Origin of the sequence: Luteolibacter flavescens, from assembly GCF_025950085.1 — a bacterium.
Lineage (GTDB): Bacteria > Verrucomicrobiota > Verrucomicrobiia > Verrucomicrobiales > Akkermansiaceae > Haloferula > Haloferula flavescens.
Map to the genome: position 1 here is coordinate 230,687 of NZ_JAPDDS010000006.1, position 115,343 is coordinate 346,029.

Below are 115,343 nucleotides of genomic sequence, written 5' to 3' on the forward strand. Positions count from 1 at the left end.
ACCACGGAGCGGCCCGCGGGGACATGCCGGGCATCTGGGCGGTCTTCGAGAAGGCGAAGGACGAGAAGGCCAAGGCGGAGCGGATGGAAGCGCTCAAGCGGCTGGGCCTGCCGGTGGAACGGCAATGGGCCTACGATGACCTCGGCGTGCCGATGCCGGCACCCGGCGCGGAACTGCTTTTCGAGGAGGCTGCCGCGGGATCGGACGGTGTGAAAGGTGATCCTGCCAAGGGGCCGATTCCACCGGAGGATGACAAGGAGCGGCTGGAAGCGCGGGATGGCTGGGAAGCCTTTGCGGCGGACAGCGGCACGCTCGGGATTCCCCGGGCCGAAATGCCGCAGATCCGGGCGGGCGACCGCGCGGCCATGGTGCAGTTCCTGCGCGCGCGTGGGATCACGTCCGCGGAGGAGACCGTCGATCCCGCCGCGCTCATGGCCACGCAAGCGGAATACTCGCCCGCGAAGGTGGCGGCGGCGAGGGGATACCGCGGCGGCAGCCGGGCGATCCTGATTTCGCAGGACGATCACGTGGTGGACGGGCATCACCAGTGGCTCGCGGCACTGGAGAAGGGCGAGCCGATCCGGGTGATTCGCCTGATGGCTCCCGTGACGCGCATCCTGATGATGGTCCATCGAATGCCGAGCACCCGGGTGGAAGCCTCGTTGCGGGAGGACCTGGACGATGGTCGCCCGAAGATGCTGACCGTGGACCGGCTCTCATCCGCCGTGCTCGAAGGGCTGACCGGGGTGACCGCCGATTGGCTCGGTCCGGTGCGCCCTTTCTTCGACCGGCTGGCCGCGCTGGCGATGGCGAAGCAAGTGACCGACGACGACTTTTTGGCGGCCCTAGAAAAAGCGGGACGCGAGCTGCCGGAACTCTTCGACGTGCTCGACAAGCAGGCCCTGCAGGAGGCCTTCGACGATGCGATCGGAAGCGCGATGCTGGCGGGGAGCACGAGCCGCTACGAACGATGATCGAGATCAAGGTCAACGTCGCCGACGGGGTGAGCGCGGTGCTCGCCTCGATCATTTCCGCGCTCACCACTCCGGAGATGGCGGAGCTCAACGAGGTGGGCGGTCGTGCCGCGTCGGAAGCGGCGCGGAAGTTCTCGCAGGAGTTCGACCGGGCGGGCGGCTGGCGGACATCGGCGTATCGCACGAGTTCCGGCCCGTCGCGGTTCGGGGCGGACGTGGCGGCGGGGTGGCATTTCCTCACCGCGGATCCGAGCGGGGCGGTGATCTACAACGATGCCGACCACTATGCTTTCCGCGTGCGCGGGGGCACGATCCGCCCGAAGCGGGTGAGCCGCCTGACGATCCCGCTTGTGCCCGAGGCGAGGGGGCTGCGGGTGGCGACCTACGTCCAGAACACCGGGCGAAGGCTCTTCACGATCCCGGGCCGCAACGCGCTCTTCGAGCGGGTGGACCGTGACGGCACCACGGGCGAGCGGGTGATCTCACGGACCCGGGGGAGGCACCGCGACGGCAGCGTCGAGATGATCCGCCGGAAGGGCGGCATCCGCGCCGTCTATGCGCTGCTGGCGAGCGTGACGCTTCCGCCGATGCCCGAGGCCGCGCCGCCGGATGAACTCCTCATTGTTTCCTTCTCCACCGCCTGGCGCAACGAGCTGGCGGACCGCATCGAACGAATCACCTCATGATCGACACACCGACATTCTTTGAGGAGGCGCTGCGCTTCCTGTTGGAAAAGAACCCGCATCCGGAGGAATGGGACGCGGCGGATTGGGCTGCGGAGCGGCCGGCGGTGCGGGTTCGCTCGTTCTTCGCGTCGCGGGTGGAAAGCGCGCGGTTCCTGGACCGGGCGCAGGGGCTGATCTTCGACTATCTGGCGAAGGTGCGTGACGAGGTGATGACCCCGGACGGCGAGCACACGACGGCACTGCGGGTGGGCGGGCGCGAGGACTTCGTGATGCTGATGCGGCGCTTCATGATCGAGGAGGGGATGGCGCGCGAGGAGGAGTTCAAGGGCGTGGTGCAGGGCGACGTCGAGGATATCCGCAGCGTCTCGCGGCTGCGCCTGATCTTCGACACGAACGTGCGCCAGGCCTACGGCTACGGGCAGTGGCGACAAGGGATGAAGCCGGTCGTGCGGAGGTCGTTTCCCGCGGCGCGGTTCGTGCGGGTGAGGGGCGTGCTGGAACCGCGGAAGCGGCATCTGGCGCATGAGGGCGAGGTGCGCCTGAAGACGGACGTGGATTGGTGGGCGAAGTACCAGAACGACCCGAAGATCGGCGGATTCGGCGTGCCGTGGGGGCCGTATGGCTTTCACTCCGGCATGGGACAGGAGGATGTGTCGCGGGAGGAGGCGACGAAGCTGGGGCTTTTCAACAGGCAGCCTCAGGACAATCAGCCGGAGACTCGTCCGGTGGAACAGCCGGAGAAGCCGCTGCCGGGGTTGAATGAGGGGCTCCAGGCGAGCGTCCGGGGGATGGACCCGGAGGTGAGGAGGAGGTTGTTGGAGGAGTTGAGGGGTGGGGCGTGATGAACCAACTTGCCACGATTTCGTAAGACTGGTTAGAGTATCTCTATACGCCACGCACTTCCACGTGCAGCTTCCCAATGGACTCAAAGGAAACGATCATTCACATCGACTGGAGCGGGCCATACAGCTTGGACGACGTAGCAAAATTTAATGGCCCGGAGGACTGGGGGGTCTATCAGATCTACGGCAGCCATCCCGTCTATGGTAGCGGCGCTTTGTTGTATATCGGTAAAACCGAGAGTGACCCTTCTGGATTTGCGGGGCGCGTTCCCCGCAGTGCCGGTTGGTCGCACCTGAATCCGGATTCAGCGAGGATCGAGATCTATCTCGGAAGGCTATTCGGGCTGACCATGCCCGACAACGCGACTTGGGAGCGTTATATTGGCTATGCCGAACGGCTTCTGATTTACGCACATACCCCAGCGCGTAATCTCAGGTGGGAGCTGATTCCTTCCGATCCAGATCTGTTTCGAGTCCACGTTGTGAATTGGCGGCAATACCGCGACCTGCTCCCCGAAGTCTCTGGTGCCAAATGGACAGATCGTTTCGACGATGTTCCATATGATAGCCATTTCAGCGTAGAGCGGCTTGAGTAAAAAGCTGCTTGGGTTGAATCCTACATGTAAGCTGAAGCGCACGGATGGGGCCGAACGTCCTTTGATCCGCGCGACCTGATAGGGACCACTGCCCCGCGTGGCGGCGGAATCCCTGCGCCGGATGATGGGTTCATGTCCATCCTCATCATCGCTGCACTGGCGAACTCGCTCGATACGGTCGCGCCGGAAGAGATCGTCTACCTGCCCGAAGGCGAGCACGAGATCACTCCCTTCGTCGACGGGAAGCCGAAGAAGGTGACCGTGCGCGTGCCGGCGTCGAAGGGCGCGGAGATCGCCGCCTCGCTGCAGTCGGCGCTTTCCGTGCGCGAAAGGTCGAACGTGCGGCCTTGGTTCGACTTCGAGCACAAGGCCGGGGTGGCGAGTGCCCTGCCGAAGTCCTTCCGGTATGAGCCGGGCAGGGGAGTGGTGGCGGCCGTCGAGTGGACGGGCGCGGGCAAGGCGGCCATCGAGGGCAAGGACTTCTCCTACTTCTCGCCGACTTTCCTGATGAGCAAGGACGGCATCCCCGACGGATTGCCGCTGCGGGGACCACTGGGGGCTCTCGTGAACGAGCCCGCCTTCCGGGAGATTCCGCGTATTGCCGCATCGGATGCGGTTGATCCAACCGAAGAAACCAACGCCATGTCACAGCTCCTCATCCTCGCGTCGTGCGGCCTGCTAACCCAGGCGGAAGCCGCGCTCCCCAATGCCGCGGAACTCGCCAGCCAGCGGGTGGCCGCGATGAACGGCCAGTCCGACAAGCTCAAGGAGATCGAAGCCAAGATCTCCGGACTCGAAAAGGAACGCGACGACGCCAAGGCGGAGGTCGAGCGGATGAAGACCGAAGCTTCCGATGCCCGCAAGTTGCGCGCCAAGGCACTGGTGGAAGCCGCCCAAGCGGACGGCCGCATCGCCGCGAAGGACGAGGCGACGGCCGGCAAATACCGCTCGCGGATCGAGGCGGGCGACACCTTCGCCGAGGAAGTCCTCGCCGGGCTCCAGAAGCTCCACACGGACCTCAACAAGCCGATCATCCAGGCCGGTGCCACCGTTCGCACGCCGGGGACGGTCGATGCCAAGGCGCAGGCACTCATCGCCGCCGGGGAAGCGAAGGACATCGACGAGGCGCGCGGCCTGGTCTTCGCCAGCGATGCCAGCGCCTACAGCGAATATCTCGCGAGCCTGAAGTGATCCGCCGGTCCGACACCCTCATCTAACAATACTCTCTTTCGATCCCGTCATGGAGACCTACACCGACACTCCCTACAAACCCTTCAAGGAAGAGGTGGCCGACGCCCTCCTGAACAAGGAACACTTCCTCGTCGCGCTCGGCACCGCTCCCGACACGGTGAAGCTGGCCACCAGCACCGATGACGCCATCGGCGTGCTCTTCGAGAAGAGCGCGGGCAATCCCCACGTGAACGTCCGCCTGCTCGGCAAGGGCGGGTCGGTCAAGGTGAAGGCCGGCGGCGTGATCGCCAAGGGTGCGCGCGTCATCTGGGGCGCGGGCGGCAAGGTCGTCACCGTGCCCGCCGCGGCGGGAACCTACCGCACCGTCGGCATCAAGCTCACCCAGGGCAACTCGGCCGACAACGACGTGATCGAGCTGCTCGACACCATCGAGACGCGCGTCGTCGTCTAACACCCAACCTCCCTCATCCTGACCCGTGAAAACGCCACTTCTCAATCCCGTCCTCACCGGCCTCGCCTCGCGCTTCATCGCGACCCAGCCGACCGTGGGACTGCGCATCGCCCCGGTGCTCAATTCCCAGATCCACGCCGCGCAGTACTACGTGTATGACCCGGCGAACCACTACAACGTCCCTACGAACATCCAGCGTGCGCCCAGTTCCCCCTTCAAGCGGCTGAAGTCCTCGTTGTCCTCGGACACCTTCCTCTGCAAGGACTACGGCGTGGAGGAGCCCATCGACAAGATGCAGCTCCAGATGTTCTCAAGCATCTTCGCCGCGGACCGCTCCGGGATGGACCGGGCGGTGAACGTCGTGCTGCTCAACCACGAGATCCGAGTGCGCGACATGGCGCGCGGCGTGACTCAGACCTCCACCCCGGCGGTGAAGTGGAATGCCCAGGCCAACACCACCATCGTGGGCGACATCGAAATGGCGAAGGCGGTGATCCGAGCGCAGATCGGCGTGATCCCGAACATGCTGACGCTGCCCTACGACGTCTTCGTCGCGCTTCGCCAGGCACCGGAGTTGCGCGCCTACTACCAGAACACCGACGGGCTCGTGACCATCGAGCAGATGAAGGTGCTCTTCGGCGTGGAGGAGATCGTGGTCTCCGGCGCGATCATCAACGGCGCGAACGAAGGCCAGGCCGCCTCGCTGGCGGACATCTGGACCGACGAGGCCTTCCTCTCCTACTCGAAGCCGAGCCCGGACGTGAAGGCGCTGAACTTCGCCCGGACCTTCAACTGGACCGCCGCCGACGGCAGCGGCCCGGCGGGAGTCTCGACCTTCACCTACGACGAGAACGAGATCGACTCGCGCGTGGTCCGCGCCCGGCAGTTCACCGATGAAAAGGTGATCGCCGCCGGTGCCGGGTATTACTTCTCCAACGTCCTCAACTGATCGCCGCCATGCAATACGAGGTCATCGATCCGAAGGGCATCCATGTGGACGGACGCAACGTCCAGCGGGGGAGGGTGATTCCGATCCCGGAAGGCGCGGCGCTGAATGCCTTCCTTCACTTCAAGCAGGTGAGGAAGCGCGAGGAAAAGCCCGCCAAACCGGCGGATGGCCCACCGGCCCCGCCGCCCGGCAAGGAGGCTGGGAAGCAGGAGAAGTAACCGGTTGTTGTTTGTGTGTGTTCAACCCCCGTCCGATGCCAGTCGGACGGGGGTAATGTTTCCTGCAGAACGTCTAATAATTCCAGTCATTCTTCCGGATCATCGTCCTCCTGTTCCACAGATTCCTCCTGCGTCCAAGGTTGGGTGGAGGTGGATTCAATTGGAGCGTCCGATTCTACTTTGATCTCAAAGTAATCGCGGAGGAATTGCACGATTTTCCCAGCATTGATGCTTTCGACCAACACTCCTTTTCCTGCAGGATTGTCGATGATTATGACCCCGCCAGGAGCATGGCCTTTCTCAGCCAAGCAAATATACTTCCACTTGCTTTTCCAAACAGGGTTCGATTCTCCCTTGATAAGGACAACTCCTTGAGGCTTGAATTCTCTGAATGGAGTGCAGTTGTGGCTTGATATTTTATATCTTGATCCTTTCTTTGTTTGTCCGGCTTTCACTCTGAAAAACTTGAATCCTTCCTTGGTTTGTACGTGGATTTCAAGATCCGAGCCGGAAGTGTTAACGACATAAAGAGTGCCTCGTACTGACATAATTGGTGGCTTTCTGATTTTTGATTTTTGAGTCAGTGGCATGAGTGATGTGGTTAGGTGATTTGTCGACACAAATTCGCTGTGGAGGGAAATAAGAGTGTTAAGGGTAATAGGAAGGCTATCGGGGACCACTCGACCGGATGGCCGCCGTGTAAGGATGGGCAAACCATGCGCTCATGCCTTGGGTGCCATTCACGGAAGCCGATGTGACCTCGCGTCTTGCCGCGCGCGAGATCGAGGTCTATGAGGCGACCTCGCGCCGGGAGTATCCGGAGGAGGGCGGCGAGGCGGAGGTTCCTGTTCTTTCCCCCGAGCGCCTGCCGCAGATCGTTGAGCAGGTTTGCAACCAGTTCCGGGGCGCGATCCGGGGCAATCCGCTTGTTTCCGTGCTCGGACCTGCCGGGACGCTGCCGGACTTCTGCATCGCCCATGCGGCGGTGATAGCCCGCGTGGCCCTGGTGGGCATGAATCCCGTGCCGGAGGGGATGACCGACCCGAGGCGCGATGAATACCGCGAGGCGAACTCTTTCCTCAGGTCGCTGAGGACCGCCCCGGCGGCGATGTTTGACGATGCGGATCCAGCCCCGGCTCCGGCGTGCCCGGCCTTCGGCGGAAACCCCTACCTCGACTTCTGATGTCCCGCCTCCGCACGCTCGCGCACGCGATGAAGGCCCGGATCGAGGAGATTCCCGATCTCGCGGGCAGTGTCGTCGTCTTCCACCGGTCGAACGTCGAGACCGAGTTCGAGAAGCGCATGGCCAAGACGCGCGGGCGATGCGTGGTGATCCGCCTTATCCGCGGGAAGAACCAGACCCGCGACAAGGTGAAGCCGCGCTTCCGCGGCACCTATTCGGTCACGCTCTTCACCGTCCCCGTGCTCACCCAGAAGGACGCGAACAACTCCGACGCCCTGATGGAACTGATCGTCGGCAAGCTCCACGGCTGGTGGCCGGCGGCGGTGCCGTCGAACGGCTCCATCTGGCTCGACTGCGACTCCATCACCTACCCGGAAGACACCGAATACGACGTTTCGGTGCTGACCGTCGAAACCCCGTGAATGCCATGAACGAACCATCCAAGGAACCGGCACCAGTGCCGGTGAAACCCGCCCTCCTGCGCTGCACCGTGCTCATCACCGGAACCCTGATCGGCAGGCTGCAGGTGGCGAAGGGCCACCGCTGCCAGCTCCCCGCCGAGCAGGCCAAGGTGCTCGCCTCGCTCACGCCGCCCGCCGTCCGGATCGACGGTGTCTGATACCCCAACGAAACGACCACCATGCCCTCGAAATTTGGAACCCTCGCCGAGCGCCTTGTCGGTGCCCGTTTCTGGTTCGTGCCGGATGGCTCGAACCTCGGCACCGAAGTCGCGCCGGAGATCACCGGACCCACCGCCAAGCCGGCCGACGATGCCGATTGGACGGACTACGACATGGGCCGCGCGACAAGCGCCGCCTACGATCCGACCAACCAGGAGCGGCAGCGCGAATGGTTCAGCCCGGAGAAGATGAAGTACATCCAGCGGACCGACCGCCAGGTGCTGGCCGACGCCTTCAACCTGACGATGGTCGATTACGCGTCGAACCTCTTCGACGAACTGATGTTCGGTCTCACGGCTCCGATCGTTGCCGGTGAGGCACAGGGGATCTTCGCCTCGGGCAGCCGGCACAAGGACGGGTGGGTGAGGCTCAAGCGCTGGAACGATGACGGCAAGCTGCTCGTGACCGCGGAGTTTCACGTGAGGCTGACCATCCAGACCGCGCCAACCGACTCGAGCGAACCCGGCTCGCCGGTGTGGCGCATCGAGCATCTGGGCGACGCCACGGCCGCGCTGGAGACCTTCATCAGCGGCGTGCCGGACGAAGAGGAGGGCGGCTGATCCGAATCGAGATCCTGCGATGAGGCACTCGTCATGGCGCATCACCTGGAATCCCCTCGGCACCTCGCCGAGGGTGATGCTGGATTTTGACGATCTGATGGACCGGGAGATCGCCATCGACGGGTCGCAGCTTTCGGCGGTCGGCACCTTCGATTTTGCGTTGTCGGCTACTCAATCGGCCCGGGGTAACCGCCGCCGCCGGGTGGAGTTCGGCAAGCGGATCGCCCACGACAGCGATGCTGCTTCCTGGCACGAGTGCGCGACGCAGCTCGCCGCAGGTCCATGGGGTGGCGATGCGGCGGGAATCATCGAGATCCGTCCGCGTGTCGGTCCGGTGCTCTTGCTCCGCGCCGCGCTGCTCTCATCGACCCACGAGCCGGCCACCGATGCGGCCATCGCGGAGAGCCTACACGAGTGGTCCTTCCGCTGCACGCGCCTGCCGCTGACCATGGGTGACGGAATCACCATTGGCGGCGGATGGTATAACCCGCCGGGCGGTGGCATCACCGTCGTCATCCCGCCGGGCAGCGGCATCGGGCCGGGTACCATTGTGGAAGTCATCATCCCGGGTGTGCCGCCGGGATACTATCCCGTGACGGGTGTGACGCCCGGAGGAGGTGGCAGCGGAGGCGGTGGCACGCCGGGCGATCTCGTGACCATCGGAGCCCCGCGCGATCCCGAGAGCGGGGAGGACGATGAGGAGCCGCATCAGTTCAACATCACGCATGCGGCGGACGCAGCAGGTCCGGGAACATCCTTCATCTGCACCGCGTGGCGCACCATCGTAGTGACCAACGTGGTGCCCATCGAGGTATTCGCGTGGCGCAGCTCCAGCCCGCTGGGTGTGTGGGAAACCTTGCATCCAGGGACGACGGAGCTGGTCGGCTCGACCGGCACCTTCGTGCGGCACATCTGGCCGCCTGCGGCGATCGAGGGCAACTGGTCGGGACTATCCTCCACGTCGGGGCCGCGGCCCATCGAGTTCGGGCGGGCCGCTGGAGTGTTCTTGTGGCGGCGAGGCGGAGAGATCACGCCGCGCACCATTTACGTCCCGATGCAGGCGAAGGGCGAGGTGAGCTATCAACACGGCCACGCCGGTCATGTGGTGCTCAAGATCCCTAGCTTGCCCGTCAGCATCAATGCCGCCGGTGTGCCGGTGGCACCGGGGAGTATCGACGGCGGGACCATCAGGAAAGTGGAGGTGGTGCCGTGATCAGCGCCGCGTGCAAGATCGAGTTCGTCCCCGCCGGGCAACCGGCCATCGTGCTGGTGGACGTGGACGGATGGCTTGAGGCGCTGCCGCGCTTCGTCGCGAGACAGAATCTCTACGAGCCCGATGGCATCGCCCTGGCTGATGGCTTCATCAAGCCGCTGGGCGGCGTGCAGGTGGACATCAGCTTTACGACCATCACCGAGCCCGCGACCGCGAGCGACATGTGGGCCGCCTTCTTGGACTGCCTGCCCCCGGTGCTGACCGGGGCGCTCGTCATCACGGGCGGCGGCAAGGTCACGACCTTCGCACCTGCGGTGATGACCACCACGACGCCCGCGCTGCCCGGGCCGGATGCGACGGTGATCAAGCGATACCAGATCCAAGCGCCGCTCCCCGTGACGGAGGGTACCTAAACAGAAGCAAAGCCATGGCAGAGAAGAGGGAGTTCACGTTTCACATCAAAACGCTCGGTGACCCGAGCGGCGCGAAGGATGTCGAACAGGCCATCGACAGTGTAGTCGATGCTGCCGAGGCGCTCGACTCGGGCGCAGGCGGTGGTGCGATCGTGCTGGATCGCAACCTCGACAACACGACCGACGCCGCCAACCATGCCGCTACCGCCATCGTGAAAGTAGGCGACGCCGCGGACTCCTTGGGCACCAGCACGAGCGGGAAAACGCTTACTTTTGAACGGAATCTCAGGAGAACGGGCGACGCTGCGACCGACACCGAGAAGAGGATCGCGGAGCTTGAGCGCACGGTGAAACAGCTCAACGCGGAACTGGCGAGAAGCGCCTCCAACTCTGCAAACCAAGCCGCCGGTTTCAGGAGGGTCGGCGAAAGTAGCGACCGCCTTGGCGAGTCATTCCGGCGGCAGCGGGTCGCTGGCGAGGCTGCCACAAAATCCACCGGCGCGCTGGGTCAGAAGGTTACGCAGGCCGGTTATCAGATGCAGGACTTCGCCGTGCAGGTCGGCGGCGGCACATCGGCACTAACAGCACTGGCACAGCAGGGCTCCCAGTTCCTAGGGGTCTTCGGCCCGAAGGGTGCGATTGCGGGCGCTGCATTGGCGATTGGAGTCGTCGTTGCTCAATTGATCCGGGCATCCAAGGGAACCAAAAATGCGAAGGAAGATGCCGACGATTGGGTGGAGTCCCTAAAGTCGGTTCAGAAGATCTTCCAAGACATGGAGACTGTCGGGCTTGAGGAGCAGTCGCGAAAGCTGGAGGAAAGCGCACGAAGGTATGCAGACGAGATTGCGAGCATCAACGCAGCCGACCGGCGGGCCATCGGTGCAGAAGGTGTGGCGGCTCGGAGAATTGAAGGAGAGAGGCTGGTCGCCTTGGCAAACAATCGGCTCGAGATCGCGCGAACTGAGTCGGCTCTCTTGAGGGCCACTGCCGAGGAGGCCACTCGACTCGCGGAACGTCGGAAACGATTGGCCGAGGAAACTGCCGAGATCGAACTAGCAATTCTCGAGCGGCGTCGTGAATTGGATCTGCAGCGGGCGCGGCGAAGTTTGGTCGCGGCTGAGCGTAACGACAGCTCAGCGAAGGACTTCGAGGCGAGGGCGCGGGCCACATACAATAAGGTGGCAGCGGAGCGGGAGGAATTGTTTCGTCTAGCCCAGGAAGCCGCACAGGCCCGCTTCGCTGCAATTGCCGAGCTCCGCAACGAGATCAAGGCTATGATCCAGGAGATCGAGGCTATCGAGTCTGAGCCTTTCGTTTCAGCCGCAGTGGCCGCTCGCCGTTCCTCGAGGAAAGACGATTTAAGGAAGCAGATCGAACTGAATGAGGTCGGCATTGGATACGCGCTTTCGCCAGGGTCTGAGGAGCGGGATGCAAAAGCAAAGGGCGACGCGCTCGTCCCTAAATTGTCAAACGCGGCGGATGCGTTGAAGGCTGCGAGCGAGGAACAACGGAAAACTTCCGCGTCCGTTGCCGATGCTATGCAGGCCCTCAAGGATCTTCGTGATTCTCAGTCGGTGGATCGCGACAGTGAACGCCAAGTCCGTGAGGCTGAGAAGCAGATCGAGGCGGAGAAAGGTCCGGACACGAGCAAGGGTGTGGAGGCACTAAGCGCGCTGACCAAGCAGCTCGATGGCATCCCCGAGCTGGCCGGGGTCACCGAGAAGATCAATTCCTTCATCGCGGACAAGACGCTGACGGGCGAGGAGCTGGTGAAGTCGCAGGTGCTGATCAGCCAATACTTCGCGAAGATTGCGAATCTTGGTGCCACCCAGAATGCCGCGATCCGCGAGGCGCGGGACAGGGTGGATGACCTGGAGCGCGAAGTCCGCACGCTGCGGGCCAACCAACGGAACACCGTCCCCGCGAACTGATGGCAGTCATATGGACAATCGTCGGGCAGGCGGGCAAGGCGGTCGATGCCACGCCGCGCACGCTGGAGGCCCTGAGCGCGGAGGGGGCCATCGTTCACTTCGAATCGCTCGCGCCCTGCACCATGGAGTGGGGCGTGTGGCTCTCGTCGCTGGCCGATGCGGCGGCGGCGCTCATCCCGGAACTGGGCCAGACGATCACGCTGCTTCGCAACGGCTCGCGCTACTTCACCGGCACAGTGACAGGACGCGACCCGGAACTCACGCCGGGCAGCTACGGGTGGCAGATCACCGTGTCCGGCCCGGTGTGGTGGCTGCAACAGCTCCTGCTCTCCAGCGACGTGGAAGACCAGGCGGGTGATGATGACGAGCGCGCGGTGTATGTCTTTCCCACCGGCTCACCCCGATCCCATCTCATCGCCCTCGCCCAACGTGCGATTGACCAAGGTGCGCCGATCTCCATCGGCAGCATCGCGAGCGCCTTCCCCGTGCCGCGGCTGAGCCTGCGCAACGGCCCGATCAGCGATGCGATGGGGCACGTGATGCGCTGGCTGGCAGATGGGATCGTGTATGTGGATTACACCGCTCCGGGTGAGCCCGCCGTGTGCATGCAGCGCCGCGCAGCAGCAGAGACGGTGACCATTTCGCCCGCCGCGGTGATGCCACGGGTGCGGGTGCAGCCGCGGGTGGAGCTGAAGGCGGAGCAGGTGAAGGTCTTTTCCGCCAAGCGCTCCACCGTGGGGCTGAAGAGGCTGACGGTATGGGACACGCAGACGGCGGGAGCGCCATCGAGCGGCCTGCCTGCGCGGCAGCCTGTCGTGGTCAGCGGGCCGGAGAAGGTGTGGGACGTGCTGCCCCAGGACTTCACGGACAGCGTGGTCGTGAGGTCGGCACCGGTGACGACGAGCGGCGAGGTGCCCATCGAAATGCTGTGGCGGTATGACGAGCGGCTCCGCGCGAGCGGGGCGGTGCCGGGCTTCACCCGCGTGGGCCTGTGGTCCGAGGCCAACTTCCACTTCGGCTACAAGTTCGCGCTCACGGGCATCGACACGCGGATCACCGACGCGGAGGGCAATGCGATTCCGCTCGCCTACTCGCACTATCTGACCGCGGGGGAGCCCCGCGATTGGTGGACGAAGGACGGCATCGAGCATGTGATGGTCCGGGTCACGGCGACGATATCGACCTACGCGGTCACCGGTCAGACCGAGGAGCCCGAGGTGCCGAAGTGGTATGAGCTGATCGGCGGCAAGTATGAGTCGTATCTCATCACCAACGCGCCGCCGCCCGCGCGCCTCAAGCACGTGTGGTCCACCACGGTGAGTGTGAGCGTGCCCTTCGTGAAGACGGCGTGGACGGCTGACACGACGCTCATTCGCGCGGAAGACTATGCCTTCGTGCAGCCGCCCGCGGGCCTCGCGGCGAACCTGCTCGCCACCCAAAACTGGCTGCCCTACGAGGGCTCGGTTTCCTACGTGACGACCGAGATCCCTGCCGGGCACCACGTCGGCAAGCGACTCAATGTTTCCGGCAGCCTGCCCGAACTGGCGAACATGGGTGCGCTGATCTCCGGCCACTCCGTGCGGCTCGCGACCGGAGAGCACATGCTGAGGCTGGGCGCGCCGGAGAGGCTCGGCTACAAGGACCTGGTCGCACGCTTCCGGCAGACGGGCGCGGACAACATCGTGTGGCTGGTGGATCAGGTCAGCAGCGACCCGGGCAGCAACCCGCCGCCCGATCCCGGGCTGGAGATCCCGACCGGGCCGCCGAATGCGATTCTCTTCAATGGCCAGCCCCTTATGTGGGATGGCGAATACCTCGTGTGGACGGCGGGCTCGGCCCTCACCTACGAGGGCAACCGCCTGCTCTATCAGGGGCAGTTGCTGCGATATCCCATCACCTGATCCAAAATCATGGCAATCGAACTGAATGGAGCGCCGGAGGCGGTCGTGGGACCGATCCGCGATGCGCTGCTGGCCGCCGCAAAAGGACAGCCGAATGCTTTCGGCGCGAAGCAGACCTTTGGCCGCGGGGTATCCCTCACGGGGCTGGCCCTGACGGATGCCGCCAACATCCAATGGGATCTCGCCCTCGGCGGATTCGCGGCAGTCACGCTGGCCGGAAATCGCACGCTGGAGCTGCTTAACCTGGCCCCCGGCGTCCACCGGCTGCGGGTGACGCAAGGCGTCGGCGGGAACCACACGCTTGCGTTCGCGGCGGGGGTCACGGTGCGGACCCCGGGCGGGACCGCGATCACGCTATCAACGGCAGCCGGGGCCGTCGATTGGCTGACCATCCTGCACGTCGGCGGCACGACCATCGACGTGATTACAGAGCCCGGCTTCCAGGCGATCTAACCTCACTTTCCGACCATGGCTGACATTGAAATCACCTCTGCCGATCCGGCGACCATCGCGGGCATCCGCGCTGCCCTGGGCGCGCCCGATGCGGCGCGCACGCTCCGATTTCCCGACGCCGAAGTAGCGCCGCCGAGCCCGGTGCTACCGAGCGCTGCAACCCGCGCGAGCAAGCTGCTCGGCTTCACTTCTGGCGGAGCGCTGGAGGCGACGACCGGCGGGGGTGGCGGCGGCGGGCAATTCGTCGCTCCACTCGTGTCGAGCTTCACCGGCGGCTGGGTGAACCAGGGCACAGCGACGGCGACGGACATCGCGGCGGGCGGCCTGCTCGGTGGGCTGGCTCAACTGCGGATGTTCAAGATCGCGGCCGCTGCCGGAGAACAGGTGACCGCGCTAGTGAAGCCGCTGAGCGGGGCCTCCGCATGGTCCTACACGGCGGTCCTGTCTTGTCGCCTGCCTGCGACCGGAAACCACTGCATGGGCCTTCTCCTCCGCGAATCCTCGTCGGGGAAGCTGATCCTCTACCCGATGCGGAACGAGGCTTTCCAAGTCATGAAATTCAACAGTCCCACCTCGTGGTCAGCCATGGGCGGCGCGGCGGAAATGTCGGATATCCTCCCGGGATTCGGGCGGACCAATCCACCGCCTTCCGTGTGGGTCTTCCGCCTGGTCTGCAACGGCACCAACATTGTCTTCAGCGTGTCGCCGGACGGGCAGTTGTGGACGCAGGTCCACAGCGCGGTCAAAGCGGACTTCATGGTTCCGAACCAGGTCGGCCTATTCATCGACCCCATCACCAACCCCGGCAGATCGGACCTGCGATGCTTTCACTGGGAGGAGTCGTGAGTAAAAGTGCTCATTTCTGACCAACAGTAATCTGAAGATGGAGTTGGTGTAAATGCGGTGTAAATGAGCGCGGGGTGAAAAATCCTTAATCCTACAAGAGGTGTTGAGTGGTAAGAGCCCACCGCGTGTCCGGGCAACCGGCACGGCACGGCAAACCCCGCGTGGTGCAAGACAGAACAGGGGAAGGGTGCCCGCCCGTCGTATCCCCGGGTATTAGTCGCATCCCGCGCAAGCGGGAGTCCGCTCCGGCGGACAGAGAAATGATCGTCACCCCCGGACACAGGGTCCGGGGACCACAGAATCCGGCTTACAGGAGAGCGGCCCGTCTCCTTCCAGAATCAAGAGCAGTTCCGAGGGTGTTGAGGCGACTGCGAACGCCCGCTTGCCCGGCCTCTACTTGGAGTGCCTCGCCCTCCATGGCGTGAGCATGCCAAGCCCATTTCTTCAGTGATCATAAAGATCGGCCCAAAATACCCAGACTAGGATCAACAGGAAGCCGATCGACGATATGCGATCCGTCGCTGATGCGCCCCATAGAAAAACAGCCCAGAGGGAGAAGATCACAATCACCGCCATTCCCACGATTGAAAGGGGCTTGAACCACCGCTTGTGGTAGCCGAACACGGCTGCGATCCAGCAACAAAGAAAGCCGACAAACCCACCGGTGATTATCGGGTGGAGAAACAGGCTGCCACTAAGATGTGAAAATATCATGGTGGTCACAATCGTGAGCGCCCCGGTGGACAGGAACCCGATGGAGTAGAAAATGATGAGCGCGGGTCGCAGAGGGTGGTTTTTTACCTGATGATCGGACACTTGATTGGTCAAAGGTTGAAGGTTTGAAAAGTGGGCCAGGATGTCTTGCTCTCGGCTCTCCTGGGGACGCCGGGCAGATATTCCTCCTGATTCAGCGATTGGTCATTGTAGCGATTTGAATCATTGCCCCGTCTCCTGATCCGTGCCCGGAACTACTGCTGGCGCAGTAATTTGCTCGCTGGCCATCCATTCGGACCAGCCGTCCAGCCCGTATTTCGCGATCGCCTGCTCTTTGCTCAGGGGGCTCGTATTACATTTCAGATGCCGTTCTCCATCCGGCAGCCATTCGAATTGATGGGTCATGTCGTTGTGTGCCATCGCGCGGGTAGGACCCTTCTCGGGAGTCCATCCCTCGGCGAGAGCCCACCGGATGGCAGCCACCACCGAAGCCGGCCTGATCTCGAATTCCCAAGGCCGGGGATCGATGAACAGGACGAAGGGCTGTCCCTCACGGCCAACGGTGAAAACGTCCGCGCTGCAGAGCGGGCAATGCGCGCTGTAGTGCCACAGGAAAGTGGAGCCGTCCACTACCAGAGTCCTCGTTCCTTTCCTAGGCCAGGCCATGTGAGTCGTGATTTCGGGAGAAGGTTGGAGAGACAAGGAAAAGTGCGTGGCACCATTGCAAATGGACGACCTGTCACATTCGCAATGTGGGAAAGATGGCGGGAATCAATGCGGCGCATTGTCGTTGTCTGGTGATGCACCTTGTCGTTCTCGTTTGCTCTTACGCAAGCGGGACAGAGCCTCGGGAGCCAGCAATCCCATGGTAACCGAGAATACTGCTACGGATGCCATCATTTGGATCCGGCCGCAGTCGCCCTTCCGTGCACTGATCGTCCACGCGGGATGAAGGGCGAATAGGAGAAGGCAGGCATAGGCTGACCCATTCCAAAAAGGCCTGGGGCGCAGCCAAAACAGATATGCCGCAGCCAGACCCGTGACGAAGGCGGAAAAATATCCGAGGGCGATGTTTTGAGCAATCGTCTGTGCTGCGCCGGGTCCGCTGCACGCCACAATACAGGTTTCGAGAGACATCAAGGTTTTGGCAGTTTGAGGCCCGGACAAGTCCTACCACAAAATCGCCGAATGCTGTTCAAAATATTTCAAGCATGAGAGATCGGTCTCGGAGCGCTACGATCTACGGCAATCGTAGGAGATCGATGATCCCGCCCGGCGACCGGTATTCTGTTAGATCGGCCTCGGACGGCAGGTACCTTTTTCGCGTAGGGTGGGTCGGGCGATCCTCCGGGAGAGAAGACCTGCTTGGAATGGTAAGTCGCTAGGGTTCCTGCCGTTGGCGGAATCGCGACCATGCGGGGCAAGAGAGCGGGTCTCTAACTGGTCCGGATGGGGTGGTTTTTTGTCGTTGACCATCAGGTTTCGCGAACCTTTGGAATGCCGCGCATTTTACTTGCCCCTACATCTGTCCCTTACGCCTGCATGACTAAAACGACCTCTTCCCGCTTCCTTGCCGCAATGGCTTCGCTCTTCCTCGCCGCTTCGGCTTCCGGCGCGACGATCGCGGGCTACGCTCCCACCACCGGCCTTACCTCGACCTATGCCCGCCATGGCATCTCCTTCACCACCGCGGATGACGGCACCGCGGACAAGCTGGAGACCATCGCCTTCTTCAATGGTTCCACGGTCTCCGGCAACGGAATGCTCTACCTCTTCACGTCGGCTTATCTTGATGCGCCGATCAATATCGAAGGTGATGTCGGCGCCATCGCGTCGGCGGCCTTCGTTGCCGGCGTGGGCTTCGACTTCTCCACGTCGAATATCACGCTGCTTCCCAATACCACCTACTTCGCCTACTCGCGGGCAGGTTTCTATGTCTCCACCACCACCGGCAATGGCTATGCCGGAGGCGCACATTTCCAGGCTGGAAACAATTTTGATGCCTATGTCGGCTCGACCGGTCGCGACGCTGCCTTCCTGGTGACGGGCACCGCGGTGCCGGAACCGGGCAGCCTCGCCCTGGTCGCCGGTGGCCTGCTCGCCGCAGCAGCGCGCCGCCGCCGGAAGTGAGTTCCGCTTTACCCACGGCAGGGAAAGGCACTCGCCTTTCCCTGCATTTTTGCCCGGGTCTGAGGGGCATCGTCCCTGCTCGTGCGTTCAAACCAGCTTGATGTCGGATTCCCTGAGAGGTTGCTTGGACAGGGAATAGATGCTGACCGAAGAACAAGCGATGGAGGTGGCGTGGAGACTTGCCGAATCAGCGGCGACGCATCTCCGTTTTCCTCTCCGTTCCGAGCCGACGAGGGTTTCCCTCGATGATCACTCCGGCGGTCACGAAGCTCTCGGGATCTCCACGAGTTTCTGGGCCTTCATTTTCCGGATGGAAGTGCCCGAGGGAAGCATGATTCACCCTGACTTCGTCCACATCGTGGTCGATCCTCTCACCGGCAATGCTGCCTTTCTCCCGCTCTTGTGATGGGTTCTTCCAAGATGCCGCCGCTGGTGATCGAGCGGCGAATCACGGTTTGCCCGTGATCCTCCGGTCAGTGTTTTTCTTGCAGGTGGGGCATACCCAAACGACATGCCTCAAGCTGGGGTCATCGTGAGCCCTGAAGTAACCGTCGTTCTTGTTGTTCTTGCTGTTGGATGGAAAGCCTGGCGCACCTACCGGAACTTCGACGGTTCTTGCCATAGACGCTTTGTGAGTGTCGCAGACGGATGAGTCATGGACCAACTTTTCACCTTCGTGGATCCTGATCGCGATAAAGCGGTGCGGGTGGTCGGGGTGTCCAATGGTGGAGCATTCCAAGAGATCAACATCATAGGAAGTGCCGCTTTTGAAGCTCGGGTTGTCGAGCTTGATGCTGGCATGGATCAGTTTGCCGCATTCCGGCTGTATTTGAAGCACCTCGGTTTTGGCGTCGTAGGAGAGATGGCCTCTCGTGCGGATCGGGGCTTCCCGGATCTTGTAGGAGCGGACATCGAATTCCTGACCCTGGCCGGAGGATGTTGTGGCGAAGCGGGTGCCGCTGCATGAACAAATTGCCAGAATGAAAAGGATCGCCGACGACCTTTTCATCAATACAGGAGGTCTCATGGCTATATGTTTATCGGGGGGGCTCGATGGAGAGATTCTCTCCGAGACAGCTAGTGGCAAGTCTCGACTGGTCACGACGGCAGGGACTCGAAATGGTTCCGATTCGTGCGGCATGAAGGGGGCGCCTGATCACGATAGAACTCTCGCCGACCGACAATTGGCCCCAATATCCGTATTGCGTATCAAGACTGCTTTTCGACTCGCGTCTTCGATTTGCGCGAAGCCGGTTTAGCCCTCTTCGAGCGCCGCCAGTCGCGAGCTATCTCCGCCTGCCGTTTCTTGAGATCTCCTGGCGCGCTAATCCCGAGCTTGTCCAAGAGTTCATTCTCAACGGGGGTCCGTTCATGATGCATGGGTTTTCCATCTAGAAAGACCTCTTCAGCAATCCTGATGAAGCTTTGGTTGTTTTCCCAAACGCACATTATCGGCAATGTGCGGAATTCGGTCTCAGTTGCGGGGCGTTCTTCGTCGTAGCCGAGCGTTACAATACCATTTAGCAAAGAGGTCAGGACAGGCGGGACCATGAAGTCGTCTGCTTCCAGTGGTAGGATGTCCAGCATCATTGACCCCGAGTGAGCGAGTGAGCGAACGTCGAAGCATCCCTGCCATAGCACTGGCGGGCCTGAAATTGCTTGCACAGTTGGCTTCTCCGAGCCGTGCCAATCCAGTAAAGCTCCCCAGAACGAAAATCGGCTCTTCCCGCTTTTCCGGCGGGGGGAATAAACCCGTCCGCAGGCGTAGCTGCCATCGCGAAGCGGAATGTCCCAGATCATCCCTCTGGCCAAAAAGGAATTGGACTTGGGAAGGAAGGGGAATGTCACATCGCCGGTAGGCATGGATTCATGAAATAAATAACATGGAAATGGTCAAGCAGACGGGTTTGGCATTTTGTTCTATTCCTCCGAGGTGAAGGAAAGAGAGATAATTGTAAGATGATGCGTTAATTTATCTTCCCTACCTCAGCTCCCACGGCTCCTCCTGGTGTTCTGCGGAGCGGGGCTCGAGGTGGGAGATGACGCGGACGTCCTGGCCGATTTGTGCGGCGACTCGGCCTTCGAGTTCGGTGGCGATTTCGTGGGCGTCGCCGAGGTCGGTTTCGTCGGGGAAGACGAGGTGGAATTCAACCCAATGCGTGCGTCCGGAGTGGCGGTGGCGGAGATTGTGGTAGGAGAGGCCCCGGGTGGCGCAGTCGGCGTCGAGGATGTCGCGCAGTTCCTTTTCCACGGCCAGGTCGGCCTCGTCCATCAGCCCGCCGAAGCTCTCGCGCATCAGCCGCCAGCCGGTCCACAGGAGCTTGCTGCCGGCGAGGATCGCGCAGATGGGGTCCCACCAGCGCCAGCCAGTGAAGTACACCAGGCCGAGCGCGATGATCACCGCGCCGCTGGTCCATACGTCCGCGAGCACGTGCTCGCCATTCGCGCGCAGCACCTGGGAGTTGTGCTTCCTGCCCACGCGCAGCAGCGCCATGCCGAGCACCAGGTTCACCGCGGCGGCTCCGGCGGTGACGAGGATGCCGAGGCCCATGCTCTCGATCACGGAGCCGCTGATCGCCTGGCGGCCCGCATCGTAGAGGATGAGCAGCGCCGCCGCACTGATCATCGCGCCCTCGAACCCCGAGGAAATGAAGGCCACCTTGTCATGGCCGAAGTGATGCGTGTCGTCGGACGGCTTGTGCGCCAGCCGCAGTGCCCATGCGGCAAAGGCCACGGCGAGCAAGTGGGTCACGGACTCCGCGGCGTCTGAGTAAATCGCCGAGGATCCCGTCATGGCCGCCGCGATCGTCTTCGCGACGAGCAGCACCACCGCCACGGCGAGTGACAGGGTCATCATGCGGGATTGGTCTTCGGGCAGCCTTGGGGACAGCGTCGCGCTCACGGCGGAAAGCGTGGGATTTCCCGCGGCGCGTGCAACTTCATCGGAAATTCATTGGCCACTGGCCGCGTAACCGATTGAACTCAAACCCCCACGTTGAAGCGGTTTCTCCTAACAATCTTAGCCACGGCAGGAATTGTAAGCGCTGTCTGCTGGCATTTCCGCGATCGCCTGCCGGTCGCGTGGCAAACCGTGTCCGCGCCGCTCGTCACAAAACCGGCCCCTGACTCCGCCCGCTACGAGGAGCTGAAGGAAGAGGCGGAGCGCTGGCGGAAGGATCTCTCCTCGAAGTACGCCAAGGCTCGTACCAATGAGGAAAAGGACCGCGTGATCGCGGAGACCCGCAGCTTCCTGGAGACCCTGCTGCCGGAGATGATGCTGTGCTGGCTCGGCACCCCGTGGGACTTCAATGGCACGTCGGAGGTCCCGGGCGAGGGGAAGATCGCGTGCGGCTACTTCGTCTCCACGGTGCTGCGCGATGCGGGCTTCAAGCTGGACCGCTACAAGCTCGCCCGCCAGCCCTCGCAGAATATCATCCGCACCTTCCTCCCGGCGGACGCGATGACGCTGCGGGTGGGTGTCTCCTACGACACCTTCGCGGGGGAGCTGGCCATGGTGGAGCCCGGCGTGCGGATCATCGGCCTGGACAGCCATGTCGCCTTCCTCGTCACCCGGCCGGATGGCTTCCGCTTCATCCACTCCTCCGGCTCCGCGCCATGGTGTGTGGTGGACGAGGACCGCGAAGCGGCGGAAGTACTACGCCGCTCGAACTACCGAGTCCATGGCCTTCTCACCGGGGATCGCACCGTGCTGCTGCGCTGGCTGCGGGCGGAAAAAATCGCGGTGAAGGAATCCTCCACCGCGAGCAGCTAGGCGGCGCGCCGGTGATCGTCTCACCGGCACCCGCCAGATTGATAAGCGCCTCAGGCGACTCCGGCCACCGATCCGCCGTTAATCTCGGCTGCGATCTCGTCGGCACGGGTGAAGAGACCTTCCTCGCGCAGGAATGCGGAGTAGTTCTCGGCCACGGCCACGAGGTCTTCGGCGTATTCGATCCCCAGCGACTTGAAGCCGGCGATTGACTTCTCGAAGTGCCGCTGCGCCCACGCCTTGTCACCGGTGGCCAGCAGCGCCAGCGCGAGGTTGTTGTGGGATTGGGCGGTGTCGTGATGATTCTCGCCGAAGAGCTTGCGGCGTGCATCGAGCGCCATCAGGTGCATCTCGCGGGCCTGTTCGAAGTAGCCGGCCGATTGATAGAGCGCGCCGATATTGTTGGACACGGAGGCCGTCTCCTCGTTGTCGGGGCCCAGCTCCTTGTGAAGGATTTCCAAGGCACGCAGGAAGTGCGCCTCGGAGCCTTCCACGTCGCCGCCCGCCTTCTTCAGGTAGGCGATGTTGTTGGACATCGAGGCAATGTCGAGCAGCGCGGGTGGCTCGGATGCCTCGAAGTAGTGGATGGCCTGTTGCCAGAGTTCGGCGGCGCGCTCGCTGTTGCCGAGCTGGTCGTGCACCGCGCCGTAGCCGGCGTAGAGGCGGCCGATCTGTGAACTGCGGTCCGGGCGATTCTCAAGCTGCTCGATGGCCTGCTTGTAATCGTCCCGCGCTTCCTCGAGGAGGCCGAGCTGGCGATAGACGTCCGCGCGCACCTCGAGGGAGCTGGCGAACTCGTCGATGCTCTCCAGGTCGCTGCTGAGCATCTGCTGCGCCTTGAGGACTGCAGCGGTCGCGGCGTGGACTGCTTCGTCGAGGTCTCCCACGGCGACGAGTTCATCGACACGGCCGCGGAGGATTTGAATCAGGGTAGCTGTTGGTGAGTCCATGGCTTGTATTTACTTTAAATCACCGGTTTCGGTTTCCGCAACGGGTATTTCTGCTGCGGGTGAAAGTCGTTCCATCAATTGGGCACGCTGCGGAGGGAGGCTGCCGAGCGTTTCGCGGAGCGCGCTGACCGCCTGCTTGCGTTCGCGCAGAATGCCCAGATTTCTCGCGAGTTCCTGCTCGAAATGCACCATTGCACGTATGGAAGGGCCGTTAGATGCGACATGATCGAGCCCTCTTCGCAGTAAATCGGCCAATTCCGGTTCCGGGTGGTCACGCTCGATCAGCAGCTCCAGCAGGCGGCACCAATAGCCTGACAAAAGCATTGCATTGTAATTACCGCGGATCGGCTCCCGCGTGGTGGCCACCGCGACTTCCCGCAGGCCGTGCAGCTCTCCGGTGCGCGCCTTCGCCCAAGTGATCTCGGCGTCGAAAAACAGGTCCAGCTTCCCGGCGAACTGGCTTTTCGGGCTGCGCGCACCCTTCGCCACGGTCTTGATCAGCCCGTGCCCTGCCGTGAACCAATGTACGATCCAACTGGTGTCGGTCAGCTTGGTCAGACGGATCAGGGTGCCGTGGCAGTGCTCCATGTCGCTAGAGGATAACCCGGGAATCAGGCAGAGGTTTCATCATCGCAGGATCGGCGGAGGAATCGGCAGGATTCGTCCACCGCATGAATCGGTCTGAGGGGCCGGGGCGTGATTTATTCGCATGGCGTCAGCACCCAGACGCCGTGGGGATTGTGGAAAAGGTCATCCGCCTCATGTCGCCCATCTTCTTCCAGCGTCAATCGGAAGCGAATCGATTCTTCGGACAGGCTGACGGTGTGGCCGGACTCCAAATGGGGATTTGAGACGATCTGATAGAGATTGAACTGGTTGATCAGGTGTGCCGCTTCCTCGGCATCGAAGTCCGTGGGAATGCTGCACTCGGGCAGTCCGAAGTGGTGCATGCCGCAGGAGTAGAAGTAGTCCTCGCCGCCGATCAGGGTGCAGGCGCTGCAATAGTGGTCGAATGCATTTCCGGAGAGCAGCTTGGACCACCTCTCCCACTCGTGGGCCACGCCGCAGGATTCCACCTTCACCGCGATGCCCCCGGCGCGGCGGACCACGTCGGTGAATTTCACGATGCGCTCCAGTTCCTCCGGGAGATCCATCGCGAAGTGAAGGTAGGCCACGCCTCCATGTGCGGAGATCGCCTCCAGCGTTTCATCGGAAATTTGTCCCTGCCCGGCCAGGTGGAAAGCCTGGGCCATGTCCGGATCGGCATCCGCATAGGTCAGCGGCACGTGATCCTCACCCGAAGGGTGGGCGAGCAGGCCTCCGGCGAAGATGAACTGGCCCGCAGGCTCGGTCGTGATGATGGCCTTCAGGAATTCCGAGCGATCGGCCCAGGGGCCCGGGATGCAGAGGATCATTTCTTGCTCCATGGTGCGTGGTATCAGGGTGGGAAAGGTTAGAACAGGTCGGTCGCCGGCTCATTCTCCGCTGCGATCAGCGGAGGGGCATCGAAGGCGGGCAGCGGTGCGACGAGGTTCGCGGGCAGCGGGAATTGTTTCTCATAGATGCCGACCGAGATCTCGTTCGCATTCGCATACGCATCCTTCATCATTTCCAGCTTCGCATCGAGATTGTCGATGTGGTGCAGCGCGATCGCTTCGGGCGTGCGCGGCAGGGCAGGGGAGCCGAATTGGTAGTCGCCGTGATGGCTGGCGATGAGGTGCAGCAGGTGCAGGCGCACGCTTTCGCTCGCGGGCTCCAGCGGCAGCCAGTCCTTGGCGACCGGGCTTTCCGCCACGTCGCGCCACAGCTTGTTCACCAGCTCTATGCCCAGCGGGATGTGGCCGAGCATCTCGCCGTGCAGCGTGTAGCCCTGCGCGAATCCCCGCTCGGGATACTGGTTTTCCCACAGCTTCCCGCAGTCGTGGAAGAGCACGCCGATGAGCAGCAGGTCGCGATTGAGCTGCGGGTAGGCGGAGGCGGCGAGGTCCGCCATGCGCATCATCTGCGCCACGTGCTCCACCAGTCCGCCGCGGCGGGCGTGGTGGTTTTTCCGGGCGGCGGCTGCCCGGCGAAATTTCGGGCCGAGATCGTCGATGAAGCGCTTCGCCAGCGCGTGCAGCCGCGGGTCCTTCACCCCGGCGGCGAAGGTCGTGATGGTCTCCCAATCGCGGCGCTGCTTTTCCGCCGTCGCGGCGTCACCCGCGTAGAAGGCCTCGAGGTCCTCGCCGGTCAGGCGCTCCCACGAGATGTTCGCGCCATTCAGGCCGTACTGGTTCTGCGTCCACTCGGCATCCAGCCGCACCACGGTGCCGTCCGGCATGCCCTGCGCCGCCTCGAACATCGGCGCGTCCGACCAGGCATTCAGGTTGAAGCTGCCGGTGGCGTCCGCGAAGGTGATGACGAGGTAGGGCTTGCCCGCCTTCGTCTGCCGCTGGCTGCGTGACTGCAATTCGCAATCCACCGCGGCGGCGATGGGAGGCTGCTCGCCCGCTTGTTCCTTCAGTGCCGAGATCGTGAAAAATGTCACGTCGCGAGCATCGCCGTATCCCGGCGGGTGTCACGAACGGAACCTCACGCGGCGATGCCCAGCGCGTCGCGCACGGAGTCCATGAAGACGCGATATTCGAAGGGCTTGCTCAGCACCGTCCGCGCGCCGAGCTGGCGGGCCAGCGGGAGAAAGTCGCCGCCGCCGGAGACGATGCCGCCGGACATCGCGATGATCTGGATACGGGGATCCACGGCACGCAGCTCGAGGATGGTCTGGATGCCATCCTTGCCGGGCATGATCAGGTCGGTGAGGACGAGATCGAAGGCACCTTCGCGCACGTGCTTCACGGCCTCGGTGCCATTCCTGGCCATCTCGACCTCGAAGCCTTCCGCCATCAACGCCTGTCGGAGAACTTCCCGGATCGCAGGCTCATCGTCCACAATCAGGATTCTTGCGGTTTCTTTGGCGGCCCCCGTAGTCGTCATCTTGGGTGAAGTATGGCCTGCGTTTGAAAGGGCGCTATCACGCCATCGCGGAGGACGATTCCGGGAGAAAGCTGTCAGGACGTCTTGTTTCGCGACGTTACTGGTCGCTTGATCGCCGGGGCGATCCATGATTTCTCAAGCGGGCAGTCGTCTTGCGTGACGAGGCAACCCAGTCGCCGCTGGTTTCTCCCCGAGAATGGTGATGAACCGTACCCCAACCACGCCTCCGAAGGACACGGCGCGAGCCCGCGCGTGGAGAATCGTCGTGGGCTATTGGATCTTCGCCACGCTGTGGATCATCCTTTCGGACCGTGCGCTGGAGCCGCTGCTGCCGCACTCGGAGATGATCCTGCGGTGGAGTCTGGTGAAGGGCCTGCTCTTCGTCATGCTGACCTCGGTGCTGCTCTGGTACCTGGTGCGCCGCACCTGCGAGGAGATCGAGGCCAGCTATCAATCGCTGGCCACAAGCGAAAGCGAGCAGCGCGAACTGGCGAACCAACTCGCCGAGGAGCGCTCGCGCCTCGTGGAGGCCCAGCGGGTCGCGGAGATGGGCTGGTGGGAGTCGGACCTGGTCACAGGTGTCATCGCGTGGTCTGAGGAAATGCACCGGATTTTCGAGACGGACCCGGCGACCTTTGTCCCGACCTTCGAGATCATCCTCAAGCAGACGCCGGAGGAGGAGAGGGCACGGGTGGAGGAGGGGTACAAGAATTCGGTGGAGGGCACCGGGCCGGACTCCCTGGTCCACCGGGCCCGCCTGCGCGACGGGCGCGTGAAGCACCTGGAGCTCCACTGGAAGGTCTTCCGCGATGGCGCGGGCAAGCCGGTCCGGCTGCTCGGCACCTGTCGCGATGTCACCGCCGGGCGCGAGGCGGAGCAGGCACTGCGCGACAGCGAGACGCGCTTCCGCGAGATGGCGGAGAATATTGGCGAGGTCTTCTACAGCTACGACATCGTCCAGGATCGCCTGCTCTACATGAGCCCGGCCTACGAGACCGTGTGGGGCCGGCCCCTCGGCGACATCTACGCCGACACGAGGGCCTACATGCAGGACATCCTGCCGGAGGATCGCCCGATGATGGAGGAGGTCGCCCGCAAGCGCTTCGCCGGGGAGTCGGCGCAAGCGGACTTCCGCATCCGTCGGCCGGATGGCGAGATCCGCTGGCTGAGGGTCCAGTTTGCCCCCATCCCGGATGCCTCGGGAAAGGTCGGGCGGGTCGTCGGGACCATGCGCGACATCACCGCCTCGAAAATCGCGGAGACCCAGCTCGTCGAGCAGGCGGCGCTGATCGAAAAGGCGCGCGACGCGATCATCGTGCTCGGCCTCGATCACCAGGTCATCTACTGGAACCACGGTGCCAGCCTGCTCTACGGCTGGACCGCGGAGGAGGCGATGGGTCGCTCCGTCCGGGAGCTGCTTTATCAGAATGAGCAGGCATTCCTCGCGTCCACCCGCGCGGTGCTGGAGCAGGGCGAATGGTCCGGCGAGATCGCACAATTCACCCGCGCGGGACAGGCGGTCACCGTGGACGGCCGCTGGACGCTGCTGCGCGATCCCGAGGGGAAGCCCCGCTCGATCCTCTCCATCAATACCGACATCACCGGGAGGAAGCAGCTCGAGCAGCAGTTCCTGCGGGCGCAGCGGATGGAGAGCATCGGCACGCTGGCCGGCGGCATCGCGCATGACCTGAACAACGTGCTCGCCCCCGTCATCATGTCGGTGGACCTGCTGAAGCACCGCCTCGACGATGCCGCGGACCGCGAGATCCTGGAGATCGTGGGTGCCAGCGCGCGGCGCGGGGCAGACATGGTGCAGCAGATCCTTTCCTTCGCCCGCGGCATGGAGGGCCGCCGCGTGGAGGTGGATGTCGGGCGCGTGCTCCAGGAAGTCGTCCGCATCATCGGGGATACTTTCCCGAAGTCGATCCGCGTGGAGCTGGAGGCGCCCGCCGGGCTGCTGCGGGTGCATGCCGATCCCACACAGCTCCACCAGGTGCTGCTGAATCTCTGCGTGAATGCGCGCGACGCCATGCCGGATGGCGGGCTGCTGCGGCTGCGGGCCGTGAACGTGAACAACGACGAGCCACGCGTGAGGGTGGACGTGGAGGACACCGGCTCGGGCATCCCCGCGGGCCTGCTGGGCAGGATCTTCGACCCCTTTTTCACCAGCAAGGAGCCGGGGAAAGGCACTGGCCTCGGGCTCTCCACCGCGCTGGCGATCGTGCGCGGCCACGGCGGCACCTTGGAAGTCGCGAGCGAGCCGGGGGAAGGAACCACCTTCACGGTCTCTCTGCCGGCGCTCGGCCAGGTGGGCTCACGTCCCTCCATCACCGTGAGCCCCAGCCTGCCGCGCGGCCGTGGCGAGACGGTGCTGGTCGTGGATGACGAGGCATCGATCCGCCACATCACCCGGCAGACGCTGGAGGCGTATGGCTACGAGATCCTGGATGCGGCGGACGGTGCGGAGGCGATCACGCTCTTCGTCTCGCGGCGCTTTGAGATCGACGTGGTCATTACGGACATGGCAATGCCGCGCGTCGATGGCCCGGCCCTGATCCGCGAACTGCGCCGCATCGACCCGACGGTGCCGGTGATCGGCGTCAGCGGCGTCACGTCCATGGCGTCCTTCGATGAAGGCGGCGAGCCGGTGAAATTCCTGCCAAAGCCCTACACGACCGCGGCCCTCCTGACGGCCCTGCGCGATGTATTGGAAATGCAGGTGCGGTGAGAAGTCATTCCCACTCGCTCGCCATCTCCTTTATCTCTGCCGCCTGCCGTTCCCGTAATGCGTTCACATGGGTCTTGCTGGTCCATGGTGAGAAGAGCGGGTCCTTCGCCATCCAGTGGCGCTCCATGGCCATCGAGACAGGCACGGCGATGAGGAGCGTGGCAACGCCAGTCATCGCCCATGGCAGCGTGGCCCTCATCACCAGATTTGGCCGCAGGGATGCGAGGCGCGTCGAGAAGAGAGCCATGATGCCCTGCCACAGGAGCCACAGGATGCCACACGCGGCCATGCCTCCGGTCGCGATGAGATAGATCTTCTCCTCGTCTCCGCTGAGAGTGTCGAAGTAACGGAGGGCTCCTGCAGCGGGGATCGACAGGCCGGTCAGCGCCGCGACTCCCCAGCCGATCCACGCATGTGAAACGCCCAGGCCGATGACGCCGCCGCGCACTCCCCAACGCCATCGGGCGGTCTGGAGCAGCATCACCGCCGAAAGAATGAAGCCCGCGCTGGGCTGGATGATCCAGATCAAGGGTGACCACACCTCATCCATTCCTCGATCGGTCCAGCCGAGCGGAGTCATCCGGGTGATGCCCCCCCACCACAGCCACGGGAGGGCAAGCCCGAGTCCGACAATCCACAGGTGATCTTCCTTCTTCAAGAGCGGCATCAGCCCGCGGGCAAGCCGCTTCACTGCCACCGAACGACGGCATGTCTCAAGTCCGACCAATCCGGCGAAGACCAGGGCAAGGAATGAGATCGGTGCGAGAAGGACGCGGTGCATGAAGGCAAACTCCGCGAGCTTTGACGGGAGAGTTTCTTCTGGCGTGATGCTGGCAGGTATGCGCGCTGTGGAACGCAAACGAAACCCTATTGAGAATTCCATCTCCGGTGAGAGTGGGTCGTGGGACGAGGTTAGGCGCGACAGGATTGAGATGCGATGCTCCGCCTCTGCTATTTCATCCGTCATGACGAATCCATCAAGGCCCCACAGGATCGATCCCCCCATATCTTCCAACTGAGCGAGGATTCCGTCGTTGCTGAATTCACCAGCCTGCGGCGAGTCGATCACCCGCTCGGTAACGTGCTTCCACTTGTCGAAGAAATTCTTCAACCCGTCCATGTCGCCATCTGCGAGCAAAGCCTGGCAATGAGCTTCCGCCAATGTTTCCAGAGCATCTGAATCGGATTTGAATGTCGGTCTCACCAATTCAGAGATCTCCAGCGCGATCATTTCTTCGGTGAGCGAGCGAGGAGAAGGGAAGGCGTCCATTTGTTGCCTCTGCAGACTGGTCGCATGGTCAACGTAAACAGGCTTTGCCGCAGCTTCGGAAAACAACTCCAGTGCTTTGTCGAAATCGGCTTTGGAACTAACCCGGATAGCTCCATTGTATAAGCGGGTATTGATGTCGCCGTGAGCCTTCGCCAACTGGGGAGTAATCCTCAGCAGAGGATAGAGAGCATTGTCCGGATCAAGACGGGCAACGTTTTCCCAGTCGATGTCGGCGGAGTGGTCCGTCCAATCCACCTGCCGGGTGACATGCTGCTGGAGCATAGCGAGGTCGCCGGGATCTCTCGCGAGAATGTCCGCGGTTTCCTCGGGCGATCCCGCCTTCGGATGAAGGCCGAGCGGCAGCGTGGGCGCGACCCTGCGCAGATGGTCGACAACCAGTGCCGTTTTCCCGGGATCGTCTCCCACGGCATAGAGCTCGCGGGAACTCATCATGGTCACCTGTCTCAGGAGGAAGGTCTGCCATGCGAGGTGCAGGATCACCGCCGCCACGGCCCCGGTCAGCAACACCGCGCTGACGCTCAGCAGGGCGCGGCGCAAGCGCGGCTTCGGCGGCGGAGCCGAGGCCAGTGCTTCATTCGGCCCGGTGAGATCCAGCATTTCATACGGGATGCCGCCGTGCGTGGTGCGCGACATCAGCTCGCCTTTTGCCTCCTCCCGTTCTTCGGGAGAGGAGGCAAGGTGCCGCGTTGCCAGATCCAGAAACCGCTCCACGTCCGGGGTCATGGACGGCGGTTCTAGCAGAAGATAATTCGGCGCAAAGGATTTCCCGGAAGCGTCAACCTATCTCCCAGGGCTCCGCCATCTGCGGTTCATCGGCGGGAGTTTTTACGCGTGCTTCTTCCAGATGCTTCTCGATGCACGCGAGGATCGTGTCGAAGTCGGACGTCTTGCTGACGAAGGGCAGGCCGCCGGTCTGGGTCTCGCCATCGGGCGTCTCCGGGTTCTCCTCGACCAGCGCGGTGAGCATCAGCACCGGGATATTCTTCAGGTCGGGATCGGCGCGGAATTGCGCGACCACGTCACCGCCGTCCATGCCGGGCATGACGACGTCGATGACGCACAGGTCGGGCATGAAGTTCTTCGCGGTGGTCAGCGCGAGGGAGGAGTCGTTGATGTCGTGGACATCGAAGTTGCCGACTTCCTCGAGGTTCGCACGCAGCAGGGCGGTGAAGTCGGCTTCATCGTCGATGATCAGGATTCGGGGCGTTTCCATGGCAGTGGTGGTATTTGGCAAGTTAGTGGAAGTTGGGAAATTCGCGAGGTCTTCTCGCAGGAGGGATGCCATTTTCGTTCGTCAGGTCTTCAGGGTGATGGATGCCCTGACGCCGCCGCCGGGCAGGTTTTCCAGCTCCAGCATGCCATTGTGGAGTTCCACGATCTTCCGGCACACGGCGAGTCCCAGGCCGGTGCCCTGGCCCGTGGCCTTCGTCGTGAAGAAGGGGTCGAAGATCTTCGACATGTTTGCCTCGTCGATGCCGGAGCCGCTGTCATCCACCTCGATCCGCACCACCCGGTCGCCCTCGCGCAGGTGCCCGGCGGTGCGGACGCCCACGTCGCGGCGCACCCCGCTCAGTGCGCGGGAGAAGGCCCGTACCGTCAGCGTGCCTCCGTCCGGCATGGCATGCATCGCATTGATCATGAGATTGACCATCACCTGCTCCATCTTCGTCGCATCCACGCTCACGCGCGGCAGGGCGGGCTGGATCTCGGTCTCCAGCTTCACCTTCGCCTGCCTCAGCGGATACTCCACCAGCGCGAGCGAGTCGCCGATGACCTCGGAGATATCCTTTGGCTCCACGGAGAGCTTCCGCGCCGACGAGTAGTCCACCAGGCCCTTCACGATCTTCTTCGCGCGGTCGATCCCGCGCTTCATTCGCTCGATGGTCTCCTGCGCCTGCGTGTCCTCCGCGGGGATGCGGCGCGCGAGCAGCTCGATGCCCATGCCGATCATCGCGAGCGGGTTCTTCACCTCGTGCGCGACGCCCGCCGCGAGGCGACCCACCGACTCCATTTTCTCCGCCTGGATCAATTGTTCCTGCGCGCGCTTCAGGTCCTCGTTCGCCTTCACCAGATCCTGGTTCAGCACATGCATCGCCTGCTCGGCGGCCTTGCGGTCGGTGATGTCCGTGGAGATCGCGCCGATCGACTGGATCTGCCCGTTCAGGTCGCGCAGGGGGAATTTCACCGCCACGTAGGTGCGCGGCTCGTTGTCCACGTACAGCTCCTCGTCCATCTGGAGCGCCTCGCCGCCTTCCGCGATGAGGATGTCGTGCTTGCGGAATTTATCGGCGGCGGATTTGTCCGCGATGAGCTGGTGGTCCGTGAAGCCCAGCACGTCCTTGCGCGCCAGGCCGAAGAGATCCTCGAAGCCGCGGTTCACCATCAGGTAGCGGCCCTCCAGGTCCTTCATCGAGATGACGGCCGGGCTGTTGTCGATGATGGCCTGCATCCGCTGCTCGGCCTGGATCACCTCCAGTTGCGCGCGGCGTTGCTCGGTCACGTCGCGGTCCATGCCGACGAAACCCCAGATCTGGCCTTCCGCGTCGAAGAGCGGCACCTTCGTCGTGACGAAGTGATGGACGTCGCCGGGCTTCCACTCCAGGTCCCACTCGCGGTTGATCACGCCGAGCCGGTTCTCGATGATGCTCTGGTCCTCGGCCTCGCCTTCCTTCACGATGGTTTCCGGGAAGTAGTGCGCCGGGGTCTTGCCGATCATCTCCTCCGGAGAAGAGGCACCGACCCACTCGGCCATCGCGCGGTTCACCACCAGGTACTGGCGCTGCAGGTCGCGGGCGAAGATCTTGTCGGGGAAGGCGTCAATGAGGGAGCGCAGCAGGTAGCGCTCGCGCTCCAGCTCCTGCTTCGCATTCACCAGCTCGCTCACGTCGCTGGACATGCCGAAGGTGCCGATGATGTTTCCCTCGCGGTCGCGGAAGGGCATCTTGTTCGTCAGCACCCAGCCGACCGATCCGTCGGGGAAGACCTCGTGCTCGACCAGGCCGTTGACCGGCACGCCGGTATTGATGATGCGCAGCTCGTCCGCGCGCGCATCGTCGGCGTGCTCGCGGTCGAAGAGGTCGTGGTCGTTCTTCCCGATCAGGTCGCGCGGGTGGCCCTTCCTCACGTAGGTCGCCATGCTCTGGTTCACGCGGAGGAAGCGGGATTCGCGGTCCTTGAAATAGATGTTGGCCGGCACGTTCGCCATCAGCATCTCGAAGTAGTGGTCGAGCTGCCGGTGCTGCTCGCGCATCTGGACGAGCTCGTCCTCCAGCCGCCGGTTGATCTCCGCAAGCCGGTCGGACGCGCTCGTGGCCTCAGGGATGGTGCGCAGCCGCCCGATCAGCAGGCCGGTGGCGAGCAGGATCACGGCGCTCGCCGCGACCCGGGTGATCAGGTCGCTCTCCTCGATCACCAGCCACGACGTGCCGAGCAGGATGAAGATCCCCGCAAGGATGACCAGTGCGCCGGAGCGGCGCATGGGCACGGGGGGAGGATCGCTTTTCACCACTAACAGCTTCGCACGCAACCGGCCCGAGTGCAAATGGCATGGTGAGGGATCGTGAGAAATACCGCCTCAGCGCGCCTCCGGCAGAAGCAGGATTCGCTTGATCTCCTCGATCGCCTGCGAGTGGTGGAATGACCCGTGACCGGCAGGCACCTCGAAGGATGACTCCGCTCCCGGCAGGCTGGAGCTGGACGGCGCGACGAAGAGATCGCGCGAGCCGGTGATGACGTGACCGGCGGTGCCCTTCACCAGCGGCAGGCGGTCGAAGATTTCCATGGACCGCTGCTTCGGCGAGAGCGCGATGAGGCTGGTGACCTTGCCGCGCGTGAGTGATTCGTAGTCGGGCTGGAGCATGCCCGGGTTCTTCTTCTCGATGCCGCGGAAGAAATCCTGGAAGCGGTCGTCCTGTGCCACGAAGCGCTGGCCGAAGCGGCCCAGCCACGAGTTCGCCCAGTTGCTCCCGCGGAAGGGGACGGAGCAGAAGATGACGCGGTCCACGTGAGTACGAGGTTTCCAGTAGAAGGCCTCGTCCAGCGTGCGTCGCTCGTCGTGGGTGAGGTCGAGCGAGGACAGCGGGCGGGTGAAGACGGCATCCCAGAAGGCATCACGGGGATCGACGGCCAGCGACTTCGCGAGCAGGCCGCCATTGCTGTGCGCGATCACCACGCTGCGCCGCATCGCGGGATCGTCGCCCTCGGGATCGAGGTGCTTTCTCAGCTCGTCGAGCTGCCCGCGCATGATGCGGGCCGAGTAGAGCGCCGGGGCATTGGTCGGGTAGAGGTAGTGCCACACCTGGTAGCGGCTGCGGATGGCGGGGTCCGCCCACAGCTCATTGGTCAGCTCGGCCCAGGCGAGCGGCGTGGAAAAGAGGCCGTGGATGCAGATGACCGGCGTGCGCTTCGGATCGTACTCCTCCACGAGCGCGAAGCCGGACTCGCGCAGCGACTTCTTGCGGATCACCGCGGTGATGCCCGACTGCGCGAGCGGCCGCGTGTGCTCCAGCATCGCCGTCCATGGCACGGTGAAGTCGCCAGCGAGCGTCTGCCGCTTGCCGGCGAGCATGATGCTCTCGGTCTTCAGCCGGTCGTGGAGGCGGATCTCGATTTCGCGCGCGCCCTTCCTCACCGCGACCGCGGTCACGGCACGCGTGATGGCCTCCGGCGGGTACCAGCGCTCTATGGCTTGCCGGTGGCGATTCTCGCGATAGCCGGTGAGCGGGATGCCGATGCCATCCACCTGATGGTGCGCCAGCCCCGTCACCTTGTAGCGGGAGGCAGGCTCCAGCCGGTCGAAGTAGTCCGCCGCATAGATGCCTTCTCCGCCCTGGTGAAAGCGGACCGTGTAGCCATCGACCGTGCTTTCTCCTCGCGGCGCGCCTGCCAGCCACTCGCCCAGCGCGCGCTTCGCCGCGGCGTCCTGCGCTCCCTCCAGCGCCCGGTGCAGGTCGGTTGGCGAGACGGCGGCGCGGCGTTGCTTCTCGGCAATGCGCTCAAGCCTCGCCGGGGCACAGGCGGCCACGGCGAGGGCGATCAGGACGGCGGGGAGGAGGCGCATGCCGGTGGTGGATGAAGTGTCCCGTCGACTTGTGTCGACGGGACCTCGGCACTCCTCAGGCCTTCAGCTTCGCAGCGATGCCGGCGACGTGCTTGCCCTGGAAGCGGGCGAGCGAGAGCTCCTTCTCGCTCGGCTGGCGCGAGCCATCGGCACCGGCGATGGTAGCCGCGCCGTAGGGGCTGCCACCGCGGACCTCGCTGATGTCGGTCAGCTCCGGTGCGGCATAGGGCAGGCCCACATAGACCATGCCGTGGTGGAGCAGGGTGGGGATGAAGGTGAGGATGGTGGACTCGTTACCGCCGCCGGTGCCGGTGCTGGCGAAGACGCTGCCGACCTTGCCGACGAGCGCGCCTTCCATCCACAGCTTGCCGGTCTGGTCGAGGAAGTTCCGCATCTGCGCGGCCATGTTGCCGAAGCGGGTGGGCGTGCCGAAGATGATCGCGTCGTATTGACCCAGCTCCTTCGGGTCGGCGACGGGTGCGGCCTGGTCGAGCTTAGCGCCATAGGCGGCGGCGACTTCCGGCGGCATGGTTTCCGGGACGCGCTTGAGGGTGACTTCCACGCCATCCACGGTGCGCGCGCCTTCGGCGACGGCGTTTGCCATGGTTTCGATGTGGCCGTAGGTGGAGTAGTAGAGGACGAGGAGCTTGGTCATGACGGTATTGATTTTGGGATAACGGGAAGCAGCGTGACAGAAATCCGCGGGCGCGGGAAATAGCCTCTCGGAAGCCTCAGCATGCGGGAAACGCATGGCCCCGTCCGCATGTCTGATTCTTTTGTGGAACGGAGTCCACCAGTGAAACAATCTCGCCGGGCAAGACGTAGCGGGCATTCCCCCGGCTCATTGGACAACGCCAGCCATTCATCTCCAACATGCGAAAGATCGGACTACTGATGGGAAGCCTGGCGCTGCTGCCGGGAGCGGGACATGCGCAGGCCAGCCGCTACGCGCCCTATCCGGCGGCGCAGCAGCCGTCCGAGGGCCTGTCGTGGCCGAAGGGTCAGGCGCTGCCGATCTTCGCGGCTCCGGCGGAGAAGCTGGACACCATCGTGGTGCAGGCTTTGTCGAAGGACGAGCAGATCACTTTTTCCGCCCTTCAGGGTCAGGTGAATCGCAAGCAGCCGCGCATCCTCCTGCTCGACGAGCGCTCGGGAGAAGGCCGGGACACCTGGCCGAAGACCCTGAAACTCGGCATGGCCGAGCCCCTGCCGCGCGAGGCGAAGTGGGACCTGGTGAAAAAGTATGCGGGCGAGGTGACGGGCGTCGTCCTCTACGATCCCTCGAAGAACCCGCATTTCCGCAATCTCGCCGGGACCGCCGCGGGCATCCAGCGTGCCCTGCCGGTGACGCGGGAGGTGATGGCCGACATGAAGGCGGCGGGCATCGATCTGAAGGTGGTGGAGGATCTGACCGGCCTCGACCTGCCATCGCCGATGGAGCTCTACGCCCACATGCACAAGCACTACTGGCCGAAGTGCGACCGGCGCGTGATCGTGAATGCGAAGCCGCACGACCAGCGCGGCGGTGGCGACTACCACCACACGCGCGACATCGCGGCGGCGACCGGTGCCGCGGTGGTGTGGCTGGACACGCAGAATGACAAGCAGCGCGACGTGCTGCGGACCTTCTTCCGCGACATGAAGGCGGGGGACGGCATCGCGCTGGGCTGGTATTCCACGGAGCGCACGGGCATCCCGCTCGCGACGGAATTCGGCATCGGCACCTTGCCCGCGGACTTCTTCGTCAGCGGCAGCGTCTATGCCGGTACGGACCCGCGCATCACGGTGCCGCCGGTGCCGAGGATGCCCGCGCTTGAGAACAAGGTGTACATCTCCGTTTTCATCAGCGACGGCGACAATATCCAGTACGTGCAGCACGCGATGCGGCAGGCCTGGGACGGCTCGTCGGAGGTGCGCGGGAAGGTGCCGCTGAATTGGACCATCGCGCCCGGCCTGGTGGACATCGCGCCGGGGATGCTGAATTACTACTATGCCCATGCGACTTCGCAGGACTGCTTCGTCACCGGTCCCTCCGGCATGGGCTACCTGATGCCAGTGAATACCCTCACCGAGCCCGGCGCGCCCATCGGGCCGAAGCTCACCGAGCCCGCCCGCATGGATGGATACTCGCGGATGACGGAGACCTATCTCCAGCGCTCCGGCCTGCGCGTGGCGACCATCTGGGACGACATGACGCCGATGCAGCGCGCATCGTACGAAAAGCACTGCCGCAATCTCTACGGCGCGACCGTGCAGAACTTCAAGGATGTGCCGGAGGTCGCGGGCGGCGTGCAAAACGGGCGGCTGCGCTTTGACAAGCTGGTCATCCCCTACGCCGGGTCGAACGAGCACATGCACGGCACCATGGTGGAGAGGATCCGCGAGTGGGACGGGAAGTCGCCGCTCTTCCTCAGCTACCAGGTCGAGGCGTGGAAGATGCGCCCGGAGCGCGTGCTCGCGCTGCAGGAACAGCTCGAGCGCGAGTATCCGGGCAAGATCAGCCTCGTCCGGGCGGACCACTACTTCAACCTGATGAACCAGGCGGAAGGCGTGCCCTACAATCTCTGCCTCGCGCCGGAGACCGTTGTGAAAGCGGGCGCGGGTGACGCCGCGCTGGCCATGGACGGCTCGCCCTCCACGCACTGGTCCACCGCGGAGAAGGACAAGCGCTGGCTCGGCTTCGACTTCGGCGCGCCGAAGGAAGTCCGCCGCTACGTGATCCGGCACGCGGGTGACGGCGGTGCGGAGGAAAGCCGGAATTCCCGCGCTTTCACGATCCAGTCCAGCATGGACGGGAAGTCATGGAAACAGGTCCACAAGGTGACAGGCAACCTCCACAATGTCACCGACATCGACCTGTCTCCGGTGAAGGCCCGCTATTTCAAGGTCACCATCGACGACGCCGGAGCCGACAGCACCGCGCGCATCGCCGAAGTGGAGATTTTCGGAATAAATTGAGGTCGTTTCCGCGAGGAGAATCCCGGTTTCTTTACAAGAAATTCACGTGTGGCGGTCGCCCGCAGCACGTATGGAGATGGCATGACTCGCGCGTGGTTTCTCTTGTTCTGTGGAATGCTGCCGGTGACTGCCGGTGAAATGCCGGGCAGGGCGGCGGGATATCATGAGGCGCTGCGCAAGCGTCCGGAGAGCGAGGCACTCTTCCAGAGATTCCGCGATGCGTGGCTGGAGGAGAAGCCTGCGGCGGAGCTGGAGGCCGAGTTGCTTGAACGCGCGGAGGCAGGGGAGGCGGGCGCGTGGGCGATCCTCGGTCGCGAGTGGCTGGCTGCCGGGAAGGAAGAAGAGGCGCTGTCCGCCTTCGGAAAGGCGATCGCCGCCGAGCCCACGGCGGCGTGGCTCAGGCTGGCTCGCGCGAAGTTGCTGGTGGCCAAGAAGGACTTCGCCGCCGCCGAGAAGGACGCCCTCGCCGTGCCGCCGCGCGACAAGCAGATGCCCGAGGCGCTGAAGCTGGCCGGCCTCGCCTGCCTGCGTGCCGACCGCGTGGACGAGGCGCTGGCCCATTGGAAGAAGGCGGTGGATTCCGCACCCGGGGACAAGGGACTGCTGGAGGATCTGACCGAGCTGACCCGCCGCGAGGGCCGCTACGACCTGGCTCTCGACTACTGCGCGAAGTGGCAGGATGCCACCGACGATGCCTACGTGAAGGCGATGGCCACGCTGAAGAAGGCCGAGCTCCTGCTTTCGTCGGGCCGCCTTGATGAGTCGGTGGCCGAGCTTGGCAACGTGCTGGCGAAGTCGGGCGACGGCTCATGGCTGGAGCGCGAGGCGCTGGCCCGGGCGGAGCAGTCCTACCAGCGGCGTGGCGATACGCTCGGCTGGGTGACTCAGATCACCACATGGGCAGGGGTGCATCCGGCCCGGCTGAATCTCCGCCGCGCGCAGGCCCAGGCACTCGCATTGGCGGGCCGCACGGGCGAGGCGCTGACGGTGCTGGATGAAGTTTTGAAGCGCTCGCCCGGCGACCGCGATGCGCGCTGGCAGCGCGTCTCCCTGCTGGAGCGGGACATGCAGGTGCAGCAGGCCTATGACGAGTGCGCGCTCATTTCCGCCGAGGAGAAGTCGGAGGAAGGCGGCCTGCGGCTGGCCGATCTCGCCTTCCGCCTGGACAAGAAGGACGAGGTGAAGAAGGCGCTCGATGGCGTGATCGCCGCTGCGGATCCCGCCAGGAAGGTGGGCCTCGCCGGTCTCTATGCCCGCTACGGGCTCCCCGCGGAGTCGGAGAAGCAATGGCGCGCCGCGGCCACCGGCGAGTCGGGCGGTCAGGCGCTGCGTGAACTCGCGAAGCACCTGCGCTCCACCCGCCGTGAGAAGGATGCTCTCGACGTCTGGCGGGAGATCGGTCGCCGGGATTCGTCGCAGGACCGCATCGACGCTGCCCATGCCCTCGCCGGTGCAGGGGAAAAGGACGCGGCGCGTACGCTGCTGGAGGAGGTGCGCGAGCGCTTCTCCGGCGAGACGAATTTCCAGACCGCACGCGCCGACATTGCGATGATGCAGGACCGCCATGACGAGGCGCGGGCGATCTATCGCGAGCTGGCATCGGGTGCCACGAGGCCGGATGAATTGCAGGTCGCCGTGAATGGATGGCTGCGCGCCGTGGAGCGCCATCGGGAAGATGCGCTGAAGGATCTGGCGGAGACCACGGGCGACCGTTGCCTGCGGGCGGCCCTCGTTGCGGAGTCGGGCAAGCCGCTTCCGGCGCTCGTTCCGGGGGATGCCCTGGAGCGAGAGATGCGGCTGAGGCTTCTCCGCGAGCATTCGAAGTGGCCGGAGCTGGTCGCGATGCTGGAGGCATCCGGCGGGACCAGCCCTGCCTACCATGCCGAGCTTCTGGACGCGAAGTCGGCGGCGGGCGATCAGGCTGGCGCGCTGGCAGTGGCACGTGCCTGGCGCGAGCGCAGCCCGGACATGCCGGGACCCTGGATGAAGGAAGCCAGCCTGCTGGCGGCTGCCGGAAATGTGGAGGATGGCGTGGCATTGCTGAGGCGAGCGGCCGCGCGTTTCGACGCCGACGAGGATGTCGCCCGCGCATTGTTCTCTTTGCTGGCCCGTGACGCCGATGGCTCCGGAGCGCTCGAGCTCGCGTGGCAGTTCCACGACAAGTCGGACGATCCCGCCATCCGGTCCGGCTGGCTCAGGGAGATCATCCGCCTCTCGATGGATGGCGACCGCCTCTCCGACCTGAAGGCCCGCTTGGAAGAGCGGGTGCGCCGTGATCCCGCGTCGCCCGGTCCGCTGGTGGCGCTCGCGGACCTGGCCGGTGCCTCCGGTGAGCGCGAGCAGGAGCTGGAGATGCTGGTGAAAGCGGTGGCCGGTTCGCCGCGGGATGTGGCACTCGTTTCGCGACTGGCGCGACTGGAGGAGAAGCATGGCCGCCGCGACCGCGCTCTGGCGCGCTACGAGGAGCTGGTGAGGCTCGTGCCCGGCATGGAGTCGGCCCGGCAGCATGCCCTGGCGAAGCTGCGGTGCGGCGACATCCGCGGCGGCATGCGCGACCTGAAGGCGCTGCTCGTCGGTGATGCACTCGATCTGCGCGAGCTGGAGCAGAGCGTCCTCACCACGGCCCTGCGCGGCTACATCGGGGAAGCGATTGCGCTGCTCGAATCGCTGGACCCGGCGATCCTCGACGCCCGCGCCCACTTCATCATGGGGATGCTGCTGGAGGCGGACGGCCGCGAGGCCGAGGCGCTGGATCACTTCGTGAAGGTAATGGCGGAGCCGCCCGACCCGGCCGAAAGCCAGTATCCCGAGGGGATCGGCCTCGGGGTGATCGAATACCTGCAGCACATCCGGCTGCAGCGGAGGTCAGGTGTGGACCTTCTGCGCAGTGTCGCGATCCCTAGCTCCCTGGCGGAGGCCAAGCGCCAATTGCCGGCCCGGATGATCCGGCTCGCGATGGTCTGCGAAGAAGGTGCCTGGGAGAAGATCGGAGCCGTGATTCCCGGCCTGCGATCCAGCTCTGTCGAGGACTGGCGGCAGGTCGATGCGGTGATCGTGGAAAGCGGCTACAGGCTCAATTTCGATGCGTTGGCGTTCCTGGATCGCTTCCCTGCCAATCCCCTCGGGGCGGAGCTGCTGTTGAACGGCCAACAGATTCGCACGTTGAAGCCCGCGCAGATCGATTCCCTGCTCCAGCGCCAGCCACCCGTGCCGGCGAATCTCGGCCTCTTCCTCCGCCTGCAAAAGGGAAGCTACGATGACGCGACGCTGGCATGGCTGGAGCAGCTTGATGCCGCGACATGGGGAGAGCCATTTGCCGGGGCTCAGCTTCTGACCGCGTCGCAAGCACTCATGACGAACTTGGAAGGCGCGGAAGAGGTGGATCGTGCCGAAGTGGTGAAGCTGGACCGGATGATCTCCCTGCTGGACAAGGCGGAGCGCGGTCAGGAGCCGGACCTCGTCATGCAGCGCCATGTCCTGCGCGCACGGCATGCGATCTTCGAGGGACGCGAGGATGACTTCCTCGCAAGCCTGCAACTTTCGCTGGGCGGAAATCAGGTCGTGGAGGACGTCGTCATGGGTGCCAATCTCGTCGGGATCGGCCCCGCATTGGCCCGATGGGAAAAGGCGAAAGGCCGGGCCGCCGTTGATTCGCTGATCGCCCGGATCCAGTCGCCGGTCTTGAGATGCCTCGCGTGGGAGGGCATGGGTCGCGATGGGCTTCGCCAGAAGATCGACAAGGAGCTGGCTGCCCTGCCCGCGGACGCACCGTCCGGTCAGAAAAGCGGTCTGATCCGGTTGAAGCTCAGGCACTGGGATCGCAAGGCGGACCCGGCGGGGCTGGAGCGCGAGCTGCGCAAGATCAGCGCGGATGACTCGGAGCCCCGGCTGGCTCTCGAGGCCCTGTCCATGCTGCTCCAGCACGGGCAGGTGCAGGGAAGGATGAGGGAACCCACTCCCGAGGAGATGCAGCGCGCCGGAGTGCTGATGAAGCGAGTCCCGTCCCATAACCTCCCCCGGGGTCCAGTCATCAACTCGCAGGTGGGCAGGCAGAGGGGCTTCATGCGTGCAGTGCCGGTGTCGCAGGCCACCGGTCGCTGGGGTGCGCCGTCTCATCTGGCGTCCTTCATTTCCGGCCCGGCGATCCAAAGCAGCCAGATCAACCGGATCTCCAGCATGGGGGACAAGGAGGCCGCCATCCGTGAGGCGACGGACTTGCTCTGGGAGGCCGCGCTGGGCGCGATGACGGGGGCGGCAACCGTGGACCAATTGATCCAGCCCTTTGGAAAGGCTGGCATCCTCAATCGCGCCATCGAGCGGATGACCCTGCCGGAGGATGCCGGGCTCACGCGCCGCATGGCCCTGCTCGATCTCCTGGACGCAGTGAAGAACGAGGAGCGCGCACTCGCCATCGTCACGGATCTCCGGAAACGGCGGCCCTGGGAGACACGGTGGTCCGCCGAGCTGGCGATGCGCACATCGGACCGGGCCGAAGCCTTCCGCGAGCTGGACGAGATTTCATCCCGCCCGGATTTCTGGACGGAGGTTCGTGACGTCATCTCCGACAAGCGGAGCCGGGAAAACTTGAGCCGGTTCACCTTGCTCGCGGATTGGGCGGAGCGACCGGGTGTGGATCTTTCCTGGTCGGGTCAGGCCGTCGTGGCCCTGGCTGAGAATCTCTCGCGAAGCGGCGGAGACACCGTTCTCCGCAAGGAGCTCTATGATCGCTTTTGCAAGCTCGCGCTCACTCATCCGAAGAGCGCGGAGGCTGCCTTCCGGTCGATGTATTCCACGAGGAATGCCAGCGAGCCCGCCGTGGTGGAGGACGCCGCCCGACGGGCTCTGCTAAGCGGCGCCTACGCCGTGAATTTCGGCAGCCCGGATCTCATGCAGAGGATGCAGAATGCTCCTGCCTCGATCGAGCTGCTCGTGCAGGCGGCGGGTGAGAGGGGAGACGACGCGGTCTTCCCGCCTGCATTCATGGAAAGCCTGAAGGCCGTGGATCCGGAGATGGCCGGGTGGCTCGCCACCTTTCTGTCTACGAAGCGTGCGACCGACTTCCCCGGCTTGTTCGATAACGGGGGCGACACCTACCGGGAGAACGATGTCCCCTTCGCCAAGCACGGGGCGGAGATGATGCGGGCCGCCCGGCTGCCCGGTCGCGACAAGCTGCTGGAGAAGATGTTCCGCGAGAAGAAAGTCCACTCGGTGTCCAGGGCCCTGAGCCTCGTGATTCGGCAGAGCCTGATGGACGCCGACAAGGACAAGTCCATCGACAAGCAGATCCTGACATGGCTGGAATACGCCGCAGGGCCGCGCAAGGGCTGGGATCTCTCGGGCGAGGACAGGACCCTCCCCATGGCCGCCACGGCGATCCTCGGTGCGGCGGCCACCCTGGACAGCGCGACCTATGTGTCGGTGCTCAAGCTGTTCGCCTCCTGGAAGCTCCAGCTCTCCTCCAGCAATCCTGCGAATGATCTGGCGCGGCTTTGGCAGGCGGAATTGGCCGGGCCGGCCAAGGAAAAGTGGGAGCTGCTGCCTGGCACCGGCTTGCGCGATGCCCTGCAGCTCGGGCAATGGCAGACCATCACATTGCCGGGTGAATCCGAGCCGCGGCTGCGATTCTCCTGGATCTTCGCGGATGCCGTCCACCGCGTCCCCCGGCAAACGGCTCAACAGGTGGACGAAGCCGCTCGCGTGATGAATGACGAGGATGCGTCGTTCACCGAGGTGATCCGGGTCATGCGCTTTTCCCAGGATCGCGAGTTGTCGAAGAAGGCGGTGAAGCTGGCCGCCCCGGAGCTGGCGAAGCTCCCGGCGGAAGTTCGCGAGGGTGTCTTGCGGAGGCTGACCGTGGGCCTCAGCGAGAGGGATCTGAGGGACCTGCCGAAACAGGCCACCGAGATGCTCGGCAAGCGTCTGGATGAAGATCGTGAGAAGCGCGTGAGAGCCGTCCGCCAGAGCTTTGACCAGATGAAGGCGACGGGACAGGCTCCGAAGAACGGAGTGGACGTCGGGCAATTGGTCGGGCCAATCGCGGCAGATGACAAGAAGCTCGCCGCGGAAATCATCGCCTTCTGGCGCTCCGCGAAAGGGAAAGGAGACGCCAGCAAGGAATTCAGTTCATTCATGTCCGGCTACCTGCAGTATGGCGGTCGCGATCCCGATGCGCTCTTCGACAGTCTCATGGTGGCGGAAGAGCTGTGGGGCGCTCCCATCCCTCCTGCCGAGGCCACCCATGAAGATCCTTTCCTGCGGGTATGGTCCCAGTTCTCGGGCGGGCCGGGCATCAGTCCCGATACGTGGGGCCGGATCGCGAAGCTCTCGGCGCGCATGCAATTGAGAGTGCTGCTGCCGGTGCGCCGCAATTTCCATCTGGCACGGCGTCAGGATGAGGAGTGGATCACGGCTTCTACGAAAGCCGCCGATGCCAGCCCGCTGACCCGGCATACGCTCGGCTGGCTGCTCGATATCGAGACACTGAACCGCGACTCGAAGAGCCGCAGCAGCGGTCTCCACGCGGTCGGCCTGGTAGAGGCGATGAAAGCCGCCGGTGCCACGCCCGATGAGCTGGCGATGATCGTGGAGGACATCTTCAGGAAGCTCTCCCGGATGGACAATGCTGCGGAGATCATGAAGCAGACACCCCAGTGGCTCGCCGGGCTGAAGGTGCTGCCGGAGACCTCCGGGGATGAGATGGCCAATGGCGTGCTGGAGCTATGGAGCTCCGTCCAGTATCCGCGGAGAAATCCCGCCGCAAACGCCCCCGGGGCGACCCCGCCGCCTCCCGTGCATCCCGCCGAGACGGCAGCGGTGCTCCGCTTCGTGCTGGCAAAGCTTCACCAGGGGAAATTCAAACGCATCTTTCCCCCGGCTCAGGTGAGTTCGCTGCTGATCGCCCTGGATGATGACGAGCTCATCACCCGCTGGGGCGCGGCGTCGCGGATGGGACTCGCGGGTGATACCGACCTGATGCTGCATCTCCTGCGCAAGGACCGGGTGAAGGAAGCGATCTCCCTGCTGCCGGGTGAGGGAGCGAGCATGCGCCCCCACTACTCCTCCACCCGCAGATTCTCGACCGAGACAGAGGGGCTGATCGGCAAGCTCGCCGCGCTGGATTCCAAGGAGGCCTTCCAACTGAGGGTGATCCTGTCCGGCATCCTCGATGACCAGGATGACCGGAAGCCATCCGTGCTCCGCGAGCAGCGGCTGGAGAAGCTTGCCGAGGAGTATGAAAAGCGGCGCACCACCTTCTCCGCCCGGGATCGCATGATGCTGTGTCAGAATCTCGACCTGATCCAGAAGGCGGTCGGGGAGCACGTGCCAGCGCTCGACGAGTTCGCCGGCGAGCAGGTGACGCGGGCCTTCCAAGGCGCCTTCGCGGCCCGGGATGCGGGGAATCCGGCGCGGGAGGAGGGCGCGATGTCTTGGAGCTTTGCCCTCGCCGTGGCGCAGTCGCGTCTGCACGCCGGAGATGCATCGGGGATCGAGTCCTTTGCAAAGGCGATCCGCGAGGCACCCCGGGATGGCCGGTCCGATGCCTATGTCCAGCCGATGGTGATCCATGCCAGCCACGGCTTCTGGGCCATGGCGAATCGTCTCGATGCCATCATACCCGCGGAGCTTGCCACGGTCATGCGCACGGTGGCCGCCGCTGCCGCCACCTATAGCGATCCCGTGATTCGCGCCGAGGCCGCCTTGCTGGTCCACCTCGCTTCCCCTGACGAGGCCTCGTTGAAGGCGGGCCTGGATGCCTGCAAGCTCGCGAACATGACGCCGCAGCAGATCGTGGACGCGTCCCGCATGCGGCGTGGCATGGAGCCTCGCTCCTTGCCGATGCTGCGCGTCGGCGTGCTGCATCCGCGTTCCAAGGAGCTGAAGCCCCTGGTGGACCGCTCCCGGTCTCCCATGCTTCACAGCGGGCTCATCCTGCTGCTGCTGGATGACCCGAAGGTGAGGGCCCGCATGGAGCCGGAGACATTCCTCGAGATGACCCGCTTCACGCCCGGCACATCCGCGAAGAGCCACCAGGGGATCGAGAAATACATCGCCGAACGCGGGGATGACTTCGACGCCGAGCAGAAGGTCCGGCTGGAACAACTGCAGGCCCGGATCAAGGAACCGGGCGGCAAGCTCGATATGGAAGCCCGCAAGCAACTGATGGAACTCCAGCGGGAGGAAATGAGGAGGAGCCAGGAGGACATGCGCCGCCGGGCAATGGAAGGACTGCCGGGGATGGATCGGTGATCCCGCCACGCGGCCACCCTCACACGTGCGGAGGACCGGCATGGGCCGGCTCCTCCGGCGGCAGGCGTTTCCGCAGCCGGTGGACGATCAGCGGGTGCAGCAGGTTTGCCAGCAGGATGGTCGCCATGCCCGCGTAGAAGAGCGGGTGGAGCCCCTTGTGCTCGCCGAAGAAAAGCGCCGCCGCGATGATCCCGTAGAGCGGCTCGAAATTGAACGCCAGATTCATCGTGTAGGCGCTCAGGTGCCGCAGCAGCGTGATGTGAAAGCCGTGGGCGAAGATCGTGCACACCCACGCGAGCAGCAGCAGCCACAGCCAGTCATACCCCTGCCAGGCGAAGAGCGACACGCCGCCGCTGGTGAAGGGGAAGAGCACCAGGCCCGCTGTGAAGGCACCGACCATTTCCCACGCGACCATCGTCGTCGGGTCGCTGCCGCCCGTGACGAAGCGGCGGTTCAGCACCGGGAAGACGGAGGCGAGGAAGGCGCTGATCAGCGCCACGCCGAGCCCGAGCAAGTGCTCCCGCCCGACGAAGCCCGCGACCAGCCCGATGCCCGCCACCACCAGCAGCCCCAGCAGCACCTCGAATGGGCGCACCCGCCGCTTCTCCAGGAAGGGCTCGGTGAATGCCGTGAAGAGCGAGATGGTCGCCATGCCCGCCAGGCAGACCGAGATATTCGACAGCTTGATCGCGCCGAAGAAGCAGATCCAGTGCAGCCCCACGATGAAGCCGATGCCGAGGAAGGCGAGCGCCGCCCGCCTGCCCGGCCACAGTGGCCGCCGCCGCACCAGCCCCACCCAAGCCGCCGCCCCCACCGCCGCAAAGAGCGTCCGCCAGATCACCAGCGTCGCCGCTGGCAACGAAATCAGCTCCCCCAGGATCGCCGTGGTCGCAAGCAGCAGGACAAGCAGGTGGAGCTGGAGGTAGTGTTTCACTGGTGCGGGGCACCGAGGCTTGAACGCAGGAGGACGAAAGGCCAGCTTATGCTTGAGAGGTAGAACTGCTAGTCCGAATCGACGAGTCCGTTCGGAGTCCGTAATTTGGGAACAGCGCGAAATGATTTACTAGTCGAAATGCTATCTTTGGAAAAGCTTCATCGAAAGCTTGCCGTGTGGCTCATACCTCTTAACATCTGATTAACAGGGTCGCCTCCCTCGGTTGTCCGGGAGGTGCCGGGATGCCCTTCTTACGTCTGCTTCAACCTCTTTCGAGAAAATTTGCTAAAAAAATACATGATGAAAAATCCCTTGCCCATACGACTCTTGGGACGATCAAGCAATGAAAGCGGTGATTTGTTCACACGGTTGGTGAGAGATCTATTCTTTAGCTTAGGATATGACAATTTACAGCTTGATGTTGCGACTTCCGGGCGAGAGGTGGATCTTCAGGGTAATCATCGCTTTGAAAATAGGCGTTTTGCAGCGGAATGCAAAGCCCATGCTAATGTTATTGGTGGAGGGGATTTGAACAAGTTTCTGGGCGTGCTTACACGCGAGCGTACAAGGCACGCACCGCTATCTGTTGCTGGTTATTTTGTCTCGTTGAGCGGATTCACTGGTTCTGGTATTAAACAAGAAGAGGATAGTGGTAACGAGGGTCTGATTTTATTCGATGGATCTAAGGTGGTTGACGAACTTCAGCGGGCTCGAGTGATTGTTCAGAAAGAATCTGCAACAGAATTTGCAGGCCGTTGTGTTGCGGCGAATGGGCTGCGTGGCGTGCAATTTGAGAAGGCTGAGGTAGTCTGCTATTCGGCAGGGTATTTGTGGGCTGTCTATTATTCTCGTGGAAAAAATTTAAGCCATTTTGTTTTTATTCATGCGGATGGAACTCCCCTTGCTAAATCAGTGGCCGCATCGGTGATTGATGCCGATAAAAATAGCGGTGGAATTATGTGTTCTCTATCTTATGTGGCTCCTCCGGAGGAATTGGATCTGAGTGATTTGCGTGAAGATGCCTTCAATCAGTATAAAAAATGGCTTGGAGAGGAGTGTGGTTATATTCAGTTGGATGGTTTGCCTGCAGATAGTGACTTGAGTGCTACAAAACTTCGGCTCGAAAGGCTTTTCGTTCCACTGAGAGCGACTTATAAGAAGCAAGCCGCTGATCGAAATAAGATAGGGTTGTTTAGTGTTGGTCTAAGTGGTATTTTTGTTGATGATGTTCCTGTTGATGAAGATGAAATTGATAAATACGAAGAGGTTGATGAGTTGGACTTTATTGATGATGAGGTTGAGTCGGGTGTAGTGGTTGAGCCAATTGGGGATTTACTGTCGAGGGAGTCGCATGTGGCTGTGTTGGCCAGTCCAGGAGGTGGTAAGAGCACGCTTGTAAAGAGGCTGGCAACGGCATACTCATTTCCGGATCGTAGACTTGAAGTTGCAGATGGGTTGCCTGAACGTGATTGGTTGCCGCTTTATCTGCGGTGTCGTGATCTGAGGGATAGGTCTAACCGTCCCGTTCTGGAATTATTGCATGGGATCTCTGCATTCGCCAACATGAAGGACGACATGGCGAAGTGCTTTCGAGATGGGGTGAGTGATGCATTACGAGCGGGGAAGGTTCTTTTGTTGGTAGACGGACTCGATGAAATTTCCGAGGAAGGGTCCCGACGGGCCTTTGCGCAAAATTTACGAACGTTTGTTGCAATGTTTCCTGGCGTGATGCTTGTAGTCACTTCAAGAGTTGCCGGGTTCCGAGATATTGCTGGGGTAATCGCTGGAACATGCCAGCAGATCACGCTCGCGCCATTGGACGGCGAAGATGTGAGGCGGCTTTGTGTAAGTTGGCATTCTGAAGTAGTTGCTGATACGGAACATGTGCGTCGGGAGGCTTCGGAGCTTGCGGATGTTATATGGGGTAATCGGCATATTCGAAGTTTGGTCGAAAACCCCCTTCTTCTAACAACGTTGCTGGTTGTTAAGCGTTCAAATGGTGAGATTCCTCCATCTCGGGCAGAACTTTACTCCGAAGCGGTTCGGGTGCTGGTGAGGACTTGGAACGTTGAGGGATATGCTCCCCTTGATGAGCGGGAAACTCTCGCGAGGCTGTCTTACGTTGCTTGTGCTATGATGCAGAGAGGTATTCAGCTTATTGGAAATGTTGCTCTTATTGGTCTGTTGAATGATGCAGCGAGAGAGATGGAGCCGGAACTGCAGTTCGCCAAGGTTTCGCCGAGTGAGTTCATTCAGCGAATTGAGTATAGAAGTAGCCTGCTCATGCAGACGGGTTATCAGCGCCTGGAAGGGGAGTTGCAACCCGTATACGAATTTAGGCACTTGACGTTTCAGGAATATCTAGCGGCAAAAGGCTTTGTCTCTGAGCAGTATCCCGGTCGTAATGATGAGGCACCTCTAGTCGAGGTCTTGTCACCTCATTTGGAAGATGAGCGCTGGCAAGAGGTGATTCCTCTTGCCTCGGTTCTAGCCGGACGAAAAGCTGAAGCCGTTATAAGAAGGATTTTGAGGGAATGCTCCTCTGAAGAGGCGGGTCAAGAGGCGGAGATTAGAAGTCGACCGAAGGCGTCTGTGAAATTACTTGGGCAATGCATCCTTGAGGAGGTTACTCTTACTCCGGGGGCTCTGAGGGCTGCATTGGTAGAGATATCGCTGAAGCTTGGGAGGGGCAGGCCATCTCTAGTTTTGGAGTCGATATTTAACGGTAAATTCGGGGGTGCGCTAAAAGCTACGGTTCAAGAGTGCTATTTTTCGATGGGTGATAACTGGACGTATTTTGAGTCTGCCCTTAGTGAGATATTTCGATTTGAGATCAAGAGGTCTAGGTCTGAGTTGCTGGACCGTGAATTTGTCGGAGATCTTGTCGGTGATTTGATTGCAGGTAACAGAGAGGTTAAGGTTCGCTGTGCTTTGCTTTTGATGCAGACCGCATTTGAATGTCGAGAAAGCGAGGCGAAGACGGCTGAAGTATTAACGCCTTTCGCTCAGGATATTCTTGGAGGTCTCCTAGAGATGCTCCATTCCGGGGACCTGCCGAGTGCCCAATCCGCCTCGTGGTCGCTCGCTTGGCTTGGCCACAGCGGAATCTGGCCTGCGCCGACGTCGTTAGAATTGATTCAAAGGCTGTTTCACATCTGGCGCCATGAAAGCGCGACTGAGCTTGTCAGGAAAGCTGCATGGGCTTTCTATAGTCAGCCTCTTTTTCCAAGGGATTCTATTGCTGACGAGTTTTGGGGCGCGTGTGATCCATGGCATGAACGTCAATGGGATGAATCAGCACAGGGAGCTAGGTGTGTGGCAGCGATAACACTTGGTTGGTACCGTCGATCACCTTGGAGTGACGAAAAGTTGGTGGAAATGATTGTGCAATCCCAAGCTCATGGAAGTCTGCTTCCGAAGAATATTCGTTATATGCTTTCTTCGCTTGGTGAGGCTGGGAATCGGGTTGTTAAAAGTTGGGATAAGAAAAAATGAATTTTATTTATTGAGGATTAATTTGTTAGTGATGGGCGATAGAATCCTTCGGTTGATGCCGTGTTTGGTGGACTAAAAAAGACAGGAAGGCAGGAATTAATCTGCCTTTCCTGCCTTTGAGTTTCGCTCGTTTCGTTGTCGATCAGCCTTCCCCCGCGATGATATCCTCAAGCGTCTGGCGCTTGCGGATGACGCGGGCGCTGTCGCCGTCGACGAGGATCTCGGCGGGCATGGGGCGGGAGTTGTAGTTCGAGGCCATGGCGAAGCCGTAGGCTCCGGCGCTGAGCAGGGCGACGGTCTCGCCGGGCTGGAAGTCCGGGAGCTCGCGGTCCTGGCAGAAGAAGTCGCCGCTTTCGCAGATGGGGCCGACGACGTCCACCTTGCGGGTTTCGCCGGTGGGCTCCTTGAGCGGGGCGATCTCGTGGTGGCCTTCGTAGAGGGCGGGGCGGATGAGGTCATTCATGCCGGCGTCCACGACCTTGAAGGTCTTCGCCTTGCCGCGCTTCTCGTAGAGGCACTTGGTGAGCAGCACGCCGGCATTCCCCACGATGAGGCGGCCGGGCTCGAGCAGGATCTTCAGGCCGAGATTCTCCAGGCGCGGGACGAGGGCCTCGCCGTACTGGGCGATGGTCAGCGGGCGCTCGCCCTCCGGCTTGCCCTCCCACCAGCCGGTGTCGCCGGAGTCCAGCGAGCCGTGATAGACGATGCCGATGCCGCCGCCGATGGACCAGAACTCGATGCCGTGGGTGACCTTCAGGTGGGTGGCCAGCGGGGCGACCTTTTCCACGGCCTCGATGAAGGGCTGGATGGAGGTGAGCTGCGAGCCGATGTGCATCTGCAGGCCGCGGAGCTTCACGTGCGCCAGCTCCTTCGCGGCGCGGGCGTAGAGGTCGCTGATGGCATCGAAGTCGACGCCGAACTTGTTCTCGGACTTGCCGGTGGAGATGTACTTGTGGGTCTTCGCGTCCACGTTCGGATTCACGCGCACGGCGGCCGGGGCGATGACGCCGAGGTCGGCGGCCACTTCATTCAGGTAGCGCAGCTCTTCCTCGCTCTCGACATTGAAGGAGTAGATGCCCTGCTGGAGCGCGTACTCGATCTCCGCGCGGGTCTTGCCCACGCCGGCGAAGGTGCACTTGGCCGGGTCGCCGCCCGCCTTGATCACGCGGAAAAGCTCGCCGCCGGAGACGATGTCAAAGCCGGCGTGCTCGTCCACGAGCAGCTTCAGCACGGAGAGATTCGAGTTTGCCTTTACGGCGTAGGCCACCTCGTGGTCGATCGCGCCGAGCGCGGCATCGAGCCTGCGGTAGTGGTCGCGGATCGTGTTTGCGGAGTAGACGTAGAGCGGGGTGCCGTGCTCGTCGGCGAGGGTCTGGAGATTGACATCCTCGCAGTGGAGCGAGCCATGGCGGTAGGCGAATCCGTGCATGGGCGGCCTGTAAACGCTCCCGGCCCCGCGGGCAAGGACGGCGTGCGTGCACTGGCGGGCCGGGAAAAATGCCCCGGCGGCCCCCCGTCAGGCGGGGGCGACGCGGGTTCCCCGGAAATCGCGGGCGAAACCTGCTGAAACGCATATGTGGCTCATTTATTCAGATGAACCTTGGCGCTTGACCATCCGACGACAGATCTCCTGAGATCCGGACCATGCTATCTCCCTCCTTTCGATGTGTGCTGGCCGGTGCGTGGATGATTTTGACCCCGGGCGCAGTGTTCGCCCAAGAGGCGACGCCGGAATTCGATCCGCTCGGTGAAAACGTGGATCTGCCCCGGCAGGTGCGGGTGCAGGCGGAATTCATCGAGGTCTCGCACGAGACGCTGACGAAGCTGCTGCTGAAGCCCCGCGAGGGCGCGGACGACAGCGCTCTCCGCCAGGACCTGGCGAAGCTGACCGAGGAGGGAAAGGCGACCGTGGTGGAGACGATGCTGTGTATCGCCCGCAGCGGGGAGAAGGCCCTGACCGAGTCGATCAAGGAATTCATCTACCCGACGGAGTACGAGCCCGCGGAGATTCCGAACGAGATCCACACGACGGAGAGCGGCGAGAAGGTGAAGACCGATGGCAAGGATCACGCCACCGGCCCCACGCCGACTTCCTTCGAGGCGCGCAATCTGGGCTCGACCTTGGAGATCGAGCCGACGCTCTCGGGGAACGGGAAGATCATCGACCTGCGGATCGCGCCGGAGATCGTCTATCACGTGGGGAATGAGACGTGGGCGGAGTGGAAGGGGAAGTACGGCGATGCCTCCGTCCGCATGCCTACGATGTACACACTGCGTTTCACGACCGCGGCGACCTTGATGGACGGGCAGCCCCTCTTCGTCGCGGCGCTGTCGCCGAAGGGCGAGGATGGCTTCCCGGACTTCAAGCGGAAGCTGATGGTCTTCATCCGCTGCGATGTGCTCACCGTGGGCCGCTGACCGCCGCCGGCCATGAAGAGGATGCTATTCATGACCCTGCTCGCGCTGCCGGCGATGGCCGTGGCGCATCAGGAAGCGCCGCGCCAGTTGCGCGTGATGGTGCAGGTCATCGAGGTGCCGCATGCGGTGCTGACGAAGTGGAACAGCGCGGGCATCGTGAAAGGTGCGGATCTTCACGAAAGCGCTGTGAAGCTGGTGGAGACTGGCGAGGCGCAGATTGTGGAGACGAGCGTGGTGATCGCCCGGACGGGTGAGAAAGCGCTGGTGGAGACGATCGGGGAGCGGATTTATCCGACGGAGTATGAGCCTCCCGAGCTTCCCACCAACGTCGGAATCACTCCCGTGGATCCGGCTTTTAAGCTCCCCGATTTCACTCTGGCTCATCGGATGACTTCCTCATGGGAGACCCGTGATACGGGCTCCTCGATGGAAGTGGCGCCGCTGATCGATGAGGGGGAAACGTATTACCTGAACCTCCGTTTCAATATGGTTGATCTCCCGGCTTTGACCCTGTGGTCGGAGTTTGTCGATGAACTTGGAGACGCCTCGGTCCGGATGCCTGAGTTTGAGACGAGGAGATGGACCGGCGCGCTCACGTTGGCCCCCGGCGTCTTCGAGCTATGCACCGTCTTCACCCCGAAGCCCGCGGCGGTGCCTGCCGCCACGACCCGGCAGATGGTCTTCGCCCGATGCGAGGTGCTGTCGTGGGACAAGTGACCGATTGCGATGATGAAGCGCGCCGCTGTCCTCTCCCTGCTGGCCCTCGCGACAAGCGCGATGGCCGGGCAGACCCGTGTGACCGTGCAAGTCATCGAGGTGCCACATGCGGAGCTGACGAAGTGGATGTCCTCCGGAAAAGCAAGCGGTGAAGAGCTTCACGAGCGAGCGATGAAGCTGGCGTCGTCCGGTGCGGCGGAGATCGTGGACACGAATGTGGTCCTCGCCCGGAGTGGGGAGAAGGCTTTGGTGGAATCGATCGCCGAGGTTATTTTTCCTACCGAGTATGAGGGGTCGGACATGGCTGCTCCTGCAAAGGAGCCTTTGGTCTTCGATCCCAATGCTCCATTTTCTCCCAGACCTTGGCCGAACTTGTTTGCCAATGCGTTCGAGACCCGGAACGCGGGGACGACGATTGAAATCGAAGCGACACTCTCGGAGAGCGGGAAACACGTCGATCTAAGGCTCTCCTTTGAGATGGTGGATCAGGACTCTCTGATGACGTGGACGGAGTATCGTGACCAATGGGGCGAGGCCTCGATCAAACGGCCCATTTTCGAAACGAAACGCCTGACGGGTGCGCTGACTCTGGTGTCCGGGAAATTCGAGCTCTTCAACATCTTCACTCCGAAGCCCGCGGCGATGCCTGCCGCCACGACGCGGCAGATGGTCTTCGTGCGATGTGAGGTGCTGCCACTGGCCAAGTAACCGATTGTCATGACGAAACGTGCTGCTTTCCTTTTCATGCTGGCCCTCGCGACAAGCGCGGTGGCCCAGCATGTTCGCGTGATGCTCCAGGTCATCGAGGTGCCGCATGCCGAACTGACGAAGTGGACGACTGCGGATAAAGCAGGCGGTCAGGAGCTTCATGAGCGGGCGATGACGCTTGTCTCGTCCGGAGGTGCTGAGATCGTGGAGACGAGTGTCGTCATCTGCCGCAGTGGAGAAAGGGCTTTCGTTGAATCGATTGCCGAGATGATCTATCCCACGGAGTATGAACCCTCCAGCATGGGAGGCTCGATGGTGCCCCTTGACTCCAAACTAGTGATACCTGTTCCCCTGAGGCCGACCGACTGTGTGTCGTTCGAGACCAGGAACGCCGGGACGACCTTGGAAATCGAGCCGACCATCGGGGGTGGCGGCAAAATTGTGGACCTGAGGTTGGCCTTCGAGTCCGTAAGTCGTGAATCGCTGGTGACCTGGACGGAGTTCCGTGACCAATGGGGCGACGCTTCGATCAAGCGGCCCATCTTCGAGACCAAGCGCCTGTCGAGCGCGCTGACGTTGCTGGCCGGGAAATTCGAGCTCTTCAACATCTTCACCCCGAAGCCCGCGGCAGTGCCTGCGGCGACGACCCGCCAGCTCGTCTTCGTGAAGGCGGACGTATTACCCCATCCGAACGAATGAAGCGTATCCTTGGTATCCTGTGTTGTTGGTTCTCGGCGTGCCTCGTCCTGCAGGCGCAGATACAGGGGCCTCGGATGACGGTGGCGGGGACGCAGACGATCCTCGAGATCGAGGAGGCGGCGGTGGACATCCGGGTGACGGGCGGTGTGGCGCGGACGGAGATGGAGCTGGTCTTCCGCAATGATACCGACCGCATGGTGGAGGGGGAATTCACGCTGCCACTGCCCGAGGGGGCGACCGTCTCCAGCTATGCGCTGGAGGTGAATGGCGCGCTGCGCGAGGCCGTGGCCGTGGAGAAGGAGCGGGCGAGCCGCGCCTACGAGACGATCAAGCGCCAGATGATCGATCCCGGCATCGTCGAGCGCCAGGCGGGAAATGTCTATCGTACGCGCGTCTTCCCCGTACCGGCGAAGGGCACGAAGCGCCTGCGGATCGGCTACGTGGAGAACCTGCCGCGAGGGGCGGACAGCTATCGCTACCGCGTGCCGCTGAGATTCGCAGGGCTGCTGAAGGAATTCCGCGCCGGGGTCGCCGTCGCTGATGATGCGGGGCTGAAGCTGACCGGCACCACGCCCGTTTCCTTCGTCGCGGATGGAAAGGGGAAGCGGCTGGCCAAGGCGAGTGCCGTGAGGCTGGACGGGGAGATGGAGATCACGGTGCCATTTTCCGCCGGACCGGAGCTGCTGGTGGAGGGGAAGGATGATCCCGTCTTCCTGCTCGGCGATGTCTTCCCGGATCTGCCGGACGAGGCCCGGGTGCCCGCCCATGCGGTCAGTCTTTTCTGGGATGCCTCCGAGTCCTGCGCCCGGCGTGATCCCGTGGCGATGTTCCGGTTGCTCGACCAGTGGTTCCTCGCGCAGGGAGAGGTGAAGGTCGCGGTGAAGCTGCTGCGGAATGACGTCGAGGACGCGGGCGTCCATGAGGTCCGCGGCGGGGACTGGAGTGCGATCCGCAGGCTGCTGGAGTCCGTGGACTACGATGGCGCGTCCTCGCTGGCCGGCATAGAGAGCGGCGACTCGGATCTGGTGCTCTACTGCGGTGATGGCGAGGTGACCTGGGGCGGCGCGACGACAGGCCTGCTCAAGTCACCGCTGCTGGTGCTGCACCGCGGGGCGGGGCCGCTGGCCCCGGCGCTTGCCGAGCGGGCCGAGGCCACCGGCGGTGCGGTGGTGAATGCGGATGCCGAAGACACGGCCACCGCCCTGCGGAAGCTGCGGATGCTCCCGCTCCGCGTGACCGGCGTCTCGGGGAATGGCGTGAAGGATTTCCAAGTCGCGGCGGGCGACATGACTCCGGGCGCGCCGGTGCGGATCAGCGGCCGGCTGACCACCTCGGCCAGCATTCTGGAGATCTCCTACGGCGTGGGAAAAGAGACGCGTGTGCGGCGTCAGATGGCGGTGCCCGTCGCGCTTCCCGACGAGGGCCTGCTGCGGCGCTTGTGGGCACAGGGCGTGCTGGCGGAGTTGGAAAAAGGGGGCGACCGCTCCGCGATCATCGATCACTGCCGGAAGCACGGGTTGGTCAGCGACGAGACCTCGCTGATCGTGCTGGAGCGATTCCAGGATCACATCACCTACGAGATCCCGCCGCCGGAGCCGGATCTGAAGGAGCGCTATGACCTCGAGCTTGCCAAGCGACGGGGGGCGGAGGTGCGCAGTCTCATCTTCGAGTGGAAGGCGCGGGTGGCCTGGCATCGGCAGTCATTCCCGTGGCGGGAGGTGGGGCTGCTCCCGCGCATCCGCCGGATCGGGATCTGGAAGGACTCGGTGGGGAAGGTCTTCCAAGCGGACGAGATCGACGCGGCCTCCTTTGCTACGGTGACGGGCTGGCGGGATCGTGCGCTGGCACTCATCGAGCGGAAGGATGCGCTGACCGATGCCGCGGCCTACCGGGAGTGGGTCGGGCAGGTCGATGCGCTCTTCGAGGAGGGCAAGGGGATTCCCAAAACACCGGTGGCGCCGCCTGCCGCGGGCAAGCCGCTGGTCGTCTCCGTGCGCGGCCTGGTCGTCCGGCCCGGCCAGGTGAAGTCCGCGGGCAAGCTGACGCTGCTTGACTCAGTGGCCCAGGCGGGCGGTCCGTTGTGGGATGGTGGCATGCTCGGTCGGGTGGCCCTCTACCGGAACAGCGGGAAGACCGTTTACAATACCTACAGCAAGCGCTTCGAGGACATCGAGCTGCGACCCGGCGACATGGTGGTGGTGGAGGGCGATCCGTATGCCTACGGCGGCTCTGATGACCCCTTTTTCGACGCCCCGGCGCACGATCCGGCAGCGGATGATCCTGTGGTGGAGGAGCCGGGTGACTTGGCTGGGGAAAGTTTGAGCACCCTGGGGAGTGGATCGGGTGATCCCTTCGGCGCTGGCAATTCTTCCGGAGGCTCGCCCGTCGTGATGATGCCGGCCCATCCGTCCGACGGGGGCATGGCGGACCTCGCGGCATTCGAGGAAAAGCTCAAGGCAGGGGCCGACCCGTATCGGGCCTACCTGGAAGCGAAGGACGGGAAGCAACGCGTCCCCATGTTTTACAGCGAGGCGGCGCGCCGGTTGTTTGCCGCGGGGCATGAGGCACTGGCGCTGCGGGTGATCTCGACCTTGTCCGAGCGCGACCGCGGTCGGGCGGCGGCGTTCTGGCTGATGGAGTTCGGCCAGCCTGAGGCTGCCGCCCGCCTGTTGCGAGAGCTGCCGGAGATGGAGCGCTCCCTGCCGGTGGGGTATGCCCTTGCTGAGACAGCCGCCAGCGAGCGTGAGGCCGCCAACTGTTTCGGAGGGGTGGTGGGAGTGAACAATTTGTTGAGTGGATCGGTCATCGCGCTGACCGACCTCAATCGACTCGATGACGGAGGGATACCGGAGTTCGAGGGGAATCTGACCTGTGACCTGCGCATCGTCGTCCAGTCCGAGTTCCCCGGGATCGTGCCCGAACTGCAGGTGCTGCACCCGGGCGGGAAGCTGGAGAGCACGTGGGCGCCGAGCCCGATCGGCGGACGTTTGACCTCGGGTCCCGGTATCGCCGAGTTCGCGATCCGCCGGGCCGTGCCGGGCAGATACCAGGTGAGGGTGCTGTCCGAGAATGGCACCACCTATCGCATCGCGATTTACAAGGACTGGGGCCGGGACTCGCAGAAGACGGAGCGGATCACGAAGTGGGTGGGCCCGGGGGAGCAGGAAGTCGTGAGCGATCTGGAATTCGAATTCCGGCCCGCTTCGGAAAAGTGAGCGCGCGTTTCCCGGCTTGGAATGCGGCGGTTTCCGGCTATCGGTGGGGGATGAAGCGGTTCCTCGCGTCGCTGCTGCTGGCGGGTGTCTCCCTGGAGACCTCGTCCGCGGTGCCAAATTCCATCCTCGGCCCCATCGCGGCGGCGGAGAGCCCGCTGAACGGGCAGGACCTGACCGAGCAGCTATTCGCCACTGCGCTGTGGGATGGCTCCGGGAAGCTGCCGGGCGAGTGGAATGGCGAGGGGCAGATCGCGACCGCGACCATCTCCCACCTGCGCGCCCGGCCAAAGCTCTTCGGCCGCGAGGTGATCCTGCTCCGCTCCGTGAAGCGCGAGGGCAAGCTGGAGTCGCTGGAGGCGACCTTTGTCGATGCGGGCTCGTATTTCGGCTACTTCGACGAGGAGCTGCCGGAGGGCCTGAGCCGCCGGGAGACGCGCAAGGAGGTGGCATCCCGGCTGGCCGAGAAGCAGGCCGAATTCTCGAAAATCTACCTCGAAGCCCATACCGACCTGCGCACCGCGATTTCCGCGGCCTGCGGCGGCACCAAGCCGGATGAGGCGAAGATCGGCCGCACCCGCGGGCTGAAGACCCCCGTGGAAGAGTGGCAAAAGAACGGCAAACACGTCCGCCTGCTGGCCGCAAACAACCGCCTGCTGCGCGTGAGCATCGCCGCGAAGGAGTCCGACCAATGGCTGGACCCGGCCGTCGCCGCCCTGCCCGAGCGCGAGCAGCTCGCGAAGCTCGCCGCCAGCGTGGCGCGCGATGCGGATGGCACGGTGCGCCTGCCCGACCTGCAGCCCATCCCTCAGGGGTATCGCCCGTATTGCGGGCTGAATAGCCTCGCGATGGCCGCCCGGCACTTCGGCCTGCACCTCGACGAGGACTGGCTGGCCGTCGCCGCGGGCTTCCAGAATACGGGCCGCGCGGACGGGGCGAATCTGGTGAAAGTCTATCACTCGGTGGCTTCCGAGGCCGGGCTGGGGCTGGATCGCACCACGAAGCTCGACCCCTCCGCCGTGGCGCGGGCGATTTCCCAAGGCATGCCGGTCATCGTGTGGCGGCGTTTTTCGCACGAGCGGAACCAGCTCCATACCCGCTTCATGAGGCAGGTCGCGCGCGATGAGTCGGCGACGCTCCCGAATCCCGCGGACGCCGCCGAGCGCGCCTCCTGGCCGGGCGACTCCGCCCCGCTGCACGCCTCCGTGGTGGTCGGCTACAATCCCGAGCGGAAAGAAGTGCTCTTCCTGGAAAGCTGGACCGGCCGCGACAAGCCGCGCCGCATGCGCGTGGAGGAATTGGCCGCGACGACCTACCTGTGCTTCGTCTTCAAGCCCTGACGGGTCGCTCCGCCGCGGTGGATTGCGTGCTTTCGAGCTTGGCTCAGGGGGTGGATTCATTAAAAGGCCCCGCCGTGCCATCCCGGAAAACCAATGAAATCGGCCCATGGGTCGCGCTCGTCCTGCGGGTCGCGCTGGGTGTGTTTTTCGCCTACAGCGGGTGGCAAAAGGTCTTTGGCACCGGGCTTGATGAATTCACCCGCGCGGTGGGGAATTACAAGATGCTCTACCCGCCGTGGGACGCGGTGCTCGCCTACACCATCCCCTGGGTGGAGATGGTGGTCGGTGCCTGCCTCATCCTCGGCCTGTGGAAGCGCGGCGCTCTGGTGGTGCTCGCCGGACTGGTGGCCACCTTCGCCATCGGCGTCGGCCATGCGTGGAGCAAGGGGCTGAATATCGCCTGCGGTTGCCACGGGAATCCGGACGGCACGCCGATGGACTACACGATGAAGTTCGTGGAATTCGGCGGCTACTGGCTGGCCATCGGCCTCGTCTGGTGGCTCGGCCGGAAGACCAGCGGCCACGTCTTCGGCGGGACGAAAATGAAGCTGCCGGGCTGAGCCATGGCCACACGGGACTTCTCCTGGCATCCTGGCCGCAGGGGGCGCTACGCCTTCCTGCTGTTACCGGTGATCATCGGGGTGGCGGTCCACGATGCCCCGCACCGCTTCTCTTCGAAGAAGGCACCGTGGGGCTGAAATCAGGCGTCGTTTCGGGATTGAAATCCGAAGCGCGACCGCCATTATGAAAGCGCGATGGAAGCGTTCCCATGGCATCCCGTTCAGAAGCGCCGACAGGTCTTTCTCGCGGCGTTTGCCGTCCTCTGCATCGCTGGCTGGTGGCTGACGCCGGGAGATATGGAGCGACAGCTTGCCCTGTGGGCGCTGGTGATTCCTGCACTCGGAACGGTCAATGCGGTGGCGGAGGTCGATGCCGATGGATTGAGGCTGGTGCGGCGGTGGCGTGTCTTTGGCGTCATTCCTTTGTTTCGGAGGGAGTTTCCTCTGGGTGATTTCCGGGCGGTGACCCTGCGAGGAATTCGCGACCCGCAACCCGGCGATCCGGTCTATCTGGTGCTCACCCGCAAGGATGGACGATTCATGAAAATCACCTGTTTCTCCGGGTCAGCGCTCCGGGATGGGTCCGCGGAGGCGGCGGTGGAACGGCTTGCGCGTGCCGCTGGTCTGCCGGTGGCGGACTACCCGGCGTCGGGCTATACGATCCCGATCTGCACGAGGGGATAAGGCAAGGATGCCGCGGGTCGGGTGTTGCGGGTTCGCTCCGCGGTGCTACAACCGCGCCATGCGCTACCGCGAACGTTTGCAGGCGAGGATTGCGGCGACCGGCTCCCGCCTTTGTGTGGGCCTCGACCCCCGGCCCGGTGAGGGCGGCATCGAGGCGGTCCCGGATTTCCTCAAGCGGGTCGTCGATGAAACCTGGCAGCACGCCGCGGCCTTCAAGCCGAACATGGCCTACTTCGAGGCGATGGGCCTGCGAGGCATCGAGATCCTGGAAAAAATGCTCGGCGACATGCCGTCCGAGGTGCCGGTGATCCTGGACGCGAAGCGCAGCGACATCGGCGAGACGCAGAAGTACTATGCCCATAGTTACTTCGCCCACTGGAAGGTGGATGCCGTGACGCTGAATCCTTTCCTCGGCTATGACTCCATCGAGCCCTTCCTCGCCTGGGAAGGGAAGGGGATCTACCTGCTGGCGGTGACGTCGAATGCCGGGTCGGCGGATTTCCAGCAGCAGACGCTGGCGGACGGCCGCTCGGTCTTCGAGTTGGTAACTGCACTGGGTGAGCGTGCGAAAGGCCTGCCCACCGACGTCGGCTACGTGGTCGGCCTGACGAATGCCGCCGGGGTGCTGGCCAAGATCCCGGACGCGCCGCTGCTCGTGCCCGGCCTGGGAGCACAGGGTGGCGACCTCGCCGCGCTGGCCGCGGCCGCCCGCACCGCGCCGGACGTGATCAATGTGTCCCGCGGCATCCTTTATGCTGACGATGGCAGCAGCTACGGCGAGCGTGCCAGATCGTGGGCGGCGAGAATTTCGCAGGCCTACGAAGAACCGGTCGCGTGAACGCGTAGCAGGGCTAACGTGTAACCCTGATGCCGAGGAACGAACATCCGAAGACCGGTCAAGTGACCGCCCACTACTCCGGCCTGCTGCCGCAGAAGGGCTGGCCGGGGCGGAATTACAAGTTCTTCCGGCATCGCATCGTGCCCGGCATGTTTTCGAAGCGCGGGGGCCTGGCGCAGGACCCCGTGCTGACCGTCCCCGAAAACGGCAGTGTGCGGGTGACGTGGGTCGGGCATGCCTCCTTCCTCCTGCAATTCGCCGATCACTCGGTGATGATCGACCCGAACTGGGCGCGCTGGCATGGCTTCGTGAAGCGCCTGCGCGAGCCCGGCCTGCCGCTGAAGTCGATCCCTGAGCTGGACCTGGTGGCCGTGAGCCATGCGCACTTCGACCATCTTCACAAGCCAAGCCTGAAGGCGCTGAAATCCCGCGGCGGCATCATTGTCCCGCGCGGCAGCGGCAGCCTGGTGAAACGCCTCGGCTTCCCCGCCGTGCATGAGGTGAAGGTGTGGGACCATTTCGAGTTTAACAGCCTGAATGTGATCCACACGCCTAGCCACCACTGGGGTGCACGTTACCTGCACGACATCCATCGCGACTACGGCGGCTACCTCATCGAGTCCGGTGGCAAGAGCGTGTTCCACTGCGGCGACAGCGCGTGGTTCGACGGCTTTGCCGAGATCGGTCGCCGTCTGCCGAATATCGACGTCGCGCTGATGCCCATCGGTGCCTACGACGCGCCGAGCGGACGCGACGTGCACCTGAATCCGGAGGAGGCCGTGCGCGCCTTCGCCGAGATCGGCGCGAAGGTCATGATCCCGATGCACTACGGCACTTTCCCGCTCGGCAATGAACCGCTCGGCGAACCCGTCGAGCGTCTGCTGATGGAGGCCGACCGCCTCGGCATCAGCGAGAAGATCCTCATTCCCGAGGAAGGCGTCGGCATCGAATGGTGAGCGGCTTGATCGCCCTCACTGCACCGGTGCCATCAGCCGAGCGGCGCGGCAGGCGAGGCGGAAGCCGAAGGATCTCTCGGTGAATTCCTCCACCTTCACCTCGCGGGATTGGGAGAAGTCCAGCTCAAGCATGTGCGCCACCTCGTCGGCAAAGGCGGGGTCGGGCGAGAGCGCGGAAATCTCGAAGTTCAGGCGGAAGGAGCGGTTGTCGAGATTCGCCGTGCCCACGCACGCGAGCTGGTCGCTCAGCACCACCTTCTGGTGGAGGAAGCCGCGCGTGTAGCGGAAGAGCTTGATGCCGCAGGCGATGGCCGGCTCGAAGTAGGTGAAGGCGGATAGCCACACCAGCAGGTGATCCGGTTTCTCCGGGATCAGGATGCGCACGTCTACCCCCCGGATGGCGGCGGTCTGCAGGGCGGTCATCACGCCATCGTCCGGGACGAAGTAGGGCGAGGCGATCCACAGCCGCTCGCGCGCGGTATTCGCCATCTCCGCCACCACGAGCTGCCACGAGTCCACCGGATCGGCGGGGCCGGTGGGGATCACCGCGGCCATCTGGTCGGCGCTCTCGGCCTGGCCGGACCAATCCAGGTCCGGCACCTCGTCCGCGGCCCAGTTCCAGTCTTCCAGGAAGACGAGCTGGATGGCCTGCACCGAGGGCCCTTTCAGCTTCAGATGGGTATCGCGCCACGCGCCGAAGCGCTGGTCGCGGCCGAGGTACTCGTCACCGACATTGATGCCGCCGATGAAGGCCTCCTTGCCGTCCACCACCACGATCTTGCGGTGATTGCGGAAATTGAGCTGCACGCGCGACACCCAGTGACGGTTGCTGCCAAAGGATGCGTGGAAGATCCCGGCGGCCTCCATCTCCTTCAGGTAGGAGCGGGAGAGCTTGTTCGACCCGATTTCGTCGTAGAGGAAATAGACTTTCACTCCCGCCTTTGCCCGGTCGATGAGTGCCTGCTGGAAGCGCTGTCCGACGCGGTCGTTCTTCACGATGAAGAAGTTCACGAGCAGGTATTTCTCGGCGGACGCGATGGCCTCGAACATTGCCTCGAAGGTCTCCTCGCCGTCGATCAGCAGGGTCAATTCATTGCCCCGTGTGAAGGGCAGGCCGCCGAGGAATTCCGCCGCTCGACCGAAGGCATCGTCGGGCTTGATCTCGTAGTGGCGCAGCCGCCGGTGCATGTCATCGGCCACTTTCCGCAGCGCGGCATCCTCGCCGCGGCGGGCCCTCACGTAGCCGGAAAAACGGGACTTCCCCGTGAAGTAATACATCGGAACGGCGAGCCACGGTGCGGCCAGCAGCGAGACGATCCACGCGATGGTCCCCTGCGAGGTCCGCACGTGCATGAGCGCGTGGATGACGAGCAGGAAGCCGACGATGTGGAAGATGAGAAGGGCCCCAGCGAGGACGGCGGCGAAGAGTTCCTGGTGGGGCATCGGCCGAATCTAACCGCTTTTGCCTGTCGGCCAAGCGATGGTTCTCTCGCGGGGTTATTTTGGCAGCGGGTGATGTTCCCGGGAATATCTTCCACGGGTGACGAGGCCGTTGCAGGAGCCGGGTCCGGCGGCTAGCATCGGCCCGTGATCTACCTCGATGCCAATGCCACCACGCCGCTCCTGCCGGAAGTGCTCGACGCGATGCTGCCGTGGCTGAAGGAGGGCTTTCATAACCCGAATGCCAGCTACCAAGGGGCGAAGGAGGCACGCAAGGCGATCGAGGAGGCACGCGGGAAAGTCGCGGCTCTGATCGGCGCGCAGCCGGACGAGATCGTCTTCACCGGCGGCGGCACCGAGAGCACGAATGCCGCGCTCAAGTGGTTGGCCCGGCTCATCGGCAGGAAGTCCGGCCGCGTGATCACCAGCGCCATCGAGCACAGCGCGGTGCTGAAGCCCTGCGAGACCTTCGCCGACGTGGGATACGCACTCACGCGGGTGGGAGTCGATGGTGGCGGCCGGCTTTTGATGGAGGATTTCGAGGCGGCGTGCGATACCGCGAAGGAGGGCGGGGGATTCGCGTCCATCATGTGGGCGAACAACGAGACCGGCGTGATCCAGCCGGTGGAGGAAGCATGCGCGATGGCCCGGGAGCGCGGCCTCGCCTTCCACACGGATGCCATCCAGACCGTCGGCAAGATCCCCGTGGATGTCCGCGAGGTGCCGGTGGACTACCTCTCGCTCTCCGCGCACAAGTTCCACGGGCCGAAGGGCGTGGGCGCGCTCTACATCCGCAGCGGTGCCCGCTTCGAGCCGCTGCTCCGCGGAGGCGGCCAGGAAAAGGATCGCCGCAGCGGCACGGAAAATACTGCGGGCATCGTAGGTCTGGGCAAGGCGGCGGAACTCGCCATGGAGAGGCTTTCGAAGAAGGAGACTCCCGCGTCGCTGAGGAATGCCTTCGAGGCAAAGGTCGTCGGCGAGGTGAGCGGGGTTTCGGTGAATGGCGAACTCCTCCACCGCCTGCCGGGCACCAGCCATCTATCCTTCACCGGCTGCGAGGCGGCGGGCCTCCTGATCCTGCTGGATGACCTCGGCGTCGCGTGCTCGGCGGGCTCCGCCTGCATGACGGGCAAGCAGCAGCCATCGCATGTCCAGAAGGCGATGGGCTTCTCCGACGCGAAGGCGAAGAGCAGCCTGCGCTTCGGCTTCTCCTGCCTGACCACGATGGAAGAGGCGATGGCCGCGGCGGAGTCGGTGAAGAGGGCGGTGGAAAAACTGCGGCGCGTCCAAGGCGGCAGCACGGGGCCGGTGATGGTGTATTCCCCGTGACGTTCTTCCGTGCCATCCGGCCATTTCGTGGTTTGCTCCCGGCATGCCGAATGCCCTCGCGCACGAGACCTCGCCCTACCTGCTCCAGCACGCGCACAATCCCGTGGACTGGGTGCCGTGGTGCGAGGATGCCTTCGCGCGCGCCAAGTCGGAGGACAAGCTGGTCTTCCTCTCCATCGGCTACTCGACCTGCCACTGGTGCCACGTGATGGAGCGCGAGAGCTTCGAGAACGAGGCGATCGCGGGCGTGATGAATGCGAACTTCATCTGCGTGAAGGTGGACCGCGAGGAACGCCCGGACATCGACGCGACCTACATGGCCTTCGTCCAGGCGACGACCGGACAAGGCGGCTGGCCGATGAGCGTGTGGCTGACGCCGGCGGGGCGGCCGGTGGTGGGCGGCACCTACTTTCCCCCGGAGGACCGCTACGGCCGCGCGGGCTTCCCTCGTCTCTGCGCGGAGATCGGGCGGCTGTGGCAGGACGACCGCACGCGCATGGAAGAGAGCGCCGCGAAAGTGATGGCGCACCTGCGCGAGCAATCGGCGGCGGATTCCGTGCTCAATGGCTTGCCGCCGGACAAGGTCTTCGGCGACTTCCTCGACCGCTGCGAATCGATGTTCGATCCGGCGCTCGGCGGCTGGGGCAATGCACCGAAGTTCCCGCGGCCCGTGGTGCCGCGCCTGCTGCTCCAGCTCGCCGAGAGATTCGGCGGCGACGAAGGCGAGGCCGCGCTGCAGATGACTTCGCGCTCGCTGCGTGCAATGGCCGCGGGCGGGATGAATGACCAGCTTGCCGGTGGCTTCCACCGCTACTCGGTGGACCGCTACTGGCACGTGCCGCACTATGAAAAGATGCTCTACGATCAGGCTCAGCTCGCGCTGGTGTATCTGGAGTCGTGGCAGGCCACGGGCGAGGATTGCGACCGCGAGGTGGCCGAGGACATCTTCCGCTACGTGCTGACCGATCTGCTCGACCCGACCGGTGCCTTCCATGCGGCGGAAGATGCCGACAGCCTCGTTTCCGCGGAGGATGCGGAGAAGAAGGAAGGCGCGTATTGGACCTGGGAGGCCGCTGAGATCTATCGCCTGCTCGATGCGCGGAGCGCGGCGATCTTTTGCGCAGCCTACGGCATCGAGGAGAATGGAAATGCGCGTCCCGAGAGCGATCCGCATGGCGAGCTCGAAGGCCGCAACACGCTCTATCAGGCGACGGGCATCGATGCCTTGGCGGAGCAATTCGACCTGCCTGCGGAAGAGATCCGCCTGCTGCTCGGGCAGACGGCCAAGGTGCTGCTGGAGGTGCGGAGACTGCGCCCGCTGCCGCATCGCGATGACAAGCTGATCACCGCGTGGAATGGCCTGATGATCGCTGCCCTCGCGCGCGGCGGTCGCGTGTTGGACCGCGCCGACCTCATCGATGCCGCGGCAAAGGCAGCCGGCTTCATCCGCCGCGAGCTATGGGATGGTGCGAAGCTATGGCGGAGCTTCCGTGGCAAGCGTGGCGATGCGCCGGGCTTCGCCGCCGACCACGCATTCCTCATTTCCGGGCTCATCGAGTTGCACGGGGCGGATGGGGATCGCGCCTGGCTCGACTGGGCGGCGGAGCTTCAGGATGCGCTCGACCGCGACCACTGGGAGGAAAGCCAGGCGGGCTATGTGATCCGCGCGGAGTTGCACGGCGAGCCCCTGCTGGTCATCCGCGAGGACTACGATGGAGCGGAGCCGTCCGCGAACCACGTCGCGGCGGAGAACCTGCTGAAGCTGGCTGTCCTGTTGGATGAGCCCGCTTTCGAAAAGCGCGCCGAGGCCATCCTTCGTGCCGGTTCGCGCGTCGCGCAGACGCAGCCCTTTGCCGTGCCGGTGCTGCTCGGCGCGCTGGACCTGCACCAGCGTGGCGTCACGAAGATCGAGGTGCGCGGCACACCCGAGCCGGCGCTCGCGGAAGCCATGCGCCGGGCATGGCTCCCGCGTGCCGTGTGGACACGCTCCGCCGGGGATGGGGACGTGATCGTTTGTGAGAATCAGGTCTGCAAGCCGCCCATCCGCACCGCGGCGGAGTGGTGAGATTCACTCTTCCTCCACGCGGAAGAAGAGCTTGTCCTCAGCGATGAAATTGAACTCCACGGTGGTGGTGTCGGCACCATCCGCACCGCTGATCCCTCCGAGCATCTGCGTGCTCCAGTCGGTGAGTTCCGCGGAGGACGTGACGCGGTAGTTGTCATTCTCACGCGAGCGGAAGGTCAGGCTCACCCGGCTGTTCACGAAGTCGAAGGCGCTCGCCGTGATGGCCAGCGGCATCAGCGGCTGGAGCGATGTGCCCGGCAGCGGGATGGTCTGGAGCGGCTGCTTCCGGTTGATCGGTGTCGGGAAGTCGTATGCCGTCATGTTCTCGATCAAGGTCCAGGTATTGCCGTCGGGACTGCCCTCCAGCGTCCAGCGGACCGGGTCGCGATCCGTGTAGTCATTGCCCGTGGTGAAGCGATAGCCGTCGAAGGTGGTCGCCGCGCCGAAGTCGAAGACGAGGCCGTTCTTCGAGTAGTCGAGCCACTTCGTGCTTGGGTCGTTGTCGAGCAGGTTCTCCGGGCCTTCCCATTCCGAGGGATCGGGGTCGATGGCCGTGGCGGACGCGACCGTCAGCCGGGTGGTGCCGAGGAAGAAATCGAAGTCGCAGATCTGGATGCTGTTCGCGGTCGAGGTGTCGCGCAGCTTCACCGGCGTGAAGCGCACGTAGCGTGCGGATGCGGACCCGCCTGCCACGGTGCGGATGGTCACGCTCTGGGTGGCCTCCTCCTCTCCCTGCACGGCCGTCAGCGTGTAGGTCGTGTCCGAGTTCGCCGCAGGGGTCACGTTGAAGCTGCCCGATCCCGCGACCGCTCCGGGCGTGGGGTCGATGGTGAGGGTGGTCGCATTGAGCACCTCCCAGGAGAGATTCGTCGAGGCTCCGTTGATCAGCACCGCATCGGCGGCGCGGAAGAAATACAGCTCCAGATTCGTGAAGGGCGGCACGTGGATATTTGCGGAGTAGGTCTCCCGATGGTACGGCACGGGGTAGTTCGTGCGCTCGTCGATGAGGGTCCAGGTGTCGCCGTCGTTGCTGCCCTCCAGTGTCCACGTCACGGGGTCGCGGTCCTCGGCATCGCCTGCGGTGCCGAGGCGGTACTGGTCGATGGTCACCACTTCCGGGAACTCGAAGACCAGCGCGCCTTTGTTGAAGTCGAGCCACTTGGAGCCGAGGTCGCCGTCCTTGACGTTATCGACGCCTTCGTTGCCCGGATTGTCACCGTCAGGGTTGGTCACGGTGGCGGTCGTCATGTCGAGCGCCTGGCCGAGGAAGCGGAATTCGAATTCCGCAAGCTGCACGCTGTCGGCGTTGTCGCCGCCACGCAGGCCGACCGGAGTGAAGCGGAAATGCGAGTAACTCGCTTCCCCCGCTTGCGCTGAGGTTAATAGCAATAAGGCGAGGGCGGGGATATGGTATGGGGTTTTCATGAGTGTGAATGAAAACAATCCCGCGTGCGTTATCAGAACCGTTTCGTGATGTCAGCCCTCTTTGGGATGACCGGGCCTTTCGGTGGGTTGAATCCCGATTGAATGCGGATAAGGTCGCCTGCGTCTGAGAAAACGATGAAAGCACTCTGCATCCTCTTGGCCTTTGTTTCTCTGTCGGTTGTGGCTCCCGCTGCCAATCTGGCATTCAAGAATGACACCGGCTCCGCACAGCGGGTGGTGGTGTATCAGGATGGAAAAGTCGCGGGATACGTGGACCGTCTGAAACCGGGTAAAACATTTCTGGTGAAAGTAAAGGATACCGGAAACAGGCCGGTGGTTTGTCTTAAAGTGGCGGGTAAGGATGAATATCTTTTCCTCCCGCTGAAGACGAAGGCCTACAAGCTGTCCTGGTTGAGGAACCTGCTCTGGTAAGCCTCCGGGGACGTGTCTGCGGTCCGAGTTTTTGCTGTCCGGCGGGTGACTTCCGGGCATGAAATCGGTCCATGCCGGAGCGCGTCTTTTTGGGCTGGCACAGGCCCCTGCTTGGATTGCTGACAGAGTGGCTTTTGTCCAGGCGCGACGAGCTTCCGGCGATGCTCGTCGTGGTGCCCACCGCGCAGGCGGGGCGCTTGCTGCGCGAGTCGCTGGCCGAGGCGGCGGGTGGATTGCTCGCGCCAAAGGTGGTGACGCCCGGTCACTTCCTCCGCACGGAGCACGCCGCGCCGGAGTCCGTAGAGCAGATGGCGTGGATCGAGGTGATGGAGTCCGTCCGCGATTGGACGCCCTACGCCGCGGCCTTCCCCCTGCCGCCGGGCGAGGGGGAGCCGCCGGGCTGGGCGATGGGGCTGGGCAAGGCGCTCGCGGGGATCCGTGCGAGCCTGCAGGAAAATGCGCTCACGATTTCCGAGGCCTCGCACCGCATGGGGAAGACCGTGGAGGGCGAGCGCTGGGAAGCGCTGTCCGCGCTGGAATACAAGGTGGAGCAGCAGTTGGCCCGCTGGGGATATGAGAGCCGCAGCCGCATGCTGGCGCGTGGCACCCGGGTCGAGCCGGAGCGGCGCATCGTGCTCGCGGGCGTGCCGGACTTTCCCGCTGCCGCAGTCCGGCATTTCGCGGAGGCAGTCGTGCTCATCGGTGCGCCCGAGGAAATGTCGTCGGATTTCGATGACTACGGCAGGCCTGGTCCGGACTGGACCGATACACTGCTCGCATGGCCGCAGCCCGGCAGCGTCACTCTCACCGCCGACCCGCGCCAGCAGGCAGCCGAGGCGATGCAAGTCGTGGCCGCGGCGGGCACGCCGTCCCATGATCTGGCGCTCGGCTCCGCCGACGAGGCGACCGCGGGCGAGCTGGTGCGCTCCTTCGGACGTGGCGGCTGGGTCCTGCATGATCCTTCGAATCTGCGGCCCGCTCCCTTGAAAGCGTGGCTGGCTGCATGGCGGCAGTTCGTTTCCCGGCCCGACGCAGGCTCGGCGGTCGATCTCCTGGGCTTCGCCGAAACCAGTGCGCTCACCGGTGGCAAGCGCGCCCAGCGGGTGATGGCCCTGTCCGCTGCCCGCGACCAATGGCTCGCCCGCGACCGGGACGACCTGCAGCGCATCGCGGCCCTGAACCCGCGGAATCTGGAGTCGATCCAGCTCGCCATCGATACCCTCGAGTCCCTGATGCGGTACCGGTCGATCTTCCTCCGCGACGGGGTGCATGCAGGCCTCCGCCGCCTGCTGGACCGCGTGGACCCGGAAGGGCGGCAGAGCGATCCCATCCTCGAGTGGTCCCATGCCACCGCTCCCCTCGCCAACGAGATCCGCCGCGATGCGGGATTCTGGATCGACCTGCTCTGCGCGTCCCTGCCCGACGTTCCAACGCCAGCACCGGAAGACCGGGTGCTGGATGTCCAGGGCTGGCTGGAGCTTTTCCATGCGCCCGGGCAGCACCTGGTCATCTGCGGGATGAATGAGGGCCAGATCCCGGGGCGCGCGAGCACGGATGCCTGGCTGCCGGAAGGCACGCGGAAGCACCTGGGCCTCTCGCACGATGCCGGCCGCCACGCACGCGATGCCTACCTGCTGATGGCGATGACCGAGGCTCGTCGGGCAGAGGGCCGAGTCGATCTGCTGCTGACGAAGACGGGGGCTGACGGCGGCGTGCTGCTGCCCTCCCGGCTCCTGCTCGCCGCGGATGAGAAGGAGCTTCCCGTGCGAGTGAAGCAGGTTTTCAGGGAAGTGGAGCCTCCTGATTCCTCGCTCGCATGGACGCTGGATGAGGCATGGAAGTGGCAGCCGCCGGCGGTGGAGAAGGAGCTGCGGATCAGCGTCACGACCTTCGCCGACTACCTCGCGTGCCCGTTCCGCTTTTATCTTAAATACGTGGCCGGCATGAGCGAGCCGGAGCCCGAGCGGGTCGAGTGGAACCAGCGCGACTTCGGCAACGTGGCCCACATCGTCGTGGAGCACTGGGCGGTGGACGAGCAGGCAAAGGATTTCGCGGAAGCCGGGAAGATCGAGAAGTGGGTCCACGATGAACTGGACCGCGTGATCGCGGAGCGCTTCGGGGCGAAGGTGCCTCTGGCCGTGCGCATCCAGCGCGAATCGCTGCGGCAGCGGCTCTCGTGGTTTTCCCGCATCCAGGCGGAGGAGTGGAACCGCGGATGGAGGATCGAGGAGATCGAGAAGAAATTCGAGCTGGAGATCGAGGGCGCTACCATCGTCGGGCGCGTCGATCGCATCGAGCGGAACATCGACGGACGACGCCGCGTGCTCGACTACAAGACGGGAACTACTGCGGGCGTCGTAGAAAGCTCGCACCGCACGGGCATGAACGCGAACACCCGCCTGCCCGCGCACCTGCAGGATGTGCCGGAGATCCTCTGCACCGGGGCGGACGGGAAGCCGAAGCGCTGGAAGAATCTCCAGGTGGCACTCTATTCCGCGGCGCTGGGAGGGGTGGACGAGCTCGGCTACTTCCAGCTCGGGGCGACGGAGGGCGATGTGAAGCTCTCGCTCTGGGACGGCTTCTCCATCGCCGACCGCGAGTCGGCGATGGCCTGCGCCGGCTGGGTGGTCCGGCAGGTGAAGGACAAGGTTTTCTGGCCGCCGGCGGAGAAGGTGGACTTCGACGATTTCAAGATCCTCGCCCTCGGCCGCAGCCTGGATGAGACCGTCGCGATGAGGGGAGGTGCCGCATGAGCCTGCCGCCCGTGCTCTCGAAGAACCTGATGATCCTCGCGTCGGCGGGATCGGGGAAGACCTTCCAGCTCGGCAACCGGGTCATCGGCCTGGTGGGGTCGCGCGATGTGGATCCGGCCCGGATCGTCGCGCTCACTTTCACGCGGAAGGCGGCAGGGGAGTTCGCGGACTCCGTGCTGTCGAAGCTCGCCATGTGCGCGCTGGACCCGGGTGAAGAAGAGAAGCTGGGCCAGCAGATCGGGGCTCCCTTTCCTGCGGCGCGGACATTGGCGCGGATCGTCCGCGCGCTGCCGACCTTCCAGCTCGGCACGATGGACGGCTTCTTCGCTCGGATAGTACGAGGGTTCCAGTACGAACTCGGCCTCACCGGCGGCACCTTCGAGCTGATCGAGGGGCCGAAGCTCGAGGCCGCGATGTCCGACATGCTGGCGGAGATCCTCGGTGCCGCGCTGGAGCGCGAGGGCGCGGAGGATTTCCTGAATGCCTTCCGCCGCGCGACGATGGGCAAGGAAGGAACGGGCGTGCTGAAGGACGTGGAGCGCTTCCTCGGCCAGTGGCATGGCCTGTGGAAGGCGGGCATTCCGCTCGGCGGCTGGGGCGCGCCGGCGCTCTTCGGCAGCTTGCCCGAGGTCACCGAGTGGGAGAAGCAGAAGCACGAACTCGCGAGGAAGCTAGATGCGGCCTGCACGTCCATCGCGTGGACGGAAAAGCGCCAGCCGGAAAAGATGAGGCAGCTCTCCGCGAGCTTCATCGAGCACACCGTGGGCAGCGGGAGAATCGCCACCGATTTCTTCAAGGCCTGCGCCGAGGTGGTGGCCAGCGGTGCCTCGCCGATGAAGCTGCGGCATTACAAGGAATTCGATGTCGGCGGCGCGGCCGAGCGCGTCCTGACCGAAGCGGTCACGCTGCTGGCCGGATGCGAGCTGGCGGCTGCGATCGCACGCACCCGGGCGGTGGCGGAGCTGGTGGCCAGCCTTGATGCGGAGTGCGAGCGGAGGCTGCGGAGGAAGGGTCTGTTAGGTTTCGATGACGTGAAGGTTCTGATGGGCCGCTGGACGCAGGACGAGGATGCGCGCCTGCGCCGCGAGGCTGTCGATTTCCGCCTCGATGCCCGCTACGACCACTGGCTGCTGGATGAATTCCAGGACACGAGCCGTGCGGAGTGGGCGGGAATGGTTCCGTTGCTGGATGAAGCGGCCACGCGGGACGATGGGACGCTCTTTGTCGTCGGCGACCGCAAGCAGGCGATCTACGGATGGCGCGGCGGCGATGTGAGCCTCTTCGACGAAGTGGAGCATCGCTACGGCGGCGGCCTTGCGATTGGCACCATGCCGGACTCATGGCGGAGCTGCCCCGCGGTGCTCGATCTGGTGAATGCCGTGTGTGGCGACGCGGCGACGATCGGTGATCTTTTCGGCGCGGAGATGGCGCGGCGCTGGCAGTGGGAAGAGCACGTTTCCGCCAGGCCGGGAGTGACCGGCGAGGCCCGGGTGGAAGTGGTCCCAAAGGACGACCGCGACGCTCGCCTGGTCGAGCTGCTGCGCGAGATCGGCATCGGTGAGAAGAATCTCACCTGCGGCGTGCTGGTGCGGACGAATGACCAAGTGCGGGCCGCCGCGGCACTGCTGCGCGAGCATGGCTTCGACGTCATCGAGGAAGGTCGCCGTCAGCCGGTGGCGGACAATGCCCCGGGCGTCGCGCTCTTCCATCTGATCCGCTGGCTGGCCGATCCGAATGATGCCTTCGCGAAAGGCGTGGTCGCCATGTCGCCGCTGGATGCGATCCTGAAGTCGCGCCACGGCGAGCATTGGCAGGCGGCGTGGGAGGGGCTGCTGAAGGAAGCGCGCACGCATGGCTTTGCCCCGATGGTGGAGCACTTGGTCGAGCCTTTATGGGAAGCGATGTCCGAGTTTTCCCGCAGGCGTGCGGGTGATGTGATCGGAGCGCTGGCGGAGTTCGATGCGACGGGTGCCGCCACCCCGCGCGAGGCTGCGCGGTGGATCAATGATCTGGAGATCGCCCAGAGTCCCGGCGCCGCCGCGGTGCAGGTGCTGACCATTCACAAGTCAAAGGGGCTGGGCTTCGATGTCGTGGTGCTGCCGGAGATCGAGGACAGCCAGGTGCCGAATCATGGCGACTTCAATATCGCCCGCGGCAGCAGCGGTGGCGCACCGTGGCTGATGGCTCCGCCCGCGTCATGGGTGCGAACGCTTTTCCCCGCGATCTCGCACTCGGAAGATCAGTGGGCGGATGACCAGCGCTATGAGGCGATGTGCGTGCTCTACGTGGCGCTCACGCGTGCGAAGCGCGGGCTCTACGTCCTGCTGCCCGAGGTGCCGAAGTCCCGCAAGGAGTCCCACGATTGGCAATCGCTGGCCAACTGGGTGGCCCGTTCGGCGGGAGATGACTTCCAATCCGGCGATCCCGGATGGTGGCACGGCGTGCCGGACCGGCAGCCTGTGATGAAGCCCGCGAGCCCTGCTCTGGCCGGTGCCACGCCGAGGCGCGCGCGTGTCGCGGCATCGGGAGCGAAGGATGGACTCCTCGTTGTCGGATCCTCCATGGGGCGCGCATTCGGGCGCGACGTTCACCTTGCCTTCGAGGCTGTCGGTTGGCTCGACGATGGTGCACCGCGTCTCCCATCCGGAGATGCGGGGGCGATGGTGCGAGAGCTTCTCGCGGATCCGGGTATCAGCAGGCTCTTCCAACGCGGCGGACGGAATGTCCGGCTCTTCCGCGAGCAAGCGGTCGAGGGCATCGTCGATGGAAAGTGGCTCAGTGGCGTGGTCGATCGGCTACACCTCATCCACGATGACGATGGAAAGCCGGCAGCTTTGGAGCTGATCGATTTCAAGACCGACTCGGTCGAGCAGCCAGAGCAATTGGTCGAGCGCCATGCCGGTCAGATGGCAGCCTACCGCGAAGTGCTCTCAAAGGCCTACGACGACCTGCCCGTGACATGCATGCTTCTCTCCACGAAGCTCCGCGCGGTGGTGATCATCGAGTGAGTCCCATGAAAAACGCCCGCCCCGGTGAGACCGGAGCGGGCGTGGGATGAATGGGGGGCGTCAATGATCACTCATTGATGTCGATCGCACCGTACTCGCCGTCCTTCCGGCGATACAGGATGGTGAGGCATCCGCGGCGCGCGCTCTTGTAGAGGACGAAGGGGCGGTCCGACAGTTCCAGCTCCATTACGGCATCCTCCTTGTACATCGTCTTCAGGCGATACTTCTCGGGATGCACGAGGAATGGCTCGGGATCGGTCTCGGCTTCTTCCGGGTGGTCGATGATTTCCTCGCGGAAATAGCGCTCGTCGAGGTGCCGGATCGAGTCGTTCCGGTGCGGGCGCTTCTTCTTCATCAGCCGCGTCTTGTGCTTCCGCATGCGACGTGCGATCTTGTCGATAGTCTCGTCGATGGCGGCGTACATGTCCTGCCCTTCCGTGTGAGCCTCGATCGTGATGTGATTGGCGCAAAATAGGATGATTTCCGCGATGTGGCGGTTTTTCTGCACGTCGAGAATGGCCTTCGCTTCAATGATGCGCGGATAGTCGAGGTGGAGCCCCTCGATCTTCTTGTGGGCGTAATCGCGCAGCGAATCGGTCACGGATTCATGACGGACGGTAACCGTAATGGGCAGGTTCACGTTTGCTGTTTGCATGGTCTGGTCTCCTGTTTGTTGGTGGGTGAAAGGACGGCAGTTTCATCCGCCCTATCCACCTAGCAGGTTGGACCATGTCTGGCGATTTTGCCACCCACTTCTTGTGGAAAACGCGGCATCGTTTGCATGCGGCATCCCTCCCGGCATGTGCGAGATTCCCGTCGCTGACGCGGATTTCACTGAGGATCAGTCGCCAGCGATGGCGGTGTCCAGATCCGTCACTTTTTCCACCACCGCCCCAGCCCCGGCTTCGAGGAGAGCAACCGCGTCATGATAGCCCCAGCCGACCATGATGGCCGGGATGCCTGCCGCGCGGGCCGTATCGAGGTCCACGGTGGAGTCGCCGATGAAGCGGCAAAGCTCCGGAGCCATGTCCCAATGGCGGGCGATCTGGAGCGCTGCATCCGGGTGTGGCTTGCGCGGCGTGTCCGCCCGCTGGCCGAGGACGAGATCGAAGGAAACGCCGGGGAAAACCCGTTGTACGATTTCGACAGTGAAGGGATGCGGCTTGTTGGAAAGAATCGCCATCCGGTGGCCCGTTGCTGCGAGCCGGTCGAGGCACTCCGGGATGCCGTCATAGGGCATGGTGCCGTCCGGCCACGTGAGCGCGTAGTCATCCTTGAAAGCGCACTCGACGGCCAAGATGTCCTCGTCCGCCGCGCCCTCCGGCGTGGCGCGGCGCGCGAGCTCATATGAGCCATTGCCGATGAAGCGCCGCACGTCGGCCACCGTGTGGATGGGGTGGCCGCAGCGCTCCAGCGCACGATTCAGCGAAGCGGCGATGCCGGGGAGGGAATCGATCAGGGTTCCATCGAGGTCGAAGATCAGGCCGGGCTTCATCGCGCGCGGATGAAAGTGGCTGCGGCATCCTGCCGCAAGCCTTCATCAGCCATGGCCGCCCGTCCCTGTCCTTGTTTCCCGGGACAGGGATAGGCATGCGGTAAGATGCCGCTGCCACTTTTCAGGCAGCCCCTACCTCGATCAACTTCGTGCCCCGACCACCATCGGAGACGTGGAATTTCACCGGCAGGAATTTCTCGATCACCGCGATATTCGTCGGCACATGCGAGTCCGGCGACATCGCGAGGATGCGGCCTTCCCCGGCGAGCGCCATGGGCAGGAGCAATTGGTCCGCGAGGTGCCGTCCGACCGGAGCGCCGCAACCGATGAAGTCCAGCATCAGCTTCGCCGCACGATGTCCCACCTTCTCCGCGGAGACGCCATGCTCACCGATGGCGCTGGTCATTTCGCGGATGCCGGTGAATTCACTCTCGACGTGGCAGGAAACCCCGGCACCCGGCCCGGGCTCGCAATTCTCCACGGCGGCATCCTTGCAGGGAAACGACTCCAGCGCGGCATCGAGCATCCGCCCGGCGATGGATAGCGGCAGGTGCCGTGTGATCACGCGGATGCGCGTGCCGGTCGGCTCGCCACGGGCTGTTAGATCCATAGGCGCGAGCTTCCCGCAGGGGTGGATGGTGGTCGTGATTGCGCCTCCTCCGGCCGGGGCAAATCCCACGCTCTCCAGGGACAACTCCGCTCTCGCGCCGGCTCTGGCGATGGCGGGCAGGAAGACGCGGTCGAGGAAATCGAAAGGCGGGGCCATGGGATTGTGCGTGCCGCCCTCCAGCCGCAGGGTGCTCGGTCCGTCCGCATGGAGGAGCGCGGGCAGCAGCGTCTGGAAGAGCAGCGAGGTGCTTCCCGCGGTGCCGATGGCGAATTGGTACGATCCTTCTCGTACTTTCCCCGCGCGGAAGACCAGCTCGGTCGAGCGGATCTCCGCACCGTCCGCGGTGCCGCCGGAGATTTCGCAGGCGGCCTTCACGCACGTCAGGTGCTGGCGCATCAGTCCCGGCTTCTGGCGCTTGCCGCGGATATTCGTCATGCGGAATGGCTGGCCGGTCACCATCGCCAGCGAGAGCGCGGTACGCAGCATCTGCCCGCCACCGGCGGAGCCATCGAGTTGGAGGGGTTTCATGTCAGGGGAAAAGTGGCTAGGCTGAAAAGTAGCTGGGGCATCTTGCCCCAGTCCGTTCCGGGGGCGTCTCGCCCCCGGAATTCTGCATGCTTGAGAGAAGGAGGCGAGACGCCTCCTCAACGGACTGGGGCGGGACGCCCCAGCCACTCGCTTCAATCGTCGGCAGCGGCCTCGTCCTTGATCACGAAGCGGGCCTGCAGCTTTGCCACCGTCTCGGCGAGTCCGGCGGACTCGACGCTACGCAGCACCTCGGGGAAGTCCTTGTAGGCATCGGGTGCCTCGTCGATCGGATACTTCCGGCAGTTCGAGAGGATGTCGTGCTTGTCGAAGTCGGAGTCCACGGCCCGCTGGTCCAGCGTGCGCGCCGCGTGCTTGCGGCCCATGCGCCGGCCTGCGCCGTGGTTCACGGACCATGCGGTCTTCTCGGCACCGGCCTTTGCGACCATGACCACCGAGCCGTCGCGCGGATTTCCTGGCAGCAGGATCGGGTGGCCGGTCTTTGCAAAGGGCGTCCCCGCGAGCGAGAAGTGTCCGCCCGGGATGGCCCGGGTCGCGCCCTTGCGGTGGACCCATGACTTCTGGCCGTCGACGATTTCCTCCCGTGCGATATTGTGCGAGATGAAATAGACGAGCTGTCCCTTCGCCCCGGGCAGCACTTCCTGGAAGGCCTCGAGGACGAGGGCATTGATCAAGAGGTGATTCACCGTCGCGAAGTTCGCGCCGAGAGCCATGTCGTCGAGATACGCATCCGCCTCGGGGGTCCCGAGCGGGGCGTAAACGAGCTGCTTGTCCCCGGCCGGGAAGGGCGTGCTCCAGGTGCGGAACTTCTTCTCCAAGTCCCGGAATTGTCCCTGCGCGAGCAGGTTCCCGAAGCCGCGCGATCCGCAGTGGCTGAGGAATGACACGTGGCCATCCTTCAGGCCGAAGCCGTCCGCGGTCGGCCGCTGTCCGGTCACCCGCGTGATCTCGCACTCGCCGAAATGGTTTCCACCACCGTAGGATCCGAGCTGGCCGATCTTGTCGGCGAAGTTCCGGATGCGTCCCTCCGCGAGGATGAAATCGAGGCGAGTATGAAGGGCATCGTAGGTCCCGTCATGGCCGTGGTGAGTGGAGTCCTCGCAGCGGAGCGCCCACTCCGGAGGGATCCCGAGTGCCTGGCACACGCGTGCGGTCGCGCCCTCGGTCACCGCGGGGATGCCGGTGAGCTCGTCCACGTGGCGACCCTTCTTCACGGACCGCTGGCCGCGGCCCGCGCCGGTCGGCGTGCGCTCGACGATGGCATTGATCAGGGCGCGCCGGGTCGCCTTGTCCGCGATCGCATCCTCGGGGATATCGAGCTGGAGCAGCGACATGGAGCACTTGATATCCACGCCCACCGGGCCCGGATAGATGTGGGTCGGCGAGACCATCACGCAACCGACCGGTGCACCGTAGCCGGCGTGGCCGTCGGGATTCAGGATCACATCGGTGACGCCCGGTGCCATGCGCGAATTCACCGCCTGGTCCAGACAGATCTGGTCAAAGGAATCGCGGATCGCTTCGGTGCCGACCACCGTGATCGGCTTGCCTTTGTCACCGGGGAGCGGGATGAAGCCGAGGGCTTCGTCGGTCTTGTGGATGGTCATGGTGTTAGGAAAAGAGGATATGAAGCAGCCGGTAGAGGCCGAACAGTGCGAGCAGCGGAATCAGAATGAAGAACAGAGATACCAATGCGAAAACTATCAGTCTCTCCCGAAAGGGGGTGTTCGATGCAGGTGAGGGTGTTGATTCGGAGATCTTTAGCTGGGTCAAGTTGACCTGGTCTCGGGTGATCCGAAGCGAGTCAGAACTTCCAGCCAGCAACTGGTCGATGGATTGTTGAAGTAATGCGAATCCCTCCTGGTTTCCGATGATCCCGTCTTCACCTTCCACTTCATCAAGAGCCAGCCACGGAGAAGGGGACGGGAGACTGACGTCTGTCGCTCCGTCGGTCTTGGGAATGGTCATGGGATGGATGGAAAGGGAAAGGGGTGGGGGAGCCAGTCGGCCCAGCCATTGGCCAGTGCTTTTTCAGCGTCGTCCCGATAGGAGTCGCCCAGGGCGACGAACTTCAGGTAGGCAGCGACAGCTTGGTGTTGTTGTTTGTTGAGGAGGAGAAATGCGTGTTCGTAGTAGCCGGTGGAGCGGGGGCCATCGTCGAGTCCATAGAGCAGCATGTCCGAGTGGGAGAAGTCCGCGTATTCTGACTCGGCCCAGAGCTGGAGCGAGGATCTCATGAAGGCGGGCAGGTGGAACCGGATTGACCAAGGATCGAGGAATACAAGGCTGGTCCCGAGTTTCTCGATCTTCTCCTGTGGTATGTCCTGCCAGTGGACTTCGGGGTCCTTTTTTGCAGCCGCATTGAACACCTCCTCGGTGGACCAGTCGTCTATCGCTTCCCGCTGGTGGATCGTGGTCCCTCCGTCGAGCTTCACCTTGCGGAATGCGGCTTCGATCAAATCGAGAATCCGCAGCCGTGAGTCTTCAAACGAGATCCATTCGTCAGGCCTTGCCTCCGACTCGAGCGGGGCGCGAACGAGATCCAGATGCTCCGGTTCGCATGCTCCGAATGTCGCAAAGTTTCGCTGGCCGATGGCGAGCGAGACCTTGTTAGAGCCATTCCAGTAGGAGTCGCCAGGTGCATCTTCCCAGAAGCATACCGGGCATAGCTGCATCGTTCCACTAGCAGGAATCGCGTAAGTGCGATTGCCGCAGCATGGGCATGGATGGAGAAGGTTGTTCACGGGTTTCGGGTTTGAGAGGGGTCGTCATGACAAGGGGCTCGGTGACAAGACGTTGGTGAAAATTCCTGCTTTGCCAACAGGCCTACCCGCCGGGCGTGGCCGGATCTGAACCGGCGGTCAAGTGTTCAGGGTATTGCCTGTTTCAGGTAATGCGGAACGTAAGCGTCCCATCCTCTCCTCAATCCTTTCCGAGCACAGCTAGCTTGCGAATCCTCTGCGAAAATCGCGATGAGTCGGAGAAATGCGGCAGTCGCCTCCTTCTGTTCGCGCTCTAGGATCGCGATTGATTCCCGTCGGTAGCTACATTCGGGACCTCCATCCAGTGACCAGAGAATCCCATCGATTTCGGCGTGTCCGATGTCAGGAAAGGCGGTTGAAAGAGCGTGCCTCATGAAGGCTGGCAGATAGAACCGGTAACCAAGTTTATCGAGGAAAGCCAACGACCCATGGAATTCGGACAACTTGCCGGAGGGGATGTCTTGCCAGCGGGTTTCGGGATCCTTGTTCTCGGCCTTTTTCATGGCTTCCTCCTTTATCGGCCACCCTCCATCGACGAGATCCATTTGGTGGAGCGTGGTTCCACCCTCGCGGGATACGTTGTGAAATGCCCGTTCGATGGAAGCGATGACCTTTTCACGGAGCGTATCGAATGACATCCACTGAGGAGAACGGGCTTCTTCGGGAGATGGTGCCCGGGTTTGGCCTTCGAAGCGGGCTTCGCATGCTCCATGGATCAGATAGTGCCGCTGAGCCTGAACCAGTGAAACCTCGTTGGATCCATTGTATGGGGACTCGCCAGGCGCATCTTCCCAGAAGCACACCGGGCAGAGCTGCATCGTTCCATTCGCAGGAAGCGCGTAGGTGCGATGGCCGCAGCAAGGGCATGGATGGAGTAGGTCGGACACGGGTTTCGGATTTGAGAGGGATCATCGTGACAAGGGAGCGAAGACATTTGCTAGCGCGTCTGATTCCGCCACGGGCCCGGAGGCCCGGCGGGATTGGATACCCGCATGATCTAGCCCACTGTAGTCCTCACGGCATTCACGATGAAAGGGGATCGGCGACAAAGGATGGGTGAAACGTCCTGCTCTACCAACTGAGCTACCGGGTCGTGAGTGGCCCGGACCGGACTCGAACCGGCGACCTAGTCGATGTGAACGATGTAGTTTCACCGGCATTCGCCGGGGTGATTGTTAGAAATGGTTTCCTGGATGTTTCCGGGGGAAATCCGCGACAAGGATTGGAAGGACATTCGCCATTGCTCTACCGGGCTGAGCTACCCGCCGTGCGGGGCAGGAGTCGAACCTGCGACCAGTGGGATAAGATGTAGTCCTCCCTGCATTCGCGGGAGTGGGATGCTGACAAGGGTGACGGGACATGCTCCCGGGCCTTGCGAGCCGGGGCGGGATTTGAACCTGCGTGCTACCTGATGTAGTCCCGCCAGCATTCAGCATGAGTGTTTGGAAACAGGAGCCTTCGGCTTGATCCGCGGCACGCGGATGGAGCGCTGGCTTTAGCCGGCGAGTATTTTTCGCATGGTTGGTGACTTGCCGGCTAAAGCCAGCGCTCCGATGGAGGAGAGTTGCCAACACGGCGGCAAGATGGGGTGGGACACGGGCGTTTCCGCCATGCGTTACCAACGAATTGTAGTCCCACCAGGCATCCGCCGTGTTGGCAGATTCGGTGAAGGATTTCGGCAGGATGCCGAAGCCACGGTCAATAGGAGACGGTGAAGAAAGGTGCCGACAAGGGTATGGTAGAAACGTAGCGCCGACGAGCTACCGCTGCTCCACTCCGCCCGGGGGCGGAGGCGGGATTCGAACCCGCGACCTCCGGAATGGCATGTAGTTTCTTCCGCATTCGGCAGGGAAGTGAGGGCTGGCGCGGCGGCGAGAAGTGGGGAAGACGATGTGGCCATACGTAGTGGAGTTGTAGTCTTCTCCGGGCATCCGCCGCGCAGGCAGATTCTGTGGAGGCTTTCGGCAAGATGCCGAAGCCACTGTTAGAGTTAGAGGCGACCGGCGTGGCGGCGAGGAGTGGGGAAGACGATGTTGCCATACGTAGTGGGGTTGTAGTCTTCTCCGGGCATCCGCCGCGCAGGCAGATTCTGTTAGGGCTTTCGGCAAGATGCCGAAGCCACGATTAAAGACGACCGGCGCGGCGGCGAGGAGTGGTGAAGACGTTGGTGCCATGAGCATATGGAGTTGTAGTCTTCTCCGGCATCCGCCGCGCCGGCAGATCATTCGGTCATGCGAGTTTCATGCGTTCGGTCAGAGGTTGGCGTTCGATCTCGCGGACCCAGTGGTCTGTCCCGTCGGCTCCCGCGGCGAATGCCGCGATGACTTCGAAGACGGAGTCGCTGAAGCCGCCGATATTGAGGATGTCTTCCCGGTCAGGGACCTGTGCCGTGGTGTTCGGCACCAGGTCGATGCAGACAAGACGGGCATTCGGATTACGAGCCTTGAGCTTTTGCCACTCGACGATCATCGCGGTTCCGCGATGGATCGGGGCATCGACCCAGGACTCATTGTCGGAAATGAAGATCACCAGGTCGGCGTCCGCCTTTTCCGCGTTCAGCCTTGCCAGCGGTGCGGAGCAGTTCGTTCCGCCTCCGCCGATGCCTGCGAGCCGGGTGGCATTCGTCATCACGGAGTCGCGGGCATTGAGCTGGATGTCCACCACGTGGCACTCGAAGGGCAGCACCCGTGCTTCGCGGTTCTTCCGCACGAAGGCGGCAGCGACCAGCGCGGCGACGTCGATGCAGCGGACCACCGAGCTGGCACCCGGACGGTAGCCCGTCGCTGGACAACTCATGGAACCGGACACGTCCGGGCAGATCACGACCTTCCCGGCGATCTCCGGGACATTCGCGATGGCGGTTTCCATCGCATCCTGGAGGGCGTCGCGGAGGACCCCCGGCACGTCCTTGCCCGCATTCAGGAATGCGACCAGGAGCTGGTAGGGGAAGACCCGGGCGCGCCGGACCTGCTCGGGATCCGCCAGCCGTGCGGCCAGCTTCTCCGCCATCCCGCTGAACTTGAATACACCATGACGGGCAAAGGTATTCAGGTTCATGCGCGTGGTCTGCCACGAGGCGGCACCGGCGATGGCCGACCACTCCCGCTCCCCGAGATTGAGCGCGGTGAGCATCTGGAAGGGCACGTCCGGCACCTCGCCCTCGCGGGAAAGCTTCCATGCCTCGTAGGCACGCAGCGTCCCGGGTAGGAGCGCGGGATCGTGGGGCTTGCCGATGAGCCATGCGTAGAAGGCCTCGCGGGTGGCATCCGCCGGGCGCGGGTGGACCATCTTCACGACATCCGCCAGCGAGGGATCGTTGCCGATCGTCGCGTTGACGAGTTGCCGTTCATTGGCCCGCTCGAGCCACTGGCGGACGAGCCGCTTCGGCGCGGAGCCCAGGGACTTCCGCCCGGTCACGCCGGAGCGCAGGATCTGGACGAAGTTCCGGAGCATCTTCCCGTTGTCGATGACCTGCGGGAAGATCTCGGCGAGGCGGTCGAGATCGCGGGTGGCGAGCACCGCGCAGAGCAGTGCCGGCATGTCTTTCATGTGGCCCTTCCGCCGGGCGTAGAGCGCGGTCTGCGCGAGGAAATCGACATCCACCTGGCGGGCCAGTTCGAGCACGCGGTCGAGCTGCATTTCAGCCGAGGCATAGTAGGTACGGGTGAGGCATCCGGTGGCCGCTAGGCGGGCAAGCGTGGCCTTTGGCGACAATTCGTAGGCCGGGGCTCCCGCATCGTTGCGGACGGTGGCCGCAGGCAGGAGCGCGCCGCGGATCGTTTTGAAGAGGTTCTTATTCGCCATTTTGGTCGTCCGGTGGTTGCGCCGGACGAATGAGTAATGGCATGGCCCGTGCCAAGATCGCTCTTTTGGGTGTTAGATTGGCTTGTAACCTATTGATTGGTAATTGAATGAAAATTATTCTCTGAATTTTAGAGCTTTTATGGTGAGACGATTGAGTTGTGATGAAATATCGAAAAAGATCGTGATTTATCCAAATGGATAAGCTGGATTGGTGCCTGTGAAGCGCGTGATGATCGGTCTGCTGGGGACGAAGCTCGACATGGGCCTTGATCCCGGACGTTGGGACGGCTGGCGACCGAGCGTGTCGCTGTTCCAGCATGAGGATCTCCTCTTTGATCGCTGCGAGCTGCTGTCCGACGGGAAATTCGCAAAGCTCCACGAGCAGGTGGCGGAGGATGTTCGGCTGGTTTCTCCCGAGACGGAGGTCCGGCGGCACGTGGTGGACTTCGGCAGGGACCCGTGGGACCTCGCGTCGGTCTATGCGGGGCTGCACGATTGGGCGCGTGCCTACCCCTTCGACCCGGAGAGGGAGGAATACTGGGTCCACATCACCACCGGCACGCACATCATGCAGATCTCGCTCTTCCTGCTGGTGGAGGCGGGCTACCTGCCGGGGAAGCTGATCCAGACCTCGCCGAGACTCTCCGAGCGGAAGTCGAGTCCTGTCGGCCGCTATGCCGTCATCGACCTGGACTTGTCGAAGTACGATGCCCTTAGTACCCGCTTCGCCCGGGACGCGGTCGAGACCACGGACTTCCTGAAGAGCGGCATCGCCACGCGGAATGCCAGCTTCAACCGCCTGATCGACCGCATCGAGCAGGTCGCGCTGCGCTCGCACGCGCCGATCCTGCTGTGCGGGCCCACGGGTGCGGGCAAGTCCCACCTCGCGCGCCGCATCTTCGACCTGCGCAAGCAGCGTGGCGGCCTGCGCGGCGGCTTCGTGGAGATGAATTGCGCCACGCTCCGCGGGGATACCGCGGCCTCCGCGCTCTTCGGCCACGTGCGCGGCTCCTTCACCGGCGCGCAGAAGGACAGGCCCGGCCTGCTCCGCGAGGCGGATGGCGGCCTGCTCTTCCTCGATGAAATCGGCGAGCTGGGCGAGGACGAGCAGGCGATGCTGCTGCGCGCACTGGAGGACAAGACCTTCCTCCCCGTCGGCTCGGACAAGCCGGTGAGCAGCGATTTCCAGCTCATCGCGGGGACGAACCGTGACCTGCGGGAAAGCGTGGCGAGCGGCCGCTTCCGCGAGGACCTGCTGGCACGCATCCACCTGTGGACCTTCGAGCTGCCCGCGCTGCGGCAGCGGCGCGAGGACATCGCGCCTAATCTCGACTTCGAGCTGGATCGCCATGCCCGGGCGAATGGCAAGCAGGTGAGCTTCAACAAGGAGGCGCGGCAGGCCTTCTTGAAATTCGCCGAGGCACCGGACACGGCGTGGTCCGGGAACTTCCGCGACCTGAATGCCGCCATCACCCGCATGGCGACCCTCGCCCCGCGGGGGCGCATCCGCGTGGAGGAGGTGGAGGAGGAGATCGAGCGCCTGCGCGAAAGCTGGAGACGGCCGGGAAGTACGACGGATGTCGTAGGTGAGATCCCGCTCGACGGTCTGCTGGAGGAAGACATCGACCCTTTCGACCGCGTGCAGCTCGCCCACGTCGTCTCGGTCTGCCGGAGGTCCCGCACCATGTCGGAGGCGGGCCGCGAGCTTTTCTCCGTCTCCCGGCAGAAGCGCACGGTCACGAACGACGCGGACCGCCTGAAGAAATACCTCGCGAAATTCGGCCTCGATTTCGAGCGCTGCCGGAAGTGATCGAAAGTGGCTCCGGCATCCTGCCGGAAGCATTCTCCATCCATGGCCGCCATCCTGTCTCAGGGTGAAGGCTTCCAGCAAGACGCCGGAGCCACTTTGCCGGCGCCACTTTCACGCGTGCAGCATCTTCTGCCCGAAGATGATCACCCACGCCAGCGCGACGAAGACCAGGCCCAGCGCGATCTTCACGGCGAAGGTGTGCTTCGTCTGGAAGGCGATCAGCGCATTGCTCGTCATGCCGGTGAAGGCCAGGCCGAAGATCACGATCAGCGGCACGATGAAAGCGAGGTTGTAGGCGAGCAGCCACGCGACCGCGTCCATGCGGCCCTGCTGGATGTGGTAGATGATGGGCGCGTAGACCTGGCCCGTGCACGCAAGCTCCAGGAAGGAAATTGCGAGGCCCGCGAGGAATGCCCCGATGACGAAGCGACGCGCGCGTGCGCCGGTGCGGATCACCCCGCGGATGCGGTCCTTCAGGAAGCCGGGGAGCTGCAGCGACATCTCGTCGATCTTTCCGGCACGGGCCTTCATGGCATCGCGGAAGGACAGCAGCGCGGCCACCAGGGCGAGCCCGCCGAAGATCCAGTCGAGCCACGGCTTGATTCCCGCGATGTGTTCCGTCACCTGCGCCAGCACCTTGTGAAGCACCAGACCCGCGAGGAAGTAGGCAAGGAAGACGGCGGTGATGAAGGCAGCGCCGACCATCAGCATCTCGCGGGGCGTGCGCCGTGCGATCTGGAGGTAGGAGAGGAAGAAGATGATGGTGGCAAACGCGCACGGATTGATGCCGTCGATGAGGCCCGCGAGCAGGACGACGGGCAGGGTGAGCGCTTGGAATTTCTCCTGCACCACCTCCTGCGCGGCGGCCATCTCGGGCTTCGCGATGATGCTCCACGCATCGTCCTGTGCCTTCGACATCGTGGTGCTGAGCAGTCCGCCGAGCGCCTGCGGCAGGATGTCCTCGCGGATCAGGAAACCCGTCTGGCTGAAGATCGCCGGGGCGATGGTGTGCTTGTTCGACGGCACCTGGAAGCGCGAGCAAAGCGCCTGGTTCAGCAAGGTGCCGTCGGTCTCATTGATGTTGTGCCGCTCCACCTGGAGCAGCGGGAAGTCCGCCTTCACGGTTTCCAGCAACTGGCTGGCCTTGTCGCACTCCGCGCAGCCAGGCTTGTAGAAATAGATCACCTTCAGCGTTTCGCGGACGGGCTTTTCCTCCCCTGCGTCATCTTCCTCCTCGGTCTGCTGGGGTGCCGCCGCGGTCGCCTCTGCGCCTGCCACCAGCGCCGAGAAGCTGGCAAAGCCGCCGCCCTCGTCCTTCGGCGCGATCCTCGCGAGGATGTCCTGCATCTTGTCCGGCTGCACCTTCGTGGTATCGAGCGCGGCCACCACCGGCGCGAGTCCTGCACCGAGACGCGTGGAATTCTCCGCCATCCAATTCGCGACGCGGAAGGAGGCGGCCACCTCCTCCGGTTGCCTCGGGATCATCGCGGCAAATGCCGCCACGTCGATCGTCTGGCTCTGCGAGAGCAGGGCGAACATCGCCTCGAATCTCACGCATTCGTCGGGATCGGTCGCCGCCATCTTTTCCAGTGCCGCCTTGGACTCGGCGGTGAGCCGGCGCGACTGGCGCTCGTAGCTCCACGAGCTGTCATTCTTCGAGCGCGTGTCGTCAAAGCGGTGCATCCACGCGGCGCTCATGCGACCGCTCACCTCCGGCAGCACGGCGCGGACATGGGGCGACGGGTCCTCGGCGAGGAGGGCGAGATTCTGGCGAAAGGTGGCGGTGCCGTTGTTCCCCATCGCGTGCCATGCGGCGCGGCGGATCCATCGGTCCGGCGATCCCTTCGCGAGCGCGAGGACCGGCTCGGACGCCGAGGCGGGGAAGCTCTGGCGAAGGGAAATCAGCGCGAGCACGCCGAGGGGTGTCGGCGACTTCTCATCGCGGATCACGGAAAGCGCCCATGCCCGCAGCGTCGGCTGGAGCTTGCTCTGGCGCGATACGGACTCGAATTGATAATCATAGACCTCGCTAGGCTGGAGCTTTGACTCCGGACTCGCGAGCTCTTCCAGCAACATGGAGAGGAAGGCCGGGGAGTCATCATTCGAAAGCGTGGACCCGGCGGCTGCGCTGCGGATCTCCTCAATGGGGTCGCGGAGAAGCTGGCGGAGCAGGTCGAGTGCTTCCTTGCGCGTGGGCTCGTAGAGCTGTTCCGCGATGGCGGCGCGCTGGGCGGTGGAGAGTTGCGGGAGCTGCCGGGAGAGGATGAGCAGGCCCCCGGGATCGCCTGCGCGAGCAAGACAGAGCGCCGCGCGGAAGGAGTGCTCGCTGCTGTCCGTGGCGATGACATTGAGCGCCTTGATAAGCTCGCCCTGCGCGCCCGGGATGACGTCCACCTTCGCAGCGGGTGCCTTCACCTGCTGGCCGGCGGCTTTGATGAAGGCGTCGTAAAGCGGGTCGAGCGTGGTCTTCTCGCCTCCGCGCGGGAGGACGCTCATGGCCTGCTGGAGCGCGGGGTCGATCTGCTTGTTGGTCGATGGCGGCAGGGCGAGCCGGTCGAGTGCGGCGGCGCGCTTCTCCGGGCTATCGGAGCGCAGTGCGGAGACCAGCACGCTGGCGACCTCGGTCGTCTTCACGCGGTCGGCGCTGGAGGAGAGGAAGCGGATGGCGGCGCAGGAGACATCCAGGTCCGGGTCATTCGCGAAGCGCATCACGATGTCGGAGAGGTCCGAGTCGGCCTCGGCCGCGCGGATCGCCGCGAGCCTCGCATCCGGCGGATAGGAGCCGAGCTTTTCCACCATCTCCGCATCGGGCGACCTGCTGAGGGCCGCATAGCCCTCCAGCACAGGGCCAACCATCCCGGCGTCGGCGAGAAACATTTCCTTCAGCTTCGCTGCAGCACCCTCCGCACCGAGCGCGGCGGATGCCTTGATCGCGCTGAAGCGGACGAAATCATCAGGGTCCGACAGCAGCTCGACGCAGCGCTCCTTTGCCTCTGCGACCTTTCGCCCCGCGACGAATTCCAGCGCTGCGGTGCGGACCCGCCAGCGCGGGTCGGCGAGGGCCTTCAGGATTTCTTGGTTCACCTCGGCCTGCACGCCTTCCGCCACCTTCGGCTTGCGGCCGCTGCCGCTGAACATGAAATCGTCCTCGCTGCCGCCCGCGAGCTTCAGGCACGCCTGGATCGCGGAGACGAGCAGGTCTTCATCGGCATGGGCAAGGAATGAAGAGGCGAGCTTCAGCGAGGCATCGCCGGGGATCTCCTTCAGCCGGCGGAGTGCGCCGTGGATCACATTGACGTCCGTCTCCGCCACGAGCACGGGGCCGATGACGGGCAGGGACTGCGCCCCGCCCGCGGAAAGCATCGCATCGATCGCCGTCTCGCGGACGAGGGGATCGGCGTGCTGCAGGAAATCACGAAGAATTGGCAGTGCGACCAGCCCGGCTCCTCGCAGGGTGCCGAGCGCCGCCAGCGTCTGGTCCCGGCTGCCAAAGGCGAGCTGCCGCGCGGTTGATGCCGCCTGCGGGCCGAGCGGGCGTGAGAGCACGATCTGGTACTGCGCTTCTCGTACTTTCGCGCGGCTGCCGGTGGGCAGGGTCGGGGAGTTCGAGAGAAAGGCCTCGAGGAATCCCACCGCGCCGAGGCCGTCCGCCTCCAGCATCCGGCGGGAGCGGGCCGATTTGTCCGCGTCATTCCCCAGCAGGTCGTGCAGGTAGCTGCGGCGCTGCTCGTCGCCGAAGAGGTCCTTTTTCGGGGCTGTGCCGGGCGCTTCGCCCGCCCATTGCTTCCAGCGTGCGAGCGGCCCCTCGTTCTCCGGGGAGTCCGGCGTGGCCCAGGGATTGAATCCGAAATCACCGCCCGCCTTTTCCTCCAGCAACTCCAGCGCCCCGAGCCGCACCGCGAGGTCCGCATGGGAAAGCAGGCCGGTGAGTTCCTCCGAGGGGAAGGGATCCAGCGCGAGGATGGCCCCGCGCACGCTGCTGCGTCCCGTGGGATCTGCCAGCAGCGGCACGGCAGATGCCAGCGTGTCCGCCGTGGGTGGCGACGCCTTGAGTGCCTTGATGGCGTCCGCGACCGGCTCCTGGGCGGAGAGGGCGAGGGTGGCGCAGAGGAGGAGCAGCAGCGGTTTCACGCAGGGGGAGGCAGAGGTCGGTCAGTGCAGCAGCGCGTAGGCGAGGATGTTCGCGTTGATCTCCATGGAATTCTGGATCTCATTTCCGCCGCAGCAGCAGCAGCCCTCGGTGTGCGAGGTGTCATTGAGCCCGTCATTCGAGTAGACCACCACGATCTTCCCGTCGCGGAAGACGCCGCGCAGGCGGGACTCGCCGCTCGACTTCGCGAGTTTCAGGTCCTTCACGGTGAAGATGGTGCGGAAGATCTCGTGATCCATCGGGATGTCCTTCAGGCAATCGTTTCCGAAGAGCCGCTTCACCTCGCGCTGGAAGGCGCCGTCCCACGCTTCATTCGAGCATGAGGCGGAGGCGAGAAGGAAGCCGCCGTTCTCCAGGTACTTCTTCAGGTGCTCCCGCTCGTCGCCGGTCAGCGTGAAGTCGCCCTCGCCGGTCATGATGACGAAAGGCATCTTGAAGAGCTCCTCGGATGCGAGCTTCACCGGCTTGAACCGGCGCTCGGTGGCGATGGAGGTCTTCTGCTGCACGGTGGACAGGAATTCATCGCTGAAGCACCTCGAGGTCTTCGTGCCGGCGTAGATGAGGTTGCCGCATTCGACCGCGCCTTCCTTCGCGTGAAGGAGCAGCGGGCAAAGGGCCAGGGTGAGAGCGAGCAATGCTTTCATGGCGGTATCGGATTTCGGGATTCTGAATTCAGGATTCGGGGTCGAAGTATCGTTTCACGGCCTCACGGTAAGGCTCGGGGACGGATTCGGGCTCGGGTGCGGACCGGGTCTCGCGGGGAAGTTCGGAGGGCTTCATGCTTGAGGACTCGGCGGCGGTGGCGGCCTGCCTGCCCGGCGTGGTCTGGCCCTTGCCATCCGCGCTGCCGCCCATCGAGGCGGGCTCGAAGTTCATGCGCTGCGGGCCCACCACGGGCAGGTCCATCATGGAGAAGCCGGGCGCGGCATTGCCCGTGGGGCCGGTGCCGCCGCCACCCATGCCGCCGCCACCCTGGCCCTGGTTTGGCGACATGCCGGGATTCTGGCACATCAGGCCCTCCAACAGTTGCTGCATGGTCGCATTCACATCCGGGCGCGGGATGGAGAAATTCATGCACTGGCCCTGGCATGCCTGCGCGAAAGGATCGTCCTGCCGCTGCATCAGCGTCTCCAACAGGCCGCGGGCCAGCTCCGCCTGGACGAAGGCATCGTTCGCCACGCCCAACCGTCCGGCCTTCGCCCCGCTCTCCATCACCGACTGCGGGTCGGAAAGGCGGAGCGCCTCCAGGAATTGCAGCGAGGACTCGGCCAGCGGCGCGAGCGCGGGATCCGTGCACGCCTCCGCGCGCTTCTTCAATTCGCTGGCGAACTGGTCGAGCGCCTCGCGGTTCTTGTCCTGCGTCTCCGCTAGCGAAGGCAACAGGCGGCGGTTCTGGTCGTTGCCCTTGTTGATCTCCTCCGCGATGGTCCGGATGCGTTTGCTGATGGAGACCTGCGTCTGGTAGATCTGCTGGAATTTCGCGGCCATCTCCAGGAGCTTGCCCGCCTCGGCGACGGTCTTCGCATCGTCCTGGAGCTGCTGGTGCTCCTGCTGGCGGGCACCGAGGCGGTCGCGCATCTCGCGGATCGCGCGACGCTGGTCGGCCTCGCCTCCCTTCGGGTCGAAGGCACCGAGCTGTTCCAGATTCTGCTTCGCATCCGCCGCGCCTTTCGCCGCGAGGTCCTTCAGGCGTTGCTCCAGTTCGAAGGCGGGGAAGTCATTCGCGAGCGCTTCCAGCAATTCCGCCGCCTGCTGGTGGGCCGCGGTCGCATCCTGGCGTGCCTTCTCGACCGCGGCGGGATCATTCAGGTCGGCCGCCTTGTCCATGGCATCGAGCGATTGCTTCGCCTGCTCGAATGCTTGAGCGATGGCGGCGTAGCGAGCGCCGAATTGTTCCAGCGTGGTCTTCGCGCGGATGCGGTAGGCGTAGTCGTCCTCGGAAATGATCTGCACGCGTGAGATCTCCGAGGCTCCTTGGCCGAGCAGGGATGGATTGTGGTCGGAGGCCTGCAGGAAGAGTTCGATGGTCTGGCCCGGATGCACGCCGAGTTCGGAAAGCTGGACGGCATCCGCGAAGTCGAATGCCTTGTCGCGCAGCGTTGGAGCGACGACGCGGGTGCGGTCGCGGAATCCCTCCAAGGTGCGGACGAGCTGGACCTTTGACAACGCGTGATCGTCTTCCGCCCGCCCGGCCAGACGCAGCGTCGAGGAAGGCGTGGCGAGGAGGAATCGCGGCGGGGAGGCGAGATCGACCACGGGTGCCTGGTCGGGCAGAGCCTTCAGCCCGAGATCGAGCGGCGTGGTGGCGGGAGTGCCGCGCACGTCGCGCAGCATCGCGCTGAGCTTGCCCGGGCGGGTGGCGATCCAGCGGAAGGCGATGGCTTCCGATGAGATGATCTCGCCGGGGATCTCCTCCGGCACGGATTCGACGCCGGGCGCGGTGGCCGGAGTGAAGACGAGCGCCGAGGGGGCGAGCGGGCGATTGCTGGTGACCTCGAGCACGATCTCCGAGCCCTCGATCGCGGCGATCTCGTTCGTGTCGAGCGGCGTGGTGGCCGCCTCCCTGCCGGTGTAGGCCGGCGGGGTGATCGTTACTTTCCCCGCGAGCACCTTGGGCTGGAGCAGCAGCTCCACCGGCACCCAGGTCGAGCGAGCCTTGCCACACGCGAAGGCGATCGAGACCGGTTCGGTCAATGCGTCGAGCGTGCGGGAGAAGCGGGTGTCGGATTCGCGGAACGACGGCAAACGTAGTACTTCATCCGTACCGGGTCGGCGCACCAGCAACTCCACCGGGTGCTCCAATTCTCCTCCCGTGATTTCCACCGCCACCTCCAGCTCCCCGCCATAGACGGTGGACGGGGCGACGGGGTCGATGGCGAAGCGCAGCGGGCTCCACGGCGGGAGGTCGGCCTCGGGCTCCATCAGGCGCTGCGCCACGGTGCGGGTCGCATCCGGCGTGGCGAACCACAGGATGCCGATGGGCAGCGCGGCGAGTGCCAGCGCCGAGGCGGCGAGCCCGATAGGTCTCCATGGGATGATGTTCGAAACGGGGATCGCGGCGAGTTCCGCGGCGGCCTCGCGATGCGAACGCTCGGCGAGGTGGCGGGCAAGCGGGGTCTCTGCCGCAGCGGGATCGAGCGTCAATGCCGCGCTGGCCGGATTGCGCGGCGAGGCGAGCAGGCGGTCCGCGGTTTCCGCCCCGCGTTTCCGCGAGAAGAGGCTGGCCTTGCCGAGTGCCGCGAGGGCCGCGAGCGAAAGTACGACAAGTACCGTAGCCACCAGAGCGGATCGCCCTGATGCCTCGAATGCGAGCCCGGCATCCGCGAGCCCCGCGCCGAGCGCCAGCAGGCAAGCCAGCGCCGCCGCGGCAAGCAGCGCTACGAGCCAGCGCCCGAAGCGCCGCCAGCGGCGGATGCGATTGAGTGAGGAGGGGAAGGTCATGGCAATCGGATGAGAGAGATGAAGATGGTCAGCTCATGAAAGCGCGGGAGAGCCCGATGAGTCCGGTTTCCTCCGCCAGATCAGATAGTTTTCGATAAAGCGCTGCTGGGTGCGGTTCAGGTTGATCGCGGGTCTCATGCTTTTCAGGACATCGAGGCCTTCCTGTGTGGTGGTGATGCGACCGCGGTGAATGAGGAGCGCCAGGGCGAAGACTCCCGTTCTGCCGTGGCCCTGGGCACAGTGAACATAGGTGCTGCCTTCGGACACCGCCTCGATCGTCCGGCAGAGATCCTGTGGCGAAGGGATGCCCGCATCTAAGATGGGAAGGCAGCGATACGACGGATGGTCGCGGATGATGGCAGGATCTTCAAACTCAGCGGTGAGGTCCACGTAGTGCTCGAAGCCATCGGGAATCTCGCTCGATAGCAGCCGGCGGCCGACCGTCAGCTTGTCGTCGATGCGGTTGAAGGAAGGCTCTCTCCCGAGAATCCGGCAGAGGTGCCAGACGGTCCATGAGAACGCGAGGTAGGGGAGCAGGACGATCCTGTGCAGTGAAGAGATCCGTCCATCTCGCCCCTTGCCGAGTGCCCTTGCACCGGCACCTGCATACGCAATCGAAACTCCCGCGAAGCTGATCGATGTCCACGCCAGCAGAGCGCCCACGGATGGATAAACGAATGCAGCCGCTGCCATGGCGGCGCTCATGAATCCGAATGTGATCGCGTATTTCATCAATATTTGCGGGGTCGAATGTTGCTCACGCGAGCCCCTGCCTGCGTCTCAGATACCACTCCAGCGCCAGCGGCACGGCGATGAGCAGGGCGAACCACCAGCGGGTCCATGAGGGTTGCCAGATGGCTCCAGAACTGCGGGCGGTGGGAGCTTCGGGGGTGAATGATTTACTGAGGAAAGCGGGCAGATCGGCGGGAGCGATGAGGCTGCCGCCGGTGGCGTCGGCGAGCGATCCGAGGAAGACGGGATCGGCGGCGAGGTTGTCGCTTTCCAAAGGCGGCGCGGGCACCAGATAGCTCGCCTCCGGGGCGGGCGGGGCCTTCTCTCGGGGATCGACCACGCTGAGCTTCCACGCGCCCGGTGCATCCGGCGTGAAGGAGGCGCGCCAGTGCGGGTGGCCGCCGGGATCCGGATAGGCGGCGGGCTGGAGGTCGGTCGGCTTGCCCTCCGGCGAGATGATACGCAGCACCGGCGATGGCACGGTGCCACTGCCGCGATAGGACATCGACACGCTGACCGCGTCACCGGCGCGTCCGCGGAGCGAGGGCAGGCGCAGCGAAAAATCCTGACCGGGCAGGAACTCGGAATACGAGGCCATCCACTGGATGAGCTGCGTCCAGAAGTCCTCGTACATGTTTCCCAGTTCACGGGCCTCGGGATAGAAGTCCCATTTCCACAAGCCGTCGCCATTCACCAGCCCGCACACGCCCTGGCCGTAGCGGCGCACCAGCAGCGAGGGGATGTCCTTCGAGAATCCGCTGCCGCTCTCATCGCGGCCGCTGGCGAGCACCCGCGTGAAGGGCTTCACCATGGAGATCTGGCGCGCGTCCTTCAGCGTCGGCAGTGAGGTCCAAAGCGACGCGGAGGCCGGTGGCAGTGCCTCTCCGAAGAGACCGGCAGCCTCACCGTCCGCGGCTGGCAGGAAGCGGAAATCACCGACCGTGGTCGAGGCCCACGTGACCGGCTCCAGAGCATCCAGTCCGGGCAGCGTGCCCGTCACCGGCTTGCCCCGGGCAAAGAGGACCGCACCCCCGCGGTCGCGCACATAGCTGCGCAGCGCCTCCAGCCGCGAGGGCGTGAGGAAGGCATCCACGTTCTTGCCAAAGATCACGAGGTCGTAGCGCGAGAGCTCGTCCAGCGTTTCCGGAAAGACCGCCTGCGGCGTCTCGGTCGGCTCCGCCTCGCCGGAGTCGATGCGGAAGTAGCGCTCGTCCGAAAGCCGGTGAACCGAGTGGACCTCCATCTGCGTCTGCTGGCGCAGGAGCTGCGCGAGGAACTTGCTATCCCAATACGGCGCACCCTCCGCGAGGAAGACGCGCGTCTTCGACTCCAGCAGGCGGATATTCACGTGTCCGCGGTTGTTGCCGGGATTCGTCTCCTCGGGCAGTGCCGCGGTCTGGATGCTCCAGCGCGCGCTCGCAGCCGGGGCATCGACCTCGAAGACCGCGAATGCCGTCTTTCCGGGCAGCACTTCCACATTGATCGTGGCCAGCGGCTTGCCGGCTTCGTCGATCAGGTTCACGTCCGGCTTCTGCGGGCCCAGGCCGTCCGCTTCCACCGCGATGGGGATGCGCGCCTTCTGCCCTTTGAAAACGGTCACCGTCGGCCGGGTCACCCGCACCACCAGATCGCGCGGAGGAATCCCGGCCCCGATGGCGATGGCGTGGAATGGAGTCTTCCGCGAACGCAGGCGCAGCGCCAGCGACTCCAGCTCGGCATCCGAGGGCTGGGCGGTCTGGCGGCCATCGGTGAGCGCGAGCACCCCGGCGAAGGAATCGCCTGCGGAGGCCGCCTCTTCCACCAGTCGCTTCAGAGAGCCATGGAGGTCCGAGCCCGTGCCGACGGGCGCTCCCATCTGGGACAGCTCCGCGATGGCAGGCGCGGCGACGGTGTCGAAGGGATGATAACGCACCGGCACTTCCTTCGGCACCAGCTTGGCGAGCGTCTCCGCATGGGCCTTTGCTTCATCGGCGCGGCTGCCCTCTTCCGCGGGCTGCGCCATGGAGGCGGACTGGTCCAGCAGCACGAGCCACGGGCGCTCGCGGTCCTCGGTCGGTCGGACCCATTTGCCGGGATTCAGCAGCAGGGCGCACACGGCGGCGACGCCCAGCATGCGCAGCAGCAGCAGCGTCGCGCGCCTGCCTGTCGGCAGACCGGCCGAGCTGCGCCAGGACAGCCAATCGGCCAGCACCAGCGCCAGCGCGAGCAGGGGCAGCAGGATGGAAAGTGGAAGGGGAGGATTCACGGAAAGAATGCCGGGCGATCAGTTCGGTTCAATTCAGTGCTGGCTTCGGTGCGGGCCGGAGACCGGCGATGACGCCCTCGGTGAGGAGCAGGAGGAGGGCGGCGGCGATGAGCCAAGGCCACAGCGGGAGCCCTTGGTCGAGCGCGGCGCGGCGGGCGATGTCGCTGTTCGCCACGGCGGGACCCGCCGATGGCGGCGTGTCCAGCGGGCGGAGCAGGGATTCACTCTCGGGGAAGGGGACGGCGATCAGGTGGACCGGCTGGTCCGAGACGAGCCAGCGATGAATGCCGGGCACCGCGGGCGCGGGGGATTGCCAGGTCGCGCCATTCGCGAGGATTTCCGGGCGGCTGCCATCGGGCGACTCGAGGACCGGGGTGGCAGCCGTGTCCGCAGAGGGATTCGTCCACGAGATCACTCCGCCGGGCTCGACGGTGAAGGCCTCGGCGGTCTGGCGTGGCATCAGGTGCAGCAGCAGCTCCGCGAATGCAGGCAGGAATGCGGGCTCGCGCGACCACGTGGAAGCGGCAGGGTCCAGCGAGAGATTGCTCACCAGCAGCGGCCGGTCCTTCGCCTCGATCAGTGCGGGCTTGCCGTCGGAAAAGCTGGCGATGGTCGTGGCGGATTCCGATGGGGCGATGCGGAGGCGCTGGCGGAAGCGGCCACCGAGCGGATTCCCGAATTCACCGCCCGCGAAGAGCTTGAAGGCCGCGTGATCCCCCGCCGGAGACGCTTCCCAGCCCTGGTCGGAGGACTCCAGTCCCAGCGGTCCGGACTCGGCGGCAGCCCCGCCGAGCAGTGCCTCAACGGAGGACGCGGGGCAATCCGGCGACGCATGTACGATGACTGCCGTACCATTCGCGGCGATCTCGCGGAGCCGGTCGGCGGCGTCGCCTGTCCAGCCCGGGATGTAGAGGAATTCGGAAGGAGGCAGCTTCTCCAGATCCACGCCCGGCACGGCATCCAGCCACGGCACGGCGCGCGCGACCTGCTCCAGCGTCCCGGAGGCAGCATCGCCTTCCGGTGCCGCGATCGCCAGGCGCAGCGACTCCCGCACGCGCACCACGGCGTGGCGGCGGTCGTCACCGGGGAAGCCATCGGCATCGATCTCCGCGGTCAAGGGCATCAGGCCGGAACTGGCGCAGCGCACGGAGAAGGCCGCCTCCGCCTCGCCCTGCGGCGGCAGATCGAGCGGTTGGGACTGGCGCGACCCACCGGCATCCAGCGTGAGGGAAATGCGGCGCGCCTCGCGGGATGGATTTGCCACGCGGCACTGCACCACCATCTGCTGGCCGGCCACCGGCGAGGTGGGCAGGGCGACCAGCGAGGTGACTGCCAGATTTGGCACATCCTCCTTCGCTACCGGCACCATGCGGAGGTCGATGCCATCGGGGATCACGGGTGCGAAGTGCTGCCACGCGCTGGCTTGGAAGTCGGAGATGACGTGCAGCTCGCGGCGTCCTCCGGCCTCGCGGAGCTGGCGCAGCGCGAGATCGATGGCCGCATCGATGGCGCCGGGCTCGGGGCGGGCGGTCGCCTTCGCGAGTTCCTCGGTCAGGAAATCACGGTTCGGCGCGAGATCCGGGAAGACGGCATCCGGAGCCGCGTCGATCCAGATGATATTCGCGAGGTCGGGCCGCGAGGCGTCGAGGATTTCCCCGGCAGCGGCACAGGCGGCCTCGAAGCGGCTGGCAGCGCCTTCCTTCGCGGCCATCGAGGCGCTGCGGTCGATGAGCAGCACCACCGAGCGCTTCTCGCCGGGCAGTGCGGCATTCTTTGAAAGCAGCAGCGGGCCGAGGAAGGCAGCCGCCAGGGCGACCAGCGCCAGCGTGCGCAGGGCCAGCAGCAGCCAGTCCTTCGGCTTGCGGAAGCGAGAGGTGAGCCGCTGAACCTTCTTCAGGAACTCGATGTTCGAGAAGCGGTACTGCGGCGGCTTCGCGCGGGCCAGCAGGTGCACGAGCAGCGGCACCCCGGCGAGGGCGAGCAGGCCGAAGAGGGCGGGGTGCTGGAAGAAAAGGGACAAGCGATTCGGGGGAGTGGGAGATTCAGGAGGGGGCTCAGTGCCGCAGCCGGTCCAGCAGGGTGAAGTAGGACTCGGTGGTGGGGATCAGGCAGTAGTCGGCACGGCGCGAGGCGGCGAGGGAGCGCAGCGAGCGGACGTGCTGCTGGATGTGCTCCTTCCACGCCTGGCTGAGCGACTGCGGGTGAACGACCATGCGCTCGCCCGTCTCCATGTCCACGAAGCGCGCGAGACCGCGGTCGCCCAGGTCGAGCTCCGATGGATCCAGCAGATGAAACAGATGCACGCGGAAGCCGCGGTGCAGGTAGGGATTCAGCGCTTGGAAGAGCTCGGCGGGATCGCAGAAGAAATCCGAGAGCAGCACCAGCGTGCCGCGGCGCTTCAGCAGCGGATTCGCACGGCGCAGTGCCTCGATGATCGACGTGCCATTCCCCGGCTGGTTCCGCTCCAGCGTGGTCAGCAGTTCGTTGAGGTGCTTGCGGGTCGAGCCGGGCGGCAGGAACTTCCGGACGCCGTCGTCAAACATCGTCAGCGAGACGCGGTCGTTCTTCGAGATCACCAGCCACGCGAGGCATGCGGCGAAGAAGGAGGCATACTCCAGCTTCGTGAGGCGTTCCGAATCCTCCGGGAATCCCATCGAAGCGGAGCAGTCCATGAAGAGATGGCACTCCAGGTTCGTCTCCTGTTCAAAGGTGCGGAGGAAGAGCTTGTCATTCCGCGCGAAGACCCGCCAGTCCACCTGCGAGAGCGGATCGCCCGGAGTGTACTGGCGGAACTCATGGAACTCGATCGACGAGCCCCGCTGCTTCGACCGGTGGCGTCCGGACAAATAGCCCTCCACCATTGCCTTCGCTCCGAACTCGTAGTTCTTCAGTCGGCGGATGTCTTCGGGCTTGAGGTATTTGTGGGCGGACATGGGAGAGGTGCCGGGTGACCAGTGAAAGCTGAAGCCGGATCAGAGCGACGCCGCGAGCTTTGCCACGATGCTATCGACGGTGATGCCTTCCCCGGTCGCGTTGTAGTTCGCGATCACCCGGTGGCGCAGGATGGGCAGGGCGAGGGTGCGGACCTCGTCGATGGACGCGGTCGGCTGCCCGCGCAGCAGTGCGAGCGCCTTCACCGCGCGGGCGAGGCACTGCGATGCACGCGGGCCCGCGCCAAAGGAGACGTAGTTCTTCACGTCGGCGGTGGCGTGCTCGGAGTCCGGGCGGGTGGAGTGGACCAGCTTGAGGATCGCCTTCACCACGGAGTCCGGCAGCGGGATATCGTGCGTGGCATCCTGCAGGTCCATCACGCCCGCGGCATCCAGCAGCGGCTGTGCCTCGGGCATGCCGCGGCCGGTGGTGCGCAGCACGATCTCCTCCTCCTCGGCCATGGTCGGGTAGCCGATGCGCAGCTCGAAGAAAAAGCGGTCGAGCTGGGCTTCCGGCAGGGGATATGTGCCCTCGTGCTCGATGGGATTCTGCGTGGCGAAGACGGTGAAGGGCTCTTCCAGCCGGCGCGTCACGCCATTCACGGTGACCTGCTTTTCCTGCATCGCCTCCAGCAGCGCGGCCTGCGTCTTCGGCGGCGTGCGGTTGATTTCGTCCGCCAGGATCAGGTTCGCGAAGATCGGGCCGGGTGCGAACTTGAACTCTCGCGAACCGTCGTCCGAGGTCTGCAGGATCTCCGTGCCGACGATGTCCGACGGCATCAGGTCCGGCGTGAACTGGATGCGCTGGAACTTCAGGCCGAGGATGCGCCCGAGCGTGGAAACCAGCAGCGTCTTCGCGAGGCCGGGCACGCCGACGAGCAGGCAGTGGCCCTTGCACAGCAGCGAGGTCAGCAGTTGCTCGACGATTTCTTCCTGGCCGACGATGACGCGGCCGGTCTCGCGGCGGATGGCGGCGGCGCGTTCCTGCACCTGTTCCCAGCGTGCGGCGGGTTCTTGAGTGGCGGTGGACATGAGAGAGGAGGGGATCGGGTTGTGAGGTTTATTCTTCGGATTCGTCGTCTTCGGAGTCGCCCTTGCCGAGCTTCTCCGCGTCTTCGCGCGTCAGGACGGCGGCCATGAAGTAGGCGCGCCCCACCGACTTGGAGGCGAAGTGCTTCTTCAGCGATTCGATGGCAGAGGAGTCTCGGTCTTCCTGCGGCAGGGCTTGCACCTTGCCGTCCTTCACTGCCCAGAAATCAGCCGCCTCCTGGGTCGCCACCATCGCGAGGACGTCCGCGTCCTCGAAGCGCTCGAACCACTGCGCGAGGCTCTGGAGAGCGTAGTCGGAAGAAAAGGAGTCCGGGTCGTTCTTCCGCGCTGCGGAGCAAAACATGCCGAGGCCGGTGGGCATGCTGTAGTATGCGACAGTTGTTCCCGAGCGGTCCTTCGCCTCGGTGGCCAGCTTTTCGGCGAGCTTCACCAGGTCATCGGCCTCGACCTTGTCGCCTTCCTTGATCCCCAGCGCCGCGAGCAATGCGGGATCGTGGGGCTGGGCGGGATTGTAGGGCCGTATCTCTACGATCCGATCGCGGACCTCCATGATGCCGGACGGTGCGGGAGAGTCTTCGTCGAATTCACCAGTCCAGTTTCCCACGGCAATCCGCTCCGCGACACCGAGCGACTTGATGGATGCGGGGATCTCCGCAGCAGGCAGACCGGCGAGCTTCGTGGTGATCTCGGTCGAGCGGGCCTCCTCCACGTCTTCCGCATCCGGCCATGCAATCGGCTCCTTGCCCCCGGTCCAGGCGTCCACCCGCTTCTTGATGAAGGCGAAGGGGGTATCGGGAGCCTCGCAGAATTGGAGATAGATATTGAGGTATTCGCTGGTCTCCGGATGGGCGGCGACTTCCAGGATCATGTAGCTGGCATCGCCCATCTTGGAGCCGCCGTATCCCTGCACCCATGAGGCGAAGCGATGCTTCGGAGGAAGCGGGTCGGACTTCGCGATGAGAGGACGCCAGAGGTCGATGACGTCCTTTGGCAGGGTCTTTTCCTTGGCGAGCGATTGTCCTCTTCCTCCACGGTATGCCCGGCTCAGCAGGATCTGGTGCAGGTCCAGCCATTGCTCCGGTGTCGCCTTTGTTTCGACGGCGGCGACGGCCTTCAGGCAGTCTTCCAGTGGTGCGCCCATCATCGACGTGCCAAGCGATGCCATCGGTTGATCGCCATTGATCTGTCCATTCTGCGACGGCTCCTTCAGCGCTTCGGCGATTAGGTCGTCCAGCGAGACCGCTCCGACTGAGATGGAGAGCTTCTTGAGATACTTCTCCACCGATCCCGCGGCGCGGATGCGGTACACTCCGGAGCTGCGCGCATTGCTGAGGTCCACGCCATCCAGTTCGCGGGTCACGGCCTTGCTGTAGCCGTCGAAGAATGCCCGCGCCTCGGTCTTCCGCTCGGCCAGATAGGACTCCACCACGGCGGAGTAGTCCGATGGCTGGTCGGAGCCCAGTGCGAGCTTTTCGAATGCCTGCCGCGATTCGTCATCACCACCGGCCAAGTAGTTCGCCGCCTCCATCCGCTGCCTCTCGTCTCCCTCGCGGGTGAAAATGACGGCCAGCTCGATCGGGGATTTCTCGCGGTTCTTCTTCCAGAAATCCACCGCGGCGTCGCGCAGGATGATGGGGTCCGTTTCGCCGGAATCATCCGACCGGGGAATCGTGGACGAGATCACCGAGCGGGCGATTTCACCGCGGCTCTTCGGGCGATCCAGCCTGTCGTAGATTTCCTGCGGCTCGTCATCCTCATCGATGCCGTAGGACGTCGAGTAGCTGGACTCGGTGCGCACGGGCACCAGCGTCGGGTCATCCGCCACCGCGGCGAGCGCGATCAGCCCGTCCATGCCCATTGCCTGGAGATCGCTCACGGGCCCTGACATGGGCCGGGAATCGCCGGGCTTCCTTTCCGGGAGGATCCAGATCCCGCCGCGTCCCGTCGCCATGCCCGTCATGGCACCCTGGCGGCGCATCGCTTGCAGGAATTCGGCCCGATGCTCCGCGGGAATGCCCGAGAGATCCATGCCATCCGGCAGTTGGATGTCGTCCCCTTCCGGAGCGGTCTGCGCCTCCAGGAATTTCCCGAGCGCTGCCACGGCCTCCGGCTTCAGCGTGATTCCGGGCAGGGTGGGGGCGGGCGGGAGTTCCCCGGCCACCCGCTTGTCCAGCGCGGGCATCAGCAGGGCGATCCCGGTGGCATCGCCCCAGCCACGCGGATACTTTTCCAGCAGCGCCTTCAGGGCATCGCGATAGGCTTTCCAGTCCTGCGATTCGAAGAAGTTGTCGTTGATCCCGATAGCTTCCAGCGACGCGAGGTAGCCGACCGCCGCATCGACATTCCGCGTCGCATCCGGGAATGCCGCGAAGACCGCCGCCGCGAGGCGGTTGCCCGCATCGGCATGCCCCGTCGCATGGAGCTGGGCGGCGAAGATCAGGCAATGCGCGGGCACCGACAGCACGTCCGAGTCATATTCCAGCCGCTCGATCAACCGGTCGATGACGCTCTGTTTTCCCAGCGCCTCGATCAGACGCTTCACGTCCTCCTCCACGGTGATGCCCGGCCTCGCTTGCTTTTCCTTCTTCGGCTGGCTGGCCGCGTGATTGCGCATCATGCGCTCCAGCAGCCCGGGGCTTGCGTTCTCTTCCGGCGCGGCAGCTTCTTCCTCGCCGTCCGGCTCGATCTCGATGATCTCGCTGGTGCCAAAGCCGATCCACCGCGGCTTATCGCCCGGGAGTTTCCATGCGCCGCCCTGGAGCTTCACCCCGAGGCTCTGGAATTCATAGGGCATGTCGATGGACTCCGAGACATCTTTCGGAGCCCTCACCCAGGTGGCTCCCTTCATGTCCGGCAGACCGAGGGTGGCCAGGCGTGACAAGCCATCGCTGAAGTCCGCCGCGGGTGTCGCCGGTGCCGCCTCCTCCGTGACCCCGGCGGGCGGAGGCGTGGAGGGTTGCTGCGCAGCCAGGGGCCAGGGCAGCATCAGTGCGGCGAGCGTGATTTCGGGGCGCATCTATGGGGGACTTAGACGGAGAACGCCTTTCACGGAAGATTCTTTGCGTGAAAAATAGATATAAAAAGAGACACGGCCCGCAAAGGCCGTGTCTTTGTCCCTACAATCGATGGATATGTGATGCGTTTCAGCCCACCACGGCCAGCGGCTTGGTGTCCTTCCAGCCGCCGCGCGTGAAGTCCGGGAAGTCCTGCGGCATGCCATCTTCCTTCACGGATTTTTCACTGAGCGGCGCGACGGAGGACCAGTAGCAGCCCTCGTACACGTTCTGGTCGAGCGGCTCGCCCTTCCGCAGGCACTCGATGATGCGGTAGAGCATGAGGAAATCCATGCCGCCGTGGCCGCCCATCTTCTTGGAAAGCTCGCCCATGCGCTTGAAGAGCGGGTGCTCGTACTTCGAGGCGATGGCTTCGAATTCCTCCGAGTCCGTCCACTCGTGGTAGCTCTTCGTCACGCCCTCGATGGCCATGCCGTTCGGGAAGCCCTTCAGCGTGCCGAGCGTACCTTGGATCAGGTTGTGGCGGGAATACGGGCGCGGGGAGGTCTCGTCCCACTGCACCATTACGGTGCGGCCCAGCGTGGTCTTGATGATCGAGGTGTTGATGTCCGCGCAGATGTAGTCGAGTGTCTTGAACTCGGGCTTGGTCAGGTTCGTGGACTTCTGCGCATAGAGATTGCGGCCCTTGGCGGGAGAGCCGAAGGCGACGAGGCGGCGGAAGTTGTCCTCGCCGCGGGCCAGGCTCATGTACTGCGCCACCGGGCCGAGGCCGTGGCACGGGTAGAGGTTTCCATTCCGCCGCGCGTAGTGGAGCGTGCGCCAGGAGCCGGTGGAGTCACCGCCTTCCATCTGGCTGCGCAGCTCGTGGATGTAGGCGGCCTCGCCGTGGAGCAGCTCGCCGATCACGCCTTGGCGGACCATGTTCAGGTAGAGCAGTTCCTCGCGGCCGTAGTTCACATTCTCCATCAGCATGCAGTGGCGGCCGGTGGATTCGGAGGTGTTCACGATTTCCCACATCTCCTCGATGGTCAGGGCGAGGGGGATCTCGACGAAAGCGTGGGCTCCGGCCTTCATCGCGGCGATCGCCTGCGGGGCGTGGAGTTCCCACGGGGTGGCGATGAAGACGGCATCCGGCTTGGTTTCCGCCAGCATCTTCCGCCAGGCATTCTCATCCCCGGAGTAGGAGCGGGGCTGGTGGCCCTTCGCTGTCACGGCGTCGGTGGAGCGCTTCGCGCGGCCTGCATCCAGATCGCAGATGCCGACGACTTCCACGCCCTCGATCACCGCGAGCTGGGTGATGTGGCCGGACCCGCGGGCACCCACGCCGATGATGGCGACCCTCACCTTGTCCAGCTTCGGCGCTGCGAAGTCTCCCATGTACTTCGCGCCGGAGGGGCGGGACGGGGCACCCTGGGCGCCGGCCATGCCGCCTGCCGCCGTGATCGCGGCTCCGATTCCACCGAGGGTTCTGAGGAAACTGCGTCGCCCGGTGGCGGAAATTGTCACTTTTTCGTCGGGGTGCATGTTTTTGATGTCGCTGGAATACGATTGGGTTACCGGAATCTCTTTCGCGTGACAACCCCGGGACCCGTCGGAAGTTTGCGATTTTGGGTGGCGAGGATTTCGCGTGGCGGACGGGCGGAAGCCGTGCAGCTTGTTTGCGCATCATGAAGATCGACGGCATTTTCGGCTGCTATGAGAAGACCCGCGGCATGTTCTACTTCGCGCGCCTGTGCTCGAAGATCCGCCTGCACGCGGAGGGCCGGCTGCCGGAGGATTATTACGACATGCTCGGCCACGGCTTCGACGGACGCACCTGCCGCTACCTCGGCGTGACCTACGAGGCCGTCCGCGAGCAGGTGCTCTCGGGAAAGTCGAATGAGGAAGTGCTCGACTGGTGCCACGCGCAGGGCCGCCATCTGAACGCGGAGGAGCTGCTCATCTACAACAGCTTCATGAGCAAGCGCGGCTGGCGCGACGATGAGACGGATGAATTCATCCCCGCGCAGATCGGCAACTACGGCCTGCCCGCGGACTGCGGCGCGGTGACCGACTTCGACCTCATCGAGATGGACGAAGGCCGCTGGTATCCGGACCAGTGGAGGGATGCGTGGAAGTGAGAAGGGCGTTGCCCGATTTCAGGTTTGGGTTACCCTGCGGCCATGGCCACCCTCAGTGAATTGGAGCCTCAGGTGCTTGCCCTTTCGGAGCGTGAGCGTGCGACGCTTGCTTCGCGGCTGCTCTCCTCGCTTCCAGCGGTCCTCGACGAAGAGGACGACGGAGTCGCTGAGGCTTTGAGACGGGAACGCGAGGCGGAGCTAGACCCATCGCTCTGTATTTCTTTCGAGGAGTTTGAGAGGGGGCTTTCTCGTCTTCGTGGGCGATGAAGGTTTCGTTTCATCGGCGGACTCAAAATGATGTATGGGGTGTAATCCGCCATTATGAGGACGAAGCGGGACAGAACTTGGCAGATCAGTTTTATGCTGAATTCGTCGCCAAGGTCGGAATTGTGGCCGCGAATCCAAAAAGGTGTCACGTCGACGCTTCGGGACTGCGCCGATGCAATCTCGACCGATTCCCTTATCACTTCCTGTTCAAGATCCGAAGCGACGACATTTTCATCCTCGTTCTCCGGCATAATCGAAGGCACCCGGGCTATGGCCTCAATCGGACTTAAAGTCGCATTGGCGGCTTCCGCCTTGCTCCTCTCCTCTTGCCAGACGCTCCAGTTCTACACCCAGGCGGTGGGCGGGCAGATGGAGATCTTGCACAAGAGCCGTCCCAACGGGCCGATTATCGCCTCGCCGGACACCGATCCGAAGCTGCGGAAGCAACTCGTCGCGGTGGAAGGCATCCGCCGCTTCGCCAGCGAGCATCTTTCGCTGCCCGGCCACGACAGCTACGGGAAGTATGCGGATCTCCAGCGCGAGCACGTGACGTGGACGCTCTACGCCGCGCCGGAATTTTCACTCGAGCCGAAGCGCTGGTGGTATCCCACCCTGGGCAAGCTCGACTACCGCGGCTTCTTCAAGGAGAGCGATGCCGAGGCACTGGCGACCGAGCTCCGCGGCGAGGGCTTCGACGTGCAGGTCGGCGGCGTGGATGCCTACTCCACGCTCGGCTGGTTCCACGATCCGGTGCTGAATACCTTCGTCCACTCCGCCGACGTGGACCTCGCCGAGCTGATCTTCCACGAGCTGACCCACCGGAAGTACTTCCGCGGGGGCGCGACCGTTTTCAACGAGTCCTTCGCCAATGCCGTCGCCGAGGAAGGCGTGCGCCGCTGGCTGAAGCATGAGGGCCGGACTGCGGACCTGAAGAAATTCGAGGCCCGCCTGATCCGACGCGCGGAGTTCTACGACCGCATCGAGTGGACGCGCGCGGAGCTGGAAAAGCTCTACGCCTCCGACCTGCCACCGGAGGAAATGCGCCGCCGGAAATCCGCGATCTTCGCCGACCTGCGCGACCGCTTCCGCGAGCTGCGCCGCAGGTGGGGTGGCCGCGGCCTGGAGTGGTGGCTGACGCGCGATATCAACAACGCCGACCTCGTCTCGCTGCACACCTACCAGAAGCACGTCCCCACCTTCCACAAGCTGCTCGCGGACTGCGGTGGCGATCTCGATGTCTTCTACAAGCGGGTAAAGAAGCTCGAGATCCCCGAGGAAGAGGACGAGTGACGTGACGCGCGGCCCGATCAGGTCGCGAGATCGACGAAGTGACGGCGCGAGGAAAGCAGGTGCTTGCGCATCGCCTCGGCGGCCTTGTCGGGCATGCCGGCCTCGATGGCATCGAGGATTTCATTGTGGCCGGAGATCACCGGCGTGGACCAGTCGCCGTCGCCACGGTTTGCCTGGGCGTAGGCGATGCAGCGCTTCTCCAGCGCGCCGAGCAGGATCGAGTAGATCCGGTTCCCCGACCCGCGGGCGATGGCGAGGTGGAAGGCGATGTCCGCCTTGCTGAATTTGTCCTTCGTCCCGCGCGCCTTGTCCATCGCGTCCACAATGCGCCGCAGCTCGCGGATGACCTGCTCGCCCGCGTTCTTCGCGGCGAGGCGCGCGCACTCCGTTTCGATCAGGATGCGGAAGTCGATCAGCTCCAGGAAATCGCTCTCCTCGGCGAGCACCGAGTAGCTCTCCACCGCGCTGCCCAGCGACTCCAGGCTGGGATCGGCGATGTAGGTGCCGCTGCCCTTCAGCGTGCGCAGCAGGCCGCGGCCGCGGAGCTGCTGGATCGCTTCCCGAATGACCGTGCGGCTCACCTTGAAGCGCTCGCAGAATTTCTCCTCGGACGGCAGCCGCTCGCCGGGCGGCAGCTTGCCGGCCAGGATTTCCTGCTCGAGTTCTCCGGCGATCTGGGCGCTGCGTCGTTGCACGTCAGGACGGTAGAACGTCCGCCGCATGGGCATCCAGTGGAAACGGGGCGTGCGACCTGACATGAGAATCCGCATGTCCGCTTTACGTTCGGTGATATTCCATCGGATGAACTGCGGAAACTCCGCCGCTCCAGCAGATTTCGGGAAGTTGCCATACAGATTTCCGGTTTCCAGGATTCCGCCTCACGTGTTCTTTGAACTCCCGCCAATTTGCGGCATCGTCCCGCCCTTCATGAGAATCGTCATCGCAGGCGTCAGCGGCAGCGGGAAGACCACCATCGGCATGCTGGTGGCGGACAGGCTCGGCTGCGAATTCGCGGATGCCGATGGCTTTCACCCGCCGGAGAACATCGCGAAAATGAGCGCCGGTATCCCGCTCGACGACAGTGACCGCGAGGGTTGGCTGGAGGCGCTGGGGGAATACATGGCGGGTCGCGAATCCATCGTGCTCGCCTGCTCGGCGCTGAAGAAGAAATACCGCGATCACCTCCGCGGACTCGCCGGTCCGGTCCGCTTCTGCGTTCTCACCGCTGGGCGCGGGCTGCTGGAGGAGCGCCTGTCCACCCGCGAGCACTTCATGCCGGCGAGCCTGCTCGATTCGCAATTGGATACGCTGGAGCTTGGCGAGGATGTAGTCGTCATTGAAAATGCCGCTGCTCCGGAGGAGGTTGCCGAGCGATTGATCGCGGGCCTTCCGGACAAGGGCTGAGAGGGGCACCGGCACCGCGCGTTTCCTGCGGTCTTCTTCCCGAGGATACGCGGCATTTGCCGCAAGCCATGCGTGGTCGCCCTCCCGCCCGCCCGGCACAATGGCGGGGATGAAAGCCAGCGCCAGCGCTAGCACCTGCGTCTGCGACCACTGCGGCACCGCCTTCACACCGACGGTCCGGGGTTCGGAGGATCGGGCTCGCGACCGCTATTGCTGCCGCGGCTGCGAATACGTCGCCACGCTGATCCGCGACCAGGGATTCGACCGCTACTACGATCTCAAGCAGGACGTCGCCACCGCCCCCGTCCGCAGCCGACCCTTTGAGGATCATGATTTCGCATGGCTGCGGCCGCTTGTTGACGCGGCAGAGGCACGCGAGGGAAATGATGCCGCGCAACTCGACTGCGCCATCGAGGGCATCTCCTGCATCGGCTGTGTGTGGCTCATCGACCGGCTTTTCGAGCGTCACGACGGTGCCATCCGTGCCGCGGCAAATCCCGCCAATGGTCGCCTCCATCTGGAGTGGCAGCGCGGGTCCTGTGATGTCGGTGCCTATTTGAAAGAGCTCGCGTCCTTCGGCTACGTCGCCGCACCCGCCGCCGCGGGCAGCCGTGACACCTCTCCGGAGCGCCGCGGTCTCGCCGGGCGCATGGGCCTCTGCGGGGCCTTCGCGTTGAATGCCATGGGCTTCTCGCTGCCCACCTATCTCGGCATGCCGGCGGACTTCGAGTTCGCCGGGCTCTTCCGCCTCATCGCCTTCACCTCGGCCACGCTGGCCATGCTCGTGGGCGGAGGATTCTTCATCTCCCGCGCCTGGCGGGCGCTTCGGATCGGCACGCTGCACATCGACTTGCCCATCGCGCTTGGGCTCATCGCCGCCTATCTCGGGTCCATCGCCGGTTGGGCCGCGGGGGAGGAGCGGCTGCTCTACTTCGACTTCGTCGCCACCTTCGTCTTCCTCATGCTGCTGGGCCGCTACGTGCAGACCGCGGCGGTGGAAAAGAACCGCCTCCGGCTCGTCCGCCGCTCGCCGCTGCCGGAGTCGGTCAGGTCGGGCGATGCCCTGCTTCCCATCTCCTCCCTCCAGCCGGGCACCCGCTTCCAGCTCGAGCCGGGGAAGGCGCTGCCGGTCTCCGCTTGCCTCAGCGACGGTACGGCGGAGGTCTCGCTGGAGTGGATCCATGGCGAGGCGGACCCCGTCATCCTGCATCCCGGCTCGCGGCTGCCCGCCGGGGCCATCCTGCTCGGCCGCAGGCCCGTCACCGTCACCGCGGATGAAACGTGGGCCGACTCGCTGATCTCCAAGCTGGTGGCGGATGCTTTCGGAGACCGCGGCTCTCCCGTCTTCCAGCGGCTGCTGAAAATTTACCTGGGTGTTGTTCTTGTGACCGGTGTCGCCGTCTTCGCCTTCTGGGCGATGGGCGGCGACGCCCGCACGGGACTCCAGGCGATGATCTCGGTCTTCGTGGTCTCCTGCCCCTGCGCCCTCGGCGTGGCCGTGCCGCTCGCGGACGAGTGGGCGGCGGCCCGCCTTGCCCGTGCCGGGGCCTTCGTCCGTCGCGCCAGCCTCTGGCCCCGCCTGCGCCGCGTGAAGCACGTCGTCTTTGACAAGACGGGCACGCTCACGCTCGAGCGCCCGCTGTTAGAAAATCCCGCCGCCGTCGATGCCCTGGGCGATCACGCCGCGCTCGCGCTCGCCCGGCTCACCCGCGGCTCGCTGCATCCTGTCTCGCGCACCTTGTTGGAAGCTCTGGGAAATCGCGGCCAGCGCCTGCTGGAAGCCCTCGGCCCTGTCGAGGTGACGGAGATCCCCGGCCAAGGCGTCCGCGCAACGATGGAGACGGGCGAGTGGTTCCTGGGAAAAAGCAGCCAGCGCCAGGGCACAGAGCTCCGCCACGATGGCTCGCTCATCGCCGCCTTCACCTTCAGCGATGCCCTGCGGCCCGGTGCTGCCGACGCGCTCCGCCACCTTGAAAGGCGCGGCCTATCCATCCATATCCTCTCCGGGGATTCCCCGCTGAAGGTGGCCAGCCTCGCCCGCTCGCTCGGCCTGCCCTACGATCAATCCCACGGCGGCCTGAGCCCGGAGGAAAAGTGCCGCGCCGTGCAGGCGCTCGACCGCCAGGACACGCTCTACGTGGGCGATGGTGCGAATGACTCGCTCGCCTTTGACGCGGCCTTCGTGACCGGCACGCCCGTAGTGGACCGCAGCCTCCTGGAGTCGAAGTCGGACTTCTACGCGCTTGGCTCCTGCCTTGCTTGGCTGCCGGAGGCCTTTGCCGCGGCGGATGCCCGCGCGCACGGGGTCCGCCGGGCATTCATCTTCGCTCTTTCCTACAATCTCGTCGTGGTCGCCCTGTCCGCCACGGCCCACATGAGCCCGCTTCTCGCCGCAGTGCTGATGCCCCTGAGTTCGGTGGTTTCCATCCTGCTCGTCGCATTTCGCACCCGTATGATTGAACTCCACAGAACCCACGATTATGGTCGCGATGTTATCCGAAAAGAAGAAGGTTCCCCCTCGCGTCTCCGTTTCTCGTCCCGCACCCGTCATGAGCCAAAGTCAGGCGACCAAGCAGTTCGAAGCCACCTTGCATGAGCGGCTGAAGCAGTCCGATCTCTTCAAGGTCTATCAGGACGCCTTTCGCACCGCCACCGGCCTGCCGTTGCGGCTCGTGGGGGCAAATCCCGAGGACTGGTGTCTGGATGACCAGTCGGTGAACCGCAGTCCCTTCTGCGAGGTGCTGAATCTCTGCAAGAGCGCCTGCCACGCCTGCGTCGATACGAACCGGCGGCTGATCGAGGAGGCCAGCGTGAAGGGCCCGTCGAGCTGCCACTGCTTCGCCGGTCTCACCGCCTCCGCCGTGCCGGTGAAGCTCGGCGCGGCTGTGGTCGGGTATTTGAAGACCGGCCAGGTCTTCTCCCGCACGCCGACCGAGGAAGACTTTGACCGCCTGCTCGGCAGCCTCGGCCGCAAGACGCTGGACGAGAAGACACAGGGCGTGCTGCGCAGCACCTACTTCCAGACCCGCTCCGTGGAGCCGGAGCGCTACGCCAGCATGATCACCCTGCTGCACAGCTTCGCCGAGCAGCTCAGCCACCACGCCGAGTCCCTCGCCATCATCGAGGAAGGCAGCGAGCCCGCCGCGATCGCGAAGGCACGCCGCTACATCCACTCGCACCTCGACGAATCCCTGCCGCTCGGTGCCGTGGCCCACGAGGCCGGCCTGAGCGAGTCGCACTTCTGCCGCCTCTTCAAGGAAGCCACCGGCCTCACCCTCACCGACTATGTGAACCGCTGCCGTGTCGAGGCTGCCAAGCGCGAACTTCTCAAGCCCGAGAAGCGCGTCTCCGAGATCGCCTTCGAGGTCGGCTACCAATCGCTCTCCCAATTCAACCGCAGCTTCGCCCGGATCGTCGGCACCTCGCCGACCCTCTGGCGGAAAGAGAAATTCGCCGAGGCGTGAGGCGACGCCATCCGCGGCATCATCGCTTCTTCACCGGCCCCGCATAGTCCTCGTGCTGCGGGCCGCGGGCGTAGATGTCCAGCGGCACGCCCTTGCGCTCCTTCAGCATCATCGCGTTGAAACGGGCCATGTAGGACTCGGCGAGCGGGATGTGTTTCCCGTAGCTGCCACCCATGCCCTGCCAGGTCACGTCGTAGCGGTCGTGCTCCTTGGCATGCCCGGCGACTCCGGGGATCCAGTAGTCCTTGGTGTCGTAGATCGCGAGGCCGAGCAGGCGGTATTCGCCCTTTGCAACACGGGCGCGCACCTGCGGCGCGGGATCGCTTTCCATCCACTCGACGAAGGCGCGCTCGTTCATCGAGTCGCTCGCCTGCTTCAATCCCGGAAGCCGGGACGCCTGGTAGATGGGATTCCCGCAACCGGTGATGAGGCAGGCGGCTGCGAGGGCGATCGTGTGACGGAGGTTCATTTTACCAGGTGAAAGGGTGCTCGCTTTCCCATTTCGAGATCAGCTTTTGGTCCGCCGGTCGTTGCGGGTCGAGCTGTCGGAAGAGTTCCTTCTGCCGGGTGCCGCCGAGGGTGTTCTCACCGGTCCAGCGGCCTTGGTCGAAGTAGAAGGTCTTCGCGCCGGGGTAGTCATCGCGGGTGGCGAAGTAGTAGCGATATGCGGTGGCCGCCGGCGGGCCTTCCTTGTGAGGAGCGTCCGCGTGAAGAATGCGTCCCGGCTGGCCCAGCGCTGCCACCAGGCTTTCCGGCGTGAGCGACTTCCGCTCGATCCCGGCAAAGGGCTCCGTGTGCCGGTAAGGGTCCACACCGCATCCACACGCCGCCATCGCGAGACAGATGAGAAGAAGCCGCCGGAAAATCATGAGTCGGGAAGTGTGCTGGAGATAGGCTGAGGGGAGGCCGCCGGGAGGCAATCGAAAATCCCTCCGCTCGCCCCTCTCTCCGGGGCCAAAATTGCCGGTCATCCCGGGATTGCCTGATCGCCGTGCGGCCCTATGGTCGCCGGCTTTCCACCACCGACCATGGCCATCGCTATCGAACGCATCCTCACCCATCCCGGCGGCTCGCATAAGGACGAACTCCTCGCGTGCAGCCTGCTGGCCGCCGTCCATGGCGTGGAAATCGTGCGCCGCGAGCCGACCGAGGCGGACCTCGCCGATCCCGCCACCGCCGTGGTCGACGTGGGTGGCCAGCATGATCCGGCGCTGAACAACTTCGACCACCACCAGTTCCCCGCGGACCATCCGCCGGTCTGCGCGCTGACGCTTGTCCTCCAGCACCTCGGCATCTACGAGGATGCTCGTACTTTCTGCGATTGGCTGGAGCCCGCCGAGTGGTTCGACACCCGCGGGCCGAATGTCACGGCGAAGTGGCTGGGCATCGACCGCGACACGCTGGCAAAGCTGAATTCCCCCGTGGATGTCACGCTGCTCCGCCGCTTCGCGAAGGCCTCCCGCCTCGCCCCCGGCGACGTGATCTACGAGATGATGCGGATGACCGGCCAGGATCTCATCGACTACGTACGCTCGCTGCGCCAGCGGCTCGATTTCATCCGGGACCACGCCGAGCTGTGGACCGTGGCGGGGCAGGAGATCGTCTTCCTTCCGCGCACGGAGCCCATGCCGGACGAGCCGTCCGCGGGCATCGGCCGCTACCTGCAATCCATCGGCAAGGACAAGACGGTCGCCGCGCTCATCTACCCGGACCGCCGGGGCAGTGGCTATGGCCTGTCGCGGAACAACGACCACCCGGCCTTCGACTTCACCCGCATCGAGAGCGAGGCGGATGTCCACTTCGCCCATGCCCGCGGCTTCGTCGCGAAGACCTCCGCCGCGGAGATCGAGCGCCTGAAGGCCCTGCTCGAAATCGCGCGGGCCTGAGCGGCTACGCGGCCGGACTGCCGGGCAGCACGCGATCCAGCAGCGCGATCAGCCGCTCCCGCAGTGGGGCGGCTTTCGCGGCGAGGCGGGCCTGCTCCTTTTCATACTCGCGGCGTCCTTCCGGCGTCTCGATGCGCACGGGATCGAGCCCGAAGCCGGAGAGGTCGTAGGGGCTCGCGCGCATGTCTAGGTCGCGCAATTCCATCGCCTGCTCGAAGCAATCCATCAGCAGGTCGGAGCCGGCCCACGGCATCGCCTTGAATGCCCACTTGTAGAGATCCATGTTCGCATGGATGCACGCCGGTTGCTCGAAGTCATGGCGCTCGAGCAGCGTCGGCTGCAGGCGGTTCAGCGGCAGGGCGTCGCTGTGAAAGAAGCGGAAGGCATCGAAATGCGAGCAGCGGATCGGGCGCGACTCCACCAGCGTGTCGATCTCTTCCTGCGGCAGGCGCAGGCCGGTGGTCATGCCGTGGCGGACCTCCGTGCCGCGATAGACCATCGCCCACTCGTGCAGGCCGTGGCAGGCGAAGTTCGGTGCGCGGTCGCGGGTCGCGGCGAGCAGCTCGCGCATCCATCGCAGCCGCGCGAGTTCCTTCGCGCCTGCCAGGAGAGGATCGGCGAAGACGAGCCCGCCCTCGATCCGGTAGGGCTCCTTTTTCCAACAGGCGGGCAGGGGCGCGGCTTCGCAGGCCAGTGCGGTGCCCGCTTCAGGGTGCCACTCCTCCAGCTTCGCGAAGGAGAAGGGGTAGTAGGTGAAAAGGAAGTCCTCCACCGGGTGGGCCTTGCGCGCGGCACGGCGGCGCAGCGCTGGCACCGTCCAGCGCTCGGCCCGGGCGCGATGCCGCGCGGCCCGCTCCTGCCATTCGCTGGCGGAGAGGGTGCTGGTGATCACGGTCGTGGCGGTCGCAGGAGCCATCGGCGGGGAAGGGAAGCACGGGCGCGGGGAAATCACCAGTGCGCGAAAAAAGGTGTTCATTCGACCTCTGTCATGGTCTGTTCGCGGGGCACCGCTGGATCGCATGAGCGAGAATTTCTACCAGAAGACCACCACCGCACCGACGACCTCCTACGATGTCTCGCTGCGGCCGCCCGTGTTTTCCGAGTTCATCGGGCAGGAAAAGGTGAAGGACCGCCTGCTCCTCATGGTGGAGGCCGCCCGCCAGCGTGGCGACGTGCTGGACCACGTGCTGCTCTCCGGCCCGCCCGGCCTGGGGAAGACCACGCTGGCAAACATCATCGCCCGCGCCACCGGCTCGCAGCTCCACGTGACCTCCGGCCCGCAGATCGAGAAGGCGGGCGACCTCGCCGGCGTGCTGACGAATTTGCAGAAGGGCGACGTGCTTTTCATCGATGAGATCCACCGCCTGCACCCCGCCATCGAGGAATATCTCTACCCCGCGATGG

91 protein-coding genes and 1 pseudogene (2 of these 92 running past the window's edge) are annotated in these 115,343 nt (G+C 64.2%); 49 read left to right on the top strand and 43 right to left on the bottom strand.

Annotated elements, in window-relative coordinates; genetic code table 11:
• The 8 genes from OKA04_RS12860 to OKA04_RS12895 all read left to right on the top strand — a co-directional run.
• Positions 1–974 carry the 3' end of a phage portal protein family protein gene (locus tag OKA04_RS12860; RefSeq protein WP_264501574.1) on the top strand. The gene continues 1,150 nt to the left of window position 1, outside the view, so the window shows 974 of its 2,124 coding nt (coding positions 1,151–2,124); its start codon lies off the left edge, out of view; the stop codon is at positions 972–974.
• Entirely contained in the window at positions 971–1,660 is a 690-nt protein-coding gene (locus OKA04_RS12865; protein ID WP_264501575.1) for a hypothetical protein, read from the top strand. Before OKA04_RS12860 ends, OKA04_RS12865 begins: the two co-directional genes overlap by 4 nt.
• On the top strand, positions 1,657–2,502 hold the full coding sequence (locus OKA04_RS12870) for a putative phage head morphogenesis protein (protein ID WP_264501576.1): 846 nt from the start codon (positions 1,657–1,659) through the stop codon (positions 2,500–2,502). The genes OKA04_RS12865 and OKA04_RS12870 overlap by 4 nt, the downstream gene beginning before the upstream one ends.
• A gap of 77 nt (positions 2,503–2,579) precedes the next feature.
• Complete coding sequence (locus OKA04_RS12875) at positions 2,580–3,098, top strand: hypothetical protein (RefSeq protein ID WP_264501577.1); 519 nt, start codon at positions 2,580–2,582, stop codon at positions 3,096–3,098.
• A gap of 132 nt (positions 3,099–3,230) precedes the next feature.
• Positions 3,231–4,289, top strand: a complete 1,059-nt coding sequence (locus tag OKA04_RS12880; RefSeq protein ID WP_264501578.1) for a phage protease — start codon at positions 3,231–3,233, stop codon at positions 4,287–4,289.
• Positions 4,290–4,338: 49 nt separating this feature from the next.
• Entirely contained in the window at positions 4,339–4,740 is a 402-nt protein-coding gene (locus tag OKA04_RS12885; RefSeq protein WP_264501579.1) for a capsid cement protein, read from the top strand.
• A 25-nt stretch (positions 4,741–4,765) separates the two neighbouring features.
• A complete protein-coding gene (locus OKA04_RS12890) occupies positions 4,766–5,689 on the top strand; it encodes a hypothetical protein (RefSeq protein ID WP_264501580.1) in 924 nt (307 codons plus the stop codon).
• A gap of 8 nt (positions 5,690–5,697) precedes the next feature.
• A complete protein-coding gene (locus OKA04_RS12895) occupies positions 5,698–5,907 on the top strand; it encodes a hypothetical protein (protein ID WP_264501581.1) in 210 nt (69 codons plus the stop codon).
• A gap of 86 nt (positions 5,908–5,993) precedes the next feature.
• Here OKA04_RS12895 and OKA04_RS12900 read toward each other — a convergent pair whose 3' ends face one another.
• Positions 5,994–6,497, bottom strand: coding sequence for a hypothetical protein (locus OKA04_RS12900; protein WP_264501582.1), 504 nt, complete (start codon positions 6,495–6,497; stop codon positions 5,994–5,996).
• Between the two features lie 134 nt (positions 6,498–6,631).
• On the opposite strand from OKA04_RS12900, the gene OKA04_RS12905 reads away from it, so the two are divergent.
• Genes OKA04_RS12905 through OKA04_RS12950 form a run of 10 tightly spaced genes read left to right on the top strand, consistent with a single transcriptional unit; the run spans position 6,632 to position 15,087 of the window.
• Positions 6,632–7,090 (top strand): hypothetical protein, encoded by a 459-nt coding sequence (locus tag OKA04_RS12905; RefSeq protein ID WP_264501583.1) that lies wholly within the window; start codon positions 6,632–6,634, stop codon positions 7,088–7,090.
• The gene (locus tag OKA04_RS12910; RefSeq protein WP_264501584.1) at positions 7,090–7,512 is read left to right on the top strand and encodes a hypothetical protein; all 423 of its coding nucleotides are present in this window, start codon (positions 7,090–7,092) and stop codon (positions 7,510–7,512) included. The genes OKA04_RS12905 and OKA04_RS12910 overlap by 1 nt, the downstream gene beginning before the upstream one ends.
• 5 nt (positions 7,513–7,517) lie before the next feature.
• The gene (locus OKA04_RS12915) at positions 7,518–7,709 is read left to right on the top strand and encodes a hypothetical protein (RefSeq protein WP_264501585.1); all 192 of its coding nucleotides are present in this window, start codon (positions 7,518–7,520) and stop codon (positions 7,707–7,709) included.
• 21 nt (positions 7,710–7,730) lie between these two features.
• Positions 7,731–8,330, top strand: coding sequence for a hypothetical protein (locus tag OKA04_RS12920; RefSeq protein WP_264501586.1), 600 nt, complete (start codon positions 7,731–7,733; stop codon positions 8,328–8,330).
• Positions 8,331–8,349: 19 nt separating this feature from the next.
• Complete coding sequence (locus OKA04_RS12925; RefSeq protein WP_264501587.1) at positions 8,350–9,543, top strand: hypothetical protein; 1,194 nt, start codon at positions 8,350–8,352, stop codon at positions 9,541–9,543.
• A complete protein-coding gene (locus OKA04_RS12930; protein ID WP_264501588.1) occupies positions 9,540–9,956 on the top strand; it encodes a hypothetical protein in 417 nt (138 codons plus the stop codon). Before OKA04_RS12925 ends, OKA04_RS12930 begins: the two co-directional genes overlap by 4 nt.
• Positions 9,957–9,970: 14 nt before the next feature.
• Positions 9,971–11,887, top strand: a complete 1,917-nt coding sequence (locus OKA04_RS12935) for a hypothetical protein (RefSeq protein WP_264501589.1) — start codon at positions 9,971–9,973, stop codon at positions 11,885–11,887.
• Complete coding sequence (locus OKA04_RS12940) at positions 11,887–13,788, top strand: hypothetical protein (protein ID WP_264501590.1); 1,902 nt, start codon at positions 11,887–11,889, stop codon at positions 13,786–13,788. The genes OKA04_RS12935 and OKA04_RS12940 overlap by 1 nt, the downstream gene beginning before the upstream one ends.
• 9 nt (positions 13,789–13,797) lie before the next feature.
• Positions 13,798–14,241, top strand: a complete 444-nt coding sequence (locus tag OKA04_RS12945; protein ID WP_264501591.1) for a hypothetical protein — start codon at positions 13,798–13,800, stop codon at positions 14,239–14,241.
• Between the two features lie 15 nt (positions 14,242–14,256).
• Positions 14,257–15,087, top strand: coding sequence for a hypothetical protein (locus OKA04_RS12950; RefSeq protein ID WP_264501592.1), 831 nt, complete (start codon positions 14,257–14,259; stop codon positions 15,085–15,087).
• Positions 15,088–15,531: 444 nt separating this feature from the next.
• Here the strand turns inward: OKA04_RS12950 and OKA04_RS12955 are convergent, their stop codons facing one another.
• The 3 genes from OKA04_RS12955 to OKA04_RS12965 form a co-directional block, all read right to left on the bottom strand.
• A complete protein-coding gene (locus tag OKA04_RS12955; RefSeq protein ID WP_264501593.1) occupies positions 15,532–15,903 on the bottom strand; it encodes a hypothetical protein in 372 nt (123 codons plus the stop codon).
• Positions 15,904–16,023: 120 nt separating this feature from the next.
• Positions 16,024–16,431, bottom strand: coding sequence for a hypothetical protein (locus OKA04_RS12960; RefSeq protein ID WP_264501594.1), 408 nt, complete (start codon positions 16,429–16,431; stop codon positions 16,024–16,026).
• 141 nt (positions 16,432–16,572) lie between these two features.
• Entirely contained in the window at positions 16,573–16,938 is a 366-nt protein-coding gene (locus OKA04_RS12965; RefSeq protein ID WP_264501595.1) for a hypothetical protein, read from the bottom strand.
• A 441-nt stretch (positions 16,939–17,379) separates the two neighbouring features.
• On the opposite strand from OKA04_RS12965, the gene OKA04_RS12970 reads away from it, so the two are divergent.
• From OKA04_RS12970 to OKA04_RS12980, 3 genes are all read left to right on the top strand, one after another.
• Positions 17,380–17,931, top strand: coding sequence for a PEP-CTERM sorting domain-containing protein (locus OKA04_RS12970; protein WP_264501596.1), 552 nt, complete (start codon positions 17,380–17,382; stop codon positions 17,929–17,931).
• Positions 17,932–18,070: 139 nt separating this feature from the next.
• The gene (locus OKA04_RS12975; protein WP_264501597.1) at positions 18,071–18,337 is read left to right on the top strand and encodes a hypothetical protein; all 267 of its coding nucleotides are present in this window, start codon (positions 18,071–18,073) and stop codon (positions 18,335–18,337) included.
• Between the two features lie 249 nt (positions 18,338–18,586).
• Positions 18,587–18,898, top strand: coding sequence for a hypothetical protein (locus OKA04_RS12980; RefSeq protein WP_264501598.1), 312 nt, complete (start codon positions 18,587–18,589; stop codon positions 18,896–18,898).
• Positions 18,899–19,140: 242 nt separating this feature from the next.
• Here OKA04_RS12980 and OKA04_RS12985 read toward each other — a convergent pair whose 3' ends face one another.
• Together OKA04_RS12985 and OKA04_RS12990 are read right to left on the bottom strand one after the other, a co-directional pair.
• Complete coding sequence (locus tag OKA04_RS12985) at positions 19,141–19,794, bottom strand: hypothetical protein (RefSeq protein ID WP_264501599.1); 654 nt, start codon at positions 19,792–19,794, stop codon at positions 19,141–19,143.
• A gap of 118 nt (positions 19,795–19,912) precedes the next feature.
• Complete coding sequence (locus OKA04_RS12990) at positions 19,913–20,788, bottom strand: cation diffusion facilitator family transporter (protein WP_264501600.1); 876 nt, start codon at positions 20,786–20,788, stop codon at positions 19,913–19,915.
• A gap of 234 nt (positions 20,789–21,022) precedes the next feature.
• On the opposite strand from OKA04_RS12990, the gene OKA04_RS12995 reads away from it, so the two are divergent.
• Positions 21,023–21,703 carry a hypothetical protein gene (locus OKA04_RS12995; RefSeq protein WP_264501601.1) on the top strand — a complete coding sequence of 227 codons (681 nt, stop codon included), beginning with the start codon at positions 21,023–21,025 and terminating at the stop codon, positions 21,701–21,703.
• A gap of 50 nt (positions 21,704–21,753) precedes the next feature.
• On the opposite strand, the gene OKA04_RS13000 is transcribed toward OKA04_RS12995, so the two are convergent.
• From OKA04_RS13000 to OKA04_RS13020, 5 genes are all read right to left on the bottom strand, one after another.
• Positions 21,754–22,650: a tetratricopeptide repeat protein gene (locus OKA04_RS13000; protein ID WP_264501602.1), complete on the bottom strand. Its 897-nt coding sequence runs from the start codon at positions 22,648–22,650 to the stop codon at positions 21,754–21,756.
• Positions 22,651–22,659: 9 nt separating this feature from the next.
• Complete coding sequence (gene recO, locus OKA04_RS13005; protein ID WP_264501603.1) at positions 22,660–23,238, bottom strand: DNA repair protein RecO; 579 nt, start codon at positions 23,236–23,238, stop codon at positions 22,660–22,662.
• Between the two features lie 113 nt (positions 23,239–23,351).
• Entirely contained in the window at positions 23,352–24,065 is a 714-nt protein-coding gene (locus tag OKA04_RS13010; protein WP_264501604.1) for a DUF4261 domain-containing protein, read from the bottom strand.
• A 38-nt stretch (positions 24,066–24,103) separates the two neighbouring features.
• Positions 24,104–25,177 (bottom strand): 3'-5' exoribonuclease YhaM family protein, encoded by a 1,074-nt coding sequence (locus OKA04_RS13015; RefSeq protein ID WP_264501605.1) that lies wholly within the window; start codon positions 25,175–25,177, stop codon positions 24,104–24,106.
• Positions 25,178–25,221: 44 nt separating this feature from the next.
• A complete protein-coding gene (locus OKA04_RS13020; protein ID WP_319800613.1) occupies positions 25,222–25,752 on the bottom strand; it encodes a response regulator in 531 nt (176 codons plus the stop codon).
• A gap of 73 nt (positions 25,753–25,825) precedes the next feature.
• Here OKA04_RS13020 and OKA04_RS13025 point away from each other — a divergent pair, with 73 nt between their 5' ends.
• Entirely contained in the window at positions 25,826–28,351 is a 2,526-nt protein-coding gene (locus tag OKA04_RS13025; protein ID WP_264501607.1) for a PAS domain-containing hybrid sensor histidine kinase/response regulator, read from the top strand.
• A gap of 4 nt (positions 28,352–28,355) precedes the next feature.
• On the opposite strand, the gene OKA04_RS13030 is transcribed toward OKA04_RS13025, so the two are convergent.
• The 5 genes from OKA04_RS13030 to wrbA form a co-directional block, all read right to left on the bottom strand.
• Entirely contained in the window at positions 28,356–30,179 is a 1,824-nt protein-coding gene (locus OKA04_RS13030) for a hypothetical protein (RefSeq protein ID WP_264501608.1), read from the bottom strand.
• A 238-nt stretch (positions 30,180–30,417) separates the two neighbouring features.
• Complete coding sequence (locus tag OKA04_RS13035; protein ID WP_264501609.1) at positions 30,418–30,855, bottom strand: response regulator; 438 nt, start codon at positions 30,853–30,855, stop codon at positions 30,418–30,420.
• A gap of 81 nt (positions 30,856–30,936) precedes the next feature.
• Positions 30,937–33,120, bottom strand: coding sequence for a PAS domain-containing protein (locus OKA04_RS13040; RefSeq protein ID WP_264501610.1), 2,184 nt, complete (start codon positions 33,118–33,120; stop codon positions 30,937–30,939).
• 96 nt (positions 33,121–33,216) lie between these two features.
• A complete protein-coding gene (locus tag OKA04_RS13045) occupies positions 33,217–34,701 on the bottom strand; it encodes an esterase/lipase family protein (protein WP_264501611.1) in 1,485 nt (494 codons plus the stop codon).
• Positions 34,702–34,756: 55 nt separating this feature from the next.
• Positions 34,757–35,356, bottom strand: a complete 600-nt coding sequence (gene wrbA, locus OKA04_RS13050; RefSeq protein WP_264501612.1) for an NAD(P)H:quinone oxidoreductase — start codon at positions 35,354–35,356, stop codon at positions 34,757–34,759.
• A 218-nt stretch (positions 35,357–35,574) separates the two neighbouring features.
• On the opposite strand from wrbA, the gene OKA04_RS13055 reads away from it, so the two are divergent.
• On the top strand, positions 35,575–37,659 hold the full coding sequence (locus OKA04_RS13055; RefSeq protein ID WP_264501613.1) for a discoidin domain-containing protein: 2,085 nt from the start codon (positions 35,575–35,577) through the stop codon (positions 37,657–37,659).
• 114 nt (positions 37,660–37,773) lie between these two features.
• On the top strand, positions 37,774–45,906 hold the full coding sequence (locus OKA04_RS13060) for a tetratricopeptide repeat protein (RefSeq protein WP_264501614.1): 8,133 nt from the start codon (positions 37,774–37,776) through the stop codon (positions 45,904–45,906).
• A 19-nt stretch (positions 45,907–45,925) separates the two neighbouring features.
• On the opposite strand, the gene OKA04_RS13065 is transcribed toward OKA04_RS13060, so the two are convergent.
• On the bottom strand, positions 45,926–46,840 hold the full coding sequence (locus OKA04_RS13065; protein WP_264501615.1) for a DMT family transporter: 915 nt from the start codon (positions 46,838–46,840) through the stop codon (positions 45,926–45,928).
• Between the two features lie 297 nt (positions 46,841–47,137).
• Here OKA04_RS13065 and OKA04_RS13070 point away from each other — a divergent pair, with 297 nt between their 5' ends.
• Positions 47,138–50,335: an NACHT domain-containing protein gene (locus OKA04_RS13070; protein ID WP_264501616.1), complete on the top strand. Its 3,198-nt coding sequence runs from the start codon at positions 47,138–47,140 to the stop codon at positions 50,333–50,335.
• Positions 50,336–50,477: 142 nt separating this feature from the next.
• On the opposite strand, the gene lysA is transcribed toward OKA04_RS13070, so the two are convergent.
• Positions 50,478–51,764 carry a diaminopimelate decarboxylase gene (gene lysA, locus OKA04_RS13075; protein ID WP_264501617.1) on the bottom strand — a complete coding sequence of 429 codons (1,287 nt, stop codon included), beginning with the start codon at positions 51,762–51,764 and terminating at the stop codon, positions 50,478–50,480.
• Positions 51,765–52,042: 278 nt separating this feature from the next.
• On the opposite strand from lysA, the gene OKA04_RS13080 reads away from it, so the two are divergent.
• The 10 genes from OKA04_RS13080 (at position 52,043) to OKA04_RS13125 (ending at position 62,467) form a co-directional block, all read left to right on the top strand.
• Positions 52,043–52,753, top strand: coding sequence for a hypothetical protein (locus OKA04_RS13080; RefSeq protein ID WP_264501618.1), 711 nt, complete (start codon positions 52,043–52,045; stop codon positions 52,751–52,753).
• A 30-nt stretch (positions 52,754–52,783) separates the two neighbouring features.
• Positions 52,784–53,470, top strand: coding sequence for a hypothetical protein (locus tag OKA04_RS13085; RefSeq protein ID WP_264501619.1), 687 nt, complete (start codon positions 52,784–52,786; stop codon positions 53,468–53,470).
• Positions 53,471–53,482: 12 nt separating this feature from the next.
• A complete protein-coding gene (locus OKA04_RS13090) occupies positions 53,483–54,178 on the top strand; it encodes a hypothetical protein (RefSeq protein WP_264501620.1) in 696 nt (231 codons plus the stop codon).
• Positions 54,179–54,187: 9 nt separating this feature from the next.
• Positions 54,188–54,877, top strand: a complete 690-nt coding sequence (locus OKA04_RS13095) for a hypothetical protein (protein ID WP_264501621.1) — start codon at positions 54,188–54,190, stop codon at positions 54,875–54,877.
• A complete protein-coding gene (locus OKA04_RS13100; RefSeq protein WP_264501622.1) occupies positions 54,874–58,092 on the top strand; it encodes a VIT domain-containing protein in 3,219 nt (1,072 codons plus the stop codon). Before OKA04_RS13095 ends, OKA04_RS13100 begins: the two co-directional genes overlap by 4 nt.
• Before the next feature lie 50 nt (positions 58,093–58,142).
• Positions 58,143–59,429 (top strand): C39 family peptidase, encoded by a 1,287-nt coding sequence (locus OKA04_RS13105; protein WP_264501623.1) that lies wholly within the window; start codon positions 58,143–58,145, stop codon positions 59,427–59,429.
• Positions 59,430–59,503: 74 nt separating this feature from the next.
• Positions 59,504–59,989, top strand: a complete 486-nt coding sequence (locus tag OKA04_RS13110; protein WP_264501624.1) for a DoxX family protein — start codon at positions 59,504–59,506, stop codon at positions 59,987–59,989.
• Positions 59,990–60,184: 195 nt separating this feature from the next.
• Positions 60,185–60,673 carry a hypothetical protein gene (locus OKA04_RS13115; RefSeq protein ID WP_264501625.1) on the top strand — a complete coding sequence of 163 codons (489 nt, stop codon included), beginning with the start codon at positions 60,185–60,187 and terminating at the stop codon, positions 60,671–60,673.
• A 58-nt stretch (positions 60,674–60,731) separates the two neighbouring features.
• On the top strand, positions 60,732–61,511 hold the full coding sequence (gene pyrF / locus OKA04_RS13120) for an orotidine-5'-phosphate decarboxylase (RefSeq protein ID WP_264501626.1): 780 nt from the start codon (positions 60,732–60,734) through the stop codon (positions 61,509–61,511).
• 29 nt (positions 61,512–61,540) lie between these two features.
• Complete coding sequence (locus OKA04_RS13125; protein WP_264501627.1) at positions 61,541–62,467, top strand: MBL fold metallo-hydrolase; 927 nt, start codon at positions 61,541–61,543, stop codon at positions 62,465–62,467.
• 15 nt (positions 62,468–62,482) lie between these two features.
• Here the strand turns inward: OKA04_RS13125 and cls are convergent, their stop codons facing one another.
• Entirely contained in the window at positions 62,483–63,910 is a 1,428-nt protein-coding gene (cls, locus tag OKA04_RS13130) for a cardiolipin synthase (RefSeq protein WP_264501628.1), read from the bottom strand.
• A gap of 144 nt (positions 63,911–64,054) precedes the next feature.
• On the opposite strand from cls, the gene OKA04_RS13135 reads away from it, so the two are divergent.
• A complete protein-coding gene (locus OKA04_RS13135) occupies positions 64,055–65,236 on the top strand; it encodes a cysteine desulfurase family protein (protein WP_264501629.1) in 1,182 nt (393 codons plus the stop codon).
• A gap of 43 nt (positions 65,237–65,279) precedes the next feature.
• Positions 65,280–67,301, top strand: a complete 2,022-nt coding sequence (locus OKA04_RS13140; RefSeq protein ID WP_264501630.1) for a thioredoxin domain-containing protein — start codon at positions 65,280–65,282, stop codon at positions 67,299–67,301.
• A gap of 3 nt (positions 67,302–67,304) precedes the next feature.
• Here the strand turns inward: OKA04_RS13140 and OKA04_RS13145 are convergent, their stop codons facing one another.
• Positions 67,305–68,726 (bottom strand): discoidin domain-containing protein, encoded by a 1,422-nt coding sequence (locus tag OKA04_RS13145; RefSeq protein WP_264501631.1) that lies wholly within the window; start codon positions 68,724–68,726, stop codon positions 67,305–67,307.
• Positions 68,727–68,861: 135 nt separating this feature from the next.
• Between OKA04_RS13145 and OKA04_RS13150 the strand changes: the two genes are divergently transcribed.
• From OKA04_RS13150 to OKA04_RS13160, 3 genes are all read left to right on the top strand, one after another.
• Entirely contained in the window at positions 68,862–69,158 is a 297-nt protein-coding gene (locus OKA04_RS13150) for a hypothetical protein (RefSeq protein ID WP_264501632.1), read from the top strand.
• A gap of 161 nt (positions 69,159–69,319) precedes the next feature.
• Positions 69,320–71,911: a PD-(D/E)XK nuclease family protein gene (locus OKA04_RS13155; protein WP_264501633.1), complete on the top strand. Its 2,592-nt coding sequence runs from the start codon at positions 69,320–69,322 to the stop codon at positions 71,909–71,911.
• On the top strand, positions 71,908–74,919 hold the full coding sequence (locus OKA04_RS13160; protein WP_264501634.1) for a UvrD-helicase domain-containing protein: 3,012 nt from the start codon (positions 71,908–71,910) through the stop codon (positions 74,917–74,919). Before OKA04_RS13155 ends, OKA04_RS13160 begins: the two co-directional genes overlap by 4 nt.
• 67 nt (positions 74,920–74,986) lie before the next feature.
• Here the strand turns inward: OKA04_RS13160 and hpf are convergent, their stop codons facing one another.
• The 9 genes and pseudogenes from hpf to OKA04_RS13200 form a co-directional block, all read right to left on the bottom strand.
• Positions 74,987–75,559: a ribosome hibernation-promoting factor, HPF/YfiA family gene (gene hpf, locus OKA04_RS13165; protein WP_264501635.1), complete on the bottom strand. Its 573-nt coding sequence runs from the start codon at positions 75,557–75,559 to the stop codon at positions 74,987–74,989.
• A gap of 201 nt (positions 75,560–75,760) precedes the next feature.
• A complete protein-coding gene (locus tag OKA04_RS13170) occupies positions 75,761–76,414 on the bottom strand; it encodes an HAD family hydrolase (RefSeq protein ID WP_264501636.1) in 654 nt (217 codons plus the stop codon).
• Between the two features lie 121 nt (positions 76,415–76,535).
• Positions 76,536–77,552: an RNA 3'-terminal phosphate cyclase gene (gene rtcA / locus OKA04_RS13175; protein WP_264501637.1), complete on the bottom strand. Its 1,017-nt coding sequence runs from the start codon at positions 77,550–77,552 to the stop codon at positions 76,536–76,538.
• 152 nt (positions 77,553–77,704) lie between these two features.
• Positions 77,705–79,177 (bottom strand): RtcB family protein, encoded by a 1,473-nt coding sequence (locus OKA04_RS13180; RefSeq protein ID WP_264501638.1) that lies wholly within the window; start codon positions 79,175–79,177, stop codon positions 77,705–77,707.
• 4 nt (positions 79,178–79,181) lie between these two features.
• Entirely contained in the window at positions 79,182–79,538 is a 357-nt protein-coding gene (locus tag OKA04_RS13185; RefSeq protein ID WP_264501639.1) for a hypothetical protein, read from the bottom strand.
• A complete protein-coding gene (locus tag OKA04_RS13190; RefSeq protein ID WP_264501640.1) occupies positions 79,535–80,314 on the bottom strand; it encodes a DUF6714 family protein in 780 nt (259 codons plus the stop codon). The genes OKA04_RS13185 and OKA04_RS13190 overlap by 4 nt, the downstream gene beginning before the upstream one ends.
• Positions 80,315–80,439: 125 nt before the next feature.
• Positions 80,440–80,970: a DUF6714 family protein gene (locus tag OKA04_RS13195; protein WP_264501641.1), complete on the bottom strand. Its 531-nt coding sequence runs from the start codon at positions 80,968–80,970 to the stop codon at positions 80,440–80,442.
• A 30-nt stretch (positions 80,971–81,000) separates the two neighbouring features.
• A pseudogene (locus tag OKA04_RS24750) lies at positions 81,001–81,219 on the bottom strand (CPCC family cysteine-rich protein); the annotation flags it as partial.
• 1,342 nt (positions 81,220–82,561) lie between these two features.
• Positions 82,562–84,136, bottom strand: a complete 1,575-nt coding sequence (locus tag OKA04_RS13200; RefSeq protein WP_264501642.1) for an RNA-binding protein — start codon at positions 84,134–84,136, stop codon at positions 82,562–82,564.
• A 229-nt stretch (positions 84,137–84,365) separates the two neighbouring features.
• On the opposite strand from OKA04_RS13200, the gene rtcR reads away from it, so the two are divergent.
• A complete protein-coding gene (gene rtcR / locus OKA04_RS13205; protein ID WP_343226883.1) occupies positions 84,366–85,946 on the top strand; it encodes an RNA repair transcriptional activator RtcR in 1,581 nt (526 codons plus the stop codon).
• A 111-nt stretch (positions 85,947–86,057) separates the two neighbouring features.
• Here the strand turns inward: rtcR and OKA04_RS13210 are convergent, their stop codons facing one another.
• From OKA04_RS13210 to OKA04_RS13255, 10 genes are all read right to left on the bottom strand, one after another.
• Positions 86,058–90,077 carry a HEAT repeat domain-containing protein gene (locus OKA04_RS13210; RefSeq protein ID WP_264501644.1) on the bottom strand — a complete coding sequence of 1,340 codons (4,020 nt, stop codon included), beginning with the start codon at positions 90,075–90,077 and terminating at the stop codon, positions 86,058–86,060.
• 21 nt (positions 90,078–90,098) lie between these two features.
• Entirely contained in the window at positions 90,099–90,740 is a 642-nt protein-coding gene (locus OKA04_RS13215; RefSeq protein ID WP_264501645.1) for a DUF4159 domain-containing protein, read from the bottom strand.
• Between the two features lie 28 nt (positions 90,741–90,768).
• Positions 90,769–93,537: a DUF4175 domain-containing protein gene (locus OKA04_RS13220; RefSeq protein WP_264501646.1), complete on the bottom strand. Its 2,769-nt coding sequence runs from the start codon at positions 93,535–93,537 to the stop codon at positions 90,769–90,771.
• Between the two features lie 33 nt (positions 93,538–93,570).
• Positions 93,571–94,269, bottom strand: a complete 699-nt coding sequence (locus OKA04_RS13225) for a protein-tyrosine phosphatase family protein (RefSeq protein ID WP_264501647.1) — start codon at positions 94,267–94,269, stop codon at positions 93,571–93,573.
• A 25-nt stretch (positions 94,270–94,294) separates the two neighbouring features.
• Complete coding sequence (locus OKA04_RS13230; RefSeq protein WP_264501648.1) at positions 94,295–96,514, bottom strand: hypothetical protein; 2,220 nt, start codon at positions 96,512–96,514, stop codon at positions 94,295–94,297.
• Between the two features lie 28 nt (positions 96,515–96,542).
• Positions 96,543–98,534, bottom strand: a complete 1,992-nt coding sequence (locus OKA04_RS13235; RefSeq protein ID WP_264501649.1) for a vWA domain-containing protein — start codon at positions 98,532–98,534, stop codon at positions 96,543–96,545.
• 34 nt (positions 98,535–98,568) lie between these two features.
• A complete protein-coding gene (locus tag OKA04_RS13240) occupies positions 98,569–99,447 on the bottom strand; it encodes a DUF58 domain-containing protein (RefSeq protein WP_264501650.1) in 879 nt (292 codons plus the stop codon).
• A 39-nt stretch (positions 99,448–99,486) separates the two neighbouring features.
• Positions 99,487–100,476, bottom strand: coding sequence for an AAA family ATPase (locus OKA04_RS13245; RefSeq protein ID WP_264501651.1), 990 nt, complete (start codon positions 100,474–100,476; stop codon positions 99,487–99,489).
• A 28-nt stretch (positions 100,477–100,504) separates the two neighbouring features.
• The gene (locus OKA04_RS13250) at positions 100,505–103,510 is read right to left on the bottom strand and encodes a hypothetical protein (protein ID WP_264501652.1); all 3,006 of its coding nucleotides are present in this window, start codon (positions 103,508–103,510) and stop codon (positions 100,505–100,507) included.
• A gap of 127 nt (positions 103,511–103,637) precedes the next feature.
• A complete protein-coding gene (locus tag OKA04_RS13255) occupies positions 103,638–105,032 on the bottom strand; it encodes a Gfo/Idh/MocA family protein (RefSeq protein WP_264501653.1) in 1,395 nt (464 codons plus the stop codon).
• Between the two features lie 143 nt (positions 105,033–105,175).
• Between OKA04_RS13255 and OKA04_RS13260 the strand changes: the two genes are divergently transcribed.
• The gene (locus OKA04_RS13260) at positions 105,176–105,628 is read left to right on the top strand and encodes a DUF5069 domain-containing protein (RefSeq protein WP_264501654.1); all 453 of its coding nucleotides are present in this window, start codon (positions 105,176–105,178) and stop codon (positions 105,626–105,628) included.
• A 579-nt stretch (positions 105,629–106,207) separates the two neighbouring features.
• Complete coding sequence (locus OKA04_RS13265) at positions 106,208–107,185, top strand: aminopeptidase (RefSeq protein WP_264501655.1); 978 nt, start codon at positions 106,208–106,210, stop codon at positions 107,183–107,185.
• A gap of 17 nt (positions 107,186–107,202) precedes the next feature.
• Here the strand turns inward: OKA04_RS13265 and OKA04_RS13270 are convergent, their stop codons facing one another.
• The gene (locus tag OKA04_RS13270; RefSeq protein WP_264501656.1) at positions 107,203–107,880 is read right to left on the bottom strand and encodes a FadR/GntR family transcriptional regulator; all 678 of its coding nucleotides are present in this window, start codon (positions 107,878–107,880) and stop codon (positions 107,203–107,205) included.
• 232 nt (positions 107,881–108,112) lie between these two features.
• Here OKA04_RS13270 and OKA04_RS13275 point away from each other — a divergent pair, with 232 nt between their 5' ends.
• From OKA04_RS13275 to OKA04_RS13285, 3 genes are all read left to right on the top strand, one after another.
• Positions 108,113–108,589: a gluconokinase gene (locus tag OKA04_RS13275; protein WP_264501657.1), complete on the top strand. Its 477-nt coding sequence runs from the start codon at positions 108,113–108,115 to the stop codon at positions 108,587–108,589.
• Positions 108,590–108,698: 109 nt separating this feature from the next.
• Positions 108,699–111,185: a heavy metal translocating P-type ATPase metal-binding domain-containing protein gene (locus OKA04_RS13280; RefSeq protein WP_264501658.1), complete on the top strand. Its 2,487-nt coding sequence runs from the start codon at positions 108,699–108,701 to the stop codon at positions 111,183–111,185.
• Complete coding sequence (locus OKA04_RS13285; protein WP_264501659.1) at positions 111,139–112,053, top strand: helix-turn-helix domain-containing protein; 915 nt, start codon at positions 111,139–111,141, stop codon at positions 112,051–112,053. The genes OKA04_RS13280 and OKA04_RS13285 overlap by 47 nt, the downstream gene beginning before the upstream one ends.
• A 19-nt stretch (positions 112,054–112,072) precedes the next feature.
• Here the strand turns inward: OKA04_RS13285 and OKA04_RS13290 are convergent, their stop codons facing one another.
• Both OKA04_RS13290 and OKA04_RS13295 read right to left on the bottom strand, forming a co-directional pair.
• The gene (locus tag OKA04_RS13290; RefSeq protein WP_264501660.1) at positions 112,073–112,522 is read right to left on the bottom strand and encodes a hypothetical protein; all 450 of its coding nucleotides are present in this window, start codon (positions 112,520–112,522) and stop codon (positions 112,073–112,075) included.
• A 1-nt stretch (position 112,523) separates the two neighbouring features.
• Positions 112,524–112,922, bottom strand: a complete 399-nt coding sequence (locus tag OKA04_RS13295; protein ID WP_264501661.1) for a hypothetical protein — start codon at positions 112,920–112,922, stop codon at positions 112,524–112,526.
• Between the two features lie 159 nt (positions 112,923–113,081).
• Here OKA04_RS13295 and OKA04_RS13300 point away from each other — a divergent pair, with 159 nt between their 5' ends.
• Entirely contained in the window at positions 113,082–113,939 is an 858-nt protein-coding gene (locus tag OKA04_RS13300; protein ID WP_264501662.1) for an MYG1 family protein, read from the top strand.
• 4 nt (positions 113,940–113,943) lie between these two features.
• On the opposite strand, the gene OKA04_RS13305 is transcribed toward OKA04_RS13300, so the two are convergent.
• Positions 113,944–114,915, bottom strand: a complete 972-nt coding sequence (locus tag OKA04_RS13305; protein ID WP_264501663.1) for a hypothetical protein — start codon at positions 114,913–114,915, stop codon at positions 113,944–113,946.
• A 43-nt stretch (positions 114,916–114,958) separates the two neighbouring features.
• Between OKA04_RS13305 and ruvB the strand changes: the two genes are divergently transcribed.
• Positions 114,959–115,343: the 5' end (the start) of a Holliday junction branch migration DNA helicase RuvB gene (gene ruvB, locus OKA04_RS13310; protein ID WP_264501664.1), read on the top strand. It continues 641 nt past the right edge of the window; 385 of the gene's 1,026 nt are visible here — the first part of the coding sequence; the start codon lies at positions 114,959–114,961; its stop codon lies off the right edge, out of view.

Excerpts from the sequence above, each read along its gene's own strand:
- OKA04_RS12865 (WP_264501575.1), top strand. The coding sequence starts at position 971 with ATGATCGAGATCAAGGTCAACGTCGCCGACGGGGTGAGCGCGGTGCTC.
- OKA04_RS12870 (WP_264501576.1), top strand. The coding sequence starts at position 1,657 with ATGATCGACACACCGACATTCTTTGAGGAGGCGCTGCGCTTCCTGTTG.
- OKA04_RS12875 (WP_264501577.1), top strand. The coding sequence starts at position 2,580 with ATGGACTCAAAGGAAACGATCATTCACATCGACTGGAGCGGGCCATAC.
- OKA04_RS12880 (WP_264501578.1), top strand. The coding sequence starts at position 3,231 with ATGTCCATCCTCATCATCGCTGCACTGGCGAACTCGCTCGATACGGTC.
- OKA04_RS12885 (WP_264501579.1), top strand. The coding sequence starts at position 4,339 with ATGGAGACCTACACCGACACTCCCTACAAACCCTTCAAGGAAGAGGTG.
- OKA04_RS12895 (WP_264501581.1), top strand. The coding sequence starts at position 5,698 with ATGCAATACGAGGTCATCGATCCGAAGGGCATCCATGTGGACGGACGC.
- OKA04_RS12900 (WP_264501582.1), bottom strand. The coding sequence starts at position 6,497 with ATGCCACTGACTCAAAAATCAAAAATCAGAAAGCCACCAATTATGTCA.
- OKA04_RS12905 (WP_264501583.1), top strand. The coding sequence starts at position 6,632 with ATGCCTTGGGTGCCATTCACGGAAGCCGATGTGACCTCGCGTCTTGCC.
- OKA04_RS12910 (WP_264501584.1), top strand. The coding sequence starts at position 7,090 with ATGTCCCGCCTCCGCACGCTCGCGCACGCGATGAAGGCCCGGATCGAG.
- OKA04_RS12915 (WP_264501585.1), top strand. The coding sequence starts at position 7,518 with ATGAACGAACCATCCAAGGAACCGGCACCAGTGCCGGTGAAACCCGCC.
- OKA04_RS12920 (WP_264501586.1), top strand. The coding sequence starts at position 7,731 with ATGCCCTCGAAATTTGGAACCCTCGCCGAGCGCCTTGTCGGTGCCCGT.
- OKA04_RS12925 (WP_264501587.1), top strand. The coding sequence starts at position 8,350 with ATGAGGCACTCGTCATGGCGCATCACCTGGAATCCCCTCGGCACCTCG.
- OKA04_RS12935 (WP_264501589.1), top strand. The coding sequence starts at position 9,971 with ATGGCAGAGAAGAGGGAGTTCACGTTTCACATCAAAACGCTCGGTGAC.
- OKA04_RS12940 (WP_264501590.1), top strand. The coding sequence starts at position 11,887 with ATGGCAGTCATATGGACAATCGTCGGGCAGGCGGGCAAGGCGGTCGAT.
- OKA04_RS12945 (WP_264501591.1), top strand. The coding sequence starts at position 13,798 with ATGGCAATCGAACTGAATGGAGCGCCGGAGGCGGTCGTGGGACCGATC.
- OKA04_RS12950 (WP_264501592.1), top strand. The coding sequence starts at position 14,257 with ATGGCTGACATTGAAATCACCTCTGCCGATCCGGCGACCATCGCGGGC.
- OKA04_RS12965 (WP_264501595.1), bottom strand. The coding sequence starts at position 16,938 with ATGTCTCTCGAAACCTGTATTGTGGCGTGCAGCGGACCCGGCGCAGCA.
- OKA04_RS12970 (WP_264501596.1), top strand. The coding sequence starts at position 17,380 with ATGGCTTCGCTCTTCCTCGCCGCTTCGGCTTCCGGCGCGACGATCGCG.
- OKA04_RS12975 (WP_264501597.1), top strand. The coding sequence starts at position 18,071 with ATGCTGACCGAAGAACAAGCGATGGAGGTGGCGTGGAGACTTGCCGAA.
- OKA04_RS12980 (WP_264501598.1), top strand. The coding sequence starts at position 18,587 with ATGGACCAACTTTTCACCTTCGTGGATCCTGATCGCGATAAAGCGGTG.
- OKA04_RS12985 (WP_264501599.1), bottom strand. The coding sequence starts at position 19,794 with ATGCCTACCGGCGATGTGACATTCCCCTTCCTTCCCAAGTCCAATTCC.
- OKA04_RS12990 (WP_264501600.1), bottom strand. The coding sequence starts at position 20,788 with ATGATGACCCTGTCACTCGCCGTGGCGGTGGTGCTGCTCGTCGCGAAG.
- OKA04_RS13000 (WP_264501602.1), bottom strand. The coding sequence starts at position 22,650 with ATGGACTCACCAACAGCTACCCTGATTCAAATCCTCCGCGGCCGTGTC.
- recO (WP_264501603.1), bottom strand. The coding sequence starts at position 23,238 with ATGGAGCACTGCCACGGCACCCTGATCCGTCTGACCAAGCTGACCGAC.
- OKA04_RS13010 (WP_264501604.1), bottom strand. The coding sequence starts at position 24,065 with ATGATCCTCTGCATCCCGGGCCCCTGGGCCGATCGCTCGGAATTCCTG.
- OKA04_RS13020 (WP_319800613.1), bottom strand. The coding sequence starts at position 25,752 with ATGGATCGCCCCGGCGATCAAGCGACCAGTAACGTCGCGAAACAAGAC.
- OKA04_RS13025 (WP_264501607.1), top strand. The coding sequence starts at position 25,826 with ATGAACCGTACCCCAACCACGCCTCCGAAGGACACGGCGCGAGCCCGC.
- OKA04_RS13035 (WP_264501609.1), bottom strand. The coding sequence starts at position 30,855 with ATGGAAACGCCCCGAATCCTGATCATCGACGATGAAGCCGACTTCACC.
- OKA04_RS13040 (WP_264501610.1), bottom strand. The coding sequence starts at position 33,120 with ATGCGCCGCTCCGGCGCACTGGTCATCCTTGCGGGGATCTTCATCCTG.
- OKA04_RS13045 (WP_264501611.1), bottom strand. The coding sequence starts at position 34,701 with ATGCGCCTCCTCCCCGCCGTCCTGATCGCCCTCGCCGTGGCCGCCTGT.
- wrbA (WP_264501612.1), bottom strand. The coding sequence starts at position 35,356 with ATGACCAAGCTCCTCGTCCTCTACTACTCCACCTACGGCCACATCGAA.
- OKA04_RS13055 (WP_264501613.1), top strand. The coding sequence starts at position 35,575 with ATGCGAAAGATCGGACTACTGATGGGAAGCCTGGCGCTGCTGCCGGGA.
- OKA04_RS13060 (WP_264501614.1), top strand. The coding sequence starts at position 37,774 with ATGCTGCCGGTGACTGCCGGTGAAATGCCGGGCAGGGCGGCGGGATAT.
- OKA04_RS13070 (WP_264501616.1), top strand. The coding sequence starts at position 47,138 with ATGATGAAAAATCCCTTGCCCATACGACTCTTGGGACGATCAAGCAAT.
- lysA (WP_264501617.1), bottom strand. The coding sequence starts at position 51,764 with ATGCACGGATTCGCCTACCGCCATGGCTCGCTCCACTGCGAGGATGTC.
- OKA04_RS13085 (WP_264501619.1), top strand. The coding sequence starts at position 52,784 with ATGACCCTGCTCGCGCTGCCGGCGATGGCCGTGGCGCATCAGGAAGCG.
- OKA04_RS13090 (WP_264501620.1), top strand. The coding sequence starts at position 53,483 with ATGAAGCGCGCCGCTGTCCTCTCCCTGCTGGCCCTCGCGACAAGCGCG.
- OKA04_RS13095 (WP_264501621.1), top strand. The coding sequence starts at position 54,188 with ATGACGAAACGTGCTGCTTTCCTTTTCATGCTGGCCCTCGCGACAAGC.
- OKA04_RS13100 (WP_264501622.1), top strand. The coding sequence starts at position 54,874 with ATGAAGCGTATCCTTGGTATCCTGTGTTGTTGGTTCTCGGCGTGCCTC.
- OKA04_RS13105 (WP_264501623.1), top strand. The coding sequence starts at position 58,143 with ATGAAGCGGTTCCTCGCGTCGCTGCTGCTGGCGGGTGTCTCCCTGGAG.
- OKA04_RS13115 (WP_264501625.1), top strand. The coding sequence starts at position 60,185 with ATGGAAGCGTTCCCATGGCATCCCGTTCAGAAGCGCCGACAGGTCTTT.
- pyrF (WP_264501626.1), top strand. The coding sequence starts at position 60,732 with ATGCGCTACCGCGAACGTTTGCAGGCGAGGATTGCGGCGACCGGCTCC.
- OKA04_RS13125 (WP_264501627.1), top strand. The coding sequence starts at position 61,541 with ATGCCGAGGAACGAACATCCGAAGACCGGTCAAGTGACCGCCCACTAC.
- cls (WP_264501628.1), bottom strand. The coding sequence starts at position 63,910 with ATGCCCCACCAGGAACTCTTCGCCGCCGTCCTCGCTGGGGCCCTTCTC.
- OKA04_RS13140 (WP_264501630.1), top strand. The coding sequence starts at position 65,280 with ATGCCGAATGCCCTCGCGCACGAGACCTCGCCCTACCTGCTCCAGCAC.
- OKA04_RS13145 (WP_264501631.1), bottom strand. The coding sequence starts at position 68,726 with ATGAAAACCCCATACCATATCCCCGCCCTCGCCTTATTGCTATTAACC.
- OKA04_RS13150 (WP_264501632.1), top strand. The coding sequence starts at position 68,862 with ATGAAAGCACTCTGCATCCTCTTGGCCTTTGTTTCTCTGTCGGTTGTG.
- OKA04_RS13155 (WP_264501633.1), top strand. The coding sequence starts at position 69,320 with ATGCTCGTCGTGGTGCCCACCGCGCAGGCGGGGCGCTTGCTGCGCGAG.
- OKA04_RS13160 (WP_264501634.1), top strand. The coding sequence starts at position 71,908 with ATGAGCCTGCCGCCCGTGCTCTCGAAGAACCTGATGATCCTCGCGTCG.
- OKA04_RS13170 (WP_264501636.1), bottom strand. The coding sequence starts at position 76,414 with ATGAAGCCCGGCCTGATCTTCGACCTCGATGGAACCCTGATCGATTCC.
- rtcA (WP_264501637.1), bottom strand. The coding sequence starts at position 77,552 with ATGAAACCCCTCCAACTCGATGGCTCCGCCGGTGGCGGGCAGATGCTG.
- OKA04_RS13180 (WP_264501638.1), bottom strand. The coding sequence starts at position 79,177 with ATGACCATCCACAAGACCGACGAAGCCCTCGGCTTCATCCCGCTCCCC.
- OKA04_RS13185 (WP_264501639.1), bottom strand. The coding sequence starts at position 79,538 with ATGACCATTCCCAAGACCGACGGAGCGACAGACGTCAGTCTCCCGTCC.
- OKA04_RS13195 (WP_264501641.1), bottom strand. The coding sequence starts at position 80,970 with ATGTCATTCGATACGCTCCGTGAAAAGGTCATCGCTTCCATCGAACGG.
- OKA04_RS13200 (WP_264501642.1), bottom strand. The coding sequence starts at position 84,136 with ATGGCGAATAAGAACCTCTTCAAAACGATCCGCGGCGCGCTCCTGCCT.
- rtcR (WP_343226883.1), top strand. The coding sequence starts at position 84,366 with ATGATCGGTCTGCTGGGGACGAAGCTCGACATGGGCCTTGATCCCGGA.
- OKA04_RS13215 (WP_264501645.1), bottom strand. The coding sequence starts at position 90,740 with ATGAAAGCATTGCTCGCTCTCACCCTGGCCCTTTGCCCGCTGCTCCTT.
- OKA04_RS13220 (WP_264501646.1), bottom strand. The coding sequence starts at position 93,537 with ATGACCTTCCCCTCCTCACTCAATCGCATCCGCCGCTGGCGGCGCTTC.
- OKA04_RS13225 (WP_264501647.1), bottom strand. The coding sequence starts at position 94,269 with ATGAAATACGCGATCACATTCGGATTCATGAGCGCCGCCATGGCAGCG.
- OKA04_RS13240 (WP_264501650.1), bottom strand. The coding sequence starts at position 99,447 with ATGTCCGCCCACAAATACCTCAAGCCCGAAGACATCCGCCGACTGAAG.
- OKA04_RS13245 (WP_264501651.1), bottom strand. The coding sequence starts at position 100,476 with ATGTCCACCGCCACTCAAGAACCCGCCGCACGCTGGGAACAGGTGCAG.
- OKA04_RS13250 (WP_264501652.1), bottom strand. The coding sequence starts at position 103,510 with ATGCGCCCCGAAATCACGCTCGCCGCACTGATGCTGCCCTGGCCCCTG.
- OKA04_RS13255 (WP_264501653.1), bottom strand. The coding sequence starts at position 105,032 with ATGCACCCCGACGAAAAAGTGACAATTTCCGCCACCGGGCGACGCAGT.
- OKA04_RS13260 (WP_264501654.1), top strand. The coding sequence starts at position 105,176 with ATGAAGATCGACGGCATTTTCGGCTGCTATGAGAAGACCCGCGGCATG.
- OKA04_RS13275 (WP_264501657.1), top strand. The coding sequence starts at position 108,113 with ATGAGAATCGTCATCGCAGGCGTCAGCGGCAGCGGGAAGACCACCATC.
- OKA04_RS13280 (WP_264501658.1), top strand. The coding sequence starts at position 108,699 with ATGAAAGCCAGCGCCAGCGCTAGCACCTGCGTCTGCGACCACTGCGGC.
- OKA04_RS13285 (WP_264501659.1), top strand. The coding sequence starts at position 111,139 with ATGAGCCAAAGTCAGGCGACCAAGCAGTTCGAAGCCACCTTGCATGAG.
- OKA04_RS13290 (WP_264501660.1), bottom strand. The coding sequence starts at position 112,522 with ATGAACCTCCGTCACACGATCGCCCTCGCAGCCGCCTGCCTCATCACC.
- OKA04_RS13295 (WP_264501661.1), bottom strand. The coding sequence starts at position 112,922 with ATGATTTTCCGGCGGCTTCTTCTCATCTGTCTCGCGATGGCGGCGTGT.
- OKA04_RS13300 (WP_264501662.1), top strand. The coding sequence starts at position 113,082 with ATGGCCATCGCTATCGAACGCATCCTCACCCATCCCGGCGGCTCGCAT.
- OKA04_RS13305 (WP_264501663.1), bottom strand. The coding sequence starts at position 114,915 with ATGAACACCTTTTTTCGCGCACTGGTGATTTCCCCGCGCCCGTGCTTC.